The following is a 106,220-nucleotide window of genomic DNA, read 5'->3' as shown; positions in this document are numbered from 1 at the left end:
AAATCAAGTGGTGCCGACCTGCCAGCCCCGGTCGGCTTTGAAGGGCCCCGTGCTTGTCCCCCGAGCACGGGGCTTTCTCATGCAGATCAACCGGCTGACCGAGTTCGGCCCGTCATCGTCTGACGCGAAATTCCCCTGCGAATGCCCTCAATCCGTCCGCTCGTCGCGCTGGTCGCGGGCCAGCTCGTGCCAGGCCAGCGCCAACTGGATCAGCCGTTGCCGGTCGGCGCCTTCCGATGCCGCGGCCTGCTTCATCGCGGCCTCCGCTTCGTGCTGTGGGTCGTACTTGGTACACATGAGACCGACTCTAGCGGGCTATCTGGACAAGCACATGGCAATTTCGTCCGTATGATTGCGGGGTAAGTCCGCGTCTCCGGACTGAGAACAAACGCCCCGGCACGATCGTTCTCTGCATGCATGCGCTGATTGCGAAGCCATTGGGCTGGGCTCCATCCAGGCGATCTGTGAATTGTGTCACAGTCCGCGACCTGCATCTCGGTTAAACCATGTTTCGACGCTCCAGCAGCACGCGGAGGCATCGATGGTACTTCCCGTCATGACACAAGACGCAGCAGCTCCGGCCAACGTCCCGACGCAACGACAAAGGACCGACCTGCTCGGCATCGCCTATCTCGGGACCATCGGCATCGTGATGCTGGCCTGGATCGCCGGCCTGGTCTGGGGCGCAATTGCGTTCTTCAACTGGCTCGTGTGACGCAGGACGATCCGTCGCGCTGGCGAGTAAGGATCGCGGCCGCGATCGTGCCCTAGAACAGGCAGTGCAGCATCTGCCCCAGCTTGATCCCGCCGCAAACGATCATGGCCCAAAGCGCCAAGCTGATCTGGATTGCATCCAGCATGTCCCACGTCCCCGCGAATCGATTTCCCAACGCTTTTTCTTTTGAGAATCGCGTGAAGCGGTACCGGGAGCCAGTGCTATTTTGAGGCAGTTGTTGTGCGCCGCCGAACGTCGCGCCGACATACGCATCGAGACAATCGGTTGACTGCACCAGAACAAAAGAGGCGGGCTTTCGCCCGCCTCTTTGAGGTCAGGATGCGACCGGTGCCTTAGCGGCACGCTCGCGGATCGGTCGGCACGTACTGCCCGTCCGGATAGCGGTAGTAGCAATTGCCCTGCGCCCAGTAGTAGCCGGGTTGGGATGCGGCGGTGGCACCGGCGATGGCTCCGGTCGCGCCGCCGAGAACCGCGCCCGCGGCAGCCCCTGTTGCGTTGCCCGAGATCAGTCCGCCCAGCACGCCGCCGACGATGGCGCCGCCAAGCGCGCTCGCGCCGGGATCAGCCGGCGGTGGCGGAGGTGGCGGTGCATAGGCGACCGGAGGCGGCGGCGGGGCATAGGCCACCGGCACGTCGTCGTAATATTCCTCGGAGATGTAGCCGGGCGGACCGGCCATCCGCTGCGGATAATAATACCAGACCCCGCCAACGTCCCACCACCAGCCGGAGCGGCCGTTGTGGACTTCGTGGCGCCAGCGCCCGCCGTCCCAGGAGCGATTGCCACGATAGGCATGTCCGCCCCAGTCGCGCGTCGGAGCGGGACCACGGGCGACATAACGTCCTGGCGGTGGGCCGCCGGCGCCGTGCGGACCGGGACCCGCATGGGGCTGGCCACCGGGCTGCGGCGCGGGCCGGGCCGCCTGCTGCGGCGGGGGGCCCCTGCGTATGTTCTGACTGTCCGCAGGCGGTGCTCCTGCGCCCGGGCGGGCCGGAGGTTGACCGGCGTCCCTTGGTGGCCTGGCGTCCCTCGACGGCCCGGCGTCCTGGGCCTGCGCCGAAAGCGCGAGCAACGACATGGCCGAAACCAAGGGAATGATGATCTTCATGCGGCTGGACGCACTCATGCGTGCTTGACCCCTACTCTCTCGAATGCCGTGGTGCCTGGCGCGATAGACGATTCGGATCGCGCTCGGCTTGATGCCGGCTGACATAGCTGACCTGCTTTGTTTGGCTAAGTCGCGTTACAAATGATTAAGATCACGGCAATTTTTCGGCTCGACGGGCTGCGCTGGAGTGCTTCTAGCGGGCCGGCTCGATCACGTTGCAATTGCTCCGCCCGGACATCAGGCAGTCCTGCATCTTGCTGGCCGCGGTAAGGTCCCGCGCGAGCCACCAGCCGACACCGAGGATCAGGATCGCGATGATCAAGCCGGCGATCGCGCCGCGGCGGTTATCGCCGGATTGAGGCTTCGGCTGGAATTTCGGCTTCTCGCCCGGTTCGGGCTTGGACTCGAGCTTGGACGTGGACATGGCTACCTACCGTGCGGGCGCCGGCTTACCACCTCTGCGACGTCCCGTCACATCCCGATCGGTCCAGCTCGTCAGGTTCAGCCTCGGGTCGCCCGGATCGCATCCTTGCGCGAGGTTTCGACCGCCGGGGTCGCCTGCTGGAGCCGCGGTGCACAGGTCGTCAGCACGAACGCGGTCTGGGTGCATTCCCAGTCGGCACCCAGGACGGCGCTCTCGATGGGCTGGGGACGAGCGAGCAGTAGCGCGGCGCCGGCCACGGCAATCAGGGCCAAGGCGATTGCCAGCGCCTTCTGGCGGAAGCGGAAGATCGTCATGCCCGTGCTCCGTCTCGTATCGGGGCGGACGCTAGGCGTCGCCCTCGTGCTCCCTTATGAGGGACATCACAATTCGGCAGTTTTTCCGGGCTACGAGATCGTCGGGGCGGCGATTTTTCGTCTACCTGATCGGCTGCGATTATGGGTGGCTTCGCGACGCGCGCCGATGTACACGCTTCTGCGTCGCGTGGCGCCCGCTATGCCCAGCCGACGTACCAACACGCAGTGATGTAGGGCTGAAAGTGAGGAAGACAAGGTTCGTTCGATGAGTGGATTTAGGGAACCAGGCTTCTCCGACCGACAAAAGGCGGCGCAGGAAGCACGCAAAAATCTTTTGAACAAATTCAAGTCGCAGCCCGGTCACGACGATCCGGCGGTCGCGGCACGACGCGCCGAGCGCGAGGCCCTCGCGGCCAAGCGCGCCGAGACAAAGGCAGCGCGCGAGGCCGAAAAGGCCGAGCAGAAGCGTATCGCGGAAGAAGCCGCAGCCGCGGAGGCAGCCCGGATCGCCCGCGAGGCGGAGGAGGCGGTCGCCAAGCAGGCTGAAGTCGAGGCCGAGCAGAAGGCCAAGCGCGACGCCCGCTACGCCGCCCGCAAGGCCAAGCGCAAGTAGCATTCACGGTCGCGTTCAACTGAATTTGAACTTACTATTCCGGGGCGGTCCACGCGACCGCCCCTGGATTTTCGACACGTCCGTCTGCTGCGGACGACGGTCGAAGATCAGTTCTTCTTCATCATCCCGTCGTCCTTCTTCATCCCGTCCTTCGACATGTGATCCTTCTTCATGCCGTCGTCCTTGGACATGGTATCCTTCTTCATCATGCCGTCCTTGGACATCGTGTCCTTTTTCATCATGCCGTCATCCTTGCCCATCTTGTCTTGAGCAAAGGCGGCCGGCGCGAGCGCGAGGCCGAGCGAGAGAGCGGCAGCGGAGACGCCGAGCACGATACGGGTGCGAATGGTCATGGATCATCTTCCCTTCGAGATGGTGTTTGTCAGCGACGGACGCCGCTATTCAATCTCGACGGATGGACGCCCCGCATTGTTACCCCGCCGCGAGATAAATTTTTGACGAGCCTGCTGCGGTCCGCCGTTCGAAGGAGGCCAGGGCCTGCGGCGGGAAGAAGATGTGTGCAGCGCAGCACGGCCACCCCCTTGCCGCGGCATTCGGTCTCGAACTATCAGATGAGAGAATATCGGGTGAAAGACCGGCTAGGATGGGCCTACGTGCCGGTCACATGACCCGCCCCAATCACACCAACAAGAACCGTTTGAAGAAACGTTCAAAGGGAACACACCATGCTCACGCGCCGCCATCTGATCGCGACAGCCGTCGCCGCACCCGCCATTCTCCGCTTCGGCATTGGCACCGCGCATGCCGCGACCACGCTGAAGATCTCGCACCAGTTCCCGGGTGGCACCATCGACAAGGGCGATTTCCGCGACCGCCTCTGCCGCATGTTCGCTGCCGAAGTCAGTAAGCGCAGCAATGGTGACATTGCCGCGGAGATCTATCCGAACTCTTCGCTGATCAAGACCAACGCGCAGTTCTCCGCGATGCGCAAGGGCGCGCTCGACATCAGCCTCTATCCGATGCCGTACGCTGGCGGTGAGCTGCCGGAGACCAATATCGGCCTGATGCCCGGCCTCGTGACCACCTACGACCAGGGCCTGCGCTGGAAGAAGGAGCCGGTCGGCAAGGCGCTGACCGACTTCCTCGCCGACAAGGGCATCATCCTGCTCTCCTGGGTCTGGCAGGCCGGCGGCGTCGCCAGCCGCTCCAAGCCAATCGTCGCGCCGGAAGACGCCAAGGGCCTGAAGGTGCGCGGCGGCTCGCGCGAGATGGACATGGTGCTCCAGACCGCCGGCGCCTCGGTGCTGTCGGTGCCCTCGAACGAAATCTACGCGGCGATGCAGACCGGCGCCTGCGATGCCGGCATCACCTCCTCGACCAGCCTGATCTCGTTCCGTCTGGAAGAGGTCGCCAAGTCCCTGACCTCGGGCGCAGGTGCCTCCTACTGGTTCATGCTCGAGCCGCTGATGATGTCGAAGGCGATCTTCGACAAGCTGCCGAAGAACCAGCAGGACATCCTGCTCGCGGTCGGCACCGAGCTCGAGGCCTTTGGCCGCAAGGGCGCGCAGGACGACGACGTCGAGGTCGCCAAGGTCTACGAGAAGGCCGGCGCCAAGGTCTCGGTGCTCGACGCCGCGACCGTCGGCAAGTGGCGTGACATCGCCCGCGACACCGCGTGGAAGGACTACAGCGCCAAGACCGCGACCTCGGCGAACCTGCTCAAGCTCGCCACCGACGTCGCCGCATGAGCCACGGTCCGCTTCCGGATCGTGACGATCAAACCAGCGCTGCCGCAAGGACAGGCCTTGCGGCAGCGATCGATCGTGGTCTCGCCATCCTCAACAGCATCATCGTCGTGTTCGCCGCGATCGCGCTGGTCGCGGCCTGCGCCATCCTGAGCTACAGCGTGCTCAGCCGCGCCTTGTTCAAGGCCGCCAATTACTGGCAGGACGAGGCCGCCGTGTTCCTGCTGGTCGGCGCGACCTTCATGACGGCCGCCTATGTGCAGCAGAACCGCGGCCATATCGGCATCGAGGCTTTTGTCGGCCTGCTCTCGCCCCTCGCGAACCGGATCAGGCTCTGGCTGGTCGATGCCGCCACGTTCCTGTTCTGCGCCTTCTTCACCTGGAAGTCCTGGACACTGGCCCACGAGGCCTATGTCGACGGCCAGGTCTCGAACTCGATGTGGTCGCCGCCGCTCGCCATTCCCTATTCGCTGATGGCGTTCGGCATGAGCCTGCTCTGCATCCAGATCCTCGTGCAGCTTGCGCTGCCGTTTACCGGAGCCAAGCGTCCATGAGCGTGTTCGGTATCGGCGTTGCCTACGGTGTTGCGACGCTGCTCGTGATGTTCTCGGGCATGCCTATTGCGTTCGCGCTCGGCGCGGTCGCGGTCGTGTTCATGGGCATCTACATGCCGGCGGCGTCCCTCGATACGGTGACGCAAAACGTCTACGAGGAAATGGCCTCGATCACGCTGTTGTCGATCCCGCTCTTCATCCTGAAGGGCGCCGCGATCGGCAAGTCGCGCGCCGGCCAGGATCTCTATTCGGCCCTGCATGCCTGGCTGCATCGCGTTCCCGGCGGGCTCGGCGTTGCCAACGTGTTCGCCTGCGCGCTGTTCGCGGCGATGGCGGGCTCCTCGCCTGCGACCTGCTCGGCGATCGGCTCGGCCGGCATTCCCGAGATGCGCAAGCGCGGCTATTCCGGCGGCTTTGCCGCGGGCATCATCGCCGCCGGCGGCACGCTCGGCATCCTGCTGCCGCCCTCGATCACCATGATCCTGTTCGCGGTCGCAGCCGAAAAATCGCTCGGACGGCTGTTCCTCGCCGGCATCGGCCCCGGCCTGCTGCTGGTCTCGCTGTTCGGCGCCTATGCCGTGATCCGCTTCCGCCAGGAATATGCCGCCGCCGAAGCTATCTACAAGAACGGCGGCCCGGAAGCGGCGATCCTCGCCCGCGACGAATACACGCTCGCCGAACGCTTCAGCGTGCTGCCGCGCGTGATCCCGTTCGTGCTGCTGCTCACCGGCGTCATGATCGCACTCTATGGCGGCTACGCCACGCCGTCAGAGACCGCCGGCCTCGGTGGCCTGCTGGCGCTGGCGCTGATCGCGGCGATCTACAGCGTGTGGCGGCCGAGCGACCTCGCCCCGATCATGAAGTCGACGATCCGGGAATCGACCATGCTGATGATGATCATCGGCATGTCGCTGCTCTATTCCTACGTGATGAGCTATCTGCACATTTCGCAATCGGTCGCCGAATCCATCGTCGCGATGCACCTGCCGCGCTGGGAGCTGCTGTTCGCGATCCTCGTCATGGTCGTCGTGCTCGGCTTCTTCCTGCCGCCGGTCTCGATCATCCTGATGACGGCACCGATCATCCTGCCGCCACTGCGTGCCGCCAACTTCGACATCATCTGGTTCGGCGTGGTCATGACCATCGTGATGGAGATGGGGCTGATCCATCCCCCCGTCGGCCTCAACATCTTCGTCATCCGCAACGTCGCGCCGGACATCCCCTTGCGCGAGGTGATCTGGGGCACGCTGCCGTTCGTGCTGCTGATGATGCTGGCAGTGCTGCTGCTGTGCTTCTTCCCGGCGATTTCGACCGGGCTGCCGGATCTGGTGATGGGGCCGGACGGGAGCAGGTAACGGCAATCACAACTACCGTAGGGTGGGCAAAGCGAAGCGTGCCCACCACCTGTCGGCGATCACTGAGAGATGGTGGGCACGGCGCTACGCGCCTTTGCCCACCCTGCGAAGCTATTCGCTCTTCCGCCGCTGCTTCGGCGCGTTTGCCACCACCTGCAACAGATCCTTGCGCACGGCTTCGATGTGCCGTTCAAGGAACCGGCACGCCTCATCGACCTTCTGTGCCCGGCAGAGCGCGATCATATGGGCGTGCTCCTTTTCGGCCGTCCCCATCGCTTTGGTGTTGGAGAGCTGCAGCCGCGTGTAGCGGTCGCTGGTCTGGAGCAGCGACAGCACGATCGCCCGCGTGCGCGGCTGCGGGGCGTGAACGTAAAGCGCCATGTGGAAGTCGGCGTTGAGCTGGCCCCATTCGCTGACGTTCTTCGCCTTGATCGCCTTCTCGAAGCGCTTGTGGATGTCGTCGAGCCCGTCGAAATCATCAGCGCTGAAATGCGGCGCCGACTGCGCCAGCAGCCGCGGCTCCAGGATCCGGCGCAGATCGAACACGTCGTTGATCTCGTCCAGCGACAACTCCGAGACGATGGCACCCTTCTGCGGCACGATCCGCACCAGGCCTTCGGCCTCGAGCTGGAATAGCGCCTCGCGAACCGGAATGCGGCTGACGCCATAGGCCTCGCCAAGCGCATCCTGCCGCAACTGTGATCCGGCCGGATAAGTACCGTCGAGGATCGCCTGCCTGAGCTGGTCGACGATCGCGGCCGACAGGGTGCGATGCTTCAGAGGCTGTTTCATCTGACCTTCTGTTGTCCTTCCCGACTCGTCCGGCCGAAGCGGTCTCTCTCTTGCATGTCGGGCGCTCCAGCAAAAGCCGGGTGCCCCGCACAGCAGCGTGCCCAGCAAAAGCGCGGCCTGCCGCCGAAATGACCCCAATCTCCGTTTGACACCCAAATTGTATAAATTATACATTTGTCGATAGCACGACAATTTTCGGGGTGTGGGGCCTCTTTCATGATCGAGCAGACGATCCCGGCTAACCGCGCGTTCAGCGTTCGAAGGATGGTCATTCGCGCCTCCAGCGCCCTGCTCGCCGTGGAGCGCCTTGCGCTGATGGCCCTTATGTACGTGCTGACCGGCCTGATCCTGGTGAACGTCGTCACCCGCTACGCGCGCTTTCCGATCTACTGGATCGACGAATCCGCTGTTTATTGCGTGGTCTGGCTGACCTTCATCGGCGCCTCCGCGATGACGCGCCTGCGGCTCGACTTCGCGGTGACCATGCTGACGGAACGTCTTTCGCCGCAGCACCAGAAGATCGCGAAGGTGATCTCGACCGGCCTCGTCGTCGTATTCGGCGCCGCCCTGATCGTCACCTGCATGCTCTGGATGGATCCGGTTGGCCTTGCCCGCGCCGGCTTCGACGGGCGCAAGCTCGCGGCCGAAACCTTCAACTTCCTCTACACCGAGCACACCCAGACGCTGAACTGGCCGACCTGGGTGCTCTACCTGACGCTGCCGATCTTCGCGGTGTCGATGACCGTTCACGGCCTCGCCAATTTGCTGGAAGATCTGGGGCTGGTGCCGCGCGTGCCGCCAAGGGGCTTCCAGCTCTCCGAGCTCGACGGGGTCAACTGATGATCACGTCAGCGGCCTTTATGGTTTTCATGCTGGTCGGCGTGCCGATCGGCCTCTGCCTGTGCCTCGCCGGCCTCGTCTACATCGCCGCATCCGGCAATCCCGTGCTGTTCCAGTCCTATCCGCTGCAGCTGTTCGGCGGCGTCGACAGCTACGGCCTGATTGCCATCCCGCTTTTCATCCTGATCGGCGAGATCATGAACGGCGGCGGCATCACACGGCGCATCGTCGACATGGCGATGGCCTTCGTCGGCTCGCTCAAAGGCGGGCTCGCCTACGTCAACATCCTCGCCAACATGTTCATCTCCTCGATCCTGGGATCGGCGACCGCGCAGGTCGCGATCATGGCCCAGATCATGGTGCCGGAAATGGAGAAGAAGGGCTACGACAAGACGTTCGCTGCGGGCCTGACCGCCTATGGCGGCATGCTCGGACCGATCATCCCGCCCTCGGTGATGTTCGTGGTCTACAGCGTGCTCGCGCAGGTCTCGGTCAGCGACATGCTGATCGCCGGCATCGTGCCGGGCGTCATCCTCACCGTGATGTTCTGCCTCGTCATTGCCCTGATGGGCTATGTCTACAATTATCCACGTGCGGACTATCAGACGCCGCGCCAGCGCGTCGTGACGATCCTGCGGACGTCGCCGACGCTGCTGATCCCGATCGTCATCGTCGGCACGATTCTGAGCGGCCTCGCCAATGCAACGGAGTCCGCCGCGGTCGGCGCGGTGGCTGCTGCACTCGTCGGAAAATACTGGACCAGGGAGTTCGAGTTCTCGCAGCTGCCGCAGATGATGCTGCGCAGCGCGATCTATTCGGCGATCGTGCTGTTCCTGGTCGCGGCCGCAGCCGTGTTCTCCTGGGTCCTGATCTTCGGCAAAGTGCCGCAGGAGACGGCTGCCTGGATCCAGACCGCCGCCAAAGACCCGGTCAGCTTCATGCTGATCTGCAACGTGATCCTGCTGGTGATCGGCACGGTCATCGACGGCATTCCCGGCCTGATCATGACGGTGCCGATTCTGCTGCCGGTCGCAACCGAGGTCTATCACATCGATCCCCGGCATTTCGGCGTCGTAGTGGTGATCAATCTCGTGCTCGGCCTGCTGTCGCCGCCGGTCGGGCTCTGCTTCTTCGTTGCGGCCGCCGTCACCGGCGCCAAGCCCGGCAAGATGTTCATGGTGACGCTGCCCTTCTTCGTCATCTCCTGCGTCCTCCTCGTGCTGCTCTCGCTCTACCCGTCGCTCTCGCTGATCCTCATCAAATAGGCCCGTTCAAAAGGAAGCCCGACCATGCCGCTTACACGCCGCCGCTTTCTCGCCGCCAGTGCCGCCACATCGGTGTTCGCACCGTCGTTGGCACTCGCCCAGACCAAGGAATTCCGCCTCGGCCTGATCACGCCGAACGGCCATTCCTGGAACAAGGCCGCGCTCAAATTCGGTGACGATCTCAAGGCCGCGACCAACGGCCGCCTGACCTTGACCGTGTTCCACTCCGGCCAGCTCGGCAACGAGCCCGCGATGATGCAGCAATTGCAGTCCGGAGCGCTCGACATGGGCTTCATCCAGGCCGCCGAGCTCGGCTCGCGCGTACCGCACATCGCCGCGATCAACGCGCCCTACATCGTGCGCTCGACGCCGGCGGTGGCGAAATTCGTGCGGCATCCGGCGGCCGTCAAACTGTTCGACGTGCTGCCGCAGGAAACCGGAACGATCGGGCTTGGCTGGGGCATCACCGGCATGCGCGCGGTCTTCTCGTCGAAGGACTTGACGACGCTCGCCGACATCAAGGGCATGAAGCTGCGCATCAACCCGACGCCGGTCTATCGCGACTTCTACTCGTCCCTCGGCGCAGCGCCGACGCCGATCCCCACGCCGCAGGTGTTCGACGCCATGGCCAACGGCCAGGTCGACGGCCTCGAGGCCGATCTCGAATTCTCCTGGAACCAGCGTTTCGACAAGGTCTCCAAGGTGATCCTGCAGATGAATGCCGTCTTCATGCCGATGGCGGCCGTCGTCTCCGGACGGGTCTGGCAGTCGCTCCCCGCCGCGGACCGCGAGCTGATCGCCAAGACGGTGAAGGCGACGCTGGATGCGCAGATCGACGAACTCGCCGGCAACGAGCCCGCGCTGATCGAGAACTTCAAGAACGCGCCGATTCCGATCCGCCAGGTCCCGGCCGGCGACACCGAAGCCGTCATTGCCGAGTTCGACAAGATCTGGCTGCCCAAGGCGCCGGTTCTCGCCGAGCTGCGCAAGGTCGGCGCGACGCTCTGATCCCACCCGCCATCCTCTTCACCACGCCCGGCGGATCCAGCCCCCCGCCGGCAATCTTTTACTTGGAGTCAAATCAATGAGCCGCCGCGTTTCCTGGGAAGGCGTCTTCCCGGCCGTCACCACCCAATTCCACGACGATCTCTCGCTCGACATCGATGCAACCGCGAAGGTGATGGACGGTCTGATCCGCGACGGCGTCTCGGGCCTGATCGTCTGCGGCTCGGTCGGCGAGAACACCTCGCTGGAGCGCAAGGAGAAGGTCGCGATCATGGAGACCGCCAAGTCGGTCGCCGCCGGCCGCGTGCCCGTATTGTGCGGCATTGCCGAATTCACTACGGCGTTTGCGGTCGAGACGGCAAAGGAAGCCGCGCGCGTCGGCATCGACGGCGTGATGGTGATGCCGGCGCTGGTCTATTCGTCCAAGCCGCACGAGACCGCCGCGCATTTCCGTGCCGTTGCCTCCGCGACCGACCTGCCCGTGATGCTCTACAACAATCCGCCGATCTACAAGAACGACGTCACCCCGGACATTCTGGTCACGCTCGCTGACGTCGAGACCGTCGTATGCTTCAAGGATTCCTCCGGAGACACGCGCCGCTTCATCGACACCAGGAACATGGTGGGCGACCGCTTCGTGCTGTTCGCAGGCCTCGACGACGTCATCGTCGAGAGCATCGCCATGGGCGCCGTGGGCTGGGTCTCCGGCATGTCGAACGCCTTCCCGCGCGAGGGCGAGACGCTGTTTCGTTTGGCCAAGGCCGGCCGCCTCGCCGAGGCGATGCCGATCTACGAATGGTTCATGCCGCTCTTGCATCTCGATGCGCGCCCCGACCTCGTCCAGTGCATCAAGCTGTGCGAGCACATCATGGGCCGCGGCACCGCGCTGACCCGCCCGCCGCGCCTCGCCCTGCTGCCGCAGGAGAAGGCCGAGGTCGAGGCGATGATGGCCAAGGCGCTGAAGAGCCGGCCGCGCCTGCCGGATGTCGGCTTGAAGGCGGCGTGAAAGCAGGTCGCGTAGGGTGGGCAAAGCGACTTGTCCGCCGTAGCTCGAAGAGCGAAGGCGGAAGCGTGCCCACCACCTGTCTCGATCATAAAAAGATGGTGGGCACGACGCTACGCGCCTTTGCCCACCCTACGGCACCTGCGCTTACAATGGCGAAGACCTACGAAGCCGCCCGCTTCTTCTTCGCATTCAGTGCGGACGCCACTCGGCTCACGGGCGGCTTGCCCAGCACACCGCCCATCTCGTTCGTGGCCGCCAGCAGCTTCTCCATATCCACGCCGGTCCTGATCCCCATGCCCTCGAGCATGTAGACGACATCCTCGGTCGCGACGTTGCCGGTCGCGCCCGGCGCATAGGGGCAGCCGCCGAGGCCGCCGGCGGCGGCGTCGATGACGCGCACGCCCTCCTCCAGGCCGGCATAGAGATTGGCGAGCGCCTGCCCATAGGTGTCGTGGAAATGCATTGCAAGCTTGGCGGCGGGAATGTTGGCGGCAACCGCGCGCAGCATCGCCTTAGCCTTATCAGGCGTGCCGACGCCGATGGTGTCGCCGAGCGAGATCTCGTAGCAGCCGAGCTCCCACAACGTGCTCGCAAGGTCGGCGACGGCCTTCGGCTTGATCTCACCGTCGAACGGACAGCCGAGCACGCAGGAGATATAGCCGCGCACCTTGACGCCGTCGTCCCTCGCGCGCGCCAGCACCGGCTTGAACCGCTCGATGGACTCGGCGACCGTGCAATTGATGTTGGCGCGGGAAAAGCCCTCGGAGGCCGCGGCGAATACGGAGACCACTTTCGCGCCCGCGGCCCGCGCGGCGTCATAGCCCTTCTCGTTGGGCACCAGCACGTGGAATTCGGCGCCCTTGATGTGGTTCACGCCGCGCAGCACGGCATCCGAGCTCGCCATTTGCGGGATCGCCTTGGGTGAGACGAACGCCCCGACCTCGACCGTGTCGAGGCCGGCCGCGACCAGCGCCTCGACGAAGGCGATACGGGCTTCGACGCTGACGGGCGTCTTCTCGTTCTGGAGGCCGTCGCGCGGCCCCATTTCGATGATGCGGACGGGGTCGCTCATGTCACTCTCCCGCAGGATCGACCACCGCGAGCTCGACGCCCTCCTGCACGATGTCGCCGACCTTGCACTTGATGGACTTCAAGACGCCGGCATAGGGCGCGCGCAGCGTCTGCTCCATCTTCATCACTTCCAGCGTCAGGATCGGCGCGCCCTTCTCGAGCTTGGCCCCCTCCTCGGCCAGCACGGCGACAACGGTGCCCGGCAACGGCGCTGCGATCTTGTCCTCGCCGATATGCTCCTCGCTCTCGCCGCCGAACGGATCGACCCAGTGCAGGTCGAAGCGGCCGTTGCGCGTGCGCAAGTAAAGCTCATGGCCGGCGATGACCGCGGCGACCGACGATTTGACGCCGTCAAGCGTCAGATCGAAGCCGCCGTCGCGTGGCGTGATCGCGAACGCCAATTCGCGTTCGCCGATGGCAAGTGTGGACGGGCCGCTGCCGTAGTTCAGCACGATCTTCTGCTCGGGGCCATGACCGACGCGAAAGGCAAAGCTGCGCTGCCGGCGGCCGACCGGCTGCCAGCCAAAGGTTTGCCAGGGCGAGTTCGCGCCCTCTTGCGCGGCTTGCCGCTCGCCATTCACGATAGCGGCCACTGCGGCGCACAGCTCGAGCTCACCCGGCGCCGGCGCGGCCTGTGTCAGCACCGCCAGCTCACGCTCGATGAAGCCGGTATCGATCGCATTCGTCCGCACCTTCGGATGCGTCATCAGCGCCGACAGGAACGGGATGTTGGTGACGATGCCGCGGACGTCGGATTCCTCCAGCCCGCGGTTCAGCCGTTCGATCGCAACGTCCCGCGTTGGCGCCCACGCGATCATTTTGGCGAGCATGGCGTCATAGTAAGGCGAGACGCTATCGCCCTCGCGGTAGCCGGCGTCGATGCGCAGGCCACCGGTCTCGGCGGGCAGCCGCCAGGTCGAGATCCTGCCGACCGACGGCATGAAGTTCTTGGTCGGATTCTCCGCGTAGACGCGCGCCTCGACGGCGTGGCCGTTGAGCTTGATCTCGTCCTGCTTCAACGGCAGCGCCTCGCCGAAGGCGACGCGCAGCTGCCATTCGACGAGGTCGATCCCAGTGATCAGCTCGGTCACGGGATGCTCGACCTGGAGGCGCGTGTTCATCTCGATGAAAAACACGTCCTTGCCGTCGGAGACGAACTCGATCGTGCCGGCGCCGACATAGTTCACCGCTCCGGCCGCTTTTCGCGCGGCGGCGCAGACCGCCTCGCGCTGGGCTGGATTGAGCGTCGGCGACGGCGCTTCCTCGATCACCTTCTGGTGCCGGCGCTGCAACGTGCATTCGCGCTCGAACAGCGACAGCAGATTGCCATGGCTGTCGCCGATGATCTGCACCTCGATATGCCGGGGATTGTCGACATATTTTTCGATCAGCATGCGATCGTCGCCGAACGCGGCCTTGGCCTCGCGCTTGGCGCTGACGATCGCAGGAGAAAGTTCGTCGGCCGAGCGGACGATGCGCATGCCGCGGCCGCCGCCACCGGCGGACGCCTTCACCAGGATGGGGAAGCCGATCTTGTCGGCCGCCTTCGAAAGCGTCGCCTCGTCCTGGGCTTCGCCGTGATAGCCGGGAACCAGCGGCACGCCGGCCTTCTCCATCAGCTCTTTCGAGCCGGACTTCGAGCCCATCGCCGTCATCATTCCGGCCGTCGGGCCGACGAACACCAGCCCTGCATCGAAGCAGGCCCGCGCGAATTCGGCATTCTCGGACAGGAAGCCGTAGCCGGGATGCACGGCCTCGGCGCCGGTCTTGCGCGCGGCCTCGATCAGCCGCTCGACGTTGAGGTAGCTGTCGCGGGCGCGTGCGGGCCCGAGCAGCACGGCTTCATCAGCGAGCGCGACATGCATCGCGTCGCGGTCGGCCTCGGAATAGACCGCGACCGTGCGGAGGCCCATGGCGCGGGCGGTACGGATGACGCGGCAGGCGATCTCACCGCGGTTGGCGATCAGGAGCGTGCGAAAACGGCGGTAGAGCTTTGAGTGGTCCATCGCATCACATCCTGAACAGGCCGAATTTCGTCGGTTCGATCGGCGCATTCGACGCCGCCGAAAGGCCGAGGCCGAGCACGAGACGCGTGTCGGCGGGGTCGATCACGCCGTCGTCCCACAGCCGCGCGGTCGCGTAATATGGATGTCCCTGGCTCTCATACTGGGCGCGGATAGGCTCGCGGAATTTGTCTTCCTCCTCCTTCGACCAGCTATCGCCCTTGGCCTCGATATTGTCGCGGCGGACCTGGCTCAGCACCATCGAGGCCTGTTCGCCGCCCATCACCGAGATGCGCGCGTTCGGCCACATCCAGAGGAAGCGCGGCGAGTAGGCGCGGCCGCACATGCCGTAATTGCCGGCGCCGTAGGAGCCGCCGATCACCACGGTGAACTTCGGCACCGATGCGGTCGCAACCGCCGTCACGAGCTTGGCGCCGTCGCGCGCGATGCCGCCGGCCTCGTACTTCTTGCCGACCATGAATCCGGTGATGTTCTGCAGGAACACCAGGGGAATGCCGCGCTGGCAGCACAGCTCGATGAAATGCGCGCCCTTCAGCGAACTTTCACTGAAGAGAATGCCGTTGTTGGCGATGATGCCGACCGGATAGCCCCAGATATGGGCGAAGCCGCACACCAGCGTCGTGCCGTAGAGCTTCTTGAATTCGTCGAACTCGGAGCCATCCACGACGCGGGCGATGATGTCGCGCACGTCGAACGGCTTGCGGCCGTCGACCGGCACCACGCCGTAAATCTCCTCCGCAGCAAACAGCGGCTCACGCGCCGGATGCATATTGAGGTTCGGCCGCACCGACGGCTTCAGCGTGCCGACGATGCGCCGGGCGATGCCGATCGCGTGCGCATCGTTCTGTGCGTAATGGTCCGTGACGCCCGACTGGCGCGAATGTACGTCGGCGCCGCCGAGCTCCTCCGCGCTGACGACCTCGCCGGTCGCGGCCTTCACCAGCGGCGGGCCGCCGAGGAAGATGGTGCCCTGATTGCGCACGATGATGCTCTCGTCCGACATCGCCGGAACATAGGCGCCCCCCGCGGTGCAGGAGCCCATCACAATCGCAATCTGCGGAATGCCCTGGGACGACATCTGCGCCTGGTTATAGAAGATGCGGCCGAAATGCCGCTCGTCCGGGAAGATCTCGTCCTGCAGCGGCAGGAAGGCGCCGCCGGAATCGACCATGTAGACGCAGGGCAGATTGTTCTGCCGCGCCACGTCCTGCGCGCGCAGATGCTTCTTCACCGTCATGGGGTAGTAAGTGCCGCCCTTGATGGTGGCGTCGTTGGCGACGATCATGCATTCGCGCCCCGAAATGCGCCCCACCCCCGTCACGACGCTCGCCGAATGCACGTCGCCGCCATAGAGGCCGTAAGCCGCGAGCGGCGACAGCTCCAGGAACGAGGTGCCGGGATCGACCAGGAGGTCGACGCGCTCGCGTGCCAGCATCTTGCCGCGCGAGGTGTGGCGGTTGCGCGAGGCCTCGCCGCCGCCGCCGGCGACCTGGCTGAGCTTTTCGCGCAAGTCCGCGACAAGCGTGCGCATGGCCTCGGAATTGCGCGCAAAGTCTGATGAAGATGGATCGATGCTGGAATGGAGCGGCATGTTGATTCCAATGAGGTGATGGTTTTAAGCCGTCTCGGACATCAGTTCGCGGCCGATCAGCATGCGGCGAACTTCGGACGTCCCCGCGCCGATCTCGTAGAGCTTGGCATCGCGCCAGAGACGCCCCACTGGGAATTCGCTGGTGTAGCCGACCCCGCCGAGCGCCTGGATCGCCTCGCCGGCCATCCACGTTGCCTTCTCGGCGGAATAGAGGATCGCCGCGGCCGCATCCTTGCGCAAGCTGCGGGCGTGGTCGGCGCGGTCGCAAGCGCGTCCCACCGCATAGACATAGGCGCGCGTGGCCTGCCATGTCGCATACATGTCGGCGAGCTTGCCCTGCATCAGCTGGAAATCGCCGATCGGCTGACCGAACTGCTTGCGCTCGTGCATGTAGGGCACGACCGCGTCCATGCAGGCCGCCATGATCCCGAGCGGGCCGCCCGACAGCACCGTGCGCTCATAGTCGAGGCCGGACATCAGCACCTTGACGCCCTCGCCCACCTTGCCCATCACGTTCTCCTCCGGCACCTCGCACTCGTCGAAGAACAAGGGATAGGTGTTGGAGCCGCGCATGCCGAGCTTGTCGAGATGCTGGCCGTGGGTAAAACCCTTGAAGCCCTTCTCGATCAGGAAAGCGGTCATCCCGCGCGGGCCGGCCGCCGGATCGGTCTTGGCGTAGACGACGAGCACGTCGGCGTCACCGCCATTGGTGATCCACATCTTCGAGCCGTTGAGCACGTAGCGGTCGCCGCGCTTGTCGGCGCGCAGCTTCATCGAAACGACGTCGGAGCCGGCGCCTGGCTCGGACATCGCGAGCGCGCCGACATAGTCGCCGGAGATCAGCTTCGGCAAATAGCGCTGGCGCTGCGCGTCATTGCCGTTGCGGCGGATCTGGTTGACGCAGAGGTTGGAATGGGCGCCGTAGGACAGACCCACGGCCGCGGAGCCGCGCGAAATCTCCTCCATGGCGACGATATGGGCGAGATAGCCCATGTTGGAGCCGCCATATTGCTCCGGCGCGGTCATGCCGAGCAGGCCAAGGTCGCCGAAGCGCTTCCAGAGGTCTGCGGGGAACAGATTGGCCTTCTCGATGTCGGCCGCGCGCGGGGTGATCTCCGCCTCCACGAAGGCGCGAAGCGTGTCGCGCAGCATGCCGACGTCTTCGCCCAGATCGAAGTCGATGCTCGGGATGTTCAAGGCGATTTCCTCCGTATTTGACCTTCGAACCTAGCGGGATCGAAGCCCCCTTGCGGTCGAAAAGGTTGCATTTTCCGCCAAACTTGGCGAGGATTTTCGAGAGGAATTCCCAAAGGTTCGCAATGCCTTTTCAAGCCGCCACCGCGACCTCGCGCCGCGCCGTGACCCCCACCGCCTTCGTCCGCGGCGTGGTCGCCGCCTATGAACGATATGGCCGCGACCCGGCGGAGGCGCTGAGCCGCGGTCAGGTAGCGCCGGACCTTGTCAATTCTCCGGATGGCCGGATCACCGCCGCCCAGTTCGAGGCGTTGGCGGGCCATGCCATGCGGGAGCTCGACGACGAGGCGCTCGGCTGGTTCTCGCGGCGGCTGCCCTTCGGCACCTACGGCATGCTGTGCCGCGCCTCGATCACGGCGCCGACGCTGGAGGTCGCGCTCAAGCGCTGGTGCCGGCATCATCGTCTGCTCACCGAGGACGTGCTGCTCGATCTCGAGTTCGGTGAGGAGACCGCGGCCGTCTCGATCCGGGAACTGCGCGACCTCGGGCCCTTGCGCGAATTCTGCCTCGTCACTCTGCTCCGCTACGCCCTCGGCTTCTCCTGCTGGGCGGTCGATTCCGCGATTGCGCTACGCGCGGCGGAATTCCCTTATCCTGAGCCGAGACACCTTTCGGTCTATCCGACCATCTTCTGCAAAAGCGTCCGCTTCGACGCGGACTGCGCTCGGATCGTCTTCGACAAGCATTATCTCTCGCTGCCGCTGACGCGCAGTCCGGCCGATCTCGACAACATGCTCAAGGGCGCGCTGCGGTTGACCGTGCTGCCCTATCGGCGCGACCGGCTGCTGGTCGAGCGTGTCCGCCGCGTGCTCCGCAATGTGCGCGGACGCAGTCTCGGTGCCGAGGATGTCGCAAGCGAGCTTGCGCTCTCCACCCGCACCATGCATCGGCGCCTGCGCGAGGAGGCCACCTCGTTGCGCGACCTCAAGGAAGAGGCAAAGTTCGAACTGGCAAAACAGGAGCTGATGCGAGGCCGCACGCCGATCAAACGCATCGCGGAGATCGCGGGCTTCCGCAACGAGAAGAGCTTTTCCCGCGCGTTCCGCACCTGGACCGGTGCCTCGCCGCGGGAGTTTCGCGGCCGGTATCGCTGAGACACGCCCGCTGTCGCCTTACTGTCATGAATTTACGGCCCCCGAGATGAACTCTCGGAGGCCGCAGTCTCGAAACCCGTATTCAGGCGTTAATTCGAGTTGGTCTGCGCGCCCGGGCGAAGCTTGGTGCGCGACTGCTTCGGCTGATAGGCCAGCGCGTCGTTCGAGGTCTTCGCGCCGCCGCTCTGCGAGCAGGTCCCGCCGATCCCGCCCGCCGCAGCCCGGCAGGCTTCCATCGTCGGATAGCCGCAGCCATGAGCGGCCTGGGCGCCGTTGGTGATGCAGTACTCTTCCGCCTGCGCGGCGGGTGCAGTCATCATGAGAAACGCCGATGCAAACAGCGTCGCAGCGGATGCGACAATCGTCTTCGAGGTCGAGGTCATGGTGTCTTTTCCAGCTTCAGGGTCCCACAAAAGAGTCCTCAGGATGCGACGCAGGCTGAGGTTCACCCCTTGCATCTAGGCGGCGCACCGGGACCGGCAATCACGTCTCAGCGCATCGCAGGACTTCCGAAATCACATGTCACAGTTATGTGAGTTAATCAGTATTATAGTGCTGAAATCGACGACGCGTGGCGCCTTCGGATTTTTCGTGATCTTGGAATAGCAGCGCCTGGGAACGTTCCCTATCCCGCCGATACCGCAACGACCTCCTGCAACGGCAGCGGCACATCCTTGGCGACCCCCAGCACCGGGAAGCTGCGGACGTTCTTCACGTCAGGCATTGCTGCGAAATGCAGAAGTTGCTGGCGCATGCTCTCCACGCTCGGCGCCACGCATCTCAGGAGATAGTCGGTGTCGCCCGAGATCCGCCAGCACTGCTGGATGCGCGGGATCGCGGCGATCGAGCTCTCGAACGCCTCCAATACCGGCTGGGCCTGGCTGCCGAGCTGGATCGAGACGAACGAGACCACCTCATAGCCGAGCCGCCGCTCGTCAATGACGGCCCGCACCGCCCGGATCACGCCGCGGCTGAACAGCGATTTCAGCCGCCGCAGGCAGTTCGGCGCGGATACGCCGACGCGTAGCGCCAGCTCGTTGTTGCGGATACGCCCGTCCTGCTGCAGCTCGGATAATATCTTCAGATCGACGCCGTCGAGCTGGTCACGCCCCGCCATAGCCCTACCCCGTCGTGTTCCGATGTCAGGACTAGCGAAGCACGCGGCGGAATTTGTGCCAAGGGTCCGAACGCTGGGGCGCGACGCTATCGCGTTCGGGTGGAATGCCTCTCCTCCACCGTCATGGCCGGCCTGTCCCGGCGATCCACGTTCGTTCACGCGCGCCTAAAACGTGGATGCCCGGGACGGGCCCGGGCATGACGAGAGCATCAAGTCGTTTGAAGTCGATGCAGCCGCGCCCTCAATGCGTCCAGGGCTCGCCGCGGCGGAACGAGAAATTATCAGCATAGGCGGCCGGGCGGCGGATCGAATCCTGCGGCTCGATCACTTGGTACGCGATGCCCTTGCGCTCGCAATAGGCGATCGCCTCTTCCTTGCTATGGAAGCGCAGCGTGATCTGCTGCTTCATGTCGCCGGACGAAGTCCAGCCCATCAGCGGCTCGACCGAGCGGGGCTGCTCCGGCTCGTAGTCGAGCTGCCATTCCTTCGTCTTGGACCGGCCGGATTGCATCGCGTTCTTGGCGGGCTTGAAAATGCGTGCGGTCATTGGCGGTCCGGCCTCTTCGTCTTTTCGTTCGATTTCGATGCGTCACGGTAGCAGTTGTTGGAAACCTCAGGGATAGTATACAGACACCGATTGGGAACTGATCGGTGATTCCGGCCCCGGGCACCCTTACCACCGGTATAGTCATTATGCTGCACCGTGACAATTGCGTACCCGCCTTTCGCGCTGGGGGCCCGCCCGGCGGCACTACTTTGCCGACATCAGCGTAACCGCCCCTCCCGAAAGCTCTCGTCGCATGGCCTTCCTGAACATCAACGCCACGCTCCCTGAAAAAGGCCGTGACCTCAGGCTCGACCTGTTTCGCGGGGTCGCCAATTGGGCGATCTTCCTCGACCACATCCCCGACAACGTCGTGAACTGGGTCACGACGCGCAATTACGGCTTTTCCGACGCCGCCGACCTGTTCGTGTTCATCTCCGGCTATACCGCCTCGTTCGTCTATGCGCGGATGATGCTGGAGCGCGGCTTCCTGGTCGGCGCCACCAGGCTGACCAAGCGGGTCTGGCAGCTCTACGTCGCCCACATCATCCTGTTCGTGATCTATATCGCCTCGATCAGCTATCTGGCGCTGCGCTTCGGCGATAGCGAGATGATCAACGAGTTCAACGTCGCCGGCCTCGTCGACAACGCCACCGAGACGCTACGCCAGGGCCTGTTCCTGCGTTTCAAGCCCCTCAATCTCGACGTGCTGCCACTCTACATCGTGCTGATGGGCCTGTTCCCGCCGGTGCTGTGGTTCATGCTGCGCAAGCCCGATTTGACGATGGTGCTGGCGATCGTGCTGTGGCTGGCGGCGCGCCACTTCGGCTGGAATCTGAACGCCTATCCGGCCGGCCAGTGGTACTTCAACCCGTATTGCTGGCAGGTGCTGTTCGTGTTCGGCGCCTGGTGCGCGATGGGCGGCGCGCGGCGCTCGATGACGCTGATCAACGCGCCGATCACGCTCTATCTCTGTCTCGCCTATCTCTTGTTCGCGCTGGTCATGACGATGGCCGGCCGCTTCCCGGCGTTCGGCGGCAGGTTCCCGGAGTGGCTGTTCTCGGCCTTCAACCCGAACGACAAGACCAACCTCGCGCCCTACCGCTTCATCCACTTCGTCGTGATCGTGATCCTGGTGATCCGCTTCGTACCGAAGGAATGGCCGGGGCTCGAATGGAAGGTGTTCGATCCCCTGATCGTCTGCGGCCAGCAGTCGCTCGCCGTGTTCTGCGTCGGCGTCTTCCTGTCCTTCGTCGGCCATTTCGAGCTGTCGATGAGCTCAGGCTCGCTGCTCGCGCAGATCTTCGTCAGCGTTGCCGGCATCGCGATCATGACGACGGTGGCCTATTACATCTCGTGGTCGAAGAAGCAGGACAAGCCGCTGAAGCCACCGCCGCCCAAGCCGGCGGCAGCCGCGGCGAAGGCGGCCTGATCCGGCAACGCCTGGCGGTTGAAGCGCGGCCTTCAGCCGCCATGGGCCAAGATCGATGGCCTCAGCAATGGCCCAAGGCGCGACGATGGTTCGTTGCGCTTCAGGCGGCTTCTTCGCCGTCGAACTCGGTGAATTTCTTGTAGATCCAGTCGCGGCCGTCATGGCGGCGCCAGACCTTGCCGACCACGAGCTGCCCGTTGATCGAGCGGCGGGGCACGATCACGGTCCAGAGGTGCCAGATCTCGCTCCAGCTCGATTGCGGACCGGCGGTTTTGAAGTTGCGATCGAAAGACATGACGCAGAACTCACAGGATACGCGCGCTGCGACGAACCGTGACCTTGTGTGAGCACGAATTGCAGGCAGCCCATCGCGAGCCGGAATCGATCTGATAACGATCGCCGGAGCAGCCGCAACAACCGCTCATCCTTAACCTAACCGATCAACCTTACTTCCCCCTGGGCTTACGGCCGGGAGTGGTTGAAAGCCGGCGCCGATTTATCTACAATATGCGCACGATTTGAGAATGACCGCGCCATCTTGGGCGCGTGGCGATTTGATTAAGCTGACGTCCAATTTTGTGAATTGAAATTTCGAGAATCTCGTCAGGGCGACCACAATGAATTTGCAGTGTGAACGTCTGCGCCTGGCGCTGCGATCGACGCCTCCTGCGCCAATCGCGAGGATGCCGGCGCATGAGCTGCCGAAAGCCGCCAACGACAACCACGGGATATGGCCCCTGCTGCCGTTTCCGCTCGGCTGGTACGCCTCGAGCTGATTGGCCGGATCCGAAAAGCACGCCCGAAAAGCGCAACGCCGCGCAAGCGGAATATCATCGCTTGGCGGCGTCCGTTTAGACATTGGGCGCTGAAATCCCCAACACACATATGTCTGTGGCGACAGCCAAAGGTTCGATACGGCGCCGCCAATTCTGTCCCGGCCAGCCCGCCGCAACCGCTTGAAACATCGCGCAGAAGTCGCGGAACGACGCCTGTCAGATCACGTCGGAGGAGGCAGGGAAAAAAGTCCGGGAGATTCAACGAGGGGACTGGTCGGGGCAGCTGGATTCGAACCAACGACCTGCAGTACCCAAAACTGCCGCGCTACCAGGCTGCGCTATACCCCGAATGTCCGGCGAGCCCCGTCGATACACGCTTCCCAAGGCGCCAGCAAGGCTTCCAAGGCGCCGTCAATCCCCGAAGCGCCCGGCTGCCCGCCTATTTGCTGCCGAACAGCGGATGGCCGACGCGGTCGCCGGGCCGGATGCCGTATTTCTGCGCCGTTCCCGCCACCACCTCGAGCACGGCCCGGGCGGGTCCCCGGGACGAGATGATCTTGGTCGACATCGGCTCGGTATTCTCGGCGATGCGCAGGATGCGGCCGTCGGCGCGGATGAAGATCATGTCGAGCGAGACATAGGTGTTCTTCATCCACATCGACACCTCCTGCTCGGGATTGAAGTCGAACAGCATGCCTTTGCCGTCCGCGAGCTCCTTGCGGTACATCAGGCCGGTTTGCTTCTCCTCCTCGGTCGTCGCCACTTCCACCGAGAACACCTGCACGCCGTTCTTGGTGACGATCTCAAGCGGCTGGAAGCTGGCGGCGCCGGCGGGCGCGCCGGCAACGACACAGCCGGCGATGACGAGGACGGCGGCAAGCCAGCCCTTCAGAACGGACCAGACAGCCTTTCGATCAGGATTCATGGGGGCACTCGAGGCGTGGGACTGGACCAGTCCTTACGCGGCGGTCGCCGGAAAAGCCAGAGGCGCACCGGTCTGCCGACGCGGCCCTGCTCACGATTGCGGGAAATGGAAGCTTGGGGGATTTGAAAGCTTGGAGTGACTTGGACGCTAGAGCGCGAGTCGCCCCGCGCTTAGTGCGACTGCAATCCCGGCGATCCGGTCTCGGGATGGATCTCGGCCGCCATCATGCCCTTGGAGCCGGGCCCGAAGCGGACCAGGACATACTGGCCGGGCCTGAGCTCGGTCATGCCGAAGCGGCGCAGCGTCTCCATGTGCACGAAGATGTCGGGCGTGCCCTCGCCGCAGGTCAGGAAGCCGAAGCCGCGCAGCCGGTTGAACCATTTGACCTGGGCCCGTTCCAGCCCGCTGGTCGCGGTGACGGTGACATGGGTGCGCGGCGGCAGCATCTGCGCCGGATGGATCGCGGTCGACTCGTCCATCGAGACCACGCGGAACGCCTGGTAACCCTTGGCGCGCTGGATGCACTCGACGACGATGCGGGCGCCTTCATAGGCGGTCTGGAAGCCGTCGCGCCTAAGCACGGTTACGTGCAGCAGCACGTCCGGCCAGCCGTTGTCGGGAACGATGAAGCCGTAGCCCTTGGATGCGTCGAACCATTTGATGACGCCATGGACTTCGACGAGATTGGCGCTGGTCTCGCCGAGCCCGCTGAACGGACTGAGCCCGCTCTCGCGACCGGCACTGCCGTGCTCGCCCGGCGTGATCCGCCCGGGCGATGCCCCCTGCCCGGGAACCCCGAGCTTCTTGGACTCAAATCCGTCCGACGACCCCATAACCCCGGACCCCACACTGTCATGCGACCCGCCTCAGCAGCGGCATCGAATCACGCGTCTTTCGAGAACCTTCTCAACTGGACGCGACGCGAATCTTTCGACTCAAAAGATAACACTCCCGGTTGCGAGGCATAGATAAAAAAGAGATTCGGCGGAACCTATGAACAGCTTGCACAGCCGCGAATCAAATTGATGCCTCAATTGGAGACAAAGGGCCCGAGCGCTTCGCCGATGTCGTGGTGGATGACGAGATCGGCAATGTCGTCCTGTTCGGTCGGCTCGCGATTGATGATCACCAAACGTGCACCGGCGTTCTTCGCCATCATCGGAAAGCCCGCCGCGGGCCACACAACGAGCGAGGAACCGATCGCGATGAAGAGGTCGCAGGCCTGCGACAATGCGGTCGCCCGCTGCATTTCATCATCGGGCATCATCTGGCCGAAGGAGATCGTGGCGGTCTTCACCGGCTCGTCGCACGCGGTGCAGTTGGGCGCGAGGCCGTCGTCGTCGAAGCGACGCCTCACCCAATCGAGCGGATAGGCCTGCCCGCATCCGATGCAGCGCGCATAAGTGGTATTGCCGTGAAGTTCAATCACGTGCTCGCCGGCGAAACCGGAGGCCTGGTGCAGATTGTCGATGTTCTGGGTGATGACGGCGGGAACCTTGCCGGCGCGGTAGAGCGAGGCCAGCGCCCGATGGCCGCGGCCGGGCTTCGCCGCCGCGAAGACCTCCTCCATCGCAAAACGGCGGCGCCAGGATTCGTCCCGCGCTGACTGGCTCGCGACGAATTCGTCGAACGGGATCGGACGGTTGCGCGTCCAAATTCCGCCCGGCGAGCGGAAGTCGGGGATGCCGCATTCGGTCGAGATGCCGGCGCCGGTGAACGGCACGATGACCTTCGCCTCGGCAATCATGTCGCCGAGCCGTTCAACGCCGCTCTGAAGATCCGATGCAATCAATCGCGGTCTCCCGATTCGTTTTGCCTGACAGCATCATGCACAAGCGGCAAGATTGTTGACGCTCTTATCAAGCGCTAACGCGAGGCGCTCGGCAATTTTTTCCGGCCTTCGCATATCACAATCCTGCAATGCCTCCTCCCCATTGACGCCCCATTCGGGAGCCCCAATGGATGTGTCAATGCGACTCAAGATGATGCGGCGGCAGTGCTTGAGTTAAGTAAACCCGAGGGGATGGTCATGACCGAAGACGAAGAACGCAAAGCTCGTGAGCGCGATGAAATCGCAGCCCGTGTCGCCGCCTTCCGTGCCACGCAGGAAAAATTCAAGCGCGAGCGCGAAGAATATTTCGTGTCGACCCTGGAGAACGCCCGCAAGGTCGAACGGCCCTCGCTCTGGCCGTAATACACCTCCTGATCAATGCGCATGAAAAAAGCCCGGAGCATCGCTCCGGGCTTTTCGCTTGAGAGTGGCTACCAATGGCGCCAGTGGCGATGGTGCCGGTAGTACGGTCCGCCGCCGTAATAGGCGTAGGAGCCCGGCCCGTAATAATAGTCGGGGCCGTCATAATAGCCGTAGCGCGGGCCGTAATAGCCGTACGGATGGGACGCTGCGACCGCACCCGCGGTGATCGCGCCGGCGGCGAGGCCGAATGCGAGGCCCGGGCCAATGCCGCGCCCGCGCGCCTCGGCAGGCGCAGGGGCCGCAACCGCGGTCACGCCAACGGCTGCGACGGTGGCCAGAACTGCCAGTGTTTTCTTCATGCTCTCCTCCTTCGCGTCTCGCGGAGATAACGACGAGCGCCTGCGATGGTTGCGCGCAGGGCGCGGAACCGGCCACAGCAAAAAAAGCCGATCCAGCCGGAACGAAATCGCCGGCCCGGGATTGCATCCTCAAGTGCGGGAGCCTCCGCCATCCGGGTTGAGGCGACAGCACGAAGCCCCGTCAGCATCTCCGCGATGCTGGCGGGGTTTTCAGTTTCACGGGAGCAGATGGCAGCAGACGAGGATTGCTGCCAGCGGGGCGAACGACCGAGGAGGAGAGTTTGCCGTTATCTGCTTTGCTGGCCCGAATCCGCAGACTGGTTCCCAGCTCCGACGATCAGCACTACGACGAGATCGTTCGCAGCTTCGGTGTCGGCGCGCTGCACCCGCCGCCGACGCCGATGAGCGACGGCGAGCTGGCGCGGGCGATCGCCGAGTTCCTGAAAGAGCAGCCGTCGAGCGAATCTGTCGCGACCCTCGGCCGCCGGCTCGACCCCTCTTCTCCGCTTTGAGTTCCTTCGAATTTCTTCCGAATTTCTTGGCGAGAGCACGGAACCAGGAATGCGCGCGGACGTTGAATCCCCCTTCACGCAGAGAGCGGAAGAGGCCGATATGCCCGCGTGGCTCGAAGTCTTGCTCAATTTGTCCGGCTATGCCGGTTTCGTGGCGCTCGCCTCGCGCGGCACCGCGAGCCCGCAGGTGCCGGTTGACGATCGCACCTATAGCGACGATCGCTAGCGCCGCCTTTAATTGGCGTGCGCCGCCTGGCCCGCCGTGCGCACCAGCCGGTCTGCCTTGACCGCGACGCGCGTGTCTTCGAGCTGCGGCCGCAGCGAGAAGCTGATCACCACGAAAGCGAGACAGAACAGCGCGCCGACGATGGCGACGCGCCGGTAGGTCTGTCGGTCGCCTTGGTAAAAGGACGGCTCAGAAAAAGGTGTCATGATAAATATGCTTCTTGGCAAAGATCGTTTCTTGCTTGTCCTTGCCAGACACCTACCGCAACGAGCGCCAAGCGCAACGCGATTGGGCTTTTAACCTAACCGAATAGGGTTATCGGCTTCCGCGCAAATGATCGTTAGGAGTTTGCGGAGCGCCTGCGATTTCCAGCGAGCCGCTTGCCATATCGCAGGAAGCCGAAGCGACCGCAGCATGGCGACCGGCTTTGTTCCAGCTTCGACACCATTTCGTTCTCGAAGAACGAATCGGAATCGAAGAAATCGGCGCGGAGCAACTCTTAACAAAACGTGCGCGCAGGCACGACGATCGCCTCACGTCGCATCGGGTGACGAGGCCTCGGGAGATTTCGATCCCGGCGGCGGCACTTGCGGCACCGACGGTTTGCCTTTGCGCAAACGCGGGTGTCGATCGTACCAGAACACTTTCGCGATCTCGGCGAGAAACCAGCACGCATTCATGTCGCTCTCCCTCGCCTCACTCGTTACGGAGAAGGCGCGGACGGGACTGTGCGAAGCATCACGCTGTCTCGTTTTGATGCGCGTGGTCAAATCGCGTGCGGCAGGCGCAACATGTTCTGCATCCGACTCCATTTCGTTCTCAAAGAACGAATCGGAGTCGGAAAAATCAGTGCGAAGCGATTCCTAACGATCGATGAAAGCGCGCGACGCAACCTCTTCAGCGGCGTAGCTCGGCACAATCTTCGGCGGCAGGAATTTCGAGACGACCGCGAACACGATGACGATCTCGCGGCAAGGTTCGCATTGAAAGCTGTTGGCGGACGTCGCCATCATCGGCTTGGCGCATCGCGGGCATGTCATGCAGGCCGAACGCTGACGGCACATGTTCGTTCCTGAAGCATCAGCGGCGAATGCTCGCGCCGGCAACCACACCCGCCGAGACGAACTTCAAGTTGGTCGCCTCGTCGCCCCTGCGAAAGCCGCCGATCAAGCGCGAGCCGTCAGACCAGACGGCGCTTGCCGGGTCCCCTAGTGTCGTCGGCGTCCGCCAGAACAGATCAAGCCGCCCGCTTCACTTTTTCCTTTTCCGAGAAGCATTCCAGGATCTGGATGCGGAGCTCTTCCGCGGCCGGGCCCTCGAGCTTCCTGAGCTCGTTCCAGAGCCTGATCACTTCGCGCTGTTTTTCGACGGTCATGAGTCCACCTCCAAAGCGGTCCTTAAGGCGGCTCACTAGAACAAAATGAGAACAAAAAGTCCAGTCCCTCGCGCGCGATTTCCCGGCATGTCGCGTTGAACCTTTTCAACGCCGCGTGGACCCATGGAAGCTGGGGATTTCAGCGCCCAGTCATATGGCAACGCTACGGTGAACGAACATATTCCGTCATCGCGGCGCTGTTGCTTTTTGGATTTTCAACTTTAAGTTCGAAATACGGCTGGCGGCCAGGCGCTGAAATCCCAACGCCGTCAGCCAGAAGAGCCCCGTGCGAAAGCGCGGGGTTTTTCTTGAAGGCAACGGCTACCAAGGTGCAGCAGGTCGTAACGGGAACGAATCTTCCAACATTCGCATTGACCGGCCGAATGAGGCGGTATCCCGCGTTTCCGCGTCCGACCCCAGAGCCGATGCCCCGCGCCCTTCATGATCGAGGCGCCGATGAACTGCGAGTTCTGTGAGACCGAGATCCCGATCGGACTTTCGGTCTGCCCGGCTTGCCGGAAACCGCAGAGCGCGCCGGGACAAACCGACCGGCGCGCTCTGTGGTTCGTCCTGATCGTCGTGGTGATGTTCGGCATCGCCGTCGCCGAGCACCACCTTGTCTTCAGCCATTGATCGTTGCAGCATCGCCCCGCCGCAACGACATCACCAGCGCCTTAGACGGCGTCCTTGGCCACCTTCAGCGGCGAGGCCTTGACCGACTTGCTCGCCGGCTTGGCCGCGAACTGCATCGGCTCCTTGGTGAAGGGATTGACGCCCATGCGGGCTTCGGTCGCCGGCTTGTTCACAACCGCCATCTTCACGAAACCGGGAATGACGAACTCGCCGGACTCGTTGAGCTCCTTGTAGCCGACCGTCGCCATGTACTCGATCACCGACTTCACGTCGTTCTTCGAAAGCTGCGTGCCCTCGGCAATTGCATCAATCAATTGAGTCTTCGTCATCTTCGCCATGTCTGAATTCCTTTTGTGCGCGCGAGCAACTCTGCTGGGGACGCGGCCTGAAGCGCGGGGGCGCGCTGATTTCATGCCAGAGGTCATGAAGTGACGGGGCTTAGAACCCATCGAGGCCGAAAACGCAAGCAGGGGTTCTGCGGGGTTCCCCACTTCCTGTGAAGATGCCGCAGGACCTTCCGATTTCCGTTTGAACCATTTTGCGGCCGGCGCGTCATATCATTGAAGTCCCTAAGCTTCACCCACCAGAGAGCCCCGCTTCCCCCAGGCGGGGTTTTCGCTTTTGGGGGCATGGTAGAACGGCCCGGCTGCCTATAATGGTCTGAGGGTTGCTCGTGGGGTGCTCATGAAGGTCGCTATCGTCATCGCAGGTTTGATCGTTGTCGCCGTCGCAGCCCTCGTCGCGATCCAGCCGAGCTTCCTGAAGCCTGCGTCCCTCACCCTCGTGAAGAAGTCTGACATCTTCGGCTTCTCGCCCGGGATGACATTCGATGAGACCAGCAAGCTCGTCAGTCAACGCCGCTATCTCTGCCGCCGGAGCCGCGACTCCTACACCTTCGAATGCGACATCAACGGCGCCAAGGTCACGGTCGACAGCGAGGAGGCCGACGCTAGGCACCCGATCTGGCGCGTCAAGGCGGAGTTGAACAATCCGGGGGCGCAGGACGCCGCCGTCAAATCGATCTCCGACCAGTTCAACGCGCAACCCATGAAGGACCGAGAGGGATGGACATGGATCGTCGGCCGCGGGCTCAAGCTGAGTTATGACGGCCACGCCCTAGACCTCGTGGACGAGGCCGCGGAGGCCCGGCTTCGCAAGGGGGAAGCAAAGCGCTAGAGCGTGAAGTCACCTCGCCGTGAAACTTGTGGCTCGGCACGCCTTGTTGACACTTCAGTAACCCAACGCCGCCAAGCTCCCTTCAGTCTCGTTGCGTTTGGAGTAACCCCACAGTGCTGGATTTTGACGAGCTGCGTGAACTCGCGGCTGATGTTCGTGTTTTCGTCGACGTCGGCGAGGACAAGGCCGAAGCACTCAGGGCCGTCATCGCGGCCTATGACGTGGTGCTGGCGATCTTCCCCACTGACGAGGGCATGGGCCTTCATGTCATCAAGGGCAGCCAGATCCTGGACATGATTGCAAAATCACGCAGCCATGCGATCTACAGCCACACGGCGATCGCGGTCCCCGACCTGCAACATGCACAAGCGCTCAAGCTGCTGACGGCCCCGGTCGACCAACGGATTGCGGCCTAGTTGCAGGCGGCGACGACGTCGGCGCCCCCAGGCAGCTCGCCCCCGCGCGAGAACGCACGCCTGCTGACATAAATCGCGGGCGGCGACTTCCGGCGTCGGAGAATTCTTTCTTCCTGAACGTCAAGCCGAGGAACATGGCTTCCGCGTTCCCGTTGGCCCATGCAACCAACGAGGAGCTTGCGATGAAAAAGTTCATGATCGCGACCGCCGCACTCGGTCTCATGTGCGGCTCCGCCTTTGCCCAGACCGGCCCCGCCCCGCAGTCCGACAACATGCAGAAGCCCGGCATGAAAAACCCGAACAAGGGCTCGATGACCAAGGGCACGACCGGGATGAGCAAGGACGGCATGAGCAAGGGCGGAATGGTGAAGCCCGACGCCTCCGGCCAGGGCGGCTCCGGCCCGGGTAGCGACCAGGGCGGCACGAAGACTCGCAGCAACATGAAGTAAGCCGGCGTTCTGCACGGCGGACTGCGTCGCTCCCCACGGAACGGCGCGGCCATCTCGTACCGATTGCTTCAGCGGCCGTTGCTTTCGAGTCCTGTCGAGGCAGGGCAATCGCATCCGAAGATCAACGTGGCGAGAAGCTCGCCTGCGGTGATCTCTCACGATTGCCCTAGTCAGTGCCCGAGCAACAAGACCGCAGTGCCGATCACGATACAGCCAAACCCGAAGATCGCCGTCACGATCTCGACGACGTTTTCCAGACCGAAGAATCTGACGACGGCGCTCCATGCGGCAGACAGGAGGATATCCACGATCGCGCTGAGCACGGCTTGGAGCATATGGATGGGTCGCGCCGGCGGACTTGGGGTTCAACCGCAACCGTCGCAAGAGCAGTTCAAAGGGCCTTGGTTTACCGTCACGGGAATAGTTCAGCGTGGCGCAGCCCGGACAGTTATTTTGTGAGCCGCAGACGCGAAGGGTGGGCCCGTGTCCCCCAGTCACGGAATTAATTGCCGATCCATAAATCGCGGCGACAGGGCTGCTCAGGTCATTTGCCATCGCTAGCCTGCCTACTCCGCGGCTCCAATCCATGCTCGGCCGGCTCGCTTCACCAACCCTTTCCCTTCACACACATTTGCCCCGCCCCCTGCCCCTCCTCCCACTTTCCTGCTATCTCCTACTCCCGCCGCCCCGGCCCAAAGCAAAACCCTCCGAACGTTAGGGAGCAACAACCATGCGATACCTCCACACCATGCTGCGCGTGCGCAATCTCGATGTCGCGCTGAAATTCTATGTTGATGCTTTCGGGCTGAAGGAGGTGCGGCGGATCGAGAACGACAAGGGGCGGTTCACGCTGGTGTTCTTGTGCTCGGCGGACGATCTCGAGGCGCTGAAGAAGCAGCCGCAGTCGCGCGGCGCGCCGCTGGTCGAGCTGACCTGGAATTGGGACGAGGAAAAGTATGGCGAGGATCGCTTCTTCGGCCATCTCGCCTATGAGGTCGACGACATCTACGCCACCTGCGCGCAACTGATGAAGGCCGGCGTCACCATCAACCGTCCCCCGCGCGACGGCAACATGGCCTTCGTCCGCTCGCCGGACCTGCACTCGATCGAGCTGCTGCAGAAGGGCGAGCCGAAGCCGCCGCAGGAGCCCTGGGCATCGATGCCCAATACCGGCCATTGGTAACGCGCCGGCAGGAACAAGCTTTCGCGCCCGACGTTCTCTCTTCAACGAAGCCGATTGGAGGAGGATGTGATGGCGAGAGGGCTGTTGCTGTGGATGCTTGGCGTGCCGATCCCGGTGATCATTCTGTTGTGGCTGTTCTTCGGCCGCTGATCGACGGGTTCAAGTTTGCGAGTTGTTTTGCAACGAAAGCTTCGCCTCGGGTGGAGCTTTTTGCATGAGAGGCGCGCCGCAATCGCGCATCGCTCCGAACGGCGAATTCCGCTATCACCCGCGGCAAGCGAAAACGCCGCGGGAGACGCCTCATGCCTGACACCAAGCTGACGATCTGGGGGCGCGCCAATTCGGTCAATGTGCAGAAGGTGCTGTGGTGCCTCACTGAGCTCGCTTTGCCCTATGAGCGTATCGACGCCGGCATGAGTTACGGCCGGACCCGCGAGGCCGACTATCTCGCGATGAACCCCAATGCGCGGATCCCCACACTGGTCGAGGGCGACTTCGTGCTGTGGGAGTCCAACTCGATCATGCGCTATCTCTGCCTCGCGCATGGAAGCAGCACGCCGATCTACCCGGAGGCGCCGAAGAGCCGCGCATCGGTCGACCGCTGGCTCGACTGGACGCTGTCGACGGTGCAGCCGGTCGACCGCCCGGTGTTCTGGGGCATCGTGCGCACGGCGCCCGCCGAGCGCGACATGATCCAGGTGCAGCGCGATGCCGATGCCGCCGCCGAGGTGTGGGCCATCGCCGACCGCCTGCTCTCCTCGCGCCGCTTCTTCGAGGGCGATGCGTTCACGCTCGCGGACATCGCGCTCGGCTCCTATGCGCGGCGCTGGCTCGGCGTCGAGGGCATCGCCCGGCCGGCGCAGCCGCATCTGACGCGCTGGCTCGCCGAGCTCGGCAAACGGCCCGGATTTGCACAGCATGTCGCACCGCCGATGTCGTGAGCCGGCAGCGCGGCGCAAGCTGCGCTGACGTCACAATGAATCTGCGTTTTGGCGCAAGCGTCCAGTGTCATCTCAGCACTTGACGCTACTGTGCATGGGGTTGTTTTCGCGTTTTAGTTTTGGCTTTACCGCCAGCCGCGCTCGACCATCAGCACGCAAACGATCAGCACCAAGGTCACCGCCGCGGTCGCCAGCCGCGCCGTCCAGCTCAGGCCGCGGCCGACCCACCAGAGCAGTGCGCAGTACATCAAGACGGGAACGACGAGGTCGAGGCGCAGCAGATCCACCGGCATGGCCTCTAGCGCCTCACGGTGGTGTCGATGCTGATCGAGCCGCCGATCTTCACGCAGGTCCCGGTGCCCTCGACCATGACGAAGCGCGGGCCGTAAGTGGCGCAGGAGCCCGCCCGTGCCTTCCCGGCCGCGCCTTTCAGCGGCAGGGCCTTGCCGGCCTGCGGCCGCTCGGCTGGCGGCAGACGCAAGGCCTCCGTCGCGGCGGCGGATGTGGCGAGCAAGGAGATCAGGATGAGGAGCGGCGCGCGCATGGCGGCGTTCTATCCCGGACGGGCGCCATGCGCCATCGGGGCGGCCGCGGCCGCGATCAGATGAACTTGATGCCGGCTGATTTGCCGCGGCGCCAGACCACCTGGCAGCTCCGCCCGGTGCGCGCATCGCGTGCGAAGGCGAGCCGGATCACGCCCGGGAGCTGGCTCGCATCCTCGTCCAGCGTGATCTTGGCGCCCGAATCCGAGATGTCCTGGACCAGGCAATGCCGCGCGGCGAAGCCACCGTCGAGCGTGATCCAGGCATGCTGCGACAGCAGCTTGCGGGCTGCGCGCTTTTTCGGCGGTGGCATTGGCGAAAGATCTCCCGTTCCAGCGCTACTCAGGGAACCCTAAGAATCCGTTGAAATCGCCTCCGGATCATCCCGGGGCCGGCGCTGTCCACCGGGGCCAAAAGACCGGTCCCGGACGGCTTGCCCGGAGCCAGAAAGGCCACTATACGTTCGCCCGCTGCAAGCCGCCGGGCCCGACTCGGCCGGCCAGCGGCTGTGCCGGGAAAAACGGCAGGGCCCTGCGTTTGCTCCCTTCGTCTATCGGTTAGGACGCCACCCTTTCACGGTGGAGAGAGCGGTTCGATTCCGCTAGGGAGCGCCAGCAAAATCAATCACTTAGCTTAACCCCGCTGCGCTGTGTCCAACATCTGTCCAATAAACAGGTGTGGACTCGATCTGACATTTCCGGCCGTCCGCTCAGCCGCGGGTCGCTCCTGAATGGGGGCGAGTCATGGACGTAGTTTCAGCGGTTGGCTGGATCGTGTTGGTGGTGACGTTTGTGGCAGTCCTCCTGGCGGCAACCGAAAAACAGCAAAGACCTTAAGACAGCCCTCCGAGGCTCCCGAAAGGGGCACGGCCGACAGAGCCCCCTGTTCTGCCAGGATACGGTCCTAACTGTCCGCCACCGCCGACCCCATCGCCGGTGAGTTTTGTCTATGGTGCCGCCCGATAGTAAGCCGCCATCGACCGTAGTGCCGTCTTCAGAGGTCCCAAGGTCGTTCGGAATGCCCACCCCTTTACTATCGGTAGTTGCAGTAATAGGTTCCCTCCTCTTTTAGAGGACGGATGTATGGTGTGCGAACTGGTGCTGACGATCATGCTTAGCGGCGAGCCGCGGGAGATCGACTGGAAGACGGTCGAGACCGAAGCTTCCTGCAAGCAGGATGCCGCCGAGCTCAACGGTAACGAAGGTTTTTATAGCTATCAGGGAGCCAAGGCGTTCTGTCGCGAGATCCCCCGCTGGCGAGCCCATCCCTCCCCTTGGCGGTACGTCGACCAAAACGTCCCCCGGCCCTTAAACAGTGAGCCGCACTAAACCGCAAGCGGAGGAATGATCGGGCTGGGCCTGCTTTCCACACCTACGACGCGCAGTAGCTCGCGTGCATTCCGACCCACCAGTAATCGACAATTTGACTCTTGCCCGCGCTGCGGTTCGATGGCGCCTTGACCAAGGCAGAGAACAGAGCGGCCGCGAAGGCCTGGCACGAAGAACGGATGCGCCAGCGCCGCGAGGAAGCTCGTGCTGCTGACATCGCTGCGGACCTCGCCGAGCTCGACCGGCTGCGTCGTTACCTCATCCTTGGCCGCCGCGCCCCCGGGGCCGACGCCGAGAAGCTGCGGAGCGCGATCGACGACTATGTCGAGCAGCTCACCGGAGATCGGACTAGGCTACACGCCCAGAATCACAAGTGCGGATAAATTTGACATGAAAGATTTGCTTACGTGGGCCTCTGTCTTTCTTGCCGGCGTCGCGGCGATCCTTTGGTTCGTCTCGGCCTCCAATTGGATGAACGTCTACGCCGACGAACAAATGGAGGCACGTTCCGATCGGATGTTATACATAAGGAACGGTCGCAAAGTGGATCTCGTGGGCACCACCGCGAACCAATCACGTTGGAGCAGTTTCGCAGCGGTCATAACGGGCATTGCGGTGCTTCTCCAAGCCCTCGCAATGCGACTTCCAGGCCCGCCAACGTGAACCGGCGGGCCAGTTTCACTTTTTCAGGCAAAGACCAACTGTCGGCGACTTTCGGCCATCCGCGCTGCCACCACTCGGGCAGAACACCGACACAAGCATTTCGCTGCCGTCACAATTGACGGCGCCGTCGGCCTGCACCGCCCCGATATTGACCGACGCCGGATCGCCCTTGTCCCCCTTTGGTCCCTGCGGTCCTTGTGATCCCGTCTGAGCCACACCTTCAGGGGTTCCATGTTGATTGTAGCCCATAGCTTATTCTACCATAAGGTTGGTGGGCAGGCGGGCGCGATGGGGAGAAATCGATGCTCAACAACATCAATCGCAACACAGCGAAGCTGGAGCAGTTGTCGCCGGTCGGTTGGGCGCTTCTTTTTTGGGGACTGTTTCTTTTTGTCGGGTTCTGCCTCCCCTGGTGACGGGCCTTTTCTGCACACCTCTTCGCATCCATCGACGCATGAGCCGACGCGGCATGGAGCCGTGGCGACTGCAGCAACCTTCGCAAACCCAGCCAGCGTATTCCGGCGGGCTCTGTGAGCCCGAGCCGAAGCCCAGATTTAGCGCGAAGCTCTCTCGCGCGCAGCATTCAGGTCCGCTTTTATGCCTGAGACTGCTGCATCGGCCGGCTGTCGACTTGGGGCCGGTACGTTGAGGTCTCGCGCCCATGGCGCCGCTGGTCGAACTGTAGGAGCTGAAGTGACCTGATCAGAGCTGACACAAGCAGAGACAAGTAGGCCAGAAAGGCCGACCAATACCGCCCGCGTCATCGTCTGGATGCCCATGCTCGCCTAACAGAGATGCCTCCAAATCGATCCCATCGGAAAAAGAAAACCCGCCGACCTTTTGAGCCGGCGGGTTCTCAATGCCCATGCGTACCGCGGTACTCGTCACCAATCCGCGATGACTGATCGTAAGGCTGTATCGGTTGATGTCGGGTTACCGCTTTAGCCGCTTGCGGTGCGTCATCAGCCGCTGCCGATCGCGCTTCCTGTGGGCTCGGCGCCGGCGCTTCACGATCCACCCCGCTGTGTCTCGTCGTGCCAGGCGGCGAAGTAACTGGTCTTGAACTCGCGTAGCATGTCCGCGAGATGCTGGACCGCGAAATTTGCGAGCTCGAGGCTGCGTTCGTGGGTTACATCTTGGCACCAGTCGGCGACCAAACGCTCCGTGATCTCGCCCATCCGGTCGATGTCCTGGACCTTATGCTCCAGACCGCGGAAGGCCTTGGCGTGCGCCTCGTCGACCTGAGCGCGGGGATATCCTTGCGGGAATTGTACGATCTCACTCATGGCTCAGCACTCCTCCCCAACGATGCGCTCCAACTCATTTGCTAAGAAACGCGCGGCCTCGGCGCCCTCGCGGAGCCACTTAAGCTCGTCGATCCAATCCTCGGTGCGGAGCGGCTCTCCTCTATGCAATTTGCCCGCTATCGTCACGGCCATGGCAGCCCGGCTGTAGTGGTGCCGTAGGGGATTGCGTTGCCGGCCGGCGCGCTGACAGCCGGTGACCGGGAATTCGACGGGCCTGACGTTCTCGGAAGGCAGGGCGCGGAGCGTCCGCCTCGCAGACAGTTCGATGATGTTGGACATGGTGGTAGGTCTCAAGATTTGGCTTCTAAGGGCCGCTTGCCGTGACGGACGGCAAAGCCGGGGTCTTAGAACGAGCCTTGAGGACTCGCGGCGCAGCCTTTGGGGTTTCCCCTTGGACATCAGCCACAGGCTTGGCGGCCCACGGCATTGCTACGCCACCCCGGCCGTGATACGTCACAGCCAGGTCAGCGCACCCGCCAAGGTGCAGCCATCGCGGTCAGAGCCCGCCAAGGCTCGTCGCGCAGGTCGATCCGCCGCCAAGCGGTATCGCCTTCTCAAGGTCCGGGTTCTAAGGCCCGCGGACACCCCACCATGATTTGGTGAATTTTGTCTATCCCCTTCCGGGGGCGCTTTGGCGCGGCCTGATCCCGGTGAATTACGGGATCATCGGGGATCACATCACCGCACCCACTGGCCCGCTCGCTCAATCAACGCGAGCCTATCGCTTCCTTTGCAGCCGTGGAGCTTGCCAATGAGGAAGCCTGGTCGCCGTGCCGTATTAGGGGCCGATATCGACGGCAACGCGCGCAAGATCGAGGAACACCTCGACGGGGGCGGCAGCTTCCGGAATTGCCCTGTCAGCCAGCACTTCCGCTCAATAGTGAAGCACGAGCGACCGACCGTCTGGATCTCAATGCTCAAGAAGTCAAAGGAGAATGAGCGGGAGCGAAAGATCGAGCTGAGCCGGCGGAAGATGATGGCTCGCACCGTTTGCGCCAATGGTCATCCGCTGACACCAGAGAACACAGCTATCAAGGTTGTGAGGATACGACAGGGCAAGCGCGGCCGATGGCTGGCGAGGCAGTGTCTCACCTGTCGTTACGCATCAATGAAGAAGTCGAGCTACACCGCCGAAGAGGTGAAAGCAGCGATACAGGGAGCGCAGGCTGGATTTACGATGGCCCAGCTTACCAGCTACCGCCATCCCAACACTCGAGTGATCCGCCAGAATCAGCTGATGACGGCGATGCAAGACAAGCCCAAGCTGGCAAGCGTCCTTCGGCCCCTCTTCGCGCGCAACCGGGCGACCAACCACAAAGCCTTGATGCAGCGACTGTCGCCCCGTGGCATTTTTTCACCCTCGTCTGATGTGATACTGCGCGCCGTCGAGGCTGTAGTGCCGCACACGCTAGGATATCATCAGCGACAGGAGATCGTCGGCGAGATGGTCTTTGCCGTGATGGAAGGGCGACTGGACTTAAAGGATCTGCGCACGCGCTATTCCGAATTCGCGCGTGCCGCCGATCGCATGTTTCCAACCAAGTTTGCACCACCCTCCCTAGACGCGCCGGCCTTCCGCGACGGCGAGATACCGCTAATCGAGACCATCTCCCGCAGCCTGTGGATCTAGGCGGCGCCTGAGCCGCTGTCGGGCATAGACCGGGAGGTAGCCATCCACCGCACAAGTGAGTGAATTTTGCTTGCGCTCGCTTTACGGTTGAGGAATCACTGTCACAAGCGGGGGCAATCATGCAAAAGAACGAAGAGATCGACCCAGAGTTTCTGGACGTAATAATCCAATCTGTTTCGGTGCTCTCGAACGTGGCTACGCTCGCATCGACATGGATATTGTTGCGCGATAGAGCGACCGGCGGACATGCCTATGATCCCGATAGTATTCGACAGCAACTTCGGGCTCTGCGCCGGGGATTGGAGGACACCTTCGAGGCCGTCGAGGCGGTTCTTCGAATTTTGGAATCAGCGCGTGTTCGAGGCGGGCTGCCGTCCACCCTTTCTCAGCCAGTTCGTTTCGGCTCGGCCACCATGCTGTTACCGGAAGAGCTCGGCAGATTAAATCAACATCTAAATCAATTGGATAACTCCGCCACTCAGGTGCGCGGCGGTTCGCGCGGCCTGCTCATCATGATGAATTCCGCCAATATGGCTCCTAGCTTCAACGTGAGATTTGATCCGGAAGGGCTAAACCAACAATTGAACTCGATTTTGTTTGAAAGCCAAAGCCTTGGTGATGCGATGACTAAACTGCGCCTTGCACAACAACAAGCCGAAGATTTTGTCAGTGAGATCGAGCGCACTCTGCGACGAAACTAAGCTGTTTTGCGCGCGTAAGGGCAGCGCCGGGTTGAGCGTCATCTTGATGTAATAGCGCTGCAGCCCCTGCGGGATGTCGAGTTCGGTCATGCGGCCGATCGGTGCGCGTAGTTGCTCGCCGCCACCCGTAAATTTCCCAATATCGCGCTGAATGGCCGTGCGCCTTTAGTGCCGGGGGCCGAGATAGGCCGAGCCGTTATCCTCGAACGTGATGACGCCGAGCGCCAGCAATCCGAAGAAGATGCCGGTGACGATAAGCAGGGGTTTGAGCAAAGATTTCATTGGCGGCCGAGGAACAGAATTTGGGGGTTTGCGCCATCATATTAGCGTGTTTTTGGAATTGTCAGTCTCTCGTAGAGCGCGGCGATTGCCGGCGGTGTGACAAGGGAGCCAAGCTCGCCCCTGGCGGAACGCCCAATCGAAGCCGTCTCGTGAACCAAGTCGGATCAGAGGCTCCGAGTCGCGTAGCTTCGGTGTCGTTTGGGACGAAACAACTGGTCGGCATACTAGGTAAAACGTAATGACCACCTCTGACCTAAATGAGATTCTCGAGCGTATTGCTCTCGCACGTGAAAAAATTGAGCACTTGTCGGCAGCCGAGCGGGATTTTTTCTCGAAAGCCATGGAGGCTGATTGCGTCGTCAACGGTGAGACATATGCGGTTCGGGTTATGCAGAAGACCCCCACACCAGTGGCCATTCGGCAAGAGGTAGGACTGATCGTACATGAGCTGCGATCCTGCTTGGATGCGATTGCATGTCAGCTTGCGATCAGAAACCGAAACTCGCCCGACGATGTCTATTTCCCAATTTCGAAGTCGGAGGAAATTTTCAAGTCAGATGGCATGAAAAAGATTAAAAAGCTATCCGCCGACGACCAGCAGATCATAATTGATCTTGCGCCACATCGTGAAGCCAATCGGGTTTTATTTGGTTTGCACGACTTCGACAGGAAGCGCAAACACCAGCGGCTCGGCACCTTAGCCTGGAACAACAAGTTCTCGGTCGGCGGTGCGGTGTTCGGAGCAATCGGCGGCGCCAAGATCAACATCACCGATTCCCTTGTGAATGGCCACGCGGTGCGGGCTCTCAGTATTGGCTCGCAATCTGCCAAAGCATTGGTTGAGAACGTGGGCCAGTGGATCCACATTGCTCAGGGAAAGGGTCAGCCTCCGCCGTTGGCAGTGCAATTCAACCTCGCCTACATTGACTCAGACCTGGGCAACGAGCCAGTGATCAAAACGCTCAACACATTCGCTAATTCTGTCGAAAATATCGCGCGAAAGTTCGTTTAGGTGATGGCCTTCACCTGCTTGAGGCCTACAGAACGGTGTTCATAAAAATGCGCAAGAGCACGAATAGCTGAATGACTCTCATCGTAGCAGCAGGGAACGCGAAATACGCCGTCGTGGCTGCTGACACTAGACTCAGCTGGGACGGCAAACTTGTCGATGACGCGTCAGCTAAGCTAGCTCATCTCAAATTTCATGACGGGACGCTGATCACTGCATACACCGGCCTCGCCAGATGGGGCTCATTCCAGACGCGAAAGTGGCTCCGCGAGACTCTCTACAGGGTAGCAGAGCCGTCGAAAACCACAATGGAGGTGCTTTCGCTTCTGCGCGCAGAAATCACGCGCGGTTTTGCGAACAACGCGGCGATTGCAACTCTGACACCACACCAACGCAAACTCACGATCGTCTTTACCGGGTTCGTCAACGAGAGCCTTGTCACAGCCTGGATATCGAACTTCCAAGGCAAGATGGCTTGTTTCCTGAGGTCGTTGACGATTTTGCTCTCACGAAAATCGTGGCAACTGACGCCACCGGGGCGTTCTGTAGCTTCTTCGGCGCGCTCTCCACAGTCTCCGACGACGATCTCTCAGAGCTGAACGATCTCGTGAATCAGCGGAGCGACCCACTCGCCGTTAAAGGAAAATGCCACGCAATGATTGTGCGCGCGGGTCCAAGATCAAGCGGCAGTGTCGGGCCAAACATTTTGACTGCAACCCTTGCGAACCGAGGCGAACGATCTTCTTGGTACTCAACAGACAGCCACCAAGACACGATCATCATGCCGGACAATTTTCACGCGGCCGGCCGACAGCCAGTTACAATTCCTAGCACTGAGCTGAAATTTCCAGGAATTACCAGCAAACGCCCCTCACGACGGGGGAAAAAGGGAAAACACGAGCCGTAGCTGCGACAATTGAAAAGGTGATCCCTCAATTGTTCGCCACGATGCGCCAGTTGGCTCCATCAGCCACGAGCATGACCCATTTGCCGATGCCGCCAGCCATGATCGCGCTGACAATGGTTCCGGACGGCGTCTGGATGTTGGAGCTCGCCGAGTTGACCGCGTTGGCCGTCACGTTGTTGAGGAACAGCATCCGGCCAGGGTAGCGGGCTGCTGACAGCATCGTATAGGTGTACGTGCCAGAACCATTGAAGGTGACGATGCTGTCGCCCGCGCCTTGCGTTGCAGAGGTGCCCGTCAAGGTTACGACCGGCGCGATGTCCTTTGTCTTCATGCGCTGGACGCCACCGCTAACTCCGGCGTATCCCTGCAGCATATTTGACCCGAAACTCTCCAGGTCAAAATTCACGACTGCGTTGCTGTTGTTCGCACAAATGTTGTTCGCCGTGCGTGAAATGGTCGAGAAAAGCCTGTTGTTTGCTACGCTGATCGTGCCAGTCCAAGCACTATCCGTGGTGATGTAGCAGTTCGTATTTGCGGAAAAGTCGCCCTGGTTTCCGCTCATATAGAAGGCGCCAGATCCTGGAGTCGCAACGCCATCGGTATCTGACGAAAAGATGATATCCGACCCTTCGATGGTTGCGCCGGTTACGCTAGGCCTGCCATACGGATATCCAAAGCTGGCCGAATTCACCGGCCTGGCTACGAACATCTTCCCGCCAACGATCGAGTTCTGCACGTTACCATTTCGGATGTTCAGCGAGCCACCCACAATCAGATAATTGATTGCGGCAGGCCGAGCTGTCAGGCTGTTCGCGGATGAGGTGCATGCCGCCGAGACAGTATAGTTGCCTGCTTGCCCCGGCGTGCCAGTGCTCTGCGAGACAATGTACGTTCCGGCAGCAACACCGGTTCCGGTCACGAGATCATCTTTGAACAATGCCCCCGTGATAGCGGAGGCTGCCAATGTCGTTCCCGTGCATGTGCCGGTGAAGGTTGAGCTTAGGTTGGTGTTGTCGGCGTGACTAATCCAGTTGTCTACGAACAGGCCGCTTTGAGAGCTGTACATCGCAAGCGGCTGAGCGGTGTTGTACGTGTAGCCGCCGCCCTGCATATAATTACTGTCAACGAGGTTGTCGGTGTAGTTTGGATCTCCGAATTGAATACCGCGTCGGCAATTCACGATGATCGGTCCGTTGATGCTGGTGCCGGTGGTTCCCCCGGCGTTATCAGTCCATACCTTGATGGCGGACGGAATTGACAGGACGCTGGCACAATTGAACGCCAGACCTTGCCCCATAAAGAAGCCGTTGTTGGAGTTCTTGATATCGAGCAGCGGCCCATTCATGCCGGCGCTGCCCGTCAATCCACCACGGCCGGTTAAACAAAGCACTCCAGAAGGTGCGACCAGCGCGACGCTTGCATTGATCGTGTAATTGCCATTGAACTGAAAACAGCGGTTGCCTGCCGCCGCGTCATACATCGCCTGCGTGATGTTCGCAGCAGTGCAGCCGCCGCTATAGTCCTCGCACATGACCGGCAGTTGCTGCAGCTTACCTTTCAACGTCTGCGCGGCGGGTGATGCATTCGTCGCGGTGAACCGATAATCTTGCGGCTCTGCCCAATTTCCCGCGCCGCTGAAAACCGTGTTGAGGCTGGCGTTCGTCCCGCTGTTCATCTGCGACACGGCAATGTTGCCGGAGAGATTCGAGAACGACGGCTGGGTGCAGCCAGGGACGCCGGCCACGATTGCCGCGATCCACTGGTTCGATGAGCACGCCACCGAATAGACGCTCGCGAGACCGAGATAGGTCCGCGCGGCCGCTGCCGAATATTCGCCCACCTTGCCGTTGTTGTCGTAGAGGATCTGACCGTTGGTCCCGCCGTTGATGGGCGTGTTGTTGACCGTCCACGGCAGCGAGGTGAACGGGATGGCCTGTGCCGGTCCGGTCCCGGTGCCGACCCCGATCCTGCCGATCACGCTGTTGTTTGGCACGGTCGGATAGGTCTGAGCAGAGGCGACGGAGGGTACCAAGAGAACAACGGCGAGCAGCGCTAACTTTTTGATCTGAGCTTTCATCGATGAACCGAAGATCTCGACGGAGAGATATTCGCTCCTCCGCCTGCGTTCGGCCCGTGTCCTCGTAGGGAGAGCCGCCTTCTCCTTTCTGCCTTGTCCCTCGCGGGGGGCGTTACTGTTCAGCCTTGTCCTTGCGGGGGCCGTACGCGTTACGCAATTAGCGGCAGTGTTTTCTCCCCTGGCACACCGCCAAAGCCAAGATGCGGGCGATCAAAGCGAAGCCCCGGAGCTCACAAGCGAACGTCGAAGCCGCTCGCTTTTACTTGTTGCGCATTCTCGAAAAAGCGCTCGAACGCTTTCAGTGCCTTGTAGACTTCGACCTTGGTTGGCGTGACGCCATCGAGGATGCGAAGCTCGAAGAGCGCAGTCGACGCAGACGTCGTGCCCGTGGTGAAGTCGGAGTACTTCGTCCCTTCCACGCCGCGGGCAACAGCGACGAAATGATCGGCCATGGTCGACCCTCCTGTTCGCTACAGCATGCGGACGCGATTGCCGATCGGCAGGAAGCCGGCCGGGATCAGCGGTCGCGCGAGATCCTGGATTGATCGCATCCAGTCGGGGGTTCGCTTCGCCCGCGCCCGTTCAAGAGGCGTGACGGAGACGGTGACTTGCCGCTCTTCGTTGCTCTTGGGGTCAACCACGTCGATCTGATATTCGAACATCTTCAAAATCCCTTTGCCTCGCCTTTGATGCCGCCGGCGATCACCACGGAGGCGGTCAGCATAAGTCGGACCGCCTCAGCGTCGTTCGCGAGAAACCGCTTCGTAAACGCCGGGTCATTCATGTGTCGGGTCCGCCAGTCCGAAACCATGCGGTATTCCTCTTTGCTGACGCCGGCGCCCTCTAGAGCTTCGCGGACGACGCCGTCCGAAAGACCCAGGCCGCGCATCCAGGAGGCGCCCTCGGCGAGCCGCTTGGATTCGCCGTCGGGGATCATGTCGGCTCCGAGGATCACGCCGTTCATGGCGTTCTCGATTTCGTCGCCGCCCTTTCCCACCACGCTATGCAGGTCGTTCCACTGCTGCGTCGCCGCGACATCGCCCGATAGCAGTTTCGAGCTGAATTCCGCGTTGGCCGTGAGTGCGTCGATCTGCGCACGCGCCTCGGCAGGAGTTGCCGGCGTTTGGTTCTGATCGGTCATGCTGCCTCCGACGGGTGAGATTTGAGCGCGTCAAACCGATCGCGCAGAAGGCCGACGAAATACGCGCCGCCACGGCGGAACGCCGTGGCCGCGGGTTCGATCGCGGGACGGTCATGCGCCAGCAAAGCGTGCGGTGGGCGCGCGCCGGGCAGAAAGGCGTTCGGAAGCCCGTGCTTGAACATCTCGCCGGCCAGCAGAGCATCGATCGCGATCGGGTTCGCGACGCCGGCCACCAGGATGTCGACGGACTTGAAGTCGACCGGATGCGGAACGACGCCGCTGGGGAGCTTCTGCTGCAGCTCCTCCGAGAGCGCGCCGAGCTTGATGCGCAACTCCGCCGCTTTTTCGATATGCCCGGACAGCTCGATGCCAACCTGGGTCCATTCCTCCGCCGTCGATGCAAAATCACGCAGCAGCCGATCGCGACCGGCTGTCTGACGGGCGGCCTCGGCCTCGGCGTCCTGACGCAGGGCCAGATCCAAAGCGGCGCGCAGCTCGGCAACAGCCGTTCTGGCAGCATCGATCCTGCTGCGGTGACCTGCCAGCTTGTCCGCCGCGCCCGGCTCTCGCTCGGCGGCCTGGAGGGCGTATTCCGCCCCCTGCTCCTCGAGCTCCGCCAGCGCGCCAAGGGCGCAATCGAGTTTCTCTCGTACCGCCGGGGCCCGCGGGGCCGACGTTTCGGCGGGCGCAAGCACGGGATCTGCGACGTCTTGGCCGGCTTTCTTGCGAAACATGGACAACATCCTCACGCTGCTTCGCTTTGGTGCTGGTGCGGCTGAGATGCCGCAGCGACAGCGTCCTCCAGCCGACAGCGGATCCAGTCCGAAACAGTCCGCCGTTCGCGAGCAGCCAATTCCTTCACGCGCTCCTCCAAATCAGGTTTGATCCGCGCGCCGAGCATTCTCGTGGTGTTTGCCATCGTTGACCTCTGTCAGGTTCGTGCTCGCATCATCTGCGGGGGTTTGCCGATCATTAGCAACGCACCGCACCTGCACATGGCGTTTCCGCTTCACCCAGCGGTCCCGAACGCGCGCAACGGCCGCGGGGTCTTCAACGATAATCACCGCAACACCCAACGCGCCGAGCAGCGCTCCGAAGCTCACCGGTCCGAGATTTTTCATCGGTCGTGGTGCCAGCAATTTCGACACGTAGCCGCTCTGCAGACCACCGATCTCGCAAAGAACCTCGTGGCCAACGTCTAGTTGGTCTCGGCGATCCCGGAGTGCTTGGATCAGACCGTCATAGTCTGTGATCGGGCGAGAGGTCATGTCAGCGACCGTTGAGCGATGTTTTCAGATGATGGACGAAGAGTTTTTTGAACGCCGCCGCGAAAAAGACGGGGGACATAAATTTCGGGCACAGGCGCAGGATTTACCCCCACCCCCACCCCCGCCCGGTCTTTTCGGTGGGAACTATGGATATCTGGCACGTCATCAGCTCGCATCCTCGCGCGCGTCGGCTTCCAAGAGTGTTGAAGTTCATGAGAGAGCGCGCGCGAAAACCCTTTCCCGAACGGCGGATATTGGACGTGCGTTGGACATGACGCGGCAAACGCGCGTCTCCGTTGGCTTTTTCGCTGCCCTTCTCCACCTTGGCGGAGTGGATATCGTTCGTCAGGCCGCGGGACGACCTGATCGTAACGGTTACGTCCTTGGTCGGCCCTACTCGGGATGAGTGGATATACCTGACCGAGCGCGATCGAGTGGCGCGGAAACTGAGAGTTACTGCACACATGCCGATGGGCAGCTCCTTCCGCCCTTCCCTTCCAAGCGACCGTAGCGCTAGCGGCCACCAAGGCCGCGGCGAGCGCTTCGATCGCGCCTAGGGGTATGGGGGGATCGAAGAAGGTCGATCGAATAGGCGATGTCACCCGTTGGCAGGGGTGATCGAAGGGGCGTTGGCATACCCGATCGAACCGATAGAAGACCGATGGCAGGGGCGATCGAAGGGTCATCAGACGGCCCTTTCGATGTGCTTCACGCGCTTGCTGGGTGGTCCGCTTTCGACGATCCTGATCGTACCTGCGGTGAGCAGACGGCCCATGGCGACGCGGAACGCCTCAGCCTTGATGCCGCCCGCGTCGTGCTCGTCTGCCATCTCGGACGGCGCGCTGCCGCGGCCCGTGGCGGGGCGCACGGTGCGGCCTTGCGCGGCAAACCTGTCGAGCAGCCGCAGGAACATCTCGTCGACGTCACGCTCGGCGGCGGCGCGGTATGGGGACGCCTCCCCGGCCATGGCGGTGGTGAAGGTCAGGCCGCCCCAGCGGAGCGTCACCTTCTCGCCGGTGCGGCCGTAGTTCGACTTGGTGACGGTCAGCGCGCGCGCGTCCGGATCGTCCTTGTCAGGATCCGACAGATGCAGCATCGAGCGCACCGAGTTGCGCCAGTCCACGCTGTTGGCCGTTCCGCTGCCGTCGGCCATGCCGCGCACCGACGGATGATCGAGCAGCACGATCGCTGTGTCATGCTCGCGGGCGATCTTCCGGAGCATCGCGAGGAAGGCGCGTACCTGTCGCCGGGCGATCGCCTCGCCATCGAACACAGCGGCCACGTTGTCGACCACGACGAGGCGCGGCTTGTGCTCGATGATCCAAGCCTCGAGCCAGTCCAACAGCGGCGCGCGGGACAGGCGGCCGTCCTTGTTGGCGTGTACCAGCCACGTGCTCTCCAGGTCGGGAAACAGCATGTGCAGGTCCGGCAGCTTATAGGGGTCGATGCAGCGGTGCTTACAGATGCGCTCTACACGATCGCGGATGTTGTGCTCGGGCTCTTCGCAGCTCAGGAAGAGCGCCGCGCCCGCCTCGATCGTGCAGCCCAACCAATCCGGAAGGCTGGCGGCGACGTGGACCAGCAGCTGGGTGATGATCTCGGTTTTGCCGCTGCCCCCGTTGCCCGACATGATGGTCAGGTCACCACTGGGGACGCGCCCTGTGGCCAGCCAGCGCTGCTGCTCGGGCTGGGTGCCCTTCCATGCTGCGGGCGTGATCGCCTCATAGAGGGCCTTCGGAACGGGCTTCTCGGCGTCATCCAGTTCGGGCACCTGCTCGCCGGCAGGAAACCCTCCGAACTCCTCAATGGAGGAGACGGGCGGCCGATCGTCGTGCGGCGGCTCTTCCATCGGAGCTATCTCGCGCATGTAGCCCAGATCCTCGAACACCTGCAGAGCCATTGCGCGATTTGCGGGGCTGAGCATCAGGCGGCCTCCAGGTCGGCGAACAGCGCGGGCCCATCGTTGAGGTGATTCCGTAGCCAGGCTGCGAGCCGGTCAGCATCGCCAAGGCTGAGAACATAGTGGAAAGCATCGATGTTCGATTGCGGCGTCTCGTACGGCCTGCGCGTCGGCCACTCAGGTTGCGGTTCGCGCCGAGGCGGCAACTCGCCAGTCCATTTCCATCGATCCCTTTTGTCATCGAGCTCCCACTGCATCACCAACTGCAACGCATAGTCGGACGGCAGGTCCTCGACCTCGGCTTCATCAGCAGCGGCCAGTGTACGCGCCCAGATGAAAGCGGCTGCGATCACATCCTGGACTTTGTCCTGCCCAAGCTCGGCCACGAGGCCACGCTCTTCGGCGAAATTTTGGAGCATGTCGACGGCCCACTGAATTTCCATCTCGCCCGACACGCAGCACAGGGCGTACTTCTCAGCGCAGGCTGTGAGAATTTTGACTGGTGCCGGCGCGTTCATTCGCCAGCCTCATCGAGCAGGCCGAGCTCCTGCGCCTTCTGGATCAACATCTGCACGGCCTCGAGCAGTTGCGGAAGCTTGTTCACTTTGACCGCAATGCCTTTCGACGTCGGAACAAGTTTTCCTTCCCGGCTCATCGCGTATTTTCGCAGATCGGCGATGTTCGTGCCGCCCAGCGTGGAAAGCACGCCGGTCAGTGCGTCGTGGCGCCGATTGATCCACTCTTGGTAAACTTTCACCGGCTCGGCCAGCTCGGGCTTGCGCGCTCCCATGATCAGGCCGCCTGGTTGCCGTGGTTAGGCTTCGCTTGCGGCAGGGATGCCAGCCAGGCGCTTTCGTCCTCGATAGTGATGAGCGTCGCGCTGCCGACCTTACGAGCGTTAAGGCGCCCTTCCTTCACTTCGACGTAGGCTTGCGACCTGGAGATCGAGTTGCGGGTGGCGAATTCGTCGATGCGAAATGATCTCTTGCCGAAAAAATTCTGAGTTGCGCTTTCCATGTCCATCTCCGTGCGTGTGGTGTGGCCGCACTTGGATGGATGGGTGATTTGCTGGAATTCTTAGAGGGACATTCGATCGCTATTTTGGTCCGCGAATGTCCCGGTGGCGTTTGGGGGATCGCCTGGCGTCCCGCACGACCTCGGCGCTGACCGAATCACCGAACGCAATTTCGGTAAGACTGGCTACAATCTCATCGCGCGGCTGACCGCAATTGAGCTCGAACATCTCACTAGCCAGACGCATGAAGCGTTGGCGCGGTGCACGGCTCTTCTTGTGGCCTAGCACTTGGTCGGCGAGCTTCTGAAAGTTCTCGGCGGCACGTGCCTTCAGTGCGGCCTCTTCAAATTTGCCAGACTTCCAATCCTTATTGGAGACTGCGCGAGCCTTCGCTATTACGCCGGGCGCTGCCTGTACAACTCGCTGGACGCGCTCGCTCGTAGTGCGCGCATCCAATAGCCACGCGATGAAGGCGCGCGGCGGGGGCGCCGGCTGAGTGGCCGAAATTTTCTCCCACAATCGTTCGACCTCTGGGTGCTCTTGCCAGCGATCAAGGACCTCGACGATGAGCTGTAGTTCGCTGTCGTTCCCAGCTGGCTCTAGCGCGCGTCGAAAGTCGGAGATCTCGTTTTTAAACGAGGGCCGCGGCGCCATGATCAGGTCCCCGCCTGCATCGTCGTCAAGTTTCCATCTTCAGCGACACCGAACCGCGGTGCGCCGGCGCGGATTGCATCGGCGATGTAGCTGGGCGCCAAGTGCCCATAGTGCTTTTCCACCATCCTGGTGTCGCTGTGCCCAAGGTTTTTCGCGACTACCATCAGCGGCACGCCATTCATCACTGCGTGGCTGGCCCAGGTGTGACGCAGCCCGTGAAATCCGATCGGCGGATCGATCTTCGCCCTCTCGCATGCCTGCCGCATTGGATCTTTCTGGTGATCCTTCTTCCACGGCTCGCCATTCTCCTTGACGAATAGGAACGACGTGCCGGCGCGGCCAGCGGTAATGGAGCGGAAGAACGCGACACCGTCCTCAGTCAGGTGGATATGCCGCGACTTGCTCGACTTCGATTTGCGGATCGAAACCGTGCCCGAGTTGTGACTGAAGTCGACGACCTTAAGCCGCGTCAGCTCGCCATAGCGCGCGCCGGTCTCGACCGCACCTCGGGCCAACCGGCGAAAGTCCAATTCAGATGCGTTGAGCAGCCGCGTTACCTCGGCTAGCTCGAGATAGCGCGCGCGGGCCACATCCACGCCTTTGAAGGGCTCCACGGCGCGCCAGGCGGCATCGCTAGGCACCTTCTCCTCCCGCCATGCCTTGTTCAGCGCAGCCTTGAGAACGGTCAGGATGCGGTTTGCGGTCGATCGACGGCGCCGCTGATGCTCCTCGGGGTCTTCGATCTCCTTGAACCGCTGTTCGTCGCCCTTCTTCACCCGGATGCGTGCGCCGGCCTTGGCGAGGCCATGGTGCCAGGTCTCTATCTGGTCCTTGGTCAGGTCCTTGACCTCAGTCTGTCCGAGCTCCGGCAGTATGAACGCATCGGCGGCATACCGGCTGAACTTCGCCGACTTGCGCTTGGCCTCCAGGAACTCGATGTAGGCATCCACGGCGGCCTTCACGGTGAGCGGGCCCGTCTTGCCGGCGGCCCTGTGGGCGCGCTCCACCATAAGCTCACGCGCTCTCGCCTGCGCCTGGGAGAAGCTCAGGATCTTCACGCCGTCGGCGTCGGACAAATCGTCGGCCGGGCCGATCGTCTCAACCTCGTACTTCTGATCGCCGACGTAGCTGCGCACGACCCAACTGCCCGCGCCAGTCTTGAGACGTCGGTAGCCGAGGTGAACTCCCTCCTCCATGACCCGGTAGTAAGGCTTGCCACGAGCCTCCAGACGCCTCCGGGCCTCTCTCTTCTCGAGGTTCGCGTCGCGCACTGTGCGGGCCATGATCGCCACCTTGGCAAGGTTGAAAACGCTTCGTGTCCAACACTTGTCCAATATCCATAGCTGGACGTCAATGGACGGGCATGGTTCTATGTGCCAGTATCTGTTGATTAAATTCGACTATTTGGATGGAGTGTGGACGCCAATGGACCTGTTCTTATCTCTTTCACGGTGGAGAGAGCGGTTCGATTCCGCTAGGGAGCGCCAGTGCACGCGGCGGCGATAGATGGCGCCGCTGAGCCCCCACGACAGCCCGGCTGCAATTTCCGCCGCTTCGCGTGAACCTCCCCGCTGCCCGCTACCGACCAATGTCAGTTGGAACCGGTCCAGGCCCATGGCGCAGTGTAACCCCGAGATTGAAGGTTCGTCCGGCGCATCCACAGCGTGGCCGGGCCTTCCGCCATGGCTGGGCCATCCCCACCAGCATCCATCGGACCGACGCGCCAAAATGCTGGAGCACATGGCGCGCGCCAGATCACTTCCGCAGCGTCAGGCAGATTCCGCGCCGGCGGCGCTCGTGCCGTCAGGCAGCAGCGCCAAGAACGCAATCAGCGATATTCTCGGCGACGTCATCGGCCACGTTATCCTGTTCGGTATCCTCGCCCTGCTCTTCCAGTCGCGCATTCCGCTCTATCTCGGCGCGTTCGTTGTCCTAACCGACGGCGAGCGCATCGAAGCCGCGCTGGCAACCATCGGTATCCGCCTCGAGCCCGAAACGATCGGCCCCGACATCGTCAAGCGCTCCGCATTCTGGTTTGGCTGGTTCGCGTTGCTCGCCGCCTTGAAGGGCTCCGTCCCGGCCTGGCTCGCGCCATGGATGCCTCCGACCGAGTCATGGTCTTTCATCGCCGGCATCGCCCTCCTGCTCGCCATTGTCGAAGCATCCACGGCGCTGGCGATGCGGCGCGCGTTGCCGCCGTTGGGATTGCAGATCAGCCCGAACGGCCTGATATGGATGACGATCCAGTTCGCGATGGCCATGGGCTCGCTGGCTTTGCTGGTGCTGTTCGGATCACTCTAGGCGCCACAGCGCATCGTTGCTTCACCGCGCCCTCGATGACGATGTTGTGAGGCGGCCTGCGGCATAACGGGTCCTTATGCCGCGCTTTCTGCGGGGCGCACGAAGTGCGCATTTACCGGAAATTTACCCCTGCTCCTTTGCGCTGGTATCATTTGCTTAGAATTTGACAGCTACCGTGGAATTACGGAAGCAATCCCGAACATCATTGGCACCTCATGTCCGTCGCAGAGTTCCTCAGGCAGCGTGCAGTGGACGTCACGGTCAGCGGCAGCTACTCGCTGCCCCGCTGGTATGATTGCGAGGGCAAGCTGCGCAGCTTTGCCTGCCGCACCAAGCGCGTCTCGCCCTTCCGAATGATCGTGGACGTGCCCGTCGTCGGCAAGGTCGGCGAGCGCCTCACCTCTTACTTCCAGGATTTCGGCGAATTCCAGTGCACGATCAGCGCGACGCTGAAGTCGGGCTTCCTGATGGAGCTCGACATGACGCGGGCGCGGCGCGCCTGGATGTCGGAAAAGCTGACCTGGCTCGAGAAGAAGCAGAAGGACGCCAGCGTCCAGGAGCTGCGGAACGACGCGCGTTTCGTACCGCAGGTCTCGCACACCTTCCTGACGCTCGCCAACGGCAGCAGCCATCCGTGCTTCATCATCGACGTCTCCACGGCTGGCGTCGCGATCTCCTGCGAATACGATCCGCCGCTCGGAACCCCGCTTGCGGTCGGCGCCTGCGTCGGGCGCGTGATCCGCAAGTTCGAGCACGGGTTTGCGGTCAAATTCGCAGAAAAGCAGTCGCGGGACGACCTCGTCCGCCTGATCGTCCGCACGCCCTTGCTGCAGTCGGCCTGAAGCCGGCCCGATCGATCTTAACTCTTTCTTAACTAAAGACTGGAGATGGCGACCCCTGCGCGATAGGGTGTGCCCCGGTGCGTCCGCAATCACTGCGGGCCTCGAGTATTGGAAGCCCCGGAATGTCCATCGCCGACGCCGAGTTCGCCCCGGCAGAGATCGCGCCGAACGCGCCCGTCGCGCTGAAGCCGCAGCTTCCACCCGGCGTCGTCACCGAAGGGCCGCTGGTCCAGGCCAAGCTGCGCGAGAGCTATCTCCTGCTCGGCATCCTCTATGTCGGCGCGGTCGCTGGCATCATCTGGGCCGTGACGCAAGGCGTCGGCAAGGTCGAACTATTTACCTTCGCCTGGATGTTCGCGCTGACGACGTTCGGCATCGGTGCCGGCATGCACCGCCTGTTCGTGCATCGCAGCTTCCGTACCGGCCCGATCATGCGTGTCTTCTTCTGCGCCATCGCCCAGATGGCTGTGCAGGGCTCGATCGCCAAATGGGTCGCCAACCACCGCCGCCACCATCTCTACGCCGATGACGTCGGCGATCCCCACAGCCCGCAATTCGACGGCTTCGGCAATCGCTATGTCAGCGCGCTCAAGGGCTTCCTGCACGCCCAGGGCAGCTGGGTGTTCGACCAGGCCACCACCGACAACGAATACTATGCCAAGGACATCCTCGCCGATCCGATCGCGATGTTCTTCGTGCGCACGCGCTGGGTCTGGTACGGGATGTCGGCAGTCTTCATCCCCGGCGTGATCGGCTACACATTCGGCGGCGTGCACGCCATGATCGGCTGCGTGCTGTTCTCCGGCCTGCTTCGCGCCTATCTGCTGATCCTCACCAGCCAGCTCACCGGCTCGGTCTGCCACGCCTACGGCTATCGCCGCTTCGAGGTCGACGACGCCTCGACCAACGAGTTCGTGACCACGATCCTCACCTTCGGCGAGGGTCTGCACAACAACCATCACCGCTTCCCGCGGGACGCCTACATCTCGCACGCCTGGTGGGAGATCGATCTCAACGGCCTGATCATCCTGGGCCTGGAAAAGATCGGTCTCGTCCACGACGTCTTCCACGCCTCGCACCGTCAGCTGGAGCGGGCGGCCGAAGCAGAGGCGGCCTCGACGGCGCGCTGAATCGGCAGGCAGCGGCCACCGCCGGGCCGTCTTGCCTCCGCATCGCCGCCCTATCGCGGCCCCATTGCGGGATCAGCTTTTGATCGTCCGTGCCTCCAGGCCGGGCGTCATTTGCAGACTTGCGATCGGGGGACCGAATGGCAGTCGACAAAGTTACAGTGGACAAGATCACTTGGGACAGGGTCGGCCGGGTCACTGAGCCTGGACGCTACATGTACACGTTCGGCTGGCTCACCATCACCGCCGGCGATCTGGAGATCTGGAAGCTCTACCCGCAGGCCGCGTTCACGCTGCTGGCGCAACCGGGCGAAGCCGACACATCCCTCGGCGAGGAATTCCATCTCGGCGCCTTCGACGTCGCTCCCGGGGCGCCGCCACCGTTCACCACGCACTGAAGGCAGAAAGCGCCGGCCGGTGCGGGAACGCATGGCATGGGCGTTGCTTTATCATCGCCATGATACACATCCCCGCCGTCGACCAGGCCTTCCTGCTGGTGCTTATCGTGTTCTGCCTCGGCACGTGCCTCGTTCGCGCCTTCTGGGAGCTGGAGCAGGCGCGGACGCGCCGGATCGCCTCGCCGCCCCGCAAGGGCCCAACGAAGCGCAGCTAGCTGGCCTGCCCGGCGCACGGCTACGCCGTGAGTCGAAGAAACCTGCGCACTTCCTTGATCTGACTTGCCAATCGCGCCCCGACCTCGGTCGAGGCAATCGTTACTGTGGATGACGAACAGGTGCTGTCATGCAATTGATTGCGCGTGTATTTTACACCGTCACGAGCCGCGGCAGATGAACGGAAGCTAATGCACTCGTTAAGCGAGCCGACAGCAAGCGCATGACACATGGTCGCATCGGTGAATGTAGATAAGCGGATCAAGGGAACCTATTTTCGGCGCCGATGTACCTGATTGAAGCATTGCCCACCGTCATCGGAACGGCCGCCATCGCCCCGGCGCTGCTGATGCTGTGGCTTGTCATCGCCGCCGAGGAGCGTCCGGGACCGCCGGCCCAGGTCTGGACCGCGTTCCTGTTAGGCGCGGCCAGCATCTCGCTGCTGGGCCTCGCCCGCGCCCCCTTCGCCAAGATGGTCGCCGCGCCCGACGACCCCTGGGCGGCGCTGGCGATGCATTCGATCTTCGGCGTCGCGCTGCCTGAGGAAGCCGTCAAGGTGATCGCCATCGTGGCGATCTCCTCGACCAAGCGGCGGACCTTTGCCAATCCGATGGACACCGTGGTCTATGGCGCCGCGGTTGGTCTCGGCTTCGCCGCTTACGAGAACCTCGCCTATCTGGTCCAGCACGCCGAGATGTGGCGCTCGCTGGCCGCCTTGCGCAGCGTGCTGACCGTGCCGTTCCACGGCGCGCTCGGCATCATCGCGGGCGCTTACCTGACGATCGCGCGCGCCGGCACGGCGCTGGGGGCGAACCGGCACCATCGCGACTGGGCCCGCCTCTCCAGCCGCCTCCTGATGCTGGCCGGCCCGCTTGCGCTGCATTCCGCCTTCGACTTTCCGCTGCTGACCCTGCAAAGAATGCCCGACCTCGATCCGACGCTGCGGATGTGGCTCGGCGCCTCCAGCCTCTTGATCGGCTTCAGCTCGATCGCCTTCGCGATCCGCCTGGTCCGGCGCGTCGCCCGCCACCACGCCCCCCGGACCGATGTCGCGCGGGAGCGGCTCAGCCAGCTCCGCCGGATGTGGGCGCTGCTGCTCGCCGGCGGCGGCGTCGGCTTTCTCGGGCTCGCCTTCGTGCTGACCTCGATCCATCACTGGCTCATCAACCCCGAGCGCAATCTGACGCTGGCCCTGATCCCGATCGGTTTCGTCTCGATCCTGCTCGGCCTGGCGCTTCTGATTGTCACAACGGCGATCTATGTTCTCGGCCGCAACCGCATCCGCACCAGCGCGGAGGGTTTTTCCTCGGCGCCCGGCGGTGGGTGAGCCGCGGGATGGCGAGCGCGCTGCGCGCATACTAGATTGAGCGCTGACCTTTCGATCTGGAGCCTGCCGATGACGTCGCCCGAGGATTTTTCGCGGCTTCAATCCATGATGAGCCAGACGGTCAAGGCCCACTGGAAGGCCTTCCTGTTCGAGGGCATCCTGCTCGCAATTCTCGGCGTCGCGGCGCTGATCCTGCCGCCGCTCGCAAGTCTTGCAATCGCGATCTTCCTCGGCTGGATGTTCCTGATCAGCGGTATTGGCGGACTGATCGTGACCTATTGGGCGCGCAGCACGCCGGGCTTCTGGTGGTCGCTGATCTCGGCTGCGCTCGCCGTGCTCGCCGGCATGCTGCTGCTGGCCCGGCCGATGCAGGCCGTGCTGACGCTGACCATCGTGGTCGGCGCCTACTTCCTGGCCGAGGGCGTCGCCACCATCATGTACGCACTGGAGCACCGCCGCGAACTCAGCGGCCGCTGGTCGTGGCTGCTGATCTCGGGCCTCGTCGACATTGCGATCTCCTTCATGGTGATCACGGGACTGCCGAGCTCGGCGGAATGGGCCATCGGCGTCCTCGTCGGTATCAACCTCCTGTTCGGCGGCGCCAGCCTGATCGGCCTGGCGCTGGCGGCGCGCAACAGCAACACCTGACCTGCCTCGTCACCTGCCGCGCCGATCGGGGGGTGACAATCCGCCGATGGCGCGCTATATGCCCCTTCATGATCACCGTCGCCACCAGCTATTTTTGGTACTTTAGCTACGACAGCTCGCTGGCGGCAGGAGGATCGCGCTCAATCTGAATATTGAAGCAAACGTCCGAACAAGCCGCCAGACCTGGCGGCTTTTTTTTGGCCGGCAGGTTCTCTAAACAACAGGAGCCCGCCGTGCTGAGCACGACCGACGATCTTCGTATCCGCGAATTGAAAGAGCTGAGCACGCCGGAAGAGGTGATGCGGGAAGTCCCGCGCACGCTCACCGCGACACGCGTGGTGATGGCGGCGCGCAACGCCATCCACGCCATCCTCAATGGCCAGGACGACCGCCTGCTGGTCGTGGTCGGCCCCTGCTCGGTGCATGACCCCAAGGCCGCGCTGGAATATGCCGAGCGCCTCGCAAGCTTGCGCGAAGAGCTCGCCGACCAGCTCGAAATCGTGATGCGGGTCTATTTCGAGAAGCCGCGCACCACCGTCGGCTGGAAGGGCCTGATCAACGATCCCGATCTGGACGGCAGCTTCGACATCAACAAGGGCCTGCGGCTGGCGCGCAACGTGCTGTCGGCAGTGAACAATCTCGGCCTGCCCGCCGGCACCGAATTCCTCGACATGACGACGCCGCAATACATCGCCGATTTGGTGTCCTGGGCCGCGATCGGTGCGCGCACGACCGAGAGCCAGATCCATCGCGAGCTGGCCTCGGGCCTGTCGTGCCCGGTCGGCTTCAAGAACGGCACCGATGGCAATGTGCGGATCGCGGCGGACGCCGTGAAGTCGGCCTCGCATCCGCATCACTTCATGGCGGTGACCAAGCTCGGCCGCTCGGCGATCGCCTCGACCGCGGGCAACGAGGACTGCCACATCATTCTGCGTGGCGGCAGCAAGCCGAACTATGATGCGGCAAGCGTCGCGGCCGCTTGCAACGAGCTGACCAAATCCGGCGTCGCACCGCTGGTGATGGTGGATGCCAGCCACGCCAATTCGAGCAAGAAGCCCGAGAACCAGCCGCAGGTGGCGGCCGACATCGCCGGCCAGATCTCAGGCGGCGAAGGCCGCATCATGGGCGTGATGATCGAGAGCAATCTCGTTGCCGGCCGTCAGGACGTCGTGCCGGGCAAGCCGCTCACCTACGGCCAGAGCATCACCGACGGCTGCATCGATTGGCCGACTACGGCGACCGCGCTCGAGCAGCTCGCCGACGCGGTGGAAATCCGCCGCAACGCCCGGCGTGCCGGACTGCAGGAGCGCTCGGCCTAGCTCAGAGCGAACTCGCATTCGCTCTCCTCACCTCTCCCCAACGGGGGAGAGGTGAAAGGATCAGCAGCCGCGGCAGATGCTCTTGATCTTCCGATCGAGCTCCGCGTCTTCCTTGTTCGCAGGGGTGTTCGGATTGCTCAAATTCTTCTCGCTCGGCACGTCAGCCGCGCGCGGCTGGCGGTGACCGACCGGCGCCGGCAACACCCCAGAGGTTCCGCCGCTGCCGCCGGATGTCGATCCCTTGGAACCGCCGGTCTGTGCTGCCGCTGCGCCGCCAAGCAAGACCACGAGCGATGCTGCCACCATGATCTTCTTCATTCTTGCTTCTCCGTTCTCGAACCGGCGCGCTCTCCAACACCGCTCACGTCTCGGGCGGATAGAGATGAACGTCACCGCAATAGTCCACGATACGATAGCGCGTTTCGGCTTCCGCATCACCCGCATGGGGTGCGGTATTTTGCGGCGCCAGGACGTAGCTCGGCCCCACCGGGGATTTGCCGGCGCCGCCGGGAATGTCGATGACATAGTCCGGCTGACAAAGCCCTGACACCCGCCCGCGCAACTGCCGCATCAAATCCTGTCCTTCGGCAAGGGTCGCGCGAAGATGCGCGGTGCCCGGCGCGAGGTCGCCGTGATGCAGATAGTAGGGCTTGATCCGGCATTCGACGAAAGCTCGCATCAAATCCGACAGAGCGGCGATGTTGTCATTGACCCCGCGCAACAGCACGGTCTGGCTGACCAGGGGAATTCCGGAATCGACGAGCCGCGCGCAGGCGGCGCGCACCGGTCCCGTCAGTTCGCGCGCATGGTTGGCATGCAGCGCCACCCAGGTGGTCGCGCCCTCGACCTTGAGCGCCGCAACCAACTCGTCGCTGATGCGCGCGGGATCGGCCACGGGCACGCGGGTGTGAAGGCGGATGATCTTGACGTGATCGATTGCCGCGAGTTCGGCCATGATCTCGCCCATCCGGCGCGGCGACAGCATCAGCGGATCGCCACCGGTCAGGATCACTTCCCAGATCTCGTGATGCGAGCGGATGTAATCGATCGCCGCGCGATAGGCGGTCTCCGACAGCGCGTTCTCCTTGCCCGGGCCCACCATCTCGCGGCGGAAGCAGAAGCGGCAATAGACCGCGCAGACGTGAACGAGCTTGAACAGCACGCGATCGGGATAGCGGTGCACGATCCCTGATACCGGCGAGTGCGGATGATCGCCGATCGGATCGGAGTCCTCGCCCGGCTGCATCTCAAGCTCCGCGGCGCTCGGAACGAATTGCCGTGCGATGGGATCGTCGGGGTCGGACGGATCGATCAGTTCAACCAGCGCCGGCGTGATCGCCACCGCATAGCGTGCGGCAACGCGTTCGAGCGCCGGCAGCGCTGCTGCGGGCGCCAGACCTTCGGCGACGAGCTCAGCCGGCTCGCGCAGAGTGCGTGCAAGGTTCGTTTTCATCATGTCTCACTAGACGCTTCATTTGCAGGTGGCGTCCAAACCACCTGATCGATCCGCGATGCGCCGCTTGCCAGCATCACCAGCCGGTCGAAGCCGAGCGCGACGCCGCTCGCCTCCGGCATTGCGGCGACCGCAGCCAGAAAATCCTCGTCGAGCGGATAGGCTTCGCCGTAGCGGCGCTGCTTCTCCGTCATCGATTCCGTGAAGCGCTTTCGCTGCTCCTCGGCATCGGTCAGTTCCCCAAAGCCGTTGGCGAGCTCGACGCCGCAGGCGTAGACCTCGAACCGCTCGGCAACCCTGGGATCGTCCGTCTTCACCCGCGCCAGCGCCGCCTCTGGAGATGGGTATTCGAACAAAATGGTCAAACGCCCCTGCCCCAGATACGGCTCGACATGCTCGACCAGCACCTTGCTGAAGATGTCTGACCAGGTGTCGTCCTCGGCCACACGGACCTTGCCACTGGCCGCCTCGGCCAACGCGGCACGGTTACCCTCGCCGTCCCTGATTGTCGACAGCAGGTCGATGCCGGCGAACCGTTCGAAGGCGCCCGCGACCGTCAGGAGCTCGGGCTCGGCGAAGGGATCGGCGGTCCGGCCCCGGAACGAGAAGGTGCCGATTCCGGTCGCCTGCGCCGCACGGGCGATGACGACGACGCAATCGGCCATGATGGCGTCATAGGAGGCGCCAGCCCGATACCATTCCAGCATGGTGAATTCGGGCAGATGCAGGTCGCCGCGTTCGCGGTCCCGGAACACCCGGGCGAGCTCGAAAATCCGCGTCTCGCCCGCCGCCAGCAGCTTCTTGCAGGCGAATTCGGGCGAAGTCCGCAGATACCGGAGGGCTCGGCTGCCGTTCGGCCGCACGATCTCGGTCCGGGGGGCGTGCAGATGGGTCTCATTGCCCGGTGAGACCTGGAGAACGGAGGTTTCGACCTCCACGAACCCCTGCTCGGCGAAAAAGCCCCGTACAGACCCGGTAATGGCCCCCCTGGCCTGGAGGAACGGCCGACGGTCGAGGTGCCGCCCGGGCGACCAGAACGGTGAGATGGGCTTGTCCCCAGCCATTACCCGACCACCCCAGACCCGAGCAAAACGCTGGCATCTAACGGCAAAATCAGTATGTTGCGGCCCGAAACGGGCGCCGAGGTCCGATTTGAGGCCCCAAGTCCCCCATCGAATTGATCACGTCCTGGCCGGTGCCGGGCCAAGCAAGCAGGAAATATAGCTTTGAGAGTCATCGCCAGTTCTATTCGCAAAGGCAACGTGATCGAGCAAGACGGCAAGCTCTATGTCGTCGTCAGCGCCGAAAACATCCACCCCGGCAAGGGCACCCCGGTCAGCCAGATCGAAATGCGCCGAATCTCGGACGGGGTAAAGATCTCCGAGCGCTACAAGACCACCGACCAGGTCGAAAAGGCCACCATTGAAGAGCGCAACTACACGTTTCTGTACGAAGATGGCGACGGCTTCCACTTCATGAACCCGGAGACCTACGACCAGGTCCAAGTCTCCAAGGACGTCGTCGGCGACGCGGCCTCGTATCTTCAGCCGGACATGACCGTCAAGCTGTCGACCCACGACGTCAACGTGGTCTCGCTCGCGCTGCCGCAGCGCGTGACGCTGGAAGTGGTCGAAACCGAGCCGGTGACCAAGGGCCAGACCGCCTCGTCCTCCTACAAGCCGGCGGTGCTTTCCAACGGCGTGCGCACCACCGTGCCGCCGCACATCGCGGTCGGTACCCGCATCGTGGTCATGACCGAGGACGGCTCCTACTCCGAACGCGCCAAGGACTGACGGGGAACAGAGCGATCGCAGGTGCCGCCGGGGGGCGAGACAGTGGTTGGGAAGGGTTTCCGCTTCGTCTCGCTTCTTTTGGCGTCGCTTTCGCTCCTCATTGCCGCTCCGCTCGCTGCGGATGAATTCCGCAGCCCCTCGCTCACGGCCCTGCGCGTCGACTGGCGCGCAGCGCTCGACCAACTCCGCACCGAGATCAACAGCCGCCCCCGCGTCGCGGACGATTTCATCTTCGCACCTCGCCGCTCGGTGCCGCGCTACGATCCGCGCGCGATGCCCGCCCTGGTGCAGCTCAACGCGGTTTCCTCGCGATTCTTCACCGGCATCACCCGCAGTCCCGTGCCGGTGCTGCTGCCGTTCGACGCCGCCGCTTACCTCGAGGCGCAACGCAGCAGCGCGCCGGCGACGCTCGCGCTGTCGCGCTATCAGGCGGACTTCAATCCCGTCGACATGTTCGATGCCGGCCCCGCCGGTTACAGCGCGACCTTCTCGCTTGAGCCCGGCACCGGTGAGGGCATGCCGAGCCGGGTGTTCACAAGGCCGGTCGAAGTGCAGATCACGGGCTCGGCGCTCGTCTACGACATCGCCGATCCCTCAGGCGGCAAGGGCGAGCAGATCAAACCGCTCACAGCGCTCTACCCGGACCTGCGCAGGTTCATCCGGGAAGGCTATGTACGCTACGCTTTCACCCGTTTCGGCGTCGCCTATGTGGTGTCGATCCAGTGCCTCGACAGCGTCGCCAAGCCGCGGCGGCTGGCCTGCAAGGAAGCCTATCCGGTCGCCGAGCGCTTCCTGAAGGCCCTGCGCGTCGCCGGCGGCCAGCGCATGCGGCCGTTGACGGACATCGCCTCAAACATCCTCGATCGTCCGGCGGGCCGTTCGCCGGATTTCAGCTACCGGCCGAGCGGCGATATCATCCCGAACACCGGCTACCGCAAGCAGGGCGGCCATCCCGACGCAATGGCCTATGCACAAATCCGCTTTCCGCTCGAAAAGACGCCCGCCTTCGTCCGCTCGCAATCCTATGCCAAGCGGGACAAGATGGAGAGCACGACCGCCTATCCCTGGCGCGACAATTTCTGCGAGTCCCGCAGTTTCGAGGTCTGGCAATGCGCGGGCGGTTACGGCCATCAGGGCGAGGACATCCGCGCCGCCGACTGCCCGCCGCCCGGCGAAGGCCGCGAGCCCTGCGATCCCAAGCAGCGCGGCGTCGTCGCCGTGCGCGATGCCATCGTGATCCGCGCGTCCAAGGACCAGGCCGCGACGCTTCAAGTCAACAGCCGCACCGAGCACATCCGCTTCCGCTACATGCACATGAATCCGCACGCAATGAACGCCGATGGCGTGCTCAATGGCCGCATCGTCACTGAAGGCGAGAAGATCGGTGTGATCTCGAATTATCTCGACCATCCCGCCGGCACCTCGATGCATCTGCATTTCGACGTGCAGGTGTTCACACGCGACGGCTGGATCTGGGTCAGCCCCTACATCACCCTGGTCTCCGCCTACGAACGCCTGATCCACGCCCGCGGCCGCGAGGTCGGCCCGGAGATCGCGATCACGTCGCAGCCGGTCGCCCATGCGCTGCCGGACGACGTCATCAAGCCGGATCTGCGCGAGGGATCGAGCGGCGAGGAGAATTGAGGGCTTCCTCGCTCCAATGAAGGGCGGTGCAAGAGCGTGTCGTCGCGCGCACCGCCGGCTCAAACAAAAACAGGGATCGGGGTGATGAGTGTCGGACTGATCGGTCTTCTCGACGATATCGCGGCGATTGCAAAGGTGGCAGCCGCCTCGCTCGACGATGTAGCGAGCCAGGCGGCCAAAGCAGGCGCAAAGGCGGCTGGCGTGGTCATCGACGACGCGGCCGTCACGCCGAACTACGTCATCGGTTTTGCCTCGAAGCGCGAACTGCCGATCGTCGGCAAGATTGCGGTCGGATCGCTGCGCAACAAATTGCTGATTTTGCTTCCCGCTGCCCTGCTGCTTGGTTATTTCCTTCCCAGCGCGGTGACGCCGCTGCTCATGCTTGGCGGAGCCTTTCTCTGCTACGAGGGTACCGAGAAGGTGCTCGAAGCCGTGATGCCGCATCATGCGCACCACCACGAAGCCCAGCTTGAGCCGATCGCGCTGAATGCCCGGTCGATCGAGGACGAGAAGGTCGCGAGCGCCATCAAGACGGATTTCATCCTGTCGGCGGAGATCATGGCGATCACGCTGGCGGCCCTCCCGGCGGGCAGCATCTGGATGCAGGCGCTGGTGCTGGCACTGGTCGGCTTCGGTATCACGGTCGGGGTCTACGGCGTGGTGGCCCTGATCGTGAAGGCGGACGATGCCGGCGTGGCCCTTGCGGGCTACGACGGCGCCTCAGTCATTGGCGCCGCAATCCGCTCGCTTGGACGCGCACTCGTCCGCGGTATGCCCACCTTCCTGGCGGTGCTGAGCACCATCGGCACTGCCGCCATGATCTGGGTTGGCGGCGGCATCATCCTGCACGGCATCGAAAAATACGGCCCGCCCGTGGTCGGCCGCACGGTCCATGCCGCAACCGAGGCGGCCGCGCACGCCCTTCCATCCGTTGCCGGCATCATCGAATGGTCGGTCGAGGCAGCCATCTCAGGCCTGCTTGGACTGCTTGTCGGCGCCGTTGCGATTCCGGCAGTCCAATACGGCCTCTCTCCGGCATGGAAACGGCTGAGGCGATCGCGGGATCGCGCTTCCTAGCCGCACTCTACTCCAAGAACGTCGTGAGCTGCGCGCCCTCGTCCGCCACGAACACCGCGATCAATTCCGCGGGCTCCGTCACGCTGGCATTGGCCGAGACCAGATGCGTTGAGCCCGGCGGTTCGAAGAAGGACTGGCCGACGCCAAACGTCTCGACAGGACCGCCGCCGAGCTGGGAACGGATCTCGCCCTTGGTGATGTAGGCGGTCACGGATCCTGCGTGACGATGCGGTCGTGAAAACCCGCCCGGACCATAGGTCACGCGCACGATGGTGACGCGCTTGCCCGGCACGTTTGGCAATGCGTAGGAGCCGATCGGTTCAACCTTGTCGAGCGGCGAGGTCTCCGCCGCTGTGGCGCAGAGCGGCGCGAGCACGCCGGAGACGGCATCCATCGACACCGGCAGCGCCTTGCCGATCGCAATTGCGCATGCAATCCCTCCGACGACGGCGAGCGCCGTCGAACGTGACGGTGCCGGCAACCGTACGGCAGATAAACTCATTGCTGTCATCATAACCTCCCTTTGTGCCGATCAGGATGCCGCAGCATTCGCGGCCACCGGCCGCGGCGCCGGCGTCCAGCGAAACGCAGCCCCGAAGCGGTTCCAGACGTTGATCGAGGCGACCGCCGAGGTCAGATACATCAGCTCCGTCTCGGAAAACTCCCGGGCAGCTTCGGCATAGACGTCCTCGCTAACGCCGTCGGGCAGGACGGTCAGCGCCTCGCCCCATGCCAGCGCGGCACGCTCGCGCGGCGAAAAGATCGGCGCCTCGCGCCAGACCGCGACCAAATGGAGCTTGTCGACGGGAACGCCGATCCGCTCCGACAGCAGGACATGATGCTGCACGCAGAAGGCGCAGCCGTTGATCTGCGAGGCGCGCAGCTTGACGAGCTCGATGAGCTGCTTGTCGAGGCCGGCCTTGGTCGCAAGCTGACCGAGCGCCAGCACCAGATCATAGACGTCGGGTGCGATCTTCTTGAAATCCTCGTATTCGCTACGGGCATGTGACATTGCGGTTCACCTCGTCTTATTATAAGTGTACTTACATATTATAAGAGCTCTGACATGTCACGCAAGACCGATGCCGTCACCAGATCGAAAACCCGCACGATGCCCGAACCTGCCGGCGACGCGGCGGTGCGTGTTCCCGCTGCCGGCGAAGGCAAGCGCGGCGAGCAGGGCTATCTCGGCTATCTCTTGCGCCAGGCTCACGCCGCAGTCCGTCTGACGACCGAGCGGACGCTCGCCGATCTCGGCGTGACCTCGCCGCAATTCGCGGTGCTGACGATGCTGAATGCCTATCCCGGACTATCAGGCGCCGATGTCGCCCGCCTCACCTTCCTCACGCCGCAGACGGTCGGGGTCATCATCCGCAACCTCGAACGCGACGGCGCGATTCTGATGACGCCTCATCCCGTCCATGGCCGCATCCAGCAATGGACGCTGACGCCGCGCGGGGTAACGCTGTTGAAGGCGTGCCGGGAACGGGTGATGGCGCTGGAGAAGCGTCTGGCTGGCGGCCTCGACGCCAAGGCCGAGGCGAGCATTCGCCGCTGGCTCGCCAACGTCGCGACGGAGTTGCAGGGGGACTAGGTGTGGTCTAGTCGCCGTCTCCTCCGTCACAGCCGCCGGCATCCGAGAAATCGCCACCCGCACCGCCGTCGCCGCCGTGAATACCGCGGCCAAAGTTCTCGGCGATGATCATCAGAACGACGACGAAGAGCCCGGCGCCGAAGGGCCAAGGATTGGCACGGATGATGTCGAAAAGCTCCCGCATGCCGCATCCTGCGCGGACGGAAGCGAACCGACCGTAAAACGACAGGCCTAAAGTCAAGGATATCGCGAAGCGCGCGAGCCGACTACCCGCCCTTCAACAGTTTCTTAACCTCACCGTCGACCCAGGTCTCGTCCGCCGCGATCACCCGTACGCGGCTGTTGTCGGTAGCATTCACCAGCACATGCGAGCTCACCCGGTCGGCGCTTTGCTCGAGGTGCAACTCGGTCTCGGGCTTCCAACTCAGCGTGGTCGCGAGATCGCCGGGAAAGATCTGCCATTGCGATCCGTCGTCGAGTTCGACGACATGGCTTTCCGCATGCGTGTGTATCTTCATTCCACCCCGAATGTTCGATGAACGGACTGCATGCGAAAGGCGGGCCCCGACGCTCCGCCGGGGCCCTGCGCCCTCAGTCGTTGTCGTGATGAATTACGGTCTTGCTGCGATTGCCGAATTCATCCTGCTTCTTGATCACCGTGGTGCGGTCAGAGGGCTCGCGCTCCCTGATGACGGTGGTGCGGTCGCGATCGCGATCCCGCTCACGATACTCGTGGGACTGACCGACCGTCACGCCGGCGCCGACCGGGCCGACGTGAACGCCGACTTCATCAGCGAACGCGGGCGTCGCGACGGCGGTGATCATGGCGGCGGCAAACAGATATTTCCTCATCATCATCTCCTCCTTCCGGATACGGAGGGAATGCAGGACTGCGACAGTTTGTTCCGACAGAAACATGATCCCGGGCCGCGCAGAATCAGCCGCGCGGCTGTTCCAGGAACCGACCCACACCGGCCATGTTTCGGGCTACAATGTGCCCATGACGCACGCTGATTCCTCCCTCCATCCGACTCGCCGCAGCCTGCTGCAATCGACGTTCGGTGCAGCCGCTTTGCTCGCATTCCCGACACGCGTCCTCGCCGCGCCTCCGGGCTTCGACGAATGGCGCGAGAGCTTTCGCGCACGTGCGATGGCCAAGGGCATTTCGGCCGCGACCTGGCAGCGCGCGATGGGACGGGTCGAGCCCGACATGAGCGTGTTCAAGCAGATGCGCAGCCAGCCCGAATTCCACGAGCAGGTCTGGCAATACATCAACCGTCGCGTCTCCGACTGGCGCATCATCAACGGCAAGATCGCGCTGAAGAACAACGAGGCGCTGCTGGCGCGCATCGAGCGGGACTTCGGTGTCGAGCGCGGCACGCTGCTGGCGCTGTGGGGCGTCGAGTCCGCTTATGGCGATCCCCTGGTGCAGCAGAACCACATGACGCCGGTGTTTCCCTCGCTCGCCGCGCTCGCCTGGAACGAGCCGCGCCGCAAGGCCTATTGGGAGACCGAGCTGATCAATGCGCTGCGCATCGTCGACAAGGGCTGGAGCACGCCGGAGCAGATGCAGGGATCCTGGGCCGGCGCGATGGGCCATTCACAATGGATGCCGGAAGTCTGGCTCAATGTTGGCATCGACTATGACGGCGACGGCAAGGTCTCGCCCTTCGGCAAGCCCGACGACGCGCTGGGTTCGACCGCAAAATATCTCGTCAACCGCGGCAAATGGCATCGCGGCGAGCATTGGGGCTATGAGGTGCGCGCCGCCGGCAATATGAGCGGCAGCCGCACCTATGCGGCTTGGGCGTCAGCCGGCGTCACCCGAGCCGACGGCCAGCCGTTCCCGCAGCCGAACGCATCCGCGCAAATGTGGACACCGGTTGCGGGCGGACCGACCTTCCTGCTCGGACCGAATTTCTACTCGGTGAAGAGCTACAACCCTTCCATGAACTATGCGCTCGCGATCTGCCATCTCGGCGACCGCTGCCTGGGGGCGCCGCCCTTCATCCAGCCCTTCCCCGGCTCCGAGCGCGCGCTGACGCTCGCCGAGGTGCAGGAGATGCAGACACGATTGACAAAAGCCGGTTTCGACACCGGCGGCACCGACGGCCGGGTCGGTAACGACACCATGAAGGCGATCAAGGATTTCCAGCAGCGCGCAGGGATTGCGCCGGCGGACGGCTATGGCGGGTTGAAGGTGCTGGCGAAGCTGCGGCAGGGGTCGTAGGGCACGATCCCACACGTCATCATTCCGGGGCGCCACTTGGCGCGAGCCCGGAATCCATTTCTCCACCTCGCTTGTTGCACGATGGATTCCGAGTTCGTGCCTTGCACGCCCCGGAATGACGACTCTGAGAGATCAGTGCCGGTACTGCGGCTCTTCCGCGTCGAGCTGCCTGCGGATCGCGGCGAGATGCAGCCGGGCGGATTCGGAATCGCCTTGGCGCATCTGCCTGTAGGTCTCTGCCGCGATCGCGGGATCGACCGGCAGCACCTTCCGTCCCGTCGACATCGCCAGCACCTGCACCTCGGCGGCGCGTTCGAGGTAATAGAGATCGTCCCAGGCGTCCGCGATGGTCGGCGCCAGCACCATCACGCCGTGATGCTTCATGAAGACGATGTCGGCATCGCCGACGGCAGATGCGATGCGCGCTCCTTCCTGGTTATCGAGCGCCAGGCCGTTGTAGTCGCGGTCCACCGCAGTACGGCCATAGAATTTCAGCGCGGTCTGGCCGGCCCAGATCAAGGGATCGCCTTCGGTCATCGACAACGCCGTCGCATAGGGCATATGGGTGTGGAACGCGACTTTCGCGCGCGGAAGCAACCTGTGCATCTCGGCATGGATGTAGAACGCGGTCGCCTCCGGCACGCCCTCGCCGTCGAGCACATTGCCGTGGAAATCGCAGATCAGCAGTTTTGAGGCAGTGATCTCGCGAAAGGCATAGCCATAGGGATTGACGAGAAACAGATCGTCATGGCCGGGTACCACGGCCGAGAAGTGGTTGCAGATGCCTTCCTCAAAACCGTTGCGCGCGGCCATGCGGAAGCAGGCGGCGAGATCCTCACGCGCGGTGCGGATCGCATCGGTGGCGAGGTCCGGCCGGTTCGAGCGGAATGGCGCGGGCGCGGATGAGGAAGCGTGAAGGCTGTGCGCCATGGCGAAGGACACCTCTGTGGCTCGGGAGCTCCTGGCGTTGTACAGGGGCTGCGCCTGCGCGTCAGCCCCTGCGCGTGCCACCCTGCCCTGCGCGGCTCAGGCCCGCCGCGGCACGCCGCCGGCATTCATGCCGCCGTCGATGACGAGCTCGCTGCCTGTGACGTAGCGCGAGGCATCGGAGGCCAGATACAGCACGCCGGAGGCGATCTCCGCCGCCTGCCCTGCGCGGGCGAGCGGCGTGACGACCTTGGCGCGCTCCTCGGGATCGATCGGCGCGTTCTGGCCGGCGCCGGTCGCACCGGTCGGGATCTTGCCCCAGATCGGGGTATCGATGATGCCGGGATGCACGGAATTGACCCGGATGCCGTCGCCGGCCGCCGCGCATTCCATTGCAATCGATTTGGCGAACAGCCGCACGCCGCCCTTGGTCGCCGAGTAGGCCGACAGGCCCGGCGCGCCGCGCAGGCCCGCGAGCGAGGACATCATGACGATCGAACCGCCGCCATGCTTTCGCATCAGCGGCAGGCAATGCTTGACCGAGAGAAACACGCCGTCGAGGTTGATCGCATTCTGCTTGCGCCAGTCGGCGAGGGTCATGTCGACGATCGATGGCACGGAGATGCCGATGCCGGCATTGGAGACGAGAATATCAAGCCGACCGTAGCGCTTGGCGATTTCGGCGACGATATCGATCCAGCGCTCCTCGCTGGTGACGTCCTGCTCCAGGAAGATCGCCTTGCCGCCGGCTTTCGTCACGCGCTTGGCGAGTTCGGGGCCGCGCAGCTCATCGATGTCGGTGATGACAACAGTCGCGCCCTCGCGCACGAACAGCTCGACGATGGCCTCGCCGATACCCGAGGCACCGCCGGTCACCAGCGCGACCTTGCCCTCAACCTGCACTGCCATGTTCACTCCCTTTTTTGTTGTTTGAGCGACGTATTTTGTGTCGTCTGAGCTAGTCAGATCTTGCGTTATCTAATCACGGATGGCCCCTGGTCCGGTAGCGCGACGTCGATGACGCGGAATTGCACCCGCTCGACGCCCTGGTAGCGATCGACCGAAAGCGATCCGGCGACATGCAATTGCTGGCCGCGGTTGGCCAGCAGCGCGTTGCCGAGCTTCTGGCCGATCGAGCGGAACGCGATGCCGTTGACGATGGCGCCATCGCCCGACTTGAAGCGCAGACGCAGATGCGCCTGCCCAACCTCGTCGGCAAAGACGAGTTGGTGCGCCGGCAGCGCCAGCACGGCTTCCGGATTGCCGCTGCCGAACGGACCGGCACGGTTCAGCGTTGCGGCAAGCTCCGTCGTTACGGCGCGCGCGGAGACGGCGCCGTCGATATAGAGCTCGTTGACGTGGCGCGCCTCGGCGACGTCCTGCGCCAGCGCATTTTCGAGATAGGCCCGAAACTCGGCGAGCTTCTCTTTCCGGAGCGTCACGCCCGCGGCCATCGCGTGGCCGCCGCCCTTGAGCAGAATGCCGTCAGTGACCGCCTGCCGCACGGCCTTGCCGATATCGACGCCCGCGATCGAGCGGCCCGAGCCGGTGCCGATGCCGCCGGGCTCGAGGGCTATGGCGAAAGCAGGCCGCGAAAACTTTTCCTTCAGCCGGGAGGCAACGAGGCCGACGACGCCGGGGTGCCAGCCTTCGGACGCCGTGACGATGACGCCGAGCTTGTCCTCGAGCCCGATCGAGGCCAGCGCCTCGGCTTCCGCCTGGGCTTCAGCAGCCTGCTCGATGACGCGGCGCTCGCTGTTGAGGCGGTCGAGCTCGGCGGCGATCCGCGCGGCCTCGACGCTGTCGCCTTCCAGCAATAACCGCACACCGAGATCGGCGCGGCCGATGCGGCCGCCGGCATTGATGCGAGGCCCCAGCATGAAGCCGAGATGCCAGGCCTCCGGCGGCCCATTGAGGCGCGCCACGTCCATCAAGGCGGTATGACCGACATGGTCGCGCCGCCGCATCGCGATCAGCCCCTTGGCGACGAAAGCGCGGTTGAGACCGATCAGCGGCGCGACGTCGGCAACCGTGCCGAGCGCGACGTGATGCAGCATGCCGAGCAGATCGGGCTCGGGCATCTCCGCGCTCCAGAAACCGCGCTGACGCAGCTCGCGGTTGACCGCGACGAGCGTCACCAGCACGAGACCTACAGCGGCGAGATGGCCGAGGCCCGAGAGATCATCGAGCCGGTTCGGATTGACTAGCGCGTCAACCTCCGGCAGCTCGGTGCCGGCCTGGTGATGGTCGATCACGACCACGGACATGCCGAGCCGTTTTGCTTCGGCGAGCGGCTCGATGCTGGTGGTGCCGCAATCGACGGTGACGAGCAGCGTGGCGCCCTTGGCCGCCAGTCCACGAACCGCTTCGACATTGGGCCCGTAGCCTTCGAAAATACGGTCGGGAATGTGGATCAGCGGATCGAGCCCGCAATGGCGCAGGTGCCAGGCGAGCAGCGCCGCCGAGGTCGCGCCGTCGACGTCATAGTCGCCGAAAATCGCGACCTTCTCGCTCTTCGCCGCCGCATGCGCGATCCGCTTGGCGGCGGCCTCCATCTCCGTCACCGTGAACGGGTCCGGCATGAGCTTGCGGATGGTCGGATCGAGAAAGTCGGGCACCGCGTCGATATCGACGCCGCGGCCGGCCAGCACCCGGGCCAACAGCTCGGGAAGCTGGTGCCGCTGCACCATGGCGAGCGCCTGGGCCGCTCCGCGGGGATCCAGCCGGTCGCGCCAGAGCTTGTCGGTCAGCGAGCGCGCAACGCCGAGAAACGCCTGGGGCGCTTCGACGGGCAAGGCGGTTGCAGGCGGCGTCATGGGTCGCAATTGGTTTGAGGAACCCGGAGCCGACGGTATCGGTCCGGCTTGCAGGACGATTGACCCGGAATCCCCAGGGATTTGCAATCTCCGCGCCGCACAAAGCGGTGGATTGCCGATTTGCTGCGCCGACTGACTATCATTTGGGCATTCGGCGGAACAGCAAATTAAGCAGGCGTTAGGTGGAATCCTCGAAAAAGAATCGTATTCGATCTGTAAGCGATTGTTCCGGGTTCATTGCAGATCAGACCTCATTGCCAAGGGAAATCCCCGATGTCTGCTGCGCTGGGTCTGAAAACCAAGCCGATCGCCACCGAACCCGCTGACGATGATTCCGACATCTCCGCGCTGATCAACCGCCTCACCGCGGAGGTCAACCAGATCGCGGTCGACAAGACCAAGTCGATCCAGCAGATCACCAACCAGATGAAAATGCTGGCGCTGAACGCGCTGATCGAGAGCTCGCGCGCCGGCGCGCAAGGCGCGGGCTTTGCGGTGGTGGCGCAGGAGGTGCGCGGCGTCGGCCAGCAGGTCGAGACCATCGCACGCGAGCTCGAAAGCCAGCTGACGAAGCGCACCGGCGATCTCGTCGCCTCGATCGACCGCATGAGCCAGCGCTCGCGCGGCGAGCGGATGGTCGACCTGTCACTCAACGCCATCGAGCTGATCGACCGCAACCTCTATGAGCGCACCTGCGACGTGCGCTGGTGGGCGACCGATTCCGCCGTGGTCGATTGCGCGGCCTCGCCGATCGCCGCGGCGGTCTCCCACGCCTCGCAGCGCCTGGGCGTGATCCTCGGCGCCTACACGGTCTATCTCGATCTCTGGCTCTGCGACCTCGACGGCAACGTCATCGCCAACGGCCGCGCCGACCGCTTTCGCGTCGTCGGCCAGAACGTCGCCCACACCAAATGGTTTCGCGAGGCGCGAACCTTGCGCTCCGGTGACGACTACGTCGCCGGCGACGTCGAGAACCAGCCGCTGCTCGGCAATGCGCAGGTGGCGACCTATTGCGCCAGCGTCCGCGCCGGCGGTCAGGCCCACGGCGCTCCGATTGGCGTGCTCGCCATCCACTTCGACTGGGAGGCGCAGGCTCGCGCCATCGTGCAGGGCGTGCGCGTCGGCGACAGCGACAAGGCCCGCGTTCTGCTGGTCGATTCGAATTTCCGCATCATCGCGGCGTCCGACGGCCAGGGCATCCTCAGCGAGCGCATCTCGATCTCGCTGAACGGCCAGCGCTCCGGCTTCTACCATGACCGCTCGGGCTCCCTGGTCGCGTTCCATGCGACGCCGGGCTATGAGACCTATCGCGGGCTCGGCTGGTACGGCGTGATCGTCTGCGGGGCGTGAGACAGCCGGCCGATTCAAAAACCCGAAAACAACCCCATGCACAGTAGCCAAAGGGCTGCTTTCATTGGTGTTTTCAGCCGGGCCTGCCTTTCTTGTTCTCTCAAACATTTTGACAAGTCGGGCAAAACACTGGCACTCTGCGATCATCGCAGAGTGTGTTTGCGGCACGAGGGAATGACCCTAGCGGTTTTGTGAAATCGCACTCCGGCTTCTGAAGCATTTTCCGGCAAGCCGCGCCCGTAACAGGCAAGAGCCCCGCGCCCGTGATCGAATAGAGTCGCTTCGCATCACGTTAATCGACGTGAGCGCGCGAGTCCGCCCTGGCTAATCATCTCGCGCTCGTCACATGCCAAGGAGACATGCCATGAAGATCGTCGTGATCGGCGGAACCGGATTGATCGGATCCAAGCTCGTGGCGAAGCTCAAACAGCAGGGCCATGACGCGGTGGCGGCCTCGCCGAAATCAGGCGTGAACGCCGTGACCGGGGAAGGCCTCGCTGCGGCGCTGGCGGGCGCGGATGTTGTCGTCGACGTGGCCAACGCGCCGTCCTGGGAGCCCGCCGCCGTGCTCGAATTCTTCGAGCGCTCGAGCCGAAATCTCGCCGCGACCGAGGCCGCCGCAGCCGTCAAGCATCACGTCGCGCTCTCGATCGTGGGGACCGATCGCTCGCCCGACATCGCCTATTTCCGTGCCAAGCTCGCCCAGGAGACCATCGTGAAGGCCTCCGCGGTCCCCTACTCCATCGTCCGCGCCACGCAGTTCTTCGAATTCCTCGGCGCCATTGGCGAGGCGGGAGCGGCCGGAGACAAGATCGTCGTTCCATCGGCGCTGTTTCAGCCGATCGCCGCCGACGACGTGGTCGATTGCCTCGCAGAGATCGCAACGGGGCGGCCGCTGAATGGCACCATCGACATCGCAGGCCCCGAGAAGGCTCCCTTCAATGAGTTCGTCGCGCGCCGCCAGAAAGCCTCCGGCGACAGCCGTACGGTGGTCGGCGACCCAAAAGCGCAATATTACGGCGCCGCCATTCAGGACACATCGCTGAACCCGCTCGGCGAGGCTCGGCTCGGGAAGACGCCGCTCGCAACATGGCTCGCGCGCCTCTGAGACTTGCAACTACGAACCTATCGCAGTGAAGGAACTCCCATGCGCAGATTGCTGATCGCAACAGCGGTTTATACCGTCTCATCGCTGACGGCCTATGCAGCCGAGCCGGCGGCCCCACTGGCGAAAGTCACCGTCGTATTCGACCAGGCGCTGCCCAATGTCCCCGGCAAGAGCATGAAGGGCGTGCTCGTCGAGTATGGTCCCGGAGGCTCGTCGCCGGCCCACATCCACGCGCCCTCCGCCTTCATCTATGCCACCGTCCTGGAAGGCGCGATCCGCAGTCAGGTCAATGACGGCCCGGCCAAGGTCTTTCACAAGGGGGAGAATTTTTCCGAAAGACCCGGCGATCGCCACGGCATCAGCGCGAACGCCAGCGAAACCGAGCCGGCGAAGCTGCTGGCCGTGTTCGTGGTGGATACGGCCGACAAGGAGCTGACGATGCCCATGCCGAAATAGCCTGCAGACGCACTCCCGCCGGGGTCGGATTCTTATTCGAGAGGGTCTTCATGTTTCCGTCCGCTGCGTGTTGAAGTCTCGATCTGTGGCGGCAATCAGCGCGCGATACCGATCTTCGTACTGTCGCGCCATTCGGCATGCGGTGAAGCGTTCCTCGAAGCGGGCGCGCACCCTCCTTCGATCCAGCTTGCCCAATTCGCCGACCGCCTTGACCGCCTGATCCTCGTTCTCGACGATGAAGCCGGTCACACCGTGCTCGATCACCTCAGGGACGGAGCCGGAGCGGTAAGCGATCACAGGCGTTCCGCAGGCCATCGCCTCGATCATGACCAGCCCGAAAGGCTCCGGCCAATCGATCGGAAATAGCAGCGCGGCGGCCTTGTCGAGGAAGGCCTGCTTCTTCACGTCATCGACTTCGCCGACAAGCTGGATCTTCTCGCCATCGATTTGAGGCTCGAGATGCTTCTTGAAGTAGGCGGTCTCGGCGCGCGGAATCTTCGCGGCGATGCGCAGAGGCATCCGGGCCGCGTGCGCGATGCGGATGGCGTCCTCTGGCCCCTTCTCGGTCGTCAGGCGACCGAGAAACGCCAGATAGGCCCCCTCCTCATAGGAGGGGCGCAACAGCTCCGACGGCAATCCGTGCTGGATCGTTCCCACCCACTTCGCATCCGGAAGCGGCTGGCGCTGATGATCGGAGATCGACACGAAACCAGCCTCGGGGAATTGCCGAACCAATTCGGGCAACCCAGGCAAGTCGAGGCGACCGTGCATGGTCGTCATGAACGGCACGCCAAGCCGACTGAGCAACGGCAGTTGCAGCCAGTCGATATGCGCGTGGATCACATCGAAATCTCTCGCCCGCTTCGCGATCGCTTCCAGCAACATTGCGTTGGCCGCACCCGGATCCGCGCCCTTTCGGCCGAGTCGCAGCGCGCGTGGCCATACCGGGTGAAGCTTGCCGGTCGTGCGGGAGTCGCCGCTCGCAAACAGCGTGACGTCGTGTCCAAGCTTGACGAGCTCATCGACCAGCCAGGCCACCACCCGCTCGGTGCCGCCGTAGAGCTTTGGAGGGACGCTTTCGGCCAGGGGAGCAAGCTGAGCGATGCGCATGACAGCCCGCCGCTATACCGCTGACCGGACGATCAGCACGATGGTCGCGGACAGAAGGTTCGAGATCGCGAGCAGCGTCCACTGCGGCCTCGCGCTTGCGCTCGCCAGGCGGCACGCGAGGCTCTCAATCAGGCTCAGCATGAGTCGTCCGAAAGCCGCTCGAGATAGGCAAGCCCGAAACCCGTGAGCTCCTGGGCATCGCCGTTACTCTCGCGCGCTTCCCGTCTCCCTCGCAAATGACGCTCGAGCAGGCAGCGACGGCCGTCTGCAGCATCGACACCGCGATGGCGGGCGCGGTACACGCACCAAGCGGTATCGACCGCCGTTCGTAGCGGGTCGTCGTCGACCATCTTCCCAGCTCCCACTGGAGATATCCATGGGACGCCAACTCGTCGCGACGGCGGAAGTTTCCAGTTTTTCCCGAAAGTCTAATCCTACCCGCAAGGCGAGCGCAGCAAGCGCTCACTGCCAGTGCGTGCAAATCAGGCGGCGCGGCGAGCGGCCATCTCCGCGGCGAGGAGCAACGCGGCACGGCTGGCGCCGATCGACGCGATGCCTTGTCCTGCGATGTCGTAGGCGGTGCCGTGCGCGGGCGTGCAGATCGGGAAAGGGAAGCCACCGAGCATGGTGACGCCGCGATCGAACCCCATCAGCTTCATCGCGATCTGGCCCTGGTCGTGATACATCGTCAGCACCGCATCGAAGGCGCCGGCCTTGGCGCGCAGGAAGACGGTGTCGGCCGGGAACGGTCCCTCCGCGGCGATGCCCTCGCGCTGACCGGCCGCGACCACGGGCGCGATGATGTCGATCTCCTCGCGACCGAAATTGCCGCCGTCGCCCGCGTGCGGATTGAGACCGGCGACCGCAATCCGCGGCCGCGCGAAGCCGGCCTTGCGCATGCAAGCATCGGTCAGCTGGAGCGCACGATGGATGCGCTCGCTGGACAGCCTTGCAGCGACGTCCCTCAGCGGGATGTGCGAGGTCACCCGCGCGTTCCAGAGCCGGTCCAGCACGTTGAACTCGCTCGCCGCGGTCTTGAGGCCGACCACCTCCGCAGAGAATGCGATCTCGTCGTCGTACTCGGCGCGGGCAAGCCGCATCGCCTGCTTGTTGAAGGGGGTGAAGCAGACCGCATCAACATGGCCGTCGCGGCCGAGCTCGAGCGCGTGTTTGTAGTTGGCAAGCGCAAATTTTCCGCCGGCAAGAGTCGCGGTCTTCGGCTCGACCTCCTTGGGATCGAGGTGACCGAGATCAACGAACAGCGCCTCGCCGTCCGCCGCGCGAAGATCGGCCCCCTGCTCCACCATCTTCAGCGTCGGCTTGACGCCGGCAATGTGCGCGCCCTCCTCGAAGATGCGGCGGTCGCCGATCACGACGAGCCGGCAGCTCGCGCGGACGTCGTCCTGCGCCACCAGCTTGGCCGTCAGCTCCGAGCTGATGCCGGCAGGATCTCCCATTGCCAATGCAATCAGCGGCTTTGCGGTCATATGATCACTTTCTCCTGGGCGGTCGTTTCGGTCGCGGGGGATGCGGGTTTGCGCCACAGGCGCGCGAGCTGCAGCACGAGCGGAAGCAGCAGCAGCGCGATGCCGGCCATGATCAGGCATGTCACCAGCTTGTTCGCGAAGAAGATCCCGAGCGATCCCTTCGACATCAGCATTGACTGCCGGAACGCATCCTCGGCCTTGTCGCCGATGACGATGGCGAGCACGAGCGGCGCCAAGGGATAGAACAGCTTCTTGAAGAGATAGCCGACGATTCCGAAGCCGAGCATCATGACAACGTCGAGATAGGAGTTCGACACCGAATAGGCGCCGACGACACAGATGATCACGATCAGCGGAGCGATGACGACGAAGGGAATCCGCATCAAGGCGGCAAACACAGGAACGGTCAGCAGCACCAAAGCGACGGCGACGATGTTGCCGACATACATCGAGGCGATCAGGCCCCAGACGAAGTCCTTCTGGTCGACGAACAGCATCGGCCCGGGATTGAGGCCCCAGATCATCAGCCCGCCCATCATGACCGCCGCGGTCGCCGAGCCGGGAATGCCGAGCGAGAGCATCGGCAACAGCGCGCTGGTGCCGGCGGCATGGTCGGCCGTCTCCGGCGAGATGATGCCTTCGACCTCTCCGGTGCCGAAATAGCGGCCGCGGCGCGAGAAGCGGCGGGCGATGCCATAGCTCATGAAGGAGGCCGCGGTCGGCCCGCCCGGGGTGATCCCCATCCAGCAGCCGATTGCGGCGCTGCGCAGCAAGGCAACGCCATGCCGCGGCAGGCGGCCGACCGCGCGGAACACCTCGCGCCAGTCGATCTTCGAGGACACCGCGCGGGCATGAAACTCCTCCTCGACCGCAACCAGCAGCTCGCCGATGCCGAACAGGCCCATCACGGCGACGACGAAGCTCACGCCCTTGACGAGCTCGTCGACGCCCATGGTGAGGCGGACGCTGCCGGAGACGGTGTCGATGCCGATCGCGGCGATCGCAAAGCCGATCGCAAGCGCCACGACGGTCTTGATCGGCGCCGAACCGCCCATGCCGACGAAGCTGGCAAAGGCCAGGAAATAGACCGCAAAGTATTCCGCCGGCCCGAAGGCGAGCGCGACCTGCGCCACCCAGGACGCGAGGAAAGTGATCAGGATGACGCCGACCAGCGCGCCGAAGGCGGCCGAGCCGAAGGCGGTGGCGAGCGCCGTGGTCGGCCTTCCGTCACGCGCCATCGGATAGCCGTCGAAGGTGGTCGCAACCGACGACGGCTCGCCGGGAATGTTGAACAGGATCGAGGTGACTGAGCCGCCGAACAACGCCCCCCAATACATGCTGGAGAGCAGGATGATCGCCGACACCGGCTGCATGCCGAAGGTGAGCGGCAGGAGCAGCGACACCCCGTTCGGCGCGCCCAGCCCCGGCAGCACGCCGACGAGAATGCCGAGCAGCACGCCGACGACCATCAGCACCAGGTGCGGCACGGTGACCGCGATGGTGAAGCCGTGGAGGAGTTCCCCGAGATTGTCCATCGGCCCTCCGTCAGAACCCGAGGGCGGCTGCGAGCGCGCCGTGCGGCAAGCTCACCTGGAACATGCGCTCGAAAACGAGGTAGAGCGCGAGTGCCGTCGCCGCCGCCATGGCGAGCGCGCGCGGCACGGATTGGTGCCTGGGGATCGCCAGCACCGCGAAGACATAGAGCGACGAGGCGACGTACATCCCGGCGAGCGGGATCGCGGCCACGAAGATCGCGGCCGGCACGAACAGGCCGGCGAGCCGGCGCAGCTCGAAGGGCGTGATCGCGATGGGAACATTCGCCAGGGACGCAACCGGCAACACGCCCCGCACCAGGTTGTAGAGGCTTCCAAGCACGATGATGATGCCGGTCAGGAACGGGAACGTGCCGGCGTCCACGCCCGCGCTCGACCAGCCAATGCCGTTGTCGAGGCTGGAGACGACGACGGACACCCCGAAGCCGCCGGTGAGCGCGGCAGTCGCAAGTTCTAGCGCGCGGCGTGAGATCATGGGGGGCTCCGCTCAGGCCGGGTACAGCGGTCGATTATCACGCACGCACTTTCCCAGCGCTCGGTGTCGTCCCGGCGAAAGACGGGACCCATAATCCCAGGGAGGAGTTTGACGAAGACTCGGAGTTGAATTCGCATCGGTACGACGATCGACATTCATCGAGAGATCATGCGGTATGGGTCCCGGCGCCTCCGCGCGCAATTGCGCGCTAGGCCGGGACGGCAGCGGAGTTGAGGCGCGCCCCACCTCACTTCACCAGCCAGCCCTGCTCGCCCGCGACCTGTTTGACGTGTTCGAGATCCTGCTTGATGAACTTGTCGAACTCGGCACCCGTCAGGAACGTGTCGACCTGGGAGGTCTTCTCGATGTAGTCCTTCCACTCCGGCGTCGCCTGCACCTTCTTCATGAGGTCGACATAGAACGCGGCCTGGTCCGTCGTAACCTTGCCGGGCAACCACACCGTGCGCGGCTGCTCATATTGCTTGATGTCGAGCCCTTGCTCGACGCAGGTCGGAACGTCGCCCCAGCCTTCGGTCGCGGTGACCTTGGCGCCCTGCGGCAGCCGCTTCGGGCTGAAAACGCAAAGCGGCCGCTGCGTGCCGCCGCGCCATTGCCCGAGGCTTTCGCTGGGATTGTTGACGTGGGAGTCGAGATGTCCGCCGGCGAGCTGCACGGCCGTCTCGGCGCCGCTCTTGAAGGGGATATAGGTCAGCTTGACCTTGCCGGCCTTCTCGATCATGCGCGTCAGCACCTCGTCGGTGTCCTTTGACTGGGCGCCGCCCATCTTGAACTCGCCCGACCCGGCCGCCTTCAGATAGTCACCCGCCGTCTTGTAGGGTGCGTCCTGCTTGACCCAGAGCAAAAACTCGTCCTGCGCCATCGCCGCTACGGGCGTGAGATCGGTGTAGTTGAAGGCGACCTTGGAGACGAGCGGCTGCTGCCACGCGTTCGAGGTGCCGAAGATCACCTTGTAGGGATCGCCGGCGGAGGCCTTGCCATAGACATAGCCTTCCGCGCCGCTGCCGCCGCCCTTGTTGACGACGACGATCGGCTGCTCCGTCAGCTTGTGCTTGGTGATGATGTTCTGCACCGCGCGCGCGAGGTTGTCGGTCCCGCCGCCGGGCCCGGCGGTGGCGACGAACTCGATCGGCTTTTGCGGTTGCCAGGCACTGAGCGCCGGCATCGTGCCGGCAAGCATCGTCGCGGCTGCGGAGAGCATAAATATCGACGTCCGACCCATGATTTCCTCCAGCTGATTTTTGTCTCTTATTGTTGTCTGTCCTATCGACGTCCGATCAGGCGACGCGTTCCTCGCGCCTTCCTGATGCCAGGACGATTGCGCCTTCTTTTTCGAGCGCTTCGATCTGCTTCTGGTCGAACCCGTACTCGGCCAGCACCTCGCTCGTATGCTCACCATAGACCGGCGCGCCCGAGAGGACTTTGCCTGGGGTCTCCGAAAACTTGACGGGAAGACCGATCGTTTTCACCGGGCCGAGCGTGGAATGCTCGACCTCGACGACCATCTCGCGCGCCAGAGTCTGGGGATCGCTGAGCGCCTCCAGCATGTCGTGCACGGGTCCGCACGGCACGCCCTTCTCGTCCAGCGCCGCGAGCCAGTGCGCCCGCGACTTCGTGCGGAAGCGCTCGCTCAGGACCGCTTCGAGCACTTTGAGATTGGCCATGCGGTCGGCCCCGGTGACGAACCGCGGATCGGCGGCGAGTTCGCTGGCGCCAAGGGCTTCCAGCATCAAGAGCCAGTGCTTCTTGTTGGCGCCGCCGACCACGAGCCAGCCGTCGGACGCTTCGAACGCCTGATACGGCGCATTGAGCGGATGGGCCGAGCCCATCGCGCGCGGTGCTGTGCCCGCGGCGAGCGCAATGGTCGACTGCCAATAGGTTTGCACCAGGGCGGCTTCGTAGAGCGAGGTCTCGACCCACTGCCCCTCGCCGGTCTTGAGGCGGTGCGTATAGGCTGCGAGGATGCCCATGCTGGCGAGCAGGCCGGCGGTGATGTCGGACAGCGGCGGGCCGCACTTGACGGGAGGGCCGTCCGGGCGTTCGCCGGTAAAGCTCATGATGCCGCTCATGGCCTGCGCGACGAGATCGAAACCGCGGCGGTGCTTGTAGGGACCGGTGCGGCCGAAGCCCGATAGCGAGCAGTAGATCAGCGCCGGGAATTGCGCGTGCAGCGCCTCGTAGCCGAAGCCGAGGCGCTCCATCGCGCCCGGCGCAAAGTTCTCGACCAGCACGTCGGCGTCAGCGATCAAACGCCGCAGCACCTGCTTGCCGCCCTCGGTCTTCAGATCCAGCACGATACCGCGCTTGTTGCGGTTCATCATCAGGAAGGAGGCCGCCTCCTCGCCGATCTTCGGCGGCACCGAATGACGGGTGTCGTCGCCGTTCGGCGATTTCTCGATCTTGATGACGTCGGCACCCATGTCGGCGAGCATCAAGGTGCAGGTCGGCCCGGCCATGACATGGGTGAGGTCGACGACCCTAAGGCCGGCAAGCGGTCCCGAACGGCGAGAGTTGGATTGCGATCGATCGCTTTGCATCGGGCCTGTCCTATTGGCCGCGCCACTGCGGGGCGCGCTTGTTGAGGAAAGCATCGAGCCCTTCGCGAAAATCCTGGCTCGTGTAGCACATCAGGATGAGGTCCTCGCCTTCGTCCCTAGTCAGCCGCCGTTGCAGGCGGCCCACCGCCTGCTTGGTCGCATTCAGCGTCAGCGGCGCATGACTGGCGACGAGCCGGGCGACCTCGTCGGCGCGCTTTTCCAGCGCGGCAATGTCCTCGACCACTTCGCCGAGCAGCCCAACGCTTGCAGCCTCCGCGGCGTCGACGAGGCGTGCGGTGAAGATCAGGTCCTTGACGCGCGCGGCGCCAATGAGTGCGGTGAGACGGCTGACATTGGACATCGACAGGCAATTGCCGAGCGTCCGGGCGATGGGGAAGCCGATCTTCGCGCTTGCCGTGCCGATGCGGAGGTCGCACGCCGCGGCGATGCCGGCGCCGCCACCGGTGCAAAAGCCGTTGATCGCCGCGATGGTCGGCACGCGGCACCGTTCGAGCGTGGTCAGCACCCGATCGATGCGGTTCTCGTAGTCGATCGCATCCTGCGGCGTCTTGAACTCGCGGAACTGATTGATGTCGGTGCCGGACGCAAAGGCCTTGTCGCCTGCTCCGCGCAGCACCAGCACCTTGATCGCATGATCACTGTTGGCGTCCTCGCAGATCGCGGCGAGCCGCTCGTACATGGCGAAGGTGAAGGCGTTGCGGGCCTGCGGACGGTTGAAGGTGATCCGCCCGATGCCGTCATTGCATTCAAAAACGAGGTCGTCTGCCTCAACCGCCAGGTCCATTTCCTCAGATCCTCTTGTTTTTTACATTTTTGAATGCAAAATCTGCGATTAGCAAGCTGGAACTTCAGAATTCCATTCGATTATCCCAGTTTTGCATTCAAATTGGAGCGCTGGACCCATGCTTCACGAGGAAGTCGTCGGCCGTATCCGCGCCATCCTGCTCGACGGCGAAATCCCGCCGGGCGCGCGGATTCCCGAGCGCGAGCTATGTGAGCGGCTTGAGATCTCGCGCACGCCGCTGCGCGAGGCGCTCAAGGTGCTGGCCGCCGAAGGCCTCGTGCAGCTGCTGCCGCATCGCGGCTCACGCGCAGCAAAACTGACCGACAAGGACATGCGCGACCTGTTCGAAGTCTGCCAGGGCCTGGAGGCTCTCGCCGGCGAGCTCGCCTGCGAACGCATCACGGACGCCGAGATCGACGAGATCGCCGCCGCGCATGCGGCCATGGTGCTGCATTATCGCAACGGCGATCTGATCCAGTACTATCGCGGCAATCGCGCCATCCACGAGGGCATCGTCACCGCAGCCGGAAATCCCGTGCTCGCGGGGCTCTACACATCAGTGACGGCGCGCATCCGGCGCGCGCGCTACGTCACGCCGATGACGCCGCAGCGCTGGGCGCTCGCCGTGAAGGAGCATGACGCCATCCTGAACGCGCTCCAGCGGCGCGACGGCGCCGGCCTCTCCCACATTTTGCGCGCGCATCTCCGCCACAAGCGCGAGGAAGTCCTGCAGGCTGGCTTTGCCGAGACGGAAGCGAACGATCTCCCGCTGAGAATTGCGTAAGGCGCAATCGCGTTGCCTGGCCAGTGGAAAGCGCGTCCACACGTGGCCTTACCGCTGCCGCAGCTCGTTCCCGCTCCGCGTGAATCTGCGCACTAATTCCACTTGCTAGCTTGTCGCGGCCGGAGCAGCATACTTCTCTGCCGACCTGCGGCCGCGCGGCCGATCAGGCCGGTCCCAACGCGCGAACAATCGCGCAAAATAAAAGACAAAAGCGAGGAACGCATGACAATCGATGTCTCACGTCGGTCCCTTCTCACGCTCGGAGCGGGCCTTGGTGCCAGCGCTATGCTCGGCACCAGCGCGATGGCGCGGGCACCCAAGCTCGGCACCCAGACGCCCTACTGGCACCGCTTCGTTCTCGGCGATGCCGAGGTCACCGTCGTGTCCGACGGGCCGCTGCCGCTCGGCGATCCCTCCGGAACCTTCACCGGCGTTCCCAAGGAAGAGGTGAAGAAGATGCTGGCGGACAATTTCCTGTCGCCGGACAATGTCGTGCTCGAACAGAACTCGCCGATCGTGAACACCGGCGACAAGCTCATCCTGTTCGATACCGGCATGGGCTCATCGAAGATGTTCGGTGCCAGCACCGGCCGGCAACAGAAGAGCATGACCGAGGCCGGCATCAAGCCGGGGGACATCGATGCCGTCGTCTGCTCGCATGCCCATATCGACCATATCGGAGGCATCGTCGACGAAGGCGGCAAGCCGCTGTTTCCGAACGCGCAGATCTACATCTCGCAGACCGATTTCGACTTCTGGACCGACGAAGGCAAGCTCGGCAGCCCAGCCAAGGACTTCGTCGTTCACGCCCGCAAGAATCTGCTGCCGGTCCGCGACCGGATCGTGTTCTTCAAGGACGGCCAGGAATTCCTGCCGGGGGTGCAGGCGATCTCCGCGCCCGGTCATACCGTCGGCCACACCATCTTCATGGTCTCCTCGGCCGGCAAATCGTTCGCCTTCCTCGGCGACCTCTCGCACCATTCCGTGCTGCTGCTCGAGCGGCCGCGCATGGAATTCTCCTACGACACCGACCCGAAGCAGGCGGCGGAATCGCGCGTCAAATTGCTGACGATGCTGGCGGCCAACAAGACCCCGGTGATGTCCTATCACTTTGCCTGGCCGGGTTACGGCCATGTCGCCAAGGCCGGTGAAGGCTTCCACTATTATCCCGAACCGATGCAGATGACGCTGTAGGTTCTCAAGATCAGGTCCGGGCGGCCCGTGCCGTCCGGACCGTTGCTGGCCGCGTCCATCCTATCGAGATGCCGGCTAGCAGCCGAGCCTATCGGCGATCCCGCCAAAGTCCTTGGCGACGATGTCCCAATTGCCGGTGGCTTCGAAATCGACCTTTTGGAGCGGACCGTACTCCGTCGGCCGTGCGACGAACGCGGTCTTCAAGCCGTTCTTCTGCGCCGCCGCGAGATCGCCGTTGTGGGCGGCGACCATCATCACCTCCTCCGGCTTGAGGCAAAGCAGCTTCGCTGCGCCGAGATAGGTCTCGGGATCGGGCTTGTAGTGCTCGAACAGCTCGGCCGACATGATGAGGTCCCACGGCAGTCCGGCGAACTTCGCCATGTTGGTGAGCAGCGCGACATTGCCGTTCGACAGCGGCGAGATCACGAATTTCGACTTCAGCCGCGTCAGGCCCACGACGCTGTCCGGCCAGGGATTGAGGCGATGCCAGCCCTTGGTGAGATAATCGAGATCGGCGTCAGTGAGGCCTTTGATCGCGAACTGCGCGACCAGCTTCTCCAGCGAGCGGCGGTGCAGATCATCCAGCATGACATAGCCGCGCTCGGGATGTTTGCGCACGTCGTCCATCGAGGCCATGTACATGCCACGCCAGCCATCGACCAGAGCGGTCCAGTCGGCGCTGATGCCGCGCTGCCTGCTCCACCACATGAAGTCGGAGATCAGGCTGGTGCGCCAATCCACGACGGTGCCGAACACGTCGAACACCAGGGCTTTGACGGCGGAGAGTTCGGACATGGCGCTTCCTCTGTTGTTCTTGTTGTCATTCCGGGGTGCGCATCAGCGCGAACCCGGAATCCAGAAGTTGTGCGCGAGATTCCGGGTTCTCCGGGCCGCGCTTTGCGCGGTCCCGTCGTCCCGGAATGACGGACTCAGTCCAGATGGAACTTCGCGAGCTCGCGATGCTCGGCCTTGATGTAGCGCACGGTGCCGGTGACCGAACGCATCACCACAGTCTCGGTCTCGATCACGCCGTCCTTGCGGAATTTGACACCCGAGAGCAGCGAGCCCGTGGTGACGCCGGTGGCGGCGAACAGGCAGTCGCCGCGCGCCATGTCCTCGATGCCGTAGATCATCTTGGGATCGTTGACGCCCATCTTGGCCGCGCGTTCACGCTTCTCGTCGGAATCGAGAATGAGACGGCACTGCATCTGGCCACCGATGCAACGCAGTGCCACGGCCGCGAGCACGCCTTCCGGCGCACCGCCGGTGCCGAGATACATGTCGACGCCGGTATTGTCGGGATCGGCGCAATGGATCACGCCGGCGACGTCGCCGTCGGTGATCAGGCGCACGGCAGCGCCGGTCGAGCGTACGCTCTCGATGATGCTGGCATGGCGCGGACGATCGAGCACCAGAACCGTGATGCCGTCGGGCTGGACACCCTTGGCCTTGGCGAGACGGCGGACGTTGTCGGCCGGCGTTGCATCGAGATCGACGACGCCCTTGTTGTAGCCCGGCCCGATCGCGAGCTTCTGCATGTAGACGTCGGGGGCGTGAAGCAGCGTGCCGCCGTCGGCCATCGCCATCGTGGCGATCGAGCCCGGCATGTTCTTGGCGCACAGCGTGGTGCCTTCGAGCGGATCGACCGCGATGTCGACCTGCGGGCCGGCGTTCATGCCGACCTTCTCGCCGATGAAGAGCATCGGCGCCTCGTCGCGCTCGCCCTCGCCGATCACGATGGTGCCCTCGATCGGGAGCTTGTTGAGCTCGCGCCGCATCGCATCCACCGCAGCCTGGTCGGCCGCTTTCTCGTTGCCGTGTCCGCGCAGCCGCGCCGACGACACTGCCGCCCGCTCCGTCACCCGCACGATCTCCAGCGTGAGAATCCGCTCAAGCAACGCATGCGGGGGGACTGAAATATGGGTCGACATCGGCTCACTCCTTCGAAACGGTTTTGGACAGAAGTCTCTGCCCGCATCAACTCTCAACGCCCACGGTTCGTTCGTTCAAACCGCCTCATTGTTTCAGCATGACCCTTCCGGAAAACCGCTTCGCACTTGCGCTAGAGCGGTCCTTCGGATCCGGGACATGCTCAGTTCTTCTCGATCCGGATCACCTGCGGCCGTCCGCTGATCACCTTGTCCTTCTGCACGGCGGCGAGCGCGCGGCGCACCGCGTCCTCATGCGTCGCATAGGTGATCAGGATGACGGGCACAGGAACCGCCTTGCCGTCGGCTGGCGCAGCGCCCCCATTGGGATGACGCTGCACGATCGACTCGATCGAAATCTTCTGCTCTGCCAGCCGCGTCGCGATCGCAGCCGCGGTGCCGGGGAAATCGCGCGCCAGAAGGCGGATGTAATAGCCGCCCTCGTGCCGCTCCATCGGCGCCTTCTTGGTGTCGCGCAAATGAGAAATGGGCCGGCCGAACGGATTGGCGCGGATTCCGCGCGCGACATCGGCGATATCGGCGACGACGGCGGATGCCGTCGCGGCACCGCCGGCGCCGGGGCCGACCAGCGTGATCGGCGGAATGCCCTCGCCGTCGATTGTGACCGCATTGGTGACGCCCATCACCTGCGCGATCGAGGAGGATTTCGGAACCATGGTCGGATGCACGCGCTGCTCGATGCCCTTGGCGGTGCGCACCGCAACGCCGAGCAGCTTGACGCGGTAGCCGAGATCGGCCGCCGCGCGCAGATCTTCCGGCGCGATGGAGGAGATGCCTTCGACATACACCGCGCTTTGAGCAACTTTCGTGCCGAAAGCGAGGCTGGCGAGAATGGCGAGTTTTTGCGCGGTGTCATGGCCGTCGACGTCAAAGGACGGGTTGGCTTCGGCATAACCGAGCCGCTGCGCATCCGCGAGGCATTCGGCGAAGGACAGGCCTTCCTGCTCCATCCGGGTCAGGATGTAATTGCAGGTGCCGTTGAGGATGCCATAGACGCGGTTGATGCCAGTTCCGGCAAGACCCTCGCGCAACGTCTTGATGACGGGGATCGCGGCGCCGACCGCTGCCTCGTAATTCAGCGCACCGCCGTGCTTTTCAGCGCCTTTCGCCAGTTTCAATCCGTGCTTCGCGAGCAGCGCCTTGTTGGCCGTGACCACTGACTTACCGGCGCTGAGCGCGGCCTCGACCGCCGACAGCGCGGGATCGCCGGCGCCGCCCATCAGCTCGACGAAGCAATCGATGCCGGGATGCGTGGCCAGCGCCGTGGGATCCTTGACCCATTCGACGCCGCGCAGGTCGATGCCGCGCTTCTTCGCCTTCGAGCGCGCGGAGACGGCGACGACGCGGATGCCGCGGCCGCTGCGGCCTGCGAGCACGCGGGCCTGCGTTTCAATCAGACGGACAACTTCGGCGCCCACGGTGCCGAGCCCCGCTATGCCCACTTTCAGGGGTGCAACCATGATGACTTAGAAAACCTGCCGAAGAGAACTTAACGCCGATTGGCGAGCGGAACGACGTTGTGCAACGTTTCGATGCCGCTTTCAAGGAAGCGTCGCACGCCGCGCGCGGCCTGCCTGATCCGTTGCTCGTTTTCCACCATGGCGATGCGGACATATCCTTCACCATGCTCGCCGAAGCCGACGCCGGGCGAGACCGCAACGCCGGATTTCTCCACCATCAAGGTCGCGAATTGCATGCTGCCGACGCTGCGGAAGGCTTCCGGCAGCGGCACCCAGGCGAACATCGAGGCTTCCGGTGGCGGAATCTCCCAGCCGGCGCGGCCGAACGATTCCACCAGCGCATCGCGGCGCTTGCGGTAGGTGTCGCGCATCTCCTTGATGCAATCGTCCGGGCCGTTCAGTGCGGCAGTCGCCGCGACCTGCACCGGCGTGAAGGCGCCGTAGTCGAGGTAGGATTTGACGCGGGCGAGCGCTGCGATCACGCGCTCATTGCCGACCGCAAAGCCCATGCGCCAGCCGGCCATCGAGTAGGTCTTCGACATCGAGGTGAATTCGACGGTGACATCCATCGCGCCGGGCACCTGGAGCACCGAGGGCGGCGGATTGGTCTCGTCGAAATAGACCTCGGCATAAGCGAGATCGGACAGGATCAGGATCTCGTGCTTCTTCGCGAAGGCGACGAGGTCCTTGTAGAAGTCGAGGCTCGCCACATAGGCGGTCGGGTTCGAGGGATAGCAGACGACGAGCGCGAGCGGCTTCGGGATCGAATGGATGATCGCACGCTCGGCCGCCTCGAAGAATTGCGGCGTCGGCTCCGAGGGCACCGAGCGGATCACGCCGCCGGCCATCAGGAAGCCGAAGGCGTGAATCGGGTAACTCGGGTTCGGACAGAGGATGACGTCGCCGGGCGCCGTGATCGCCTGCGCCACGTTGGCGAAGCCCTCCTTGGAGCCCAACGTTGCCACGACCTGGGTGTCCGGGTTGAGCTTCACGCCGAAGCGGCGGGCGTAGTAAGCAGCCTGGGCCTTGCGCAGGCCGTTGATCCCGCGGGAGGCCGAATAGCGGTCGGTGCGCGGCTTGCCCAGCGTCTCCTTCAGCTTCTCCAGCACATGCGCCGGGGCCGGCAGATCCGGATTGCCCATGCCGAGGTCGATGATGTCGGCGCCGGCATTCCGCGCGGCCGCCTTGGCCCGATTGACCTGCTCGAACACGTAAGGCGGAAGGCGGCGGATGCGGTAAAATTCTTCCATGGCTCTCTGGGCTCCGGGGGCAACCGGTCAGGACAGAATCGACAGGCTAGGACGGCGCTTCGGAAAGGCGTCCAATTTCGTCGTGAAAACTACTCAAAATCAAATGCTTAGAGCAATCGTCGACGACGAAGACTGAAGTCGTTCGCCCTGACTCTCGGCTGAACCGTGGTCTTTTAGCACGGCAAGGCGGGGGCGCCAGCGATTACCTTGGAGCGGCTCATTTCGCATCCTTGCCGGCGACGGCCTGGCGATCGCGCGCGGCGGCGAGCTCGGCCTCGATCTTGGCGCGTTGCTCCGGCGGGATGACCGCTTGATCACGATCCGGCGGCAGGTCGTGCACCGGCAGATAGGTGCCGGGCTCCCTGGGATGCGCCTGCGCGTCCGTGGGCGTCATATCCGCGAGCTGGCTCGAGCAGCCGCCGACGGCGAGCGCCGCGATCAACAGCGCGCCGCGGATCGGCAGCGTCTTTTGCAGGTCCCACAACGCCAACACTTGGGAAATCCCCTACTCGTCCCAAAGCACGGCCCCGGGCAACCTTACCCAAGACCGCGCCCAAGCTCAAACCATTGCTGCCCAAATGGTGCGAGCGAGAAAACAGCCATTGCCCACCAAGCCGAGCGGTGCGGCCCGAATGTGACGGAACCAAGAAGATTTGTCGCAGTGCAACACATCTTCGAGAGTGTTTAACGTCAAACATGCGAGCTTCGCGGTGACGAATACGGAATGAATCGTTACTGTTCTGCTCATGAGTATGGCCACGACCGATACGCCCAAACCCGAGACGAAGTTCGATGCGGAAGCCTTCGCGATGAATGTCGCGCGGGCGATGGAGAGCGGCGGCAAGGCGCTGGCCGCTTACCTCAAGCCGCGCGAGAGCGGCGAGGTTCAGGATCGCCCGCCGCCCGAGCTCACCGAGGTCGTCAAGACCTTCACCTCGGTCGCCGAATATTGGCTGTCGGATACATCCCGCTCCTCCGATCTGCAGACCAAGCTCGCCAAGGACTATCTCGACCTCTGGGGCTCGGCGGTGCGCCGCATGGCCGGCCAGGACGCGCCGCCCGCGATCGCGCCCTCGCCGCGCGACAAGCGCTTTGCCGACCCGGAATGGAAGTCGAACCAGTTCTTCGATTTCGTCATGCAGCTCTATCTGCTCACGACCAGATGGGCCCAAGAGCTGGTGCGCGATGCCGAAGGGCTCGATCCGCAGACCCGCCGCAAGGCGGAGTTCTACGTCCAGCAGGTCATCAACGCGATCTCGCCGTCCAACTTCGTGCTGACCAATCCGGAGGTGCTGCGCGAAACGGTGGCCAGCAGCGGCGAGAACCTCGCCCGCGGCCTGAAGATGCTGGCCGAGGACATCGCAGCCGGCAAGGGCATGCTGAAGATCCGCCAGTCCAACCCGGACAACCTCGTCGTCGGCGTCAACATGGCGACGACGCCGGGCAAGGTGATCTACCAGAACGAGATGATGCAGCTGATCCAGTATTCGCCGACCACGGAGACGGTGCTGCGCACTCCGCTCCTGATCGTGCCGCCCTGGATCAACAAGTTCTACATCCTCGATCTCAAGCCGGAGAAATCCTACATCAAGTGGTGCGTCGACCAGGGCATCACCGTGTTCGTGATCTCATGGGTCAATCCCGACAAGCGGCTCGGCAACAAGAGCTGGGAAGACTACATGAAGGAAGGCGTGCTCACGGCGATGGACGTGATCGAGAGGGTCACGGGCGAGATGAAGGTGCACACCGCCGGCTATTGCGTCGGCGGCACCATGCTCGCGACCACGCTGGCCTGGCTCGCCGAAAAGCGCCGCCAGCGCGTGAGCTCCGCAACCTTCTTCGCGGCACAGGTCGACTTCACCCATGCCGGCGATCTCCTGGTGTTCGTCGACGAGGAGCAGATCACGGCGCTCGAGCAAGACATGAGGGCGGCCGGCGTGCTCGAAGGCTCGAAGATGGCGATGGCCTTCAACATGCTGCGCTCCAACGATCTGATCTGGTCCTACGTCGTCAGCAACTATCTGAAGGGGCAGCAGCCGAGCGCGTTCGACCTCTTGCATTGGAATTCGGACGCGACGCGCATGACCGCGTCGAACCATTCCTATTACTTGCGCAATTGCTATCTGGAGAACCGGCTCTCCACCGGCACGATGGTGCTCGACAACACGCTGCTCGATCTCTCCAAGGTCAAGGTGCCCGTCTACAACCTCGCCACCCGCGAGGACCACATCGCGCCCGCTGAATCGGTGCTGTACGGCTCGCAATTCTTCGGCGGTCCGGTGAAATACGTGCTGTCGGGCTCGGGCCACATCGCCGGCGTCGTCAATCCGCCCGCCTCGAACAAGTACCAGTACTGGACCAACGACAACATCAAGGACGTCAGCGTCGCGCAATGGATGAAGGACGCCGTGGAGCACAAGGGCTCGTGGTGGCCGGACTGGCGCCAATGGCTGGGCGAGCTCGATCCGGAGCAAGTCCCGGCGCGCAGCGTCGGCTGCGACGCCCTGCCGGCGATCGAGGACGCGCCCGGCAGCTATGTCAGGGTCCGCGCATAGCGGAATCTTCCGCGCTTTTGTATAGACTCGCGCTCAACGCAGCGACGACAGAGGGGATCGAACCATGACGCGCGAATTGTTCTGGCTGACACTGACTGTGATCCTGACCGGGATCCTCTGGATCCCCTACACCATCAACCGGTGCCAGGTCCGCGGCCTCAGTGGCGCATTGGCCAACCCCTCGCGCGGCGACAAGCCGCAGTCGGAATGGGCGAACCGCCTGATGTTCGCGCATGACAACGCGGTCGAGAACCTCGTGCTCTTTGCGCCGCTGGTGCTGATCCTCAACGCCATCGACTATTCCACAAAATGGACCGTGCTCGCCTGCGCCGTCTATTTCTGGTCCCGTGTCGCACATCTCATCGTCTACGCGATCGGCATCCCGGTGTTCCGCACGCTGGCCTTCACCGTCGGCTTCCTCGCCCAGGCCGTGCTGGCGCTGGCGATCTTCAAGGTGGTTTGAACGCATGCCTTCGGCGCCCGGCAATGCTTAGCGAATCCGGGCGGGATTTCGTAGAGTTCCACGACCTCGACGCCGACACGATCCGGTCCATCGTCGACCGCGCGCAGGTGTTCGCGGCGGCATGGGCCGACCGCGCCATGCCGCAGAGCCTTGCCGGCAGGCGCGTCGCGCTCATCGTTGACGATGGCGGATGGAGGAATACCGCTGCCTTCGCGCTAGGCGTAAAGGCCATGGGCGGAATCTGCGTCGACGCGCCAGTCAGATTCAACACGAGCGAGGCGACGGCCGATCTTGCCGACTATCTCGACAACTGGTTCGACGTTCTGGTGGTGCGCACCAGGGAGCTGTCGGCTCTGCGAGAGCTCGCGTTCCACGCCCATGCGCCGGTCGTCAATGCGAGAACACGATCGAACCACCCCTGCGAAACGCTCGGCGATCTCGCCTATGTCAGGAGCCTGAGGGTAAGCCTGGATGGACTGAAAGTCGTCGGCTTGGCTCCGGACGCGAACATCCTGAGATCGTGGGTCGAAGCCTCCATCGCGCTGCCGCTCCGGGTGACCCAGATCTATCCGGAAGATTGGCACATCAAGGACATCGCGGCTCCGAACTTCGCGACCAGCACCAGCCTGGACGCCTTGTTCGATGCGGACGTGATCGTCACGGATTGCTGGCCTGATGGCGCAAGCGCGCATCAACTCCTCGAATATCAGGTCTCGGCATCGATGCTCGACAGATGCCGTCCCGACGTCATTTTCCTGCCCTGCCCGCCGGTCACGCGAGGGCGGGAGGTCAGCCTTGATGCGATGGCGCACCCCGCTTGCCAGAGCCCGGCTGCAAAAGCCTATCTTCTGCACGCGCAGAACGCTTTGCTCGAATGGATCCTCGCGTAGGACGCAGCCAAAGGCCGCGAGCCTGGCAAGAGTGGGCGGCCGCTCCGCAGCGCACCGTTGAAGGAGCGCTGCGCTGCGTCCGGGGCACGAGACTGCCCTACTCCTCCGGCAATCCCAGCATCAGCCGCATGTTCTGCACGGCCGCGCCCGAGGCGCCCTTGCCGAGATTGTCGAGCCGGGCGACCAGCACGGCCTGGTGATATTTGTCGCTGGCGAAGACGTAGAGCTCGAGCACGTTGGTCTCGTTGAGCGCCTCCGGCTCGATCCGGCCACCTTTGGCCGCCTCGTTCTGGAGCGGCATCACCTTGACGTATTTCGAGCCGGCGTAGCGCTTGGCGAGCGCGGCCTGGAGATCGGCCCCGCCAGGCTTGCCGGGCAGCGTGTCGAGCTGCAGCGGCACCGAGACCAGCATGCCCTGCCGGTAGTTGCCGACCGAGGGAATGAAGATCGGACGCCGCGTCAGGTTCGAATAGAGCTGCATCTCCGGCAGATGTTTGTGCTCGAAGCCGAGGCCGTAGAGCTCGAAGGACGGCGCGCTGCCGTCCTCGAAGCTCGCGATCATCGACTTGCCGCCGCCGGAATAGCCGCTCACAGCGTTGACCGCGACGGGGTAATCCTGCGGCAACAGGCCGGAATCGACGATCGGCCGCAGCAGCGCGATCGCGCCGGTCGGATAGCAGCCGGGATTGGAGACCTTCTTGGCGGCCTTGATCTTGCCGGCCTGATCCGGCGTCAGCTCGGGAAAGCCGTAGGCCCAGTCAGGCGCGACCCGGTACGCGGTCGAGGCGTCCAGCACCTTCGGGCCCGCAGCGCCCATGCTGTCGACCAGCGCAACCGTTTCCTTGGCGGCATCGTCGGGCAGGCAGAGGATGACGAGATCCACCTCCTCCATCAGCGCCTTCTTGGCCGCGGGGTCCTTGCGCTTGTCGTCGGCGATCGTCTTCACGACGACGTCGTTCTGGAGTTTCAGCCGCTCGTTGATGCCGAGCCCGGTGGTGCCGGAGCCGCCGTCGACGAAGACGGTCGCGGGTTTGGTGGCAGCGCCCTTCGGGGCCTGTTTGGTGTCAGCGAGGCTCATGGTGCGCTCCCTTCGAGCATGTTCGTGTCGTCTGCAAAAACCTGCGGCCTTGCCTGCCGCATCAAATGTGAGATCTGCTTGGCGTCGGCATCGCCGGCGCTGAGCGCATTCGCGATCGCCGCATAGTCGGCGTCCGATTTGTGCTGGTTGAGCTTGAAGCTGCCTTCGACCTCCTCAACCGTCATCACCAGACCCACGATCCCCTTCTTCATCGCGTCGAGCCGTCCGGCCGTCATCTTGTCCGATGTCCACGGCTTCTTCGGCAGCAGCCAGTTCTCGAATTTGTCGCTGAGCGTGGCGATCTGCACCGCCAGCTCGTCGTCCGACAACGGCCGCACCGGCCCGCTCAGATGCACCGACTGGTAGAGCCAGGTCGGCACCTGGTCCGGCGAGACGTACCAATCCGGCGATACATAGGCATCGGGGCCATTGACCGCGAGCAGCCAGGACCCCGCGCCGTCCGCGAGCTTTAGCAGCGGATTGTGACGGGCGACATGAAAGGCGGCCTGCGGCGTGCCATCGGCCGCATAGGTCAGATAGAACGGCAGCGGGGAAGCGACCGGTTTCTTGCCGTCAAAGGCGCACATGGTGCCGAAGCCGCGCTCTTCGGCGAACTTCAGGCTTGCGGCGCGGTCCTGCTTGAAAAAGGGTGGCGTGTACATCGTGGTCTCCTGCTGGGCCTCCTTGGGGGGCCGCCGGATCAGATCGCGCTGACAGGAGAGAGAATGCCGCGGATCGGATCCAGCGGCAAAGACGATGATCTCAAACGCGATCGACCGCCCAAACCGCTAAAGAGCGGCGGCGGCGACGGGCGAACAGGATGGTCGCGGCGTTGATCATGGCGCGCGGCTATAAAGCCAGATCGCCTTTTCGTCAAGGTTTCGGCGTCAGATCACCCGCCAGATCCATTCCATGATCTTGGCGAGCACGTCGCCGAACAGCAGGAGCACGGCCGACCAGATCAGGGCCGAGACAAAATTGGCGGCCTGGAAGCTCCAATAAGGCATCTCGAAGATGCCGGCCGCCAGCGGCACCGAGGCGCGCAAGGGTCCGAAGAAGCGGCCGATGAAGATGCTGGGGATGCCCCAGCTGCGCACGAAAGCCTCGCCCCTGGGCAGGAGTTCCGGATAGCGCGAGAGCGGCCACATCTGCGCGACCTTCTCCTTGTAGCGGTAGCCGAACCAGTACGAGACCCAGTCGCCCAGCGCCGCGCCGAGGCCGCCGGCGATCCAGACCGGGAAGAAGCTGATGCCGCTCGCCCCGATCAGCGCACCGATAGCAACCAGCGCGCCCCAGGCCGGGATCAGCAGCGAGATGAAGGCCAGCGATTCCCCGAAGGCGAGCACGAACACGATCGGAGCCGCCCAGGCCTGGTGAACGCGCACGAAATCGGCCAGGGCGTGCGCAATCTGCTCCATCTAAAAAAAGCCTTCCCGCCCCGTCTCAAGGTGCTGCTCGATGAAAAAGACTGGTAAGCCAAGGGCTTGTGTGACATCAAGTCACAAAACTCGCTCGGCGCGGACGGTCCGGTCAAATTGCCGGGAATTGCAGGGCCTGCGGCGTAAAATCGCCGGGATTGGCTCCCAACCACACGACCCGGCCGGCCCCGCGGTAACCTTTCCAAGTCAGAAGTGGCATAGTCGGCCTAACCGATTCGCCGCTCATGCGGCCCTCAAAGCGTATCAAGATATATGTCCAAGCAGTTGAAACCCAAAGCAAAAGACGACTTTTTTGCCGGCGATGAGCCAAAGCCTCGCACGCCTGCCAAGGCAGCTTCGCGCGGAACCGGCGGCGAAGCCGACTACACCGCAGCCGACATCGAGGTGCTCGAAGGCCTGGAACCAGTGCGGCGCCGGCCCGGCATGTATATCGGCGGCACCGACGAGAAAGCGCTGCATCATCTGTTCGCCGAGGTCATCGACAACTCGATGGACGAGGCGCTGGCGGGACACGCGACCTTCATCGGCGTCGAGCTGAGCGCGGACGGCTTCCTCACCGTCACCGACAACGGCCGCGGCATCCCGATCGATCCGCATCCAAAATTCCCGAAGAAATCGGCGCTCGAAGTCATCATGTGCACGCTGCATTCGGGCGGCAAGTTCGACAGCAAGGTCTACGAGACCTCGGGCGGTCTGCACGGCGTCGGCATCTCCGTGGTCAACGCCCTCTCCTCGCTCCTCGAGGTCGAGGTCGCGCGCAGCCAGAAGCTCTACCGCATGACGTTCGAGCGCGGGCACCCCAAGGGCAAGCTCGAGGATCTCGGCAAGATCAACAACCGCCGCGGCACGCGCGTCCGCTTCAAGCCCGATACCGACATCTTCGGCGCCAAGGCTGCGTTCAAGCCGCAGCGCCTGTTCAAGATGACGCGCTCGAAGGCGTATCTGTTCGGCGGCGTCGAGATCCGCTGGAGTTGCGCGCCCGAACTGCTCAAGGGCGTCGAGGACGTCCCGGCCGAAGCGACGTTCCACTTCCCCGGCGGCCTCAAGGATTATCTGGCGGCTGCAATCCACGCCGACACGCTGGTGCATCCCGACATCTTCTCCGGCAAGTCGGGCCGCAATGGCGCGCATGGCGCCTGCGAATGGGCGGTGGCCTGGACCGCGGATGCCGACGGCTTCCTCTCTTCCTATACCAACACCGTCCCGACGCCCGATGGCGGCACGCACGAATCCGGCCTGCGCAGCGCGCTGCTGCGCGGCCTGAAGGATCACGCCGAGCGCGTCGGCCAGGGCAAGCGCGCCTCGTCCATTACGTCGGAAGACGTGATGGTCGGTGCCGCCGTGATGCTCTCGGTGTTCGTGCGCGAGCCCGAATTCCAGGGCCAGACCAAGGATCGTCTCGCCACCGCCGAAGCGCAGCGCATCGTCGAGCAGGCGATGAAGGATCCGTTCGATCACTGGCTCTCGGGCAATCCGAACATGGCCAACAGGCTGCTCGATTTCGTGATCGACCGCGCCGAAGAGCGGCTGCGGCGGCGGCAGGAGAAAGAGACCGCGCGGAAAACCGCCGGCAAGAAGCTGCGCCTGCCCGGCAAGCTCGCCGACTGCACCGACGCCGGCACCGAAGGCTCCGAACTCTTCATCGTCGAAGGCGACTCGGCCGGCGGCAGCGCCAAGCAGGCGCGCGACCGCAAGACCCAGGCCGTGCTGCCGCTGCGCGGCAAGATCCTCAACGTCGCCTCCGCCGGCAAGGACAAGCTGACGGCCAACGCCCAGCTCTCCGACCTCGTGCAGGCGATCGGTTGCGGCCAGCTCCTGCAATACCGCGAAGAGGATCTGCGCTATCAGCGCATCATCATCATGACCGACGCCGACGTCGACGGCGCCCACATCGCTTCGCTGCTGATCACCTTCTTCTACCGGCAGATGCCGCGGCTGATCGACGAAGGGCACCTCTTCCTCGCGGTGCCGCCGCTCTACAAGCTCACGCACGGCACCAAGTCGGTCTACGCGCGCGACGACAAGCACAAGGAAGAGCTGATCAAGAGCACGTTCAACGCCAACGCCAAGGTCGAGGTGAACCGCTTCAAAGGCCTCGGCGAGATGATGCCGGCGCAGCTCAAGGAGACCACCATGGATCCGAGCAAGCGCACGCTGCTCAAGGTGGTGCTGCTCGCCGACGATCGCGACACGACGGCGGATTCGGTGGAACGACTGATGGGCACCAAGGCCGAGGCGCGCTTCGCGTTCATCTCGGACAAGGCCGAGTTTGCCAGCGAAGAGCTGCTGGACGTTTGAGTCCTCGGCGCTGTAGCGCTTCATCGAGAGCCCCGGCGAAAAGCCGGGGCTCTTTTGCTTTGCGGGGGCGATGACGTCGCTGGGGTATCCGTATGGCTTTGAGCGAATTCCGGCACCGTCGTTGCGACTCGGCCAACGACTCACGGCGCTCAGGCGGAGGCACGACTGCCTCCATTTCGGACAAGGCGGGATTTGCTAACGAAACCTTACCCGAGGTTGAATTCCAAAAATCTCAGTAAGACTTTGAATTTATGTAATTATTCCAGATTTCGACAACCGCGACCGAAATGCCGGCGTATCGGCGTTTTCCGGCGACTGTGCCTGCCCGGCAACAGCATTCCGGCGGGAAACGTCTATAGTCCGGACATCAGATGACACGAACTTCAGTGCGCTCGCGCTGCTACACAGACCAAGGTTGGGGATTTTTATCATGAAGAAGGTTTTGCTCGCTCTGACCGCGGTTGCCGCGATGACCGGTTCGGCCTCGGCGGCCGATCTCGGTGCCCGTCCCTACGTGAAGGCCCCGATGCCGGCGCCCGTCGCCAACTGGACCGGCTTCTATGTCTTCGGCGGCGGCGGCGGCGGCCTCTCGAATGCCGACCAGCACGTCCAGACCACCGTTGGTGCGGTTCCGCTGACGATCGATCAGCGTCAGGGCGGCTCCGGTTGGTTCGGGACCGTCGGCGCCGGTTACGACTGGCAGTTCAGCGGCACCTGGGTCGCCGGTGTGTTCGCTGACGGCCAGTTCGGCAGCATCCGCGCCACCATCCAGGATCCGATCGTCGGCATCACCGGCAACCAGAAGCTGGAAACCTCCTGGGCCGCGGGCGTGCGCCTCGGCTGGCTGGTCGCCCCGAACGTTCTCTCCTACGTCAACGGCGGTTACTCGGGCGCCCACTTCGGCCAGACCAACTTCACGACGCTGGGCGGCACTCCCGCCGGCATCCACCTCAACAGCTACAACCGCAACGGCTGGTTCGTTGGCGGCGGTGTCGAGAACAGCCTGAACATCTTCGGCGTCTCTTCGCCCGGCTGGTTCATGAAGACCGAGTATCGTTCGGCCTTCTACAACGCAAAGACCTCGAACGAGCTCTTCGACGGTACCAACGCGCTGGTCGGCCGCGACATCCGCGCCAACAGCTGGAACCAGACGATCTCGACCTCGCTGGTCTACCGCTTCAACTGGACCGGTCCGGTCGTCGCGAAGTACTGATCCGAACGCAAGTTCAGACGTCAAAGCCCCGGCATCGCCGGGGCTTTTTCGTTATGGACCCGTCAACGGCAAGCGCTAATCCTCACGCGGTGCATGCTTCGACGTGTCCGCGCTTCCCGCCGCCCCCACCCAGCATCTCCGATCGCTCCTGCTTGGCGCCCTCCGCTCGAGACCAGGACTTCTCCCCGCGCGACGGCTTGTGGCTGGCGCCGCCATTGTATCCGGACCGAAGCTACGGCTAGTGTGGGCCCAAGCTTTCGCGGCAGCGGTGATCTCTTCATCGTCGCAACGCGACGGAAGCGGACCGACGGGGAGGAATGCATGCGCAGATTTCTGCTTGTAGCAGGCCTGTTTGCCCTCGCCGTCGGGCTGCTCTGGATCGGACAGGGCACGGGTACGGTGCCCTGGCCGCGATCGAGCTTCATGGTCAACCAGCTGCATTGGGCCGGCTATGGCGCCGCCATGGCCGGCTTCGGGCTGGTGTTGATCTGGCAGAGCAATCAATAAAAGAAACCAGGGAATACAAGCATGACATCCAGCCGGTTCGAGCTCCGCGGCAAGGTCGCGGTCGTAACAGGAGGCAATGGCGGCATCGGGCTCGGCATGGCGCGCGGCCTTGCCGATGCCGGCGCCGACATCGCCGTGGTCGGCCGCAACGAAGCCAAGTCCAAAGCAGCAGTCGAAGATCTCAGGCAGCGCGGCGTCAAGGCGATCGCTGTTGCGACCGATGTCACCGACATGGCCGCGATCGAAGCCATGATCGCGCGCGTGGTGAAGGATCTCGGCCGCATCGACATCCTCGTCAACAATGCCGGCATGAGCATCCGCAAGCCGCCGCACGAGCTCGAGCTCGACGAGTGGAACAAGGTGATCGACACCAACCTCACCAGCGCCTTCCTGTGCTCGAAGCTCGCATATCCGGCCTTGAAGGCGTCAGGCAACGGCAAGGTGATCAACATCGGCTCGATGATGTCGATCTTCGGTGCGAGCTTCGCCACCGCCTACGCGGCAAGCAAGGGCGGCATCGTGCAGTACACGCGTGCCTGCGCCAATGCCTGGGCGCCCGACAACATCCAGGTCAATGCGATCCTGCCGGGCTGGATCGACACCGACCTCACCCGCGGCGCGAGGCAGCAGGTGTCGGGATTGCATGAGCGGGTGCTGGCGCGCACGCCTGCGGGGCGCTGGGGCGACATCGACGACTTCGCCGGCATCGCCGTGTTCCTAGCCTCGCCCGCATCGAACTTCGTCACGGGCACCGCGATCCCCGTCGATGGCGGCTTCTCGGTGATGGCCTGAGGCCGGACCTTCCGGCCATCCAACAACGCAAAAAAAGAAGCCCCGGACAAGTCCGGGGCTTTTGAATTTAGGCAGTGCTTTTTTGATCGTTGGTCGCGTTGCGTCGTCGACGTGCTCAGTAACGGGCAATGACAGGTGCGTCGAACTTGTAGCTCGCGCGCACGACGGCCCATTGGATATCGCGTGGCTTGGCATCGAAGGTGTAATTCCCCGAGGTGCCGCCGAGCTGATAGGTCTGGCTGCCGAAGGCCGCGTAATTGTATTCGAGGCCGACGATCCAGTTGCGGGTGACGCCATATTCCCAGCCGGCGCCGACGGTCCAGCCGTTGGCCCAGTGGGTCTGGCCGCCCGAGCCCGACACACCGATGGTGTCGCTGACCGACAGACGGTTGTTCGCGCCGGCATAGCCGCCCTTGACGTAGAAGAGGTTGTTCTGCACGGCGAAGCCGGCGCGGCCGACCACGGTCGCGAGCACGTTGGTGCGCCAGGAGAACACGTCGTCGCCGGCACCGAACGCGGTGTTGGTGAACGAGCCCTTGTTGTCGAGACCGGAGATCGTGCCTTCCATGCCGAACACGTAGTTGTTGGCTTGCCAGTTGTAGCCGATCTGGGCGCCGCCCATGATGCCCGCGCTGCGCTGACGATAGCCCTCGCCCGGGACGAGATCGCCGAACGGCGCACCGGTCCCGTTGTTGATGAACTGCTGGTTGGTCCATGCGCCGCCGATGTGACCGCCGACATAGAAACCGGTCCAGTTGAACAGGGGCTCCACATAGGCTGGCGCCTTCGCGTAGCGCGCACCGAGATCGGCGGCGGAGGCCACGCCCGTCGAAACCAGAGCGGTCGTGCAGGCGAAGGCGGCAATCAATTTGTTACGCATGGTACAACCCCGTGTCCTTTGATGGACGCAAGGTCACAGACGGGTGTTACTAAAATTCGAATCAACAGAGTTAACGTGGCGGATGGGCACGCGCTGGTCCGCAAATCCGTCGGCGCTGTTGCACCCTCGCAACGCTGCACACGCGGTTTAACGCAACATTATCCCTACCGAATTCCCGCGCTACGCTGCCGGCGCAGCTTTCGAGTGCACGTGCTCGGGCCGCACGCCGAGCGCAAGCAGGCGCGCCGGAATGCCCTGCAGCCATGGCAGCGCGGTGATGAGGCGCACGATCAGCGGCACCTTGAGCGGCCGGTCATTGCCTTGCAAGGCGCCGCTGATGATCTTGTTCTGCACGATCACCTGCATGCGCTGCGTCATCTTCACCGGGAACTCGCGGCGACGGCGCACGGCATCGAGATCGCTCTCGGACGGGCAGCCGTGCTGCATCTTGTCCGCCAGCAGATTGGCGGTCGCGACTGCGTCCTGCACCGCGAGATTGACGCCGACGCCGCCGACCGGAGACATCGCATGCGCGGCATCGCCAATGCAAAGCAGACCCGGCCGCGTCCAGCGCGTCAGGCGGTTGATCGCGACGGTCAGCAGCTTGACGTCGTCAAAGCTCTTCACGTCGGCGATGCCTGCCTTAAGGATCGGGGCCATGCGCACGACGTCGTCGAGCAGCGCCTGCAGTCCCCTCGCCTTCACCGCTTCGTGCTGTCCCTTGGCGATGACATAGGCGCACTGCCAATAGTCGCCGCGATCGAAGGTGATCATCATCTTGCCGGGCTCGACGCGCGCGAACACGCTTTCCGTCTCGTCGGCCTTGCGGCCGGCGCGGAACCACAGCACGTCCATCGGCGCGCCGATTTCCTCGACGACGAGGCCGGCGCGCTCGCGCACCGTCGAATGCCGGCCGTCGCAGGCGATGGTGAGATCGGCTTCGATGTCGATGATGCCGTCAGGCGTTTTCGCCCGCACCCCGGCGATCGTCTCGCCGCGGCGGATCAGATCGACCGCCTCCGTGCTCATCATCACCTCGAGCGAGGCAAAGCGCCGGCCGGCCTCGCGCAGGAAATTCAAAAAATCCCATTGCGGCATGAAGGCGATGAAGGGGTATTTGGTGTGGAGCCGGCTGAGATCGGCGATGCGCACCGGTGTGCCGCCGAACAGGCCGTCCATCTTCTGCAGGCGTTGATGCGGCAGCTTCAGGAAGCCGTCGATCAGACCGAGTTCGTCCATGACCTCGAGCGTCGAGGGATGCACGGTGTCGCCGCGGAAATCGCGGAAGAAATCCGCATGCTTCTCCAGCACCACGACCTCGATGCCGGCGCGCCCCAGGAGATAGCCGAGCATCATGCCGGCCGGCCCGCCGCCGACAATGCAGCAACGGACTCTTTTCGTCCGGTTCGGTTGTTGGTCGGACGTCATAGCAGCCGCGATCCACGATGTGAGTATCGATCAAGATATGCCGGACGATTGTAACGCCGGTTCAGGTCGACCGCAGCCTCAATCTGGACAGGTCTCGGCAAGGCCGGCTGGCAGCTTCGGATCACGCCGGCCCTCGCTGCCCCGGAATAATCCGCCGGCCCCGTTGTTATCGGGAATACGACCCAAAAAGGGCATCAGCGGGAACGTTCAAGTGGCATGGTTGCTTGCAGGCGTGGCAGCCTGGCTGGCCATCAATATCGCGCTCGTCTATCTGCGCACGCGGCGAAGCGGCAATGCGGAAGAGAGCGAGTCGAAGGTCTAGCTTTGCCTGCGGCGACTGACGGAACGTGTCGGCCAATATGTTCGATGTGGCCCGCTCGCTATCCTCACGCCACAAATAGGCCCGCACGACGCGGGCCTTTCGTGAAAGCGAGCCCGGCTATTTCTGATCCTCATTGCTGGTCCCGGTGCCCGGACTGCCGATCGGCAACCCGTTCGGCGCATGACCGACACCTGCGTTCCGTCCAGCTTGCGCGGCCGCTGGCGAGGTGCCGTTTGCAGTCGGGGACTGAGCGTTCGGATTGTTCAGGCCGGTATTGGTGTTGACGTTGGCACCGGTGGTGGTGCCACGAATGCCCATTCCCGAAGGAGCCGACGGCCCCGAATTGGCGCTGCTGGATGAGGTGCCCATTCCGGCACCTGAGCTGGCCGCAGATCCCGCGCCGCCGGTACCCGTCCCGGCCGCGGCCCCGGCACTGGCACCGCCAGCCGCACCACCGCCGCCTCCGCCAGCACCCCCGCCTCCCTGGGCAAAAGCGGTCGTCGAAAGCGCAGCGCATGCGAAAGCTATGAGGATGGACTTGCGGATCATGAATCGTCTCCCTGGTTTGACAGACAATCCAGGTGACCAAGGAGTTGTTCCGTCGCCAGCGGCGGACGGACGTCCGCTACCTCAGGGCTTCGACTTCCGTTCCCATGGGCGCTTGCCGTCGGAATCACGATCCCAGGGACGCGTGTTCGGAGCCACTTTTTCATCCTCGGCGGCCTTCGCGCGGTCCGCTTGGACGCGTTCCCGGTCGGTCAGTGGCTGCGTGGGGATTGGAGCAGTTTGCGCCAGAGCCGGAAGCGTCGTGAGCAGCACGACGATGATGAATTTTGTCATCCCCGGCTCTAACATTTCCACAATTGGCTTGTCCGATTTAAGTTCGTCCACCCCATCACGCCCCGCCCGATCAACACGGCCTCAATTATTGCCGCGGTTCGCGCTGCGGAAACTCTTGATCTCCGAGACGCTGCCGTCGCGATAGGTCAGCTCCACCGAGACGGACTGCGTGGCGGGCGCAAGCTTCATGTAGAGCGGCATGCCGGCGGTGATCGCACTGGGGTCGCGCATGTCGCAAGCAGGCATCTTCAGCACCTGGTTGGGCACGGCAGTGTCGATGCCGATGCGCACCTCGCGGATGGCGCAGCGATAGGAGACGAGGTGCGTGTAGTAGACCAGCAGCCCGTTGAACTCGCGGAACGACAGCCAGCTCGTCGACGTCATGTCGAGGATCTTGCGCTGGTCGCGGATCAGCGCGGCCTCAGGATCGAACCTGATCGGAAACGGCCCCTGCATGTCGCCGGACTGATCGACATAGCGGACCTCGATGGTGCCGGCCGCAGCATCCGGCGGCAATTCGATCGACGGGTTCGGCATCCGCTTGCGCGTGCGCGGATCGAGCGTGTCGATGAAACCGGTCTCGCGGAAATCGCCCTTGCCGGCCATGCGCCAGGAAATGCCGAGCGTCGGGTCGGCGAACGAGAACACCACGCTCCAGCCGCCATTGTGCCGCGAGAAGCTCGCGATCGGCGCGTTGAGGGTCTCCTCCTTCGGCAGTTGCGGCACCGACACCGGCGGTAGCGCCGCGAGCTTCTGCGGTGACGGATCAGCCGGCCGCGCGACGGCATCCTTCGCCATGCCGCTGAGGAAGACATCGTCGACCATCTGGTCGAAATAGACCGGCACCTGCCTGTGCTTGACGGTGTCGGCCATCTCGCTGACAGCACGGCGGGTGCGCTGCGCCACCTGCACGAGGTTCTCGCCGGGCTGAAGCAGCTCCTTGGCGAAGGTGCGCGTGAACACCGAATTGGGATTGGCGTCGTCGTTGGAGAGGCGGTCGAGCGCGGTCTGGCGGGGACCTGCCGAAAACACCGAGAACACGCCTTCGGGCAACTGCACCATCGGAGCAAGCCCGCCGCCACCGGCCACTGCGCGGGTGCCCTTGCGCTCGAACGGGTTGTTGCGGCAGGCGTCGAACACCAGGATCGAGGTCCGCGCCTTCTTGTTCTGGAGGCGCTCGACGATGCGGTCGGCCAGGATCGAGGCGTCACGCACCAGCTCTTCCTGCCCTTCGGTCGCCGCCGGCACGTCCGTCGGCAGCAGGTAGTTCTGGCCCGCGATCTCGAAGCCGTGGCCGGCGTAGAAGAAGAACGCGGTATCGCCCGGCTCGATCGCCTTGTCGAAGGCGAGCAGGGTCTCGGAGAATTGCTGCCGGCTCTGGTTCTCGGCGACCATCACTGAGAAGCCGAGCTGCTTCAGCGTATCGCCCATGGTGCGGGCGTCGTTGACCGCCTTGAGCAGCTTCGGCACGTTCCTGTAGTCGTTGTTACCAATGACGAGCGCGACGCGCTTCTCGGCATAGGCGGGAGCTACAAAGCCGCTCAGGCCCGCCGCCAGGCCAAGGGCCGCCAGAATTCCGAAAAGCCGACGCGTCATCGCAAAATTCCCGTTGCAGGACGGCGCCAAGCCGCTTCCCTCGAACAGCAGTTCATTGGACCCCCTGCCGCTGTGTGATAGTCGGCCCAGACGTAACGAGGGTTCAAGGGCCCGGGCCCCGGTTCCACGATCTGCCTATGGCAGATTGCGCTGGAATCTGCTTTTTCTTTGGCATCAGGCAAACGCGCTCGAAGCGAGGGGGCTGCCGTGTATCGCTGGTGTACCGACGAAGTCGAGCCGCACGATCGCTTCGATTATTGGCGCGAGGTGCGCTCCAAGGGATTGTTCGGCGTCACCGCCGAACTCGAGCGCGAACGGCGCGCGGACTTCTTCGGCGAATTCTCGCTGCGCCAGCTTGGCGGCGCCGGCCTCGTCGAGCTGAAGGCCTCGCAATATACGGTCGAGCGCAGCAGCTCCGACATCGCCTACGCACCCGGTGACAGCATCTGCGTCTACCAGCAACTCGGCAGCGGCGGCTGGTTCGGCGGAATGCGCGGAAACGACTTCGCGATCGCCCCGGGCAGTTTCGCCACCAGCCATACCGATCTGCCCTACCGCACCGCGCCGCTCGGCGCCGGGGGCTTCCATTTGCGGATCCTGAAGATTCCAGTCAGCAGCATTCCGGCGCAGGACAAACGCATGCGCGAGCTTGCGCCCCGGACGTTCGGCGATCCCACCCTGGCGCCCCTGCTCGGGGCCTGCTTTGCCGAGCTCGGCGAAGCCTCTACGGATCAGGGCGCCGGCGATGCGACCTCCCTCGTCCAGGCTTTGGCCCATCTGGCGCTGATCGAGCGCGGCATCGTCAGGCCTGGCAGCCGGCGCGGACAGGCCGCACTGCGGACCGCCCGCCTCTCGCGGGCCCGGCGCCTGATCGCGGGCCACCTGCAAAATCCGGATCTGGCGCCGACGATGGTGGCCGACGAGCTCGGCGTGTCCGTGCGCCACCTGCACATGCTGTTCGAGACTGCGGCGAAGAGCTTCTCACAGACCGTGACGGACGAACGCCTGAAACAGAGCCGCCGCCTGATGCGTGAGGCACCGGAGCGGCTGATCGCCGACATCGCGACCTCCTGCGGCTTCGAGAGCCTGGCAACCTACTACCGGGTCTTCAATGCCGCTTATGGCATGGCCCCGGGTGACTTCCGGGCGCAGGGCTCGGATAGGCGTTAGAGCGTTTCACCTTTTGATTGAAGCATAACCGGCGCTGGCGAAGTAGTTGGCGCATTCGGTCGGCTGGATGTC

Annotated in this window: 127 protein-coding genes and 2 tRNA genes; 54 read left to right on the top strand and 75 right to left on the bottom strand. The window is 63.7% G+C overall.

The window, feature by feature from the left end:
* Window positions 1-541: 541 nt before the first annotated feature.
* Window positions 542-715, top strand: coding sequence for a hypothetical protein (locus RAD10_RS18605; RefSeq protein ID WP_461618927.1), 174 nt, complete (start codon window positions 542-544; stop codon window positions 713-715).
* 353 nt (window positions 716-1,068) lie between these two features.
* Here the strand turns inward: RAD10_RS18605 and RAD10_RS18600 are convergent, their stop codons facing one another.
* The 3 genes from RAD10_RS18600 to RAD10_RS18590 all read right to left on the bottom strand — a co-directional run bounded on the left by RAD10_RS18600 (window position 1,069) and on the right by RAD10_RS18590 (window position 2,580).
* Window positions 1,069-1,860, bottom strand: coding sequence for a hypothetical protein (locus tag RAD10_RS18600; RefSeq protein ID WP_461618684.1), 792 nt, complete (start codon window positions 1,858-1,860; stop codon window positions 1,069-1,071).
* Window positions 1,861-2,035: 175 nt separating this feature from the next.
* On the bottom strand, window positions 2,036-2,266 hold the full coding sequence (locus tag RAD10_RS18595) for a hypothetical protein (RefSeq protein WP_461618683.1): 231 nt from the start codon (window positions 2,264-2,266) through the stop codon (window positions 2,036-2,038).
* Between the two features lie 77 nt (window positions 2,267-2,343).
* Complete coding sequence (locus RAD10_RS18590) at window positions 2,344-2,580, bottom strand: hypothetical protein (RefSeq protein ID WP_461618682.1); 237 nt, start codon at window positions 2,578-2,580, stop codon at window positions 2,344-2,346.
* A 265-nt stretch (window positions 2,581-2,845) separates the two neighbouring features.
* Between RAD10_RS18590 and RAD10_RS18585 the strand changes: the two genes are divergently transcribed.
* Window positions 2,846-3,193, top strand: coding sequence for a DUF6481 family protein (locus tag RAD10_RS18585; RefSeq protein ID WP_028144734.1), 348 nt, complete (start codon window positions 2,846-2,848; stop codon window positions 3,191-3,193).
* A gap of 107 nt (window positions 3,194-3,300) precedes the next feature.
* Here RAD10_RS18585 and RAD10_RS18580 read toward each other — a convergent pair whose 3' ends face one another.
* Window positions 3,301-3,546, bottom strand: coding sequence for a pentapeptide MXKDX repeat protein (locus tag RAD10_RS18580; RefSeq protein WP_018323138.1), 246 nt, complete (start codon window positions 3,544-3,546; stop codon window positions 3,301-3,303).
* A 333-nt stretch (window positions 3,547-3,879) separates the two neighbouring features.
* Here RAD10_RS18580 and RAD10_RS18575 point away from each other — a divergent pair, with 333 nt between their 5' ends.
* The 3 genes from RAD10_RS18575 to RAD10_RS18565 are packed head-to-tail and all read left to right on the top strand — an operon-like array spanning window position 3,880 to window position 6,808.
* Window positions 3,880-4,902: a TRAP transporter substrate-binding protein gene (locus tag RAD10_RS18575; protein WP_461618681.1), complete on the top strand. Its 1,023-nt coding sequence runs from the start codon at window positions 3,880-3,882 to the stop codon at window positions 4,900-4,902.
* Complete coding sequence (locus RAD10_RS18570) at window positions 4,899-5,453, top strand: TRAP transporter small permease (RefSeq protein ID WP_038946715.1); 555 nt, start codon at window positions 4,899-4,901, stop codon at window positions 5,451-5,453. Before RAD10_RS18575 ends, RAD10_RS18570 begins: the two co-directional genes overlap by 4 nt.
* Window positions 5,450-6,808 (top strand): TRAP transporter large permease, encoded by a 1,359-nt coding sequence (locus RAD10_RS18565; protein ID WP_018323135.1) that lies wholly within the window; start codon window positions 5,450-5,452, stop codon window positions 6,806-6,808. Before RAD10_RS18570 ends, RAD10_RS18565 begins: the two co-directional genes overlap by 4 nt.
* A 111-nt stretch (window positions 6,809-6,919) precedes the next feature.
* Here RAD10_RS18565 and RAD10_RS18560 read toward each other — a convergent pair whose 3' ends face one another.
* On the bottom strand, window positions 6,920-7,600 hold the full coding sequence (locus RAD10_RS18560; RefSeq protein WP_461618680.1) for a GntR family transcriptional regulator: 681 nt from the start codon (window positions 7,598-7,600) through the stop codon (window positions 6,920-6,922).
* Between the two features lie 216 nt (window positions 7,601-7,816).
* Between RAD10_RS18560 and RAD10_RS18555 the strand changes: the two genes are divergently transcribed.
* From RAD10_RS18555 to RAD10_RS18540, 4 genes are all read left to right on the top strand, one after another.
* Window positions 7,817-8,440 carry a TRAP transporter small permease gene (locus RAD10_RS18555; RefSeq protein WP_461618679.1) on the top strand — a complete coding sequence of 208 codons (624 nt, stop codon included), beginning with the start codon at window positions 7,817-7,819 and terminating at the stop codon, window positions 8,438-8,440.
* The gene (locus tag RAD10_RS18550; protein ID WP_461618678.1) at window positions 8,440-9,705 is read left to right on the top strand and encodes a TRAP transporter large permease; all 1,266 of its coding nucleotides are present in this window, start codon (window positions 8,440-8,442) and stop codon (window positions 9,703-9,705) included. Before RAD10_RS18555 ends, RAD10_RS18550 begins: the two co-directional genes overlap by 1 nt.
* Window positions 9,706-9,729: 24 nt before the next feature.
* Window positions 9,730-10,713, top strand: coding sequence for a TRAP transporter substrate-binding protein (locus tag RAD10_RS18545; protein WP_028144740.1), 984 nt, complete (start codon window positions 9,730-9,732; stop codon window positions 10,711-10,713).
* Between the two features lie 76 nt (window positions 10,714-10,789).
* Complete coding sequence (locus RAD10_RS18540) at window positions 10,790-11,716, top strand: dihydrodipicolinate synthase family protein (RefSeq protein WP_461618677.1); 927 nt, start codon at window positions 10,790-10,792, stop codon at window positions 11,714-11,716.
* Window positions 11,717-11,876: 160 nt separating this feature from the next.
* Here the strand turns inward: RAD10_RS18540 and RAD10_RS18535 are convergent, their stop codons facing one another.
* Genes RAD10_RS18535 through RAD10_RS18520 form a run of 4 tightly spaced genes read right to left on the bottom strand, consistent with a single transcriptional unit; the run spans window position 11,877 to window position 17,554 of the window.
* On the bottom strand, window positions 11,877-12,788 hold the full coding sequence (locus RAD10_RS18535; protein ID WP_461618676.1) for a hydroxymethylglutaryl-CoA lyase: 912 nt from the start codon (window positions 12,786-12,788) through the stop codon (window positions 11,877-11,879).
* Between the two features lies 1 nt (window position 12,789).
* Window positions 12,790-14,793 (bottom strand): acetyl/propionyl/methylcrotonyl-CoA carboxylase subunit alpha, encoded by a 2,004-nt coding sequence (locus tag RAD10_RS18530; protein ID WP_461618675.1) that lies wholly within the window; start codon window positions 14,791-14,793, stop codon window positions 12,790-12,792.
* A 4-nt stretch (window positions 14,794-14,797) separates the two neighbouring features.
* On the bottom strand, window positions 14,798-16,402 hold the full coding sequence (locus RAD10_RS18525; protein WP_461618674.1) for a carboxyl transferase domain-containing protein: 1,605 nt from the start codon (window positions 16,400-16,402) through the stop codon (window positions 14,798-14,800).
* Window positions 16,403-16,426: 24 nt separating this feature from the next.
* A complete protein-coding gene (locus tag RAD10_RS18520) occupies window positions 16,427-17,554 on the bottom strand; it encodes an isovaleryl-CoA dehydrogenase (RefSeq protein WP_461618915.1) in 1,128 nt (375 codons plus the stop codon).
* A gap of 167 nt (window positions 17,555-17,721) precedes the next feature.
* Between RAD10_RS18520 and RAD10_RS18515 the strand changes: the two genes are divergently transcribed.
* Window positions 17,722-18,750: an AraC family transcriptional regulator gene (locus tag RAD10_RS18515; protein ID WP_461618673.1), complete on the top strand. Its 1,029-nt coding sequence runs from the start codon at window positions 17,722-17,724 to the stop codon at window positions 18,748-18,750.
* An 89-nt stretch (window positions 18,751-18,839) separates the two neighbouring features.
* On the opposite strand, the gene RAD10_RS18510 is transcribed toward RAD10_RS18515, so the two are convergent.
* The 3 genes from RAD10_RS18510 to RAD10_RS18500 all read right to left on the bottom strand — a co-directional run bounded on the left by RAD10_RS18510 (window position 18,840) and on the right by RAD10_RS18500 (window position 20,414).
* Window positions 18,840-19,133: a DUF3551 domain-containing protein gene (locus tag RAD10_RS18510; protein WP_092258394.1), complete on the bottom strand. Its 294-nt coding sequence runs from the start codon at window positions 19,131-19,133 to the stop codon at window positions 18,840-18,842.
* A gap of 242 nt (window positions 19,134-19,375) precedes the next feature.
* Entirely contained in the window at window positions 19,376-19,867 is a 492-nt protein-coding gene (locus tag RAD10_RS18505; protein ID WP_461618672.1) for an Lrp/AsnC family transcriptional regulator, read from the bottom strand.
* A gap of 241 nt (window positions 19,868-20,108) precedes the next feature.
* The gene (locus RAD10_RS18500) at window positions 20,109-20,414 is read right to left on the bottom strand and encodes an ETC complex I subunit (protein ID WP_028144749.1); all 306 of its coding nucleotides are present in this window, start codon (window positions 20,412-20,414) and stop codon (window positions 20,109-20,111) included.
* Between the two features lie 253 nt (window positions 20,415-20,667).
* On the opposite strand from RAD10_RS18500, the gene RAD10_RS18495 reads away from it, so the two are divergent.
* Window positions 20,668-21,843: an OpgC domain-containing protein gene (locus tag RAD10_RS18495; RefSeq protein ID WP_461618671.1), complete on the top strand. Its 1,176-nt coding sequence runs from the start codon at window positions 20,668-20,670 to the stop codon at window positions 21,841-21,843.
* A 100-nt stretch (window positions 21,844-21,943) separates the two neighbouring features.
* On the opposite strand, the gene RAD10_RS18490 is transcribed toward RAD10_RS18495, so the two are convergent.
* From RAD10_RS18490 to RAD10_RS18470, 5 genes are all read right to left on the bottom strand, one after another.
* Window positions 21,944-22,138 carry a hypothetical protein gene (locus tag RAD10_RS18490; protein ID WP_018323121.1) on the bottom strand — a complete coding sequence of 65 codons (195 nt, stop codon included), beginning with the start codon at window positions 22,136-22,138 and terminating at the stop codon, window positions 21,944-21,946.
* Window positions 22,139-22,890: 752 nt separating this feature from the next.
* Window positions 22,891-22,967 (bottom strand) — tRNA-Pro (locus RAD10_RS18485).
* A gap of 91 nt (window positions 22,968-23,058) precedes the next feature.
* Window positions 23,059-23,544: a DUF192 domain-containing protein gene (locus RAD10_RS18480; RefSeq protein ID WP_091956769.1), complete on the bottom strand. Its 486-nt coding sequence runs from the start codon at window positions 23,542-23,544 to the stop codon at window positions 23,059-23,061.
* A gap of 170 nt (window positions 23,545-23,714) precedes the next feature.
* Window positions 23,715-24,377, bottom strand: a complete 663-nt coding sequence (locus tag RAD10_RS18475; protein WP_026202878.1) for a cold-shock protein — start codon at window positions 24,375-24,377, stop codon at window positions 23,715-23,717.
* 197 nt (window positions 24,378-24,574) lie between these two features.
* Complete coding sequence (locus tag RAD10_RS18470; RefSeq protein ID WP_461618670.1) at window positions 24,575-25,336, bottom strand: SIR2 family NAD-dependent protein deacylase; 762 nt, start codon at window positions 25,334-25,336, stop codon at window positions 24,575-24,577.
* Between the two features lie 237 nt (window positions 25,337-25,573).
* Between RAD10_RS18470 and RAD10_RS18465 the strand changes: the two genes are divergently transcribed.
* On the top strand, window positions 25,574-25,738 hold the full coding sequence (locus RAD10_RS18465; RefSeq protein ID WP_162832225.1) for a hypothetical protein: 165 nt from the start codon (window positions 25,574-25,576) through the stop codon (window positions 25,736-25,738).
* A gap of 68 nt (window positions 25,739-25,806) precedes the next feature.
* Here the strand turns inward: RAD10_RS18465 and RAD10_RS18460 are convergent, their stop codons facing one another.
* Window positions 25,807-26,097, bottom strand: coding sequence for a hypothetical protein (locus RAD10_RS18460; protein ID WP_028144754.1), 291 nt, complete (start codon window positions 26,095-26,097; stop codon window positions 25,807-25,809).
* 281 nt (window positions 26,098-26,378) lie between these two features.
* On the opposite strand from RAD10_RS18460, the gene RAD10_RS18455 reads away from it, so the two are divergent.
* Both RAD10_RS18455 and RAD10_RS18450 read left to right on the top strand, forming a co-directional pair.
* Entirely contained in the window at window positions 26,379-26,609 is a 231-nt protein-coding gene (locus tag RAD10_RS18455) for a hypothetical protein (RefSeq protein WP_461618669.1), read from the top strand.
* 49 nt (window positions 26,610-26,658) lie between these two features.
* On the top strand, window positions 26,659-26,835 hold the full coding sequence (locus RAD10_RS18450; protein WP_461618668.1) for a hypothetical protein: 177 nt from the start codon (window positions 26,659-26,661) through the stop codon (window positions 26,833-26,835).
* Window positions 26,836-26,843: 8 nt separating this feature from the next.
* On the opposite strand, the gene RAD10_RS18445 is transcribed toward RAD10_RS18450, so the two are convergent.
* The 4 genes from RAD10_RS18445 to RAD10_RS18430 form a co-directional block, all read right to left on the bottom strand.
* Complete coding sequence (locus RAD10_RS18445; protein ID WP_018323112.1) at window positions 26,844-27,041, bottom strand: hypothetical protein; 198 nt, start codon at window positions 27,039-27,041, stop codon at window positions 26,844-26,846.
* A 327-nt stretch (window positions 27,042-27,368) separates the two neighbouring features.
* Window positions 27,369-27,515 carry a hypothetical protein gene (locus RAD10_RS18440; RefSeq protein WP_461618667.1) on the bottom strand — a complete coding sequence of 49 codons (147 nt, stop codon included), beginning with the start codon at window positions 27,513-27,515 and terminating at the stop codon, window positions 27,369-27,371.
* A 183-nt stretch (window positions 27,516-27,698) separates the two neighbouring features.
* A complete protein-coding gene (locus RAD10_RS18435) occupies window positions 27,699-27,848 on the bottom strand; it encodes a hypothetical protein (protein ID WP_461618666.1) in 150 nt (49 codons plus the stop codon).
* Window positions 27,849-28,072: 224 nt separating this feature from the next.
* Window positions 28,073-28,210: a hypothetical protein gene (locus RAD10_RS18430; protein WP_162832227.1), complete on the bottom strand. Its 138-nt coding sequence runs from the start codon at window positions 28,208-28,210 to the stop codon at window positions 28,073-28,075.
* Window positions 28,211-28,666: 456 nt separating this feature from the next.
* On the opposite strand from RAD10_RS18430, the gene RAD10_RS18425 reads away from it, so the two are divergent.
* A complete protein-coding gene (locus RAD10_RS18425; RefSeq protein ID WP_461618665.1) occupies window positions 28,667-28,843 on the top strand; it encodes a hypothetical protein in 177 nt (58 codons plus the stop codon).
* A 41-nt stretch (window positions 28,844-28,884) separates the two neighbouring features.
* Here RAD10_RS18425 and RAD10_RS18420 read toward each other — a convergent pair whose 3' ends face one another.
* Entirely contained in the window at window positions 28,885-29,181 is a 297-nt protein-coding gene (locus RAD10_RS18420; RefSeq protein ID WP_461618664.1) for an HU family DNA-binding protein, read from the bottom strand.
* A gap of 346 nt (window positions 29,182-29,527) precedes the next feature.
* On the opposite strand from RAD10_RS18420, the gene RAD10_RS18415 reads away from it, so the two are divergent.
* The 3 genes from RAD10_RS18415 to RAD10_RS18405 all read left to right on the top strand — a co-directional run bounded on the left by RAD10_RS18415 (window position 29,528) and on the right by RAD10_RS18405 (window position 30,884).
* Complete coding sequence (locus RAD10_RS18415; protein ID WP_461618663.1) at window positions 29,528-30,019, top strand: hypothetical protein; 492 nt, start codon at window positions 29,528-29,530, stop codon at window positions 30,017-30,019.
* 113 nt (window positions 30,020-30,132) lie between these two features.
* Complete coding sequence (locus RAD10_RS18410) at window positions 30,133-30,435, top strand: hypothetical protein (protein ID WP_461618662.1); 303 nt, start codon at window positions 30,133-30,135, stop codon at window positions 30,433-30,435.
* A 182-nt stretch (window positions 30,436-30,617) separates the two neighbouring features.
* Window positions 30,618-30,884 carry a hypothetical protein gene (locus RAD10_RS18405; protein WP_026202876.1) on the top strand — a complete coding sequence of 89 codons (267 nt, stop codon included), beginning with the start codon at window positions 30,618-30,620 and terminating at the stop codon, window positions 30,882-30,884.
* 170 nt (window positions 30,885-31,054) lie between these two features.
* Here RAD10_RS18405 and RAD10_RS18400 read toward each other — a convergent pair whose 3' ends face one another.
* Complete coding sequence (locus RAD10_RS18400; protein ID WP_177237193.1) at window positions 31,055-31,219, bottom strand: hypothetical protein; 165 nt, start codon at window positions 31,217-31,219, stop codon at window positions 31,055-31,057.
* A 395-nt stretch (window positions 31,220-31,614) separates the two neighbouring features.
* Between RAD10_RS18400 and RAD10_RS18395 the strand changes: the two genes are divergently transcribed.
* The gene (locus tag RAD10_RS18395) at window positions 31,615-32,067 is read left to right on the top strand and encodes a VOC family protein (protein ID WP_095424191.1); all 453 of its coding nucleotides are present in this window, start codon (window positions 31,615-31,617) and stop codon (window positions 32,065-32,067) included.
* Window positions 32,068-32,369: 302 nt separating this feature from the next.
* Window positions 32,370-33,008: a glutathione S-transferase family protein gene (locus RAD10_RS18390; protein ID WP_461618661.1), complete on the top strand. Its 639-nt coding sequence runs from the start codon at window positions 32,370-32,372 to the stop codon at window positions 33,006-33,008.
* A 125-nt stretch (window positions 33,009-33,133) separates the two neighbouring features.
* On the opposite strand, the gene RAD10_RS18385 is transcribed toward RAD10_RS18390, so the two are convergent.
* Genes RAD10_RS18385 through RAD10_RS18375 form a run of 3 tightly spaced genes read right to left on the bottom strand, consistent with a single transcriptional unit; the run spans window position 33,134 to window position 33,863 of the window.
* Window positions 33,134-33,301, bottom strand: coding sequence for a hypothetical protein (locus tag RAD10_RS18385; RefSeq protein ID WP_091956777.1), 168 nt, complete (start codon window positions 33,299-33,301; stop codon window positions 33,134-33,136).
* A 5-nt stretch (window positions 33,302-33,306) separates the two neighbouring features.
* Window positions 33,307-33,552, bottom strand: a complete 246-nt coding sequence (locus RAD10_RS18380; protein ID WP_461618660.1) for a hypothetical protein — start codon at window positions 33,550-33,552, stop codon at window positions 33,307-33,309.
* 56 nt (window positions 33,553-33,608) lie between these two features.
* Entirely contained in the window at window positions 33,609-33,863 is a 255-nt protein-coding gene (locus RAD10_RS18375; RefSeq protein WP_018323099.1) for a PilZ domain-containing protein, read from the bottom strand.
* A gap of 226 nt (window positions 33,864-34,089) precedes the next feature.
* Here RAD10_RS18375 and RAD10_RS18370 point away from each other — a divergent pair.
* The 4 genes from RAD10_RS18370 to RAD10_RS18355 all read left to right on the top strand — a co-directional run bounded on the left by RAD10_RS18370 (window position 34,090) and on the right by RAD10_RS18355 (window position 35,541).
* Window positions 34,090-34,164, top strand: a tRNA-Glu gene (locus RAD10_RS18370).
* Window positions 34,165-34,632: 468 nt separating this feature from the next.
* Complete coding sequence (locus RAD10_RS18365; protein ID WP_461618659.1) at window positions 34,633-34,878, top strand: hypothetical protein; 246 nt, start codon at window positions 34,633-34,635, stop codon at window positions 34,876-34,878.
* Between the two features lie 128 nt (window positions 34,879-35,006).
* The gene (locus RAD10_RS18360) at window positions 35,007-35,261 is read left to right on the top strand and encodes a hypothetical protein (protein WP_461618658.1); all 255 of its coding nucleotides are present in this window, start codon (window positions 35,007-35,009) and stop codon (window positions 35,259-35,261) included.
* 7 nt (window positions 35,262-35,268) lie between these two features.
* Entirely contained in the window at window positions 35,269-35,541 is a 273-nt protein-coding gene (locus tag RAD10_RS18355; protein WP_461618657.1) for a hypothetical protein, read from the top strand.
* A gap of 15 nt (window positions 35,542-35,556) precedes the next feature.
* Here the strand turns inward: RAD10_RS18355 and RAD10_RS18350 are convergent, their stop codons facing one another.
* The 3 genes from RAD10_RS18350 to RAD10_RS18340 all read right to left on the bottom strand — a co-directional run bounded on the left by RAD10_RS18350 (window position 35,557) and on the right by RAD10_RS18340 (window position 37,127).
* On the bottom strand, window positions 35,557-35,790 hold the full coding sequence (locus tag RAD10_RS18350; RefSeq protein ID WP_461618656.1) for a hypothetical protein: 234 nt from the start codon (window positions 35,788-35,790) through the stop codon (window positions 35,557-35,559).
* Between the two features lie 758 nt (window positions 35,791-36,548).
* Window positions 36,549-36,827, bottom strand: coding sequence for a hypothetical protein (locus tag RAD10_RS18345; protein WP_461618655.1), 279 nt, complete (start codon window positions 36,825-36,827; stop codon window positions 36,549-36,551).
* Between the two features lie 3 nt (window positions 36,828-36,830).
* The gene (locus tag RAD10_RS18340; protein ID WP_461618654.1) at window positions 36,831-37,127 is read right to left on the bottom strand and encodes a hypothetical protein; all 297 of its coding nucleotides are present in this window, start codon (window positions 37,125-37,127) and stop codon (window positions 36,831-36,833) included.
* A 472-nt stretch (window positions 37,128-37,599) separates the two neighbouring features.
* On the opposite strand from RAD10_RS18340, the gene RAD10_RS18335 reads away from it, so the two are divergent.
* The 4 genes from RAD10_RS18335 to RAD10_RS18320 all read left to right on the top strand — a co-directional run bounded on the left by RAD10_RS18335 (window position 37,600) and on the right by RAD10_RS18320 (window position 41,069).
* Window positions 37,600-38,478, top strand: a complete 879-nt coding sequence (locus RAD10_RS18335; RefSeq protein ID WP_461618653.1) for a hypothetical protein — start codon at window positions 37,600-37,602, stop codon at window positions 38,476-38,478.
* 119 nt (window positions 38,479-38,597) lie between these two features.
* The gene (locus RAD10_RS18330; protein WP_461618652.1) at window positions 38,598-39,179 is read left to right on the top strand and encodes a hypothetical protein; all 582 of its coding nucleotides are present in this window, start codon (window positions 38,598-38,600) and stop codon (window positions 39,177-39,179) included.
* Window positions 39,180-39,699: 520 nt separating this feature from the next.
* Window positions 39,700-40,473, top strand: coding sequence for a hypothetical protein (locus RAD10_RS18325; RefSeq protein ID WP_461618651.1), 774 nt, complete (start codon window positions 39,700-39,702; stop codon window positions 40,471-40,473).
* A gap of 71 nt (window positions 40,474-40,544) precedes the next feature.
* Window positions 40,545-41,069, top strand: coding sequence for a hypothetical protein (locus tag RAD10_RS18320; RefSeq protein WP_461618650.1), 525 nt, complete (start codon window positions 40,545-40,547; stop codon window positions 41,067-41,069).
* A gap of 333 nt (window positions 41,070-41,402) precedes the next feature.
* On the opposite strand, the gene RAD10_RS18315 is transcribed toward RAD10_RS18320, so the two are convergent.
* From RAD10_RS18315 to RAD10_RS18260, 12 genes are all read right to left on the bottom strand, one after another.
* A complete protein-coding gene (locus RAD10_RS18315; protein WP_461618649.1) occupies window positions 41,403-43,454 on the bottom strand; it encodes a hypothetical protein in 2,052 nt (683 codons plus the stop codon).
* 230 nt (window positions 43,455-43,684) lie between these two features.
* Window positions 43,685-43,906 (bottom strand): hypothetical protein, encoded by a 222-nt coding sequence (locus RAD10_RS18310; protein WP_461618648.1) that lies wholly within the window; start codon window positions 43,904-43,906, stop codon window positions 43,685-43,687.
* Between the two features lie 18 nt (window positions 43,907-43,924).
* Window positions 43,925-44,116: a hypothetical protein gene (locus RAD10_RS18305; RefSeq protein ID WP_461618647.1), complete on the bottom strand. Its 192-nt coding sequence runs from the start codon at window positions 44,114-44,116 to the stop codon at window positions 43,925-43,927.
* Between the two features lie 2 nt (window positions 44,117-44,118).
* Complete coding sequence (locus RAD10_RS18300; protein WP_461618646.1) at window positions 44,119-44,595, bottom strand: hypothetical protein; 477 nt, start codon at window positions 44,593-44,595, stop codon at window positions 44,119-44,121.
* Complete coding sequence (locus RAD10_RS18295) at window positions 44,592-45,329, bottom strand: hypothetical protein (protein WP_461618645.1); 738 nt, start codon at window positions 45,327-45,329, stop codon at window positions 44,592-44,594. Before RAD10_RS18295 ends, RAD10_RS18300 begins: the two co-directional genes overlap by 4 nt.
* Before the next feature lie 141 nt (window positions 45,330-45,470).
* Entirely contained in the window at window positions 45,471-45,863 is a 393-nt protein-coding gene (locus RAD10_RS18290) for a hypothetical protein (protein WP_461618644.1), read from the bottom strand.
* A 685-nt stretch (window positions 45,864-46,548) separates the two neighbouring features.
* On the bottom strand, window positions 46,549-47,787 hold the full coding sequence (locus tag RAD10_RS18285; RefSeq protein ID WP_461618643.1) for an AAA family ATPase: 1,239 nt from the start codon (window positions 47,785-47,787) through the stop codon (window positions 46,549-46,551).
* Complete coding sequence (locus RAD10_RS18280) at window positions 47,787-48,281, bottom strand: hypothetical protein (RefSeq protein WP_461618642.1); 495 nt, start codon at window positions 48,279-48,281, stop codon at window positions 47,787-47,789. Before RAD10_RS18280 ends, RAD10_RS18285 begins: the two co-directional genes overlap by 1 nt.
* A complete protein-coding gene (locus tag RAD10_RS18275; protein ID WP_461618641.1) occupies window positions 48,278-48,553 on the bottom strand; it encodes a hypothetical protein in 276 nt (91 codons plus the stop codon). The genes RAD10_RS18280 and RAD10_RS18275 overlap by 4 nt, the downstream gene beginning before the upstream one ends.
* Window positions 48,554-48,555: 2 nt before the next feature.
* The gene (locus tag RAD10_RS18270) at window positions 48,556-48,786 is read right to left on the bottom strand and encodes a hypothetical protein (protein ID WP_461618640.1); all 231 of its coding nucleotides are present in this window, start codon (window positions 48,784-48,786) and stop codon (window positions 48,556-48,558) included.
* A gap of 73 nt (window positions 48,787-48,859) precedes the next feature.
* The gene (locus RAD10_RS18265) at window positions 48,860-49,432 is read right to left on the bottom strand and encodes a hypothetical protein (RefSeq protein WP_461618639.1); all 573 of its coding nucleotides are present in this window, start codon (window positions 49,430-49,432) and stop codon (window positions 48,860-48,862) included.
* Between the two features lie 2 nt (window positions 49,433-49,434).
* On the bottom strand, window positions 49,435-50,715 hold the full coding sequence (locus RAD10_RS18260) for a tyrosine-type recombinase/integrase (RefSeq protein WP_461618638.1): 1,281 nt from the start codon (window positions 50,713-50,715) through the stop codon (window positions 49,435-49,437).
* Window positions 50,716-50,938: 223 nt separating this feature from the next.
* Between RAD10_RS18260 and RAD10_RS18255 the strand changes: the two genes are divergently transcribed.
* The 8 genes from RAD10_RS18255 to RAD10_RS18220 all read left to right on the top strand — a co-directional run bounded on the left by RAD10_RS18255 (window position 50,939) and on the right by RAD10_RS18220 (window position 57,607).
* Entirely contained in the window at window positions 50,939-51,733 is a 795-nt protein-coding gene (locus RAD10_RS18255) for a hypothetical protein (protein WP_461618637.1), read from the top strand.
* 215 nt (window positions 51,734-51,948) lie between these two features.
* On the top strand, window positions 51,949-52,575 hold the full coding sequence (locus RAD10_RS18250; RefSeq protein ID WP_038946697.1) for a PilZ domain-containing protein: 627 nt from the start codon (window positions 51,949-51,951) through the stop codon (window positions 52,573-52,575).
* A 122-nt stretch (window positions 52,576-52,697) separates the two neighbouring features.
* Entirely contained in the window at window positions 52,698-53,705 is a 1,008-nt protein-coding gene (locus tag RAD10_RS18245) for an acyl-CoA desaturase (RefSeq protein ID WP_461618636.1), read from the top strand.
* A 137-nt stretch (window positions 53,706-53,842) separates the two neighbouring features.
* Window positions 53,843-54,100 (top strand): hypothetical protein, encoded by a 258-nt coding sequence (locus tag RAD10_RS18240; protein WP_165637347.1) that lies wholly within the window; start codon window positions 53,843-53,845, stop codon window positions 54,098-54,100.
* Between the two features lie 59 nt (window positions 54,101-54,159).
* Entirely contained in the window at window positions 54,160-54,315 is a 156-nt protein-coding gene (locus RAD10_RS18235) for a hypothetical protein (protein WP_461618635.1), read from the top strand.
* A 284-nt stretch (window positions 54,316-54,599) separates the two neighbouring features.
* Window positions 54,600-55,640: a PrsW family glutamic-type intramembrane protease gene (locus RAD10_RS18230; protein WP_179730542.1), complete on the top strand. Its 1,041-nt coding sequence runs from the start codon at window positions 54,600-54,602 to the stop codon at window positions 55,638-55,640.
* A gap of 69 nt (window positions 55,641-55,709) precedes the next feature.
* Window positions 55,710-56,288 (top strand): HdeD family acid-resistance protein, encoded by a 579-nt coding sequence (locus RAD10_RS18225; RefSeq protein WP_461618914.1) that lies wholly within the window; start codon window positions 55,710-55,712, stop codon window positions 56,286-56,288.
* Between the two features lie 233 nt (window positions 56,289-56,521).
* Window positions 56,522-57,607 carry a 3-deoxy-7-phosphoheptulonate synthase gene (locus tag RAD10_RS18220; protein ID WP_461618634.1) on the top strand — a complete coding sequence of 362 codons (1,086 nt, stop codon included), beginning with the start codon at window positions 56,522-56,524 and terminating at the stop codon, window positions 57,605-57,607.
* A gap of 60 nt (window positions 57,608-57,667) precedes the next feature.
* Here the strand turns inward: RAD10_RS18220 and RAD10_RS18215 are convergent, their stop codons facing one another.
* From RAD10_RS18215 to epmA, 3 genes are read right to left on the bottom strand one after another with little or no spacing between them, the layout of a single operon-like run.
* Window positions 57,668-57,925 (bottom strand): hypothetical protein, encoded by a 258-nt coding sequence (locus RAD10_RS18215; protein WP_461618633.1) that lies wholly within the window; start codon window positions 57,923-57,925, stop codon window positions 57,668-57,670.
* Between the two features lie 43 nt (window positions 57,926-57,968).
* Window positions 57,969-59,063: a lysine-2,3-aminomutase-like protein gene (locus RAD10_RS18210; protein ID WP_461618632.1), complete on the bottom strand. Its 1,095-nt coding sequence runs from the start codon at window positions 59,061-59,063 to the stop codon at window positions 57,969-57,971.
* Window positions 59,060-60,124, bottom strand: a complete 1,065-nt coding sequence (gene epmA / locus RAD10_RS18205; RefSeq protein ID WP_461618631.1) for an EF-P lysine aminoacylase EpmA — start codon at window positions 60,122-60,124, stop codon at window positions 59,060-59,062. Before epmA ends, RAD10_RS18210 begins: the two co-directional genes overlap by 4 nt.
* A 162-nt stretch (window positions 60,125-60,286) precedes the next feature.
* Between epmA and efp the strand changes: the two genes are divergently transcribed.
* The 3 genes from efp to RAD10_RS18190 all read left to right on the top strand — a co-directional run bounded on the left by efp (window position 60,287) and on the right by RAD10_RS18190 (window position 63,574).
* The gene (gene efp, locus RAD10_RS18200) at window positions 60,287-60,853 is read left to right on the top strand and encodes an elongation factor P (protein ID WP_018323088.1); all 567 of its coding nucleotides are present in this window, start codon (window positions 60,287-60,289) and stop codon (window positions 60,851-60,853) included.
* A gap of 21 nt (window positions 60,854-60,874) precedes the next feature.
* Window positions 60,875-62,497 carry a M23 family peptidase gene (locus RAD10_RS18195; RefSeq protein WP_461618630.1) on the top strand — a complete coding sequence of 541 codons (1,623 nt, stop codon included), beginning with the start codon at window positions 60,875-60,877 and terminating at the stop codon, window positions 62,495-62,497.
* An 84-nt stretch (window positions 62,498-62,581) separates the two neighbouring features.
* Window positions 62,582-63,574, top strand: coding sequence for a DUF808 domain-containing protein (locus RAD10_RS18190; RefSeq protein WP_461618629.1), 993 nt, complete (start codon window positions 62,582-62,584; stop codon window positions 63,572-63,574).
* Window positions 63,575-63,581: 7 nt separating this feature from the next.
* Here the strand turns inward: RAD10_RS18190 and RAD10_RS18185 are convergent, their stop codons facing one another.
* The gene (locus tag RAD10_RS18185) at window positions 63,582-64,085 is read right to left on the bottom strand and encodes a cupin domain-containing protein (RefSeq protein ID WP_461618628.1); all 504 of its coding nucleotides are present in this window, start codon (window positions 64,083-64,085) and stop codon (window positions 63,582-63,584) included.
* 21 nt (window positions 64,086-64,106) lie between these two features.
* Window positions 64,107-64,586 carry a carboxymuconolactone decarboxylase family protein gene (locus RAD10_RS18180; RefSeq protein ID WP_461618627.1) on the bottom strand — a complete coding sequence of 160 codons (480 nt, stop codon included), beginning with the start codon at window positions 64,584-64,586 and terminating at the stop codon, window positions 64,107-64,109.
* Window positions 64,587-64,640: 54 nt separating this feature from the next.
* On the opposite strand from RAD10_RS18180, the gene RAD10_RS18175 reads away from it, so the two are divergent.
* Entirely contained in the window at window positions 64,641-65,168 is a 528-nt protein-coding gene (locus RAD10_RS18175) for a MarR family winged helix-turn-helix transcriptional regulator (protein ID WP_461618626.1), read from the top strand.
* Window positions 65,169-65,175: 7 nt separating this feature from the next.
* Here the strand turns inward: RAD10_RS18175 and RAD10_RS18170 are convergent, their stop codons facing one another.
* From RAD10_RS18170 to RAD10_RS18160, 3 genes are all read right to left on the bottom strand, one after another.
* Window positions 65,176-65,352 carry a hypothetical protein gene (locus RAD10_RS18170; RefSeq protein ID WP_461618625.1) on the bottom strand — a complete coding sequence of 59 codons (177 nt, stop codon included), beginning with the start codon at window positions 65,350-65,352 and terminating at the stop codon, window positions 65,176-65,178.
* 82 nt (window positions 65,353-65,434) lie between these two features.
* The gene (locus RAD10_RS18165; RefSeq protein ID WP_461618624.1) at window positions 65,435-65,686 is read right to left on the bottom strand and encodes a hypothetical protein; all 252 of its coding nucleotides are present in this window, start codon (window positions 65,684-65,686) and stop codon (window positions 65,435-65,437) included.
* A gap of 73 nt (window positions 65,687-65,759) precedes the next feature.
* Entirely contained in the window at window positions 65,760-66,020 is a 261-nt protein-coding gene (locus RAD10_RS18160; protein ID WP_461618913.1) for a hypothetical protein, read from the bottom strand.
* 148 nt (window positions 66,021-66,168) lie between these two features.
* Here RAD10_RS18160 and RAD10_RS18155 point away from each other — a divergent pair, with 148 nt between their 5' ends.
* Window positions 66,169-67,398 (top strand): lytic murein transglycosylase, encoded by a 1,230-nt coding sequence (locus RAD10_RS18155; protein ID WP_461618912.1) that lies wholly within the window; start codon window positions 66,169-66,171, stop codon window positions 67,396-67,398.
* Window positions 67,399-67,530: 132 nt separating this feature from the next.
* Here the strand turns inward: RAD10_RS18155 and RAD10_RS18150 are convergent, their stop codons facing one another.
* The 3 genes from RAD10_RS18150 to recJ form a co-directional block, all read right to left on the bottom strand.
* On the bottom strand, window positions 67,531-68,328 hold the full coding sequence (locus RAD10_RS18150) for an aldolase (RefSeq protein ID WP_461618623.1): 798 nt from the start codon (window positions 68,326-68,328) through the stop codon (window positions 67,531-67,533).
* A 96-nt stretch (window positions 68,329-68,424) separates the two neighbouring features.
* Complete coding sequence (locus RAD10_RS18145) at window positions 68,425-69,234, bottom strand: SDR family NAD(P)-dependent oxidoreductase (RefSeq protein WP_461618622.1); 810 nt, start codon at window positions 69,232-69,234, stop codon at window positions 68,425-68,427.
* A 65-nt stretch (window positions 69,235-69,299) separates the two neighbouring features.
* Complete coding sequence (gene recJ / locus RAD10_RS18140; protein ID WP_461618621.1) at window positions 69,300-71,141, bottom strand: single-stranded-DNA-specific exonuclease RecJ; 1,842 nt, start codon at window positions 71,139-71,141, stop codon at window positions 69,300-69,302.
* 273 nt (window positions 71,142-71,414) lie between these two features.
* On the opposite strand from recJ, the gene RAD10_RS18135 reads away from it, so the two are divergent.
* The 3 genes from RAD10_RS18135 to RAD10_RS18125 all read left to right on the top strand — a co-directional run bounded on the left by RAD10_RS18135 (window position 71,415) and on the right by RAD10_RS18125 (window position 74,055).
* Complete coding sequence (locus RAD10_RS18135) at window positions 71,415-72,491, top strand: methyl-accepting chemotaxis protein (protein WP_461618620.1); 1,077 nt, start codon at window positions 71,415-71,417, stop codon at window positions 72,489-72,491.
* A gap of 364 nt (window positions 72,492-72,855) precedes the next feature.
* Complete coding sequence (locus RAD10_RS18130; RefSeq protein ID WP_461618619.1) at window positions 72,856-73,599, top strand: SDR family oxidoreductase; 744 nt, start codon at window positions 72,856-72,858, stop codon at window positions 73,597-73,599.
* Between the two features lie 39 nt (window positions 73,600-73,638).
* Window positions 73,639-74,055 (top strand): cupin domain-containing protein, encoded by a 417-nt coding sequence (locus tag RAD10_RS18125; protein ID WP_461618618.1) that lies wholly within the window; start codon window positions 73,639-73,641, stop codon window positions 74,053-74,055.
* Between the two features lie 48 nt (window positions 74,056-74,103).
* On the opposite strand, the gene RAD10_RS18120 is transcribed toward RAD10_RS18125, so the two are convergent.
* From RAD10_RS18120 to RAD10_RS18080, 9 genes are all read right to left on the bottom strand, one after another.
* Window positions 74,104-75,165: a glycosyltransferase family 4 protein gene (locus tag RAD10_RS18120; RefSeq protein ID WP_461618617.1), complete on the bottom strand. Its 1,062-nt coding sequence runs from the start codon at window positions 75,163-75,165 to the stop codon at window positions 74,104-74,106.
* Between the two features lie 12 nt (window positions 75,166-75,177).
* The gene (locus RAD10_RS18115; RefSeq protein WP_283807988.1) at window positions 75,178-75,306 is read right to left on the bottom strand and encodes a hypothetical protein; all 129 of its coding nucleotides are present in this window, start codon (window positions 75,304-75,306) and stop codon (window positions 75,178-75,180) included.
* A complete protein-coding gene (locus RAD10_RS18110) occupies window positions 75,300-75,515 on the bottom strand; it encodes a hypothetical protein (RefSeq protein ID WP_461618616.1) in 216 nt (71 codons plus the stop codon). The genes RAD10_RS18115 and RAD10_RS18110 overlap by 7 nt, the downstream gene beginning before the upstream one ends.
* A gap of 132 nt (window positions 75,516-75,647) precedes the next feature.
* Window positions 75,648-76,652 (bottom strand): 4-hydroxythreonine-4-phosphate dehydrogenase PdxA, encoded by a 1,005-nt coding sequence (locus RAD10_RS18105; RefSeq protein WP_461618615.1) that lies wholly within the window; start codon window positions 76,650-76,652, stop codon window positions 75,648-75,650.
* On the bottom strand, window positions 76,649-78,187 hold the full coding sequence (locus RAD10_RS18100) for a tripartite tricarboxylate transporter permease (RefSeq protein WP_461618614.1): 1,539 nt from the start codon (window positions 78,185-78,187) through the stop codon (window positions 76,649-76,651). Before RAD10_RS18100 ends, RAD10_RS18105 begins: the two co-directional genes overlap by 4 nt.
* A 10-nt stretch (window positions 78,188-78,197) precedes the next feature.
* Window positions 78,198-78,680 (bottom strand): tripartite tricarboxylate transporter TctB family protein, encoded by a 483-nt coding sequence (locus tag RAD10_RS18095; RefSeq protein WP_461618613.1) that lies wholly within the window; start codon window positions 78,678-78,680, stop codon window positions 78,198-78,200.
* A 247-nt stretch (window positions 78,681-78,927) separates the two neighbouring features.
* Window positions 78,928-79,920 carry a Bug family tripartite tricarboxylate transporter substrate binding protein gene (locus RAD10_RS18090; RefSeq protein ID WP_461618612.1) on the bottom strand — a complete coding sequence of 331 codons (993 nt, stop codon included), beginning with the start codon at window positions 79,918-79,920 and terminating at the stop codon, window positions 78,928-78,930.
* Between the two features lie 55 nt (window positions 79,921-79,975).
* Window positions 79,976-81,235 (bottom strand): CaiB/BaiF CoA transferase family protein, encoded by a 1,260-nt coding sequence (locus tag RAD10_RS18085; RefSeq protein WP_092258509.1) that lies wholly within the window; start codon window positions 81,233-81,235, stop codon window positions 79,976-79,978.
* Between the two features lie 10 nt (window positions 81,236-81,245).
* The gene (locus RAD10_RS18080; protein WP_461618611.1) at window positions 81,246-82,040 is read right to left on the bottom strand and encodes an enoyl-CoA hydratase/isomerase family protein; all 795 of its coding nucleotides are present in this window, start codon (window positions 82,038-82,040) and stop codon (window positions 81,246-81,248) included.
* Between the two features lie 118 nt (window positions 82,041-82,158).
* Here RAD10_RS18080 and RAD10_RS18075 point away from each other — a divergent pair, with 118 nt between their 5' ends.
* Entirely contained in the window at window positions 82,159-82,824 is a 666-nt protein-coding gene (locus tag RAD10_RS18075) for a GntR family transcriptional regulator (RefSeq protein WP_461618610.1), read from the top strand.
* Window positions 82,825-83,046: 222 nt separating this feature from the next.
* The gene (locus RAD10_RS18070) at window positions 83,047-84,018 is read left to right on the top strand and encodes an MBL fold metallo-hydrolase (RefSeq protein ID WP_461618609.1); all 972 of its coding nucleotides are present in this window, start codon (window positions 83,047-83,049) and stop codon (window positions 84,016-84,018) included.
* Window positions 84,019-84,093: 75 nt separating this feature from the next.
* Here the strand turns inward: RAD10_RS18070 and RAD10_RS18065 are convergent, their stop codons facing one another.
* The 5 genes from RAD10_RS18065 to RAD10_RS18045 all read right to left on the bottom strand — a co-directional run bounded on the left by RAD10_RS18065 (window position 84,094) and on the right by RAD10_RS18045 (window position 89,170).
* Window positions 84,094-84,813 (bottom strand): haloacid dehalogenase type II, encoded by a 720-nt coding sequence (locus tag RAD10_RS18065; RefSeq protein ID WP_461618608.1) that lies wholly within the window; start codon window positions 84,811-84,813, stop codon window positions 84,094-84,096.
* 134 nt (window positions 84,814-84,947) lie between these two features.
* Entirely contained in the window at window positions 84,948-85,949 is a 1,002-nt protein-coding gene (gene glpX / locus RAD10_RS18060) for a class II fructose-bisphosphatase (protein ID WP_461618607.1), read from the bottom strand.
* A gap of 161 nt (window positions 85,950-86,110) precedes the next feature.
* Window positions 86,111-87,427, bottom strand: coding sequence for a homoserine dehydrogenase (locus RAD10_RS18055; RefSeq protein ID WP_461618606.1), 1,317 nt, complete (start codon window positions 87,425-87,427; stop codon window positions 86,111-86,113).
* Window positions 87,428-87,456: 29 nt separating this feature from the next.
* On the bottom strand, window positions 87,457-88,677 hold the full coding sequence (locus RAD10_RS18050; protein ID WP_461618605.1) for an LL-diaminopimelate aminotransferase: 1,221 nt from the start codon (window positions 88,675-88,677) through the stop codon (window positions 87,457-87,459).
* A 217-nt stretch (window positions 88,678-88,894) separates the two neighbouring features.
* Entirely contained in the window at window positions 88,895-89,170 is a 276-nt protein-coding gene (locus RAD10_RS18045; RefSeq protein ID WP_049815128.1) for a hypothetical protein, read from the bottom strand.
* A gap of 253 nt (window positions 89,171-89,423) precedes the next feature.
* Between RAD10_RS18045 and RAD10_RS18040 the strand changes: the two genes are divergently transcribed.
* The 3 genes from RAD10_RS18040 to RAD10_RS18030 all read left to right on the top strand — a co-directional run bounded on the left by RAD10_RS18040 (window position 89,424) and on the right by RAD10_RS18030 (window position 92,585).
* The gene (locus RAD10_RS18040; RefSeq protein ID WP_461618604.1) at window positions 89,424-91,232 is read left to right on the top strand and encodes a PHA/PHB synthase family protein; all 1,809 of its coding nucleotides are present in this window, start codon (window positions 89,424-89,426) and stop codon (window positions 91,230-91,232) included.
* 64 nt (window positions 91,233-91,296) lie between these two features.
* A complete protein-coding gene (locus RAD10_RS18035) occupies window positions 91,297-91,695 on the top strand; it encodes an MAPEG family protein (protein WP_091956833.1) in 399 nt (132 codons plus the stop codon).
* Window positions 91,696-91,718: 23 nt separating this feature from the next.
* Window positions 91,719-92,585, top strand: coding sequence for a Rossmann-fold NAD(P)-binding domain-containing protein (locus tag RAD10_RS18030; protein ID WP_461618603.1), 867 nt, complete (start codon window positions 91,719-91,721; stop codon window positions 92,583-92,585).
* Window positions 92,586-92,682: 97 nt separating this feature from the next.
* On the opposite strand, the gene argC is transcribed toward RAD10_RS18030, so the two are convergent.
* The 3 genes from argC to RAD10_RS18015 form a co-directional block, all read right to left on the bottom strand.
* Entirely contained in the window at window positions 92,683-93,663 is a 981-nt protein-coding gene (gene argC, locus RAD10_RS18025) for an N-acetyl-gamma-glutamyl-phosphate reductase (RefSeq protein ID WP_461618602.1), read from the bottom strand.
* Window positions 93,660-94,325 carry an FMN-binding negative transcriptional regulator gene (locus RAD10_RS18020; protein ID WP_461618601.1) on the bottom strand — a complete coding sequence of 222 codons (666 nt, stop codon included), beginning with the start codon at window positions 94,323-94,325 and terminating at the stop codon, window positions 93,660-93,662. Before RAD10_RS18020 ends, argC begins: the two co-directional genes overlap by 4 nt.
* 225 nt (window positions 94,326-94,550) lie before the next feature.
* Window positions 94,551-95,081 (bottom strand): DedA family protein, encoded by a 531-nt coding sequence (locus RAD10_RS18015; protein ID WP_461618600.1) that lies wholly within the window; start codon window positions 95,079-95,081, stop codon window positions 94,551-94,553.
* Window positions 95,082-95,354: 273 nt separating this feature from the next.
* Here RAD10_RS18015 and parE point away from each other — a divergent pair, with 273 nt between their 5' ends.
* The 4 genes from parE to RAD10_RS17995 all read left to right on the top strand — a co-directional run bounded on the left by parE (window position 95,355) and on the right by RAD10_RS17995 (window position 99,912).
* On the top strand, window positions 95,355-97,400 hold the full coding sequence (gene parE, locus RAD10_RS18010) for a DNA topoisomerase IV subunit B (protein ID WP_461618599.1): 2,046 nt from the start codon (window positions 95,355-95,357) through the stop codon (window positions 97,398-97,400).
* Between the two features lie 430 nt (window positions 97,401-97,830).
* Window positions 97,831-98,613 carry an outer membrane protein gene (locus RAD10_RS18005; protein WP_018323049.1) on the top strand — a complete coding sequence of 261 codons (783 nt, stop codon included), beginning with the start codon at window positions 97,831-97,833 and terminating at the stop codon, window positions 98,611-98,613.
* Between the two features lie 321 nt (window positions 98,614-98,934).
* Entirely contained in the window at window positions 98,935-99,120 is a 186-nt protein-coding gene (locus RAD10_RS18000; protein WP_028144810.1) for a hypothetical protein, read from the top strand.
* Window positions 99,121-99,141: 21 nt separating this feature from the next.
* Window positions 99,142-99,912 (top strand): SDR family NAD(P)-dependent oxidoreductase, encoded by a 771-nt coding sequence (locus RAD10_RS17995; RefSeq protein ID WP_461618598.1) that lies wholly within the window; start codon window positions 99,142-99,144, stop codon window positions 99,910-99,912.
* Between the two features lie 115 nt (window positions 99,913-100,027).
* Here the strand turns inward: RAD10_RS17995 and RAD10_RS17990 are convergent, their stop codons facing one another.
* The 5 genes from RAD10_RS17990 to RAD10_RS17970 all read right to left on the bottom strand — a co-directional run bounded on the left by RAD10_RS17990 (window position 100,028) and on the right by RAD10_RS17970 (window position 104,978).
* Window positions 100,028-100,792, bottom strand: a complete 765-nt coding sequence (locus RAD10_RS17990; protein WP_461618597.1) for an outer membrane protein — start codon at window positions 100,790-100,792, stop codon at window positions 100,028-100,030.
* 180 nt (window positions 100,793-100,972) lie between these two features.
* Window positions 100,973-102,220, bottom strand: coding sequence for an FAD-dependent oxidoreductase (locus RAD10_RS17985; RefSeq protein WP_461618596.1), 1,248 nt, complete (start codon window positions 102,218-102,220; stop codon window positions 100,973-100,975).
* A 439-nt stretch (window positions 102,221-102,659) separates the two neighbouring features.
* Window positions 102,660-103,091 (bottom strand): hypothetical protein, encoded by a 432-nt coding sequence (locus RAD10_RS17980; protein ID WP_461618595.1) that lies wholly within the window; start codon window positions 103,089-103,091, stop codon window positions 102,660-102,662.
* 81 nt (window positions 103,092-103,172) lie between these two features.
* Complete coding sequence (locus tag RAD10_RS17975; RefSeq protein WP_461618594.1) at window positions 103,173-103,433, bottom strand: hypothetical protein; 261 nt, start codon at window positions 103,431-103,433, stop codon at window positions 103,173-103,175.
* 30 nt (window positions 103,434-103,463) lie between these two features.
* Window positions 103,464-104,978 (bottom strand): caspase family protein, encoded by a 1,515-nt coding sequence (locus RAD10_RS17970; protein WP_461618593.1) that lies wholly within the window; start codon window positions 104,976-104,978, stop codon window positions 103,464-103,466.
* Between the two features lie 207 nt (window positions 104,979-105,185).
* Between RAD10_RS17970 and RAD10_RS17965 the strand changes: the two genes are divergently transcribed.
* Entirely contained in the window at window positions 105,186-106,148 is a 963-nt protein-coding gene (locus RAD10_RS17965) for a helix-turn-helix domain-containing protein (protein WP_461618592.1), read from the top strand.
* The last annotated feature ends 72 nt before the right edge of the window (window positions 106,149-106,220 follow it).

The sequence above is a fragment of the Bradyrhizobium sp. 23AC genome (genome assembly GCF_054863025.1).
This window is presented reverse-complemented; position numbering and strand designations above follow the sequence as displayed.

What these genes read in the sequence shown, in the direction of transcription:
- RAD10_RS18605 (WP_461618927.1), top strand. Translation starts at nt 542, where the DNA reads ATGGTACTTCCCGTCATGACACAAGACGCAGCAGCTCCGGCCAACGTC.
- RAD10_RS18600 (WP_461618684.1), bottom strand. Translation starts at nt 1,860, where the DNA reads ATGAGTGCGTCCAGCCGCATGAAGATCATCATTCCCTTGGTTTCGGCC.
- RAD10_RS18595 (WP_461618683.1), bottom strand. Translation starts at nt 2,266, where the DNA reads ATGTCCACGTCCAAGCTCGAGTCCAAGCCCGAACCGGGCGAGAAGCCG.
- RAD10_RS18590 (WP_461618682.1), bottom strand. Translation starts at nt 2,580, where the DNA reads ATGACGATCTTCCGCTTCCGCCAGAAGGCGCTGGCAATCGCCTTGGCC.
- RAD10_RS18585 (WP_028144734.1), top strand. Translation starts at nt 2,846, where the DNA reads ATGAGTGGATTTAGGGAACCAGGCTTCTCCGACCGACAAAAGGCGGCG.
- RAD10_RS18580 (WP_018323138.1), bottom strand. Translation starts at nt 3,546, where the DNA reads ATGACCATTCGCACCCGTATCGTGCTCGGCGTCTCCGCTGCCGCTCTC.
- RAD10_RS18575 (WP_461618681.1), top strand. Translation starts at nt 3,880, where the DNA reads ATGCTCACGCGCCGCCATCTGATCGCGACAGCCGTCGCCGCACCCGCC.
- RAD10_RS18570 (WP_038946715.1), top strand. Translation starts at nt 4,899, where the DNA reads ATGAGCCACGGTCCGCTTCCGGATCGTGACGATCAAACCAGCGCTGCC.
- RAD10_RS18565 (WP_018323135.1), top strand. Translation starts at nt 5,450, where the DNA reads ATGAGCGTGTTCGGTATCGGCGTTGCCTACGGTGTTGCGACGCTGCTC.
- RAD10_RS18560 (WP_461618680.1), bottom strand. Translation starts at nt 7,600, where the DNA reads ATGAAACAGCCTCTGAAGCATCGCACCCTGTCGGCCGCGATCGTCGAC.
- RAD10_RS18555 (WP_461618679.1), top strand. Translation starts at nt 7,817, where the DNA reads ATGATCGAGCAGACGATCCCGGCTAACCGCGCGTTCAGCGTTCGAAGG.
- RAD10_RS18550 (WP_461618678.1), top strand. Translation starts at nt 8,440, where the DNA reads ATGATCACGTCAGCGGCCTTTATGGTTTTCATGCTGGTCGGCGTGCCG.
- RAD10_RS18545 (WP_028144740.1), top strand. Translation starts at nt 9,730, where the DNA reads ATGCCGCTTACACGCCGCCGCTTTCTCGCCGCCAGTGCCGCCACATCG.
- RAD10_RS18540 (WP_461618677.1), top strand. Translation starts at nt 10,790, where the DNA reads ATGAGCCGCCGCGTTTCCTGGGAAGGCGTCTTCCCGGCCGTCACCACC.
- RAD10_RS18535 (WP_461618676.1), bottom strand. Translation starts at nt 12,788, where the DNA reads ATGAGCGACCCCGTCCGCATCATCGAAATGGGGCCGCGCGACGGCCTC.
- RAD10_RS18530 (WP_461618675.1), bottom strand. Translation starts at nt 14,793, where the DNA reads ATGGACCACTCAAAGCTCTACCGCCGTTTTCGCACGCTCCTGATCGCC.
- RAD10_RS18525 (WP_461618674.1), bottom strand. Translation starts at nt 16,402, where the DNA reads ATGCCGCTCCATTCCAGCATCGATCCATCTTCATCAGACTTTGCGCGC.
- RAD10_RS18520 (WP_461618915.1), bottom strand. Translation starts at nt 17,554, where the DNA reads ATGCTGCGCGACACGCTTCGCGCCTTCGTGGAGGCGGAGATCACCCCG.
- RAD10_RS18515 (WP_461618673.1), top strand. Translation starts at nt 17,722, where the DNA reads ATGCCTTTTCAAGCCGCCACCGCGACCTCGCGCCGCGCCGTGACCCCC.
- RAD10_RS18510 (WP_092258394.1), bottom strand. Translation starts at nt 19,133, where the DNA reads ATGACCTCGACCTCGAAGACGATTGTCGCATCCGCTGCGACGCTGTTT.
- RAD10_RS18505 (WP_461618672.1), bottom strand. Translation starts at nt 19,867, where the DNA reads ATGGCGGGGCGTGACCAGCTCGACGGCGTCGATCTGAAGATATTATCC.
- RAD10_RS18500 (WP_028144749.1), bottom strand. Translation starts at nt 20,414, where the DNA reads ATGACCGCACGCATTTTCAAGCCCGCCAAGAACGCGATGCAATCCGGC.
- RAD10_RS18495 (WP_461618671.1), top strand. Translation starts at nt 20,668, where the DNA reads ATGGCCTTCCTGAACATCAACGCCACGCTCCCTGAAAAAGGCCGTGAC.
- RAD10_RS18490 (WP_018323121.1), bottom strand. Translation starts at nt 22,138, where the DNA reads ATGTCTTTCGATCGCAACTTCAAAACCGCCGGTCCGCAATCGAGCTGG.
- RAD10_RS18480 (WP_091956769.1), bottom strand. Translation starts at nt 23,544, where the DNA reads ATGAATCCTGATCGAAAGGCTGTCTGGTCCGTTCTGAAGGGCTGGCTT.
- RAD10_RS18475 (WP_026202878.1), bottom strand. Translation starts at nt 24,377, where the DNA reads ATGGGGTCGTCGGACGGATTTGAGTCCAAGAAGCTCGGGGTTCCCGGG.
- RAD10_RS18465 (WP_162832225.1), top strand. Translation starts at nt 25,574, where the DNA reads ATGACCGAAGACGAAGAACGCAAAGCTCGTGAGCGCGATGAAATCGCA.
- RAD10_RS18460 (WP_028144754.1), bottom strand. Translation starts at nt 26,097, where the DNA reads ATGAAGAAAACACTGGCAGTTCTGGCCACCGTCGCAGCCGTTGGCGTG.
- RAD10_RS18450 (WP_461618668.1), top strand. Translation starts at nt 26,659, where the DNA reads ATGCGCGCGGACGTTGAATCCCCCTTCACGCAGAGAGCGGAAGAGGCC.
- RAD10_RS18445 (WP_018323112.1), bottom strand. Translation starts at nt 27,041, where the DNA reads ATGACACCTTTTTCTGAGCCGTCCTTTTACCAAGGCGACCGACAGACC.
- RAD10_RS18440 (WP_461618667.1), bottom strand. Translation starts at nt 27,515, where the DNA reads ATGAATGCGTGCTGGTTTCTCGCCGAGATCGCGAAAGTGTTCTGGTAC.
- RAD10_RS18435 (WP_461618666.1), bottom strand. Translation starts at nt 27,848, where the DNA reads ATGATGGCGACGTCCGCCAACAGCTTTCAATGCGAACCTTGCCGCGAG.
- RAD10_RS18430 (WP_162832227.1), bottom strand. Translation starts at nt 28,210, where the DNA reads ATGACCGTCGAAAAACAGCGCGAAGTGATCAGGCTCTGGAACGAGCTC.
- RAD10_RS18425 (WP_461618665.1), top strand. Translation starts at nt 28,667, where the DNA reads ATGAACTGCGAGTTCTGTGAGACCGAGATCCCGATCGGACTTTCGGTC.
- RAD10_RS18420 (WP_461618664.1), bottom strand. Translation starts at nt 29,181, where the DNA reads ATGGCGAAGATGACGAAGACTCAATTGATTGATGCAATTGCCGAGGGC.
- RAD10_RS18415 (WP_461618663.1), top strand. Translation starts at nt 29,528, where the DNA reads ATGAAGGTCGCTATCGTCATCGCAGGTTTGATCGTTGTCGCCGTCGCA.
- RAD10_RS18405 (WP_026202876.1), top strand. Translation starts at nt 30,618, where the DNA reads ATGAAAAAGTTCATGATCGCGACCGCCGCACTCGGTCTCATGTGCGGC.
- RAD10_RS18400 (WP_177237193.1), bottom strand. Translation starts at nt 31,219, where the DNA reads ATGCTCCAAGCCGTGCTCAGCGCGATCGTGGATATCCTCCTGTCTGCC.
- RAD10_RS18395 (WP_095424191.1), top strand. Translation starts at nt 31,615, where the DNA reads ATGCGATACCTCCACACCATGCTGCGCGTGCGCAATCTCGATGTCGCG.
- RAD10_RS18390 (WP_461618661.1), top strand. Translation starts at nt 32,370, where the DNA reads ATGCCTGACACCAAGCTGACGATCTGGGGGCGCGCCAATTCGGTCAAT.
- RAD10_RS18385 (WP_091956777.1), bottom strand. Translation starts at nt 33,301, where the DNA reads ATGCCGGTGGATCTGCTGCGCCTCGACCTCGTCGTTCCCGTCTTGATG.
- RAD10_RS18380 (WP_461618660.1), bottom strand. Translation starts at nt 33,552, where the DNA reads ATGCGCGCGCCGCTCCTCATCCTGATCTCCTTGCTCGCCACATCCGCC.
- RAD10_RS18375 (WP_018323099.1), bottom strand. Translation starts at nt 33,863, where the DNA reads ATGCCACCGCCGAAAAAGCGCGCAGCCCGCAAGCTGCTGTCGCAGCAT.
- RAD10_RS18365 (WP_461618659.1), top strand. Translation starts at nt 34,633, where the DNA reads ATGGTGTGCGAACTGGTGCTGACGATCATGCTTAGCGGCGAGCCGCGG.
- RAD10_RS18355 (WP_461618657.1), top strand. Translation starts at nt 35,269, where the DNA reads ATGAAAGATTTGCTTACGTGGGCCTCTGTCTTTCTTGCCGGCGTCGCG.
- RAD10_RS18350 (WP_461618656.1), bottom strand. Translation starts at nt 35,790, where the DNA reads ATGGGCTACAATCAACATGGAACCCCTGAAGGTGTGGCTCAGACGGGA.
- RAD10_RS18345 (WP_461618655.1), bottom strand. Translation starts at nt 36,827, where the DNA reads ATGAGTGAGATCGTACAATTCCCGCAAGGATATCCCCGCGCTCAGGTC.
- RAD10_RS18340 (WP_461618654.1), bottom strand. Translation starts at nt 37,127, where the DNA reads ATGTCCAACATCATCGAACTGTCTGCGAGGCGGACGCTCCGCGCCCTG.
- RAD10_RS18335 (WP_461618653.1), top strand. Translation starts at nt 37,600, where the DNA reads ATGAGGAAGCCTGGTCGCCGTGCCGTATTAGGGGCCGATATCGACGGC.
- RAD10_RS18330 (WP_461618652.1), top strand. Translation starts at nt 38,598, where the DNA reads ATGCAAAAGAACGAAGAGATCGACCCAGAGTTTCTGGACGTAATAATC.
- RAD10_RS18325 (WP_461618651.1), top strand. Translation starts at nt 39,700, where the DNA reads ATGACCACCTCTGACCTAAATGAGATTCTCGAGCGTATTGCTCTCGCA.
- RAD10_RS18320 (WP_461618650.1), top strand. Translation starts at nt 40,545, where the DNA reads ATGACTCTCATCGTAGCAGCAGGGAACGCGAAATACGCCGTCGTGGCT.
- RAD10_RS18315 (WP_461618649.1), bottom strand. Translation starts at nt 43,454, where the DNA reads ATGAAAGCTCAGATCAAAAAGTTAGCGCTGCTCGCCGTTGTTCTCTTG.
- RAD10_RS18310 (WP_461618648.1), bottom strand. Translation starts at nt 43,906, where the DNA reads ATGGCCGATCATTTCGTCGCTGTTGCCCGCGGCGTGGAAGGGACGAAG.
- RAD10_RS18305 (WP_461618647.1), bottom strand. Translation starts at nt 44,116, where the DNA reads ATGTTCGAATATCAGATCGACGTGGTTGACCCCAAGAGCAACGAAGAG.
- RAD10_RS18300 (WP_461618646.1), bottom strand. Translation starts at nt 44,595, where the DNA reads ATGACCGATCAGAACCAAACGCCGGCAACTCCTGCCGAGGCGCGTGCG.
- RAD10_RS18295 (WP_461618645.1), bottom strand. Translation starts at nt 45,329, where the DNA reads ATGTTTCGCAAGAAAGCCGGCCAAGACGTCGCAGATCCCGTGCTTGCG.
- RAD10_RS18290 (WP_461618644.1), bottom strand. Translation starts at nt 45,863, where the DNA reads ATGACCTCTCGCCCGATCACAGACTATGACGGTCTGATCCAAGCACTC.
- RAD10_RS18285 (WP_461618643.1), bottom strand. Translation starts at nt 47,787, where the DNA reads ATGCTCAGCCCCGCAAATCGCGCAATGGCTCTGCAGGTGTTCGAGGAT.
- RAD10_RS18280 (WP_461618642.1), bottom strand. Translation starts at nt 48,281, where the DNA reads ATGAACGCGCCGGCACCAGTCAAAATTCTCACAGCCTGCGCTGAGAAG.
- RAD10_RS18275 (WP_461618641.1), bottom strand. Translation starts at nt 48,553, where the DNA reads ATGGGAGCGCGCAAGCCCGAGCTGGCCGAGCCGGTGAAAGTTTACCAA.
- RAD10_RS18270 (WP_461618640.1), bottom strand. Translation starts at nt 48,786, where the DNA reads ATGGACATGGAAAGCGCAACTCAGAATTTTTTCGGCAAGAGATCATTT.
- RAD10_RS18265 (WP_461618639.1), bottom strand. Translation starts at nt 49,432, where the DNA reads ATGGCGCCGCGGCCCTCGTTTAAAAACGAGATCTCCGACTTTCGACGC.
- RAD10_RS18260 (WP_461618638.1), bottom strand. Translation starts at nt 50,715, where the DNA reads ATGGCCCGCACAGTGCGCGACGCGAACCTCGAGAAGAGAGAGGCCCGG.
- RAD10_RS18255 (WP_461618637.1), top strand. Translation starts at nt 50,939, where the DNA reads ATGGCGCCGCTGAGCCCCCACGACAGCCCGGCTGCAATTTCCGCCGCT.
- RAD10_RS18250 (WP_038946697.1), top strand. Translation starts at nt 51,949, where the DNA reads ATGTCCGTCGCAGAGTTCCTCAGGCAGCGTGCAGTGGACGTCACGGTC.
- RAD10_RS18245 (WP_461618636.1), top strand. Translation starts at nt 52,698, where the DNA reads ATGTCCATCGCCGACGCCGAGTTCGCCCCGGCAGAGATCGCGCCGAAC.
- RAD10_RS18240 (WP_165637347.1), top strand. Translation starts at nt 53,843, where the DNA reads ATGGCAGTCGACAAAGTTACAGTGGACAAGATCACTTGGGACAGGGTC.
- RAD10_RS18235 (WP_461618635.1), top strand. Translation starts at nt 54,160, where the DNA reads ATGATACACATCCCCGCCGTCGACCAGGCCTTCCTGCTGGTGCTTATC.
- RAD10_RS18230 (WP_179730542.1), top strand. Translation starts at nt 54,600, where the DNA reads ATGTACCTGATTGAAGCATTGCCCACCGTCATCGGAACGGCCGCCATC.
- RAD10_RS18225 (WP_461618914.1), top strand. Translation starts at nt 55,710, where the DNA reads ATGACGTCGCCCGAGGATTTTTCGCGGCTTCAATCCATGATGAGCCAG.
- RAD10_RS18215 (WP_461618633.1), bottom strand. Translation starts at nt 57,925, where the DNA reads ATGAAGAAGATCATGGTGGCAGCATCGCTCGTGGTCTTGCTTGGCGGC.
- RAD10_RS18210 (WP_461618632.1), bottom strand. Translation starts at nt 59,063, where the DNA reads ATGATGAAAACGAACCTTGCACGCACTCTGCGCGAGCCGGCTGAGCTC.
- epmA (WP_461618631.1), bottom strand. Translation starts at nt 60,124, where the DNA reads ATGGCTGGGGACAAGCCCATCTCACCGTTCTGGTCGCCCGGGCGGCAC.
- RAD10_RS18190 (WP_461618629.1), top strand. Translation starts at nt 62,582, where the DNA reads ATGAGTGTCGGACTGATCGGTCTTCTCGACGATATCGCGGCGATTGCA.
- RAD10_RS18185 (WP_461618628.1), bottom strand. Translation starts at nt 64,085, where the DNA reads ATGACAGCAATGAGTTTATCTGCCGTACGGTTGCCGGCACCGTCACGT.
- RAD10_RS18180 (WP_461618627.1), bottom strand. Translation starts at nt 64,586, where the DNA reads ATGTCACATGCCCGTAGCGAATACGAGGATTTCAAGAAGATCGCACCC.
- RAD10_RS18175 (WP_461618626.1), top strand. Translation starts at nt 64,641, where the DNA reads ATGTCACGCAAGACCGATGCCGTCACCAGATCGAAAACCCGCACGATG.
- RAD10_RS18170 (WP_461618625.1), bottom strand. Translation starts at nt 65,352, where the DNA reads ATGCGGGAGCTTTTCGACATCATCCGTGCCAATCCTTGGCCCTTCGGC.
- RAD10_RS18165 (WP_461618624.1), bottom strand. Translation starts at nt 65,686, where the DNA reads ATGAAGATACACACGCATGCGGAAAGCCATGTCGTCGAACTCGACGAC.
- RAD10_RS18160 (WP_461618913.1), bottom strand. Translation starts at nt 66,020, where the DNA reads ATGAGGAAATATCTGTTTGCCGCCGCCATGATCACCGCCGTCGCGACG.
- RAD10_RS18155 (WP_461618912.1), top strand. Translation starts at nt 66,169, where the DNA reads ATGACGCACGCTGATTCCTCCCTCCATCCGACTCGCCGCAGCCTGCTG.
- RAD10_RS18150 (WP_461618623.1), bottom strand. Translation starts at nt 68,328, where the DNA reads ATGGCGCACAGCCTTCACGCTTCCTCATCCGCGCCCGCGCCATTCCGC.
- RAD10_RS18145 (WP_461618622.1), bottom strand. Translation starts at nt 69,234, where the DNA reads ATGGCAGTGCAGGTTGAGGGCAAGGTCGCGCTGGTGACCGGCGGTGCC.
- recJ (WP_461618621.1), bottom strand. Translation starts at nt 71,141, where the DNA reads ATGACGCCGCCTGCAACCGCCTTGCCCGTCGAAGCGCCCCAGGCGTTT.
- RAD10_RS18135 (WP_461618620.1), top strand. Translation starts at nt 71,415, where the DNA reads ATGTCTGCTGCGCTGGGTCTGAAAACCAAGCCGATCGCCACCGAACCC.
- RAD10_RS18130 (WP_461618619.1), top strand. Translation starts at nt 72,856, where the DNA reads ATGAAGATCGTCGTGATCGGCGGAACCGGATTGATCGGATCCAAGCTC.
- RAD10_RS18125 (WP_461618618.1), top strand. Translation starts at nt 73,639, where the DNA reads ATGCGCAGATTGCTGATCGCAACAGCGGTTTATACCGTCTCATCGCTG.
- RAD10_RS18120 (WP_461618617.1), bottom strand. Translation starts at nt 75,165, where the DNA reads ATGCGCATCGCTCAGCTTGCTCCCCTGGCCGAAAGCGTCCCTCCAAAG.
- RAD10_RS18115 (WP_283807988.1), bottom strand. Translation starts at nt 75,306, where the DNA reads ATGCTGAGCCTGATTGAGAGCCTCGCGTGCCGCCTGGCGAGCGCAAGC.
- RAD10_RS18110 (WP_461618616.1), bottom strand. Translation starts at nt 75,515, where the DNA reads ATGGTCGACGACGACCCGCTACGAACGGCGGTCGATACCGCTTGGTGC.
- RAD10_RS18105 (WP_461618615.1), bottom strand. Translation starts at nt 76,652, where the DNA reads ATGACCGCAAAGCCGCTGATTGCATTGGCAATGGGAGATCCTGCCGGC.
- RAD10_RS18100 (WP_461618614.1), bottom strand. Translation starts at nt 78,187, where the DNA reads ATGGACAATCTCGGGGAACTCCTCCACGGCTTCACCATCGCGGTCACC.
- RAD10_RS18095 (WP_461618613.1), bottom strand. Translation starts at nt 78,680, where the DNA reads ATGATCTCACGCCGCGCGCTAGAACTTGCGACTGCCGCGCTCACCGGC.
- RAD10_RS18090 (WP_461618612.1), bottom strand. Translation starts at nt 79,920, where the DNA reads ATGGGTCGGACGTCGATATTTATGCTCTCCGCAGCCGCGACGATGCTT.
- RAD10_RS18085 (WP_092258509.1), bottom strand. Translation starts at nt 81,235, where the DNA reads ATGCAAAGCGATCGATCGCAATCCAACTCTCGCCGTTCGGGACCGCTT.
- RAD10_RS18080 (WP_461618611.1), bottom strand. Translation starts at nt 82,040, where the DNA reads ATGGACCTGGCGGTTGAGGCAGACGACCTCGTTTTTGAATGCAATGAC.
- RAD10_RS18075 (WP_461618610.1), top strand. Translation starts at nt 82,159, where the DNA reads ATGCTTCACGAGGAAGTCGTCGGCCGTATCCGCGCCATCCTGCTCGAC.
- RAD10_RS18070 (WP_461618609.1), top strand. Translation starts at nt 83,047, where the DNA reads ATGACAATCGATGTCTCACGTCGGTCCCTTCTCACGCTCGGAGCGGGC.
- RAD10_RS18065 (WP_461618608.1), bottom strand. Translation starts at nt 84,813, where the DNA reads ATGTCCGAACTCTCCGCCGTCAAAGCCCTGGTGTTCGACGTGTTCGGC.
- glpX (WP_461618607.1), bottom strand. Translation starts at nt 85,949, where the DNA reads ATGTCGACCCATATTTCAGTCCCCCCGCATGCGTTGCTTGAGCGGATT.
- RAD10_RS18055 (WP_461618606.1), bottom strand. Translation starts at nt 87,427, where the DNA reads ATGGTTGCACCCCTGAAAGTGGGCATAGCGGGGCTCGGCACCGTGGGC.
- RAD10_RS18050 (WP_461618605.1), bottom strand. Translation starts at nt 88,677, where the DNA reads ATGGAAGAATTTTACCGCATCCGCCGCCTTCCGCCTTACGTGTTCGAG.
- RAD10_RS18040 (WP_461618604.1), top strand. Translation starts at nt 89,424, where the DNA reads ATGAGTATGGCCACGACCGATACGCCCAAACCCGAGACGAAGTTCGAT.
- RAD10_RS18035 (WP_091956833.1), top strand. Translation starts at nt 91,297, where the DNA reads ATGACGCGCGAATTGTTCTGGCTGACACTGACTGTGATCCTGACCGGG.
- RAD10_RS18030 (WP_461618603.1), top strand. Translation starts at nt 91,719, where the DNA reads ATGCTTAGCGAATCCGGGCGGGATTTCGTAGAGTTCCACGACCTCGAC.
- argC (WP_461618602.1), bottom strand. Translation starts at nt 93,663, where the DNA reads ATGAGCCTCGCTGACACCAAACAGGCCCCGAAGGGCGCTGCCACCAAA.
- RAD10_RS18020 (WP_461618601.1), bottom strand. Translation starts at nt 94,325, where the DNA reads ATGTACACGCCACCCTTTTTCAAGCAGGACCGCGCCGCAAGCCTGAAG.
- RAD10_RS18015 (WP_461618600.1), bottom strand. Translation starts at nt 95,081, where the DNA reads ATGGAGCAGATTGCGCACGCCCTGGCCGATTTCGTGCGCGTTCACCAG.
- parE (WP_461618599.1), top strand. Translation starts at nt 95,355, where the DNA reads ATGTCCAAGCAGTTGAAACCCAAAGCAAAAGACGACTTTTTTGCCGGC.
- RAD10_RS18005 (WP_018323049.1), top strand. Translation starts at nt 97,831, where the DNA reads ATGAAGAAGGTTTTGCTCGCTCTGACCGCGGTTGCCGCGATGACCGGT.
- RAD10_RS18000 (WP_028144810.1), top strand. Translation starts at nt 98,935, where the DNA reads ATGCGCAGATTTCTGCTTGTAGCAGGCCTGTTTGCCCTCGCCGTCGGG.
- RAD10_RS17995 (WP_461618598.1), top strand. Translation starts at nt 99,142, where the DNA reads ATGACATCCAGCCGGTTCGAGCTCCGCGGCAAGGTCGCGGTCGTAACA.
- RAD10_RS17990 (WP_461618597.1), bottom strand. Translation starts at nt 100,792, where the DNA reads ATGCGTAACAAATTGATTGCCGCCTTCGCCTGCACGACCGCTCTGGTT.
- RAD10_RS17985 (WP_461618596.1), bottom strand. Translation starts at nt 102,220, where the DNA reads ATGACGTCCGACCAACAACCGAACCGGACGAAAAGAGTCCGTTGCTGC.
- RAD10_RS17980 (WP_461618595.1), bottom strand. Translation starts at nt 103,091, where the DNA reads ATGATCCGCAAGTCCATCCTCATAGCTTTCGCATGCGCTGCGCTTTCG.
- RAD10_RS17970 (WP_461618593.1), bottom strand. Translation starts at nt 104,978, where the DNA reads ATGACGCGTCGGCTTTTCGGAATTCTGGCGGCCCTTGGCCTGGCGGCG.